The organism is Bradyrhizobium sp. DN3 (assembly GCF_041357655.1).
Lineage (GTDB): Bacteria > Pseudomonadota > Alphaproteobacteria > Rhizobiales > Xanthobacteraceae > Bradyrhizobium.
On the sequence record NZ_JAULLN010000026.1, the window covers coordinates 1 to 110,895 of the forward strand.

Genomic DNA, 110,895 nt, shown 5'->3' on the forward strand with positions numbered 1-110,895 from the left:
TGGTGCCCATGGCGGGGGTTGCGGTGGCGGTGGGGTGGGGCATGTGGGGGCCAAAATATACCCCGCCGGGTGCCCGGGTTTCGCGGGCACGACAGCGAGGGGGAGGTGCACACTCTAGCACCATCCCTCATCTCATCAGCCCATCTCGCCGGATGGCGTCGAATTAACGCGATTCCGCCCGTTTCCCGCAGCCCGGCGATGACATATTATATGCGCGCCAACCAGGGCCCTGCGGAGCAATCCCGAGACATCGCGTAACACCTCTTCATTATGCCGTTATCCCGAGCCAGGTTGGAGCGAGCCAACGAAACAGGGAGGCAGTGCCATGACGATGAGGCCGGATCCCACTTTTCACGCATCGCCCAAGCTTGCGATGGAAGCACCAGCGGAGAACTTTGCCTACACGTTGCTGCTCAGTCCAGATTTCTCAAAACCTGATGCTCTCGCGGTCATCGACGTCAAGCCGGGATCGCCGACCTACAGCCAAATCGTCCACACCGTGACGATGCCCAACAAGGGCGATGAGTTTCATCACTTCGGCTGGAATGCCTGCTCCTCCGCCTTGTCGCCGCTCGCCGGACATGCCTTCATCGAGCGGCGCTATCTCATCATCCCCGGACTGCGCTCGTCGCGGATCTACATCATCGACACCAAGCCGGATCCGACCAAAGCCAAGATCCACAAGATCATCGAGCCCGAGGAAGTCTTCAAGAAGACCGGTTACTCGCGGCCGCATACCATCCATTGCGGGCCGGACGGCATCTATGTGAGCACGCTGGGCGGTGGCGGCAAAGACGGCACCAACGGTCCTCCAGGTGTTTTCATCATGGATTGCGAGACGTTCGAGGTCCTGGGACGATGGGAGATCGACCGCGGTCCGCAGACGCTGCACTATGATTTCTGGTGGAACCTGCCGCGCGACTACATGGTGACGAGTGAATGGGCGTTGCCGCCGCAGTTCGAGAACGGGATCGTCCCGGAAGATCTGCTTGCGAATAAATATGGCCATCGTCTCCACTTCTGGGATCTTCGCGCCCGTCGCAACGTCCAGACCATCGACCTCGGCGCCAATCATCAGATGGCGCTGGAAGTACGACCGGCGCATGATCCGGTTCGCGAATACGGCTTCGTCGGCGTCGTGGTCGACACCACCAATCTCGAAGCATCGATCTGGACCTGGTGGCGCGACGGCGGGACATTCCACGTGGAGAAGACGGCGACGATCCCGCCCGAGCCGGCGCCAAAGGAGAAGCTCCCGCCGCTGCTGCAGGGCTTTGGTGCCGTGCCGCCTCTGGTAACCGATATCGACCTGTCGATGGATGATCGCTTTCTCTATGTCTCGTGCTGGGGCACGGGTGAAATGCGCCAGTACGACGTCAGTGATCCGCGCAAGCCAAAGCATGCAGGCTCGGTCCACATTGGCGGCATCGCGCGCCGCACCCCCCATCCCAACGGCAAGGCATTCGCGGCAGGTCCGCAGATGGTCGAGATCAGCCGCGACGGCAGGCGCGTGTACTGGACTAATTCGCTTTATTCCACCTGGGATGACCAGTTCTATCCCGACGGGGTTCCGGGCGTGGAGGTCATGGCCAATGTCGGTCGCGACGGCGGCCTCGAGCTCGACAAGGATTACTTCGTGAGCTTCCCCGACGGATATCGTGCGCACCAGATCAGGCTGGAGGGCGGCGATTGTTCGACGGACTCCTTTTGCTACCCGTCGGCCTAGATTGGGGACACGCGAGCCCGGCGCTTGGCTGGCTCTGGCTCGCGCTTGTTGCGAGCGGTCTCTATCACGGGATCAATCCAGGGATGGGATGGCCGCTCGCCGTTTCGGCCGGGCTCATGGACAAGAGCCCGCGCGCGCTCTTCCGTGCATTGTTGGCTCTGGCGGCCGGGCATCTCCTGGCAACGCTTCTCGTGCTGCTGCCATTCGCGCTGCTGCTCGTGCTAGTCGAGTGGCAGCGTTCGATCCAGATCGGTGCGAGCCTTCTCGTCATCGGCTTTGGCGTCTATCGGCTGATCGAGCGGCGTCATCCGCGCACGCTGGCCCGAATTCCGCCAACGCAATTGGCGCTCTGGTCATTTGCCGTTGCCATTGCTCACGGCGCCGCCTTGATGCTCGTACCGATCTATCTCGGTCTCTGCCAAGCCTTCGACCTCGATGCCGGCCATGAGGCCGCCGGCGTGCTGATGAAGGCAAGTCTTGTGAAGGCAAGTCTCGGGATGGCGGTGCTGGTGTCTCTGGTGCACGTTGCCGCCATGATCGGCGCGGGCGGATGTCTGGCGTGGCTGGTCTACCGCTATCTGGGATTGAGGTTTGTCTCGCGAAGCTGGTTCAATCTGGATCTGATCTGGGCGGCCAGCCTCATCGTGGTTGGCGTCGTGGCGCTCACCTTCAATCTCTCGAGCTGGCGGTGAAGCCTACCGCGTCAAAGCCCACTCGCCGATGACGCGAAAGCGAGCCTTGGGATCATCCTGCTTGAACAGCGCGATCCGATCGATCGTCAGCGTATCGAGCTTCAGCGACGCAAATCGCGTCCGCAGCATCTCCAGAATCGGCCCGCGGCGCTCGGCGTCCAGCCGTCCCGTCAGCGTCATGTGGAAGCGGAATTCTTCCATGACGTAAGGATAGCCCCAGAGATCGAGATAGTCGCGCTGCCGCTCGCTCAGCTTCTCGGGCCTGCGACGCGCGCGGTCTTCCGCCGTCATCGCGGCGCGGAACGAGTCGAACTCGCGAACGCAATCGGCGGCGAGCTGCTGGAGCGCATCGACCGGCTCGGCCGGAATGACGGCAATGAAGTCGCTGATGGAATCGACGACCGGTCGGATCGCCGGGATCGGCCGCGGCTTGCTGGCGAATGCCGCACAGGCCGCCGCGAGCTCGGCCTCGGTCCTGCCGGCCGCCAGGGTCATCGGCGCCTTCAGGGTGCCGTGAAAGCCGTATTTGCGGGGATCGGCGGTGACGTCGCGCCAGTCGGCCGCGACATGCAGTGCCTCGCGCGGAAACGGCACCTCGTCGCCGGTATAGGCATCATAGCCGAGCAGCTCGACGCCGAAGCGGGAGACGGCGCTGTCGGCGCCGGCGGCAAAATAGATCGCGTAGCGGGGAAAACCTGTCATTGCCTCAGCATAGCCAATTCATGCCGCAACGACAGTCTCGCGTGGCATCGCCACTGCGGCGAGCAGCCGCGTTGCATCGGTGAGATGCACGAGCTTGCCGCCTGATATCACCGCGATCAGCCGCGGCCGCAGCTTCACGCTGTCGTCGACCAAAAGCATGTCGGCGCGGCGTCCATGCGCGATGATGCCGCGATCGGTAAGGCCGGTTGCACGGGCAGGCCCGGCAGAGACCAAATCCCAGGCCTTCTCCAGCGCCAGCACGCCGTCGGCGGCGAGCCGGAATGCGGCCAGCAGCTGTGCGGGATAGTAATAGTCCGACGCCAGCACCGAGCAGAGGCCCTTGGCGATCATGTCGGATGCCCTGGTCCAGCCGGTGTGGCTGCCGCCGCGCACGACGTTCGGCGCGCCATAGACGATGGCATCGCCGTGGCTTGCTGCCGCCCGCGCCGTTTCCTCGTTGATCGGAAACTCGGCGATCAACGCACCGAGCTCGCGAAACTCCTGGCGCATCGCCGGTGTCGCGTCGTCATGCGAGAGCATCCGCACACCGGCGGCGCGGGCGGTAGCGGCGAGCCGCGACACGGAGGCTGGAACGTCGGCGGCGCGCGCCACCACGCGTTCGACCAGCCGGTCAAATTCCTCGCTCGAAAGGCCAGTGCGCTCGACCATGCGATTGCGCTTGCGTGGCCTGGCCATATCGGCAACGGTGCCGTCCATATGGTCATTGAAGGCGAACAGGTCGACGCGGCCTTCCGCGAGCCACTGGCCGATCTCGACCTCGGCATCGAGATTGTAGGTCTCGTGCCGCAGGTGGAAGCGGGTGTCGGCGGCGAATTGCGGACGCTGCCGCTCGATCGCCTCCATCAGGCCGCGCGCATTGTCGGCGCTGCGCAGGCCCGGCTCCCACGAGCAGGTCGTGGCGTGGAACACCGTGGTAATGCCGTTGCTGATCGCTTGGCGGTCGCTGTCGGCGAGCGCGACGTCGATCGGAAAATCGACGCCGGCGCGCGGCATCATCTGGCGCTCGAAGGCATCGCCATGCAGATCGACGATGCCGGGCAACACCAGCAGGTTGCGGGCGTCGATGGCGAGCCGCGCGCGGCCGCGAGAGGCATCGACCTGCGCGATATCAGATCCGGACACGAGCAGTGAGGTTTCGACGAGCTCGGCGCCGATCAGGGCCCGGCCGCCTTCAAGGAAAATGTCTGTCACGCGACCGCGCTTCGTTTGCTGGCAGGAGAACCGGTGAAAGAGCTCGCCCGTGCTTCGTATGTCGCGAGGAAATCTTCAATCCCGAGCTTGCGGAAATCGGGCAGCGCTTCACGCAATTTGTCGTGATCCCAGTCCCACCAGGCAAGCTTGGCGAGCCGTCCGGCGATCTCCTCCGAGAACCGCCGCCGCACGATGCGCGCCGGATTGCCGGCGACGATGGTGTAGGCCGGCACGTCCTTGGTGACGATCGCGCCGGCCGCGATCACCGCGCCGGTGCCGATGTTGCGGCCCGGCAGCACGATCGCGCCATGGCCGATCCAGACGTCGTGACCGATATGGACGTGATGCTGGCGCCGCCAGTCGAAGAACTCGACATCGTCGCTCTCGCCTTCGAAGTAGGCGCTCGAACGATAGGTGAAGTGTGCCTGGGTCGCGCGGTGCATCGGGTGATTGCCGGGATTGATCCGCGTCATCGCCGCGATCGAGCAGAATTTTCCGATGGTCGTGTAGGTGATCTGGGCATCATTCACGACATAGGAGTAATCGCCCATCGTCACTTCATGCAGGATCGTGCGCGCGCCGACCTCGGTGTAGGCGCCGAGCCTGGCCTCGTGCAGCTTGGCCGAGGGATCGATGGTCGGCTGAATCGAAAGAGCTTTGGCGGCCATGTCGTATCCGAAGCGCGAGGGCGGGGCGTTCCTCTTCGAGCGGCTTGATGACAATGTCATGACGCGGCGATGACAGGGGATGACGTGTGTTGGATCGCCGCACCGCAACGCGGATGTCACACAAGTGTTAAGCGCCGGCGTTAGCGGTGGGCTCCAGTTAATCTGGAGCGTTGCATGCTGGTGGTGGAAGGTCTGACGTGTCGCTTCGGCGCAAAAGCCGCGGTGGACGACGCTTCGTTTCAAGTCTCCCCCGGCGGCTTCGTCGGCGTGATCGGACGGTCCGGCGCCGGCAAGTCGACCCTGCTGCGGACCATCAACCGCCTGGTGACGCCGACCGAGGGGCGCATCCTGTTCGACGGCATCGACGTCACCGCGCTGCGCGGCAAGGAGTTGCGCCAGTGGCGGGCGCGCTCGGCGATGATCTTCCAGCAGTTCAACCTAGTCGGCCGGCTCGATGTCCTCACCAACGTCCTGATGGGCCGCCTCGCAACGATGCCGACCTGGCGCTCGCTGTCGCAGCTCTGGCCCGAGCAGGACAAGGCTCTGGCGATGTCCGCACTGGAGCAGTTCGACATCGCCGCGCTCGCCGCCCAGCGCGCCGACCAACTCTCCGGCGGCCAGCAGCAGCGCGTCGCGATCGCCCGCGCCCTGGTGCAGCAGCCCGATATCATCCTCGCCGACGAGCCGATCGCCTCGCTCGATCCGCGCAACACCAAGATCGTGATGGATGCGCTGCTGCGCATCAACAAGCATTTCGGCATCACGGTGCTTTGCAATCTGCATTCGCTCGATCTGGCGCGCAGCTATTGCGACCGCCTGATCGGCATGGCCGCGGGCCGCGTGGTGTTCGACGGCGCGCCGTCCGCGCTGACCGATCGTGTGGCGCGCGAGCTCTACGATCTCGAAGCCGCCGACGTCATGGGCGGCATGCCTGTCCCGGCGCCCGAGGGCGTTCCGGCGCTCGGGACGGCCGCGGCGGCCTGAGCCTCGCCTGTTTAGTTCAAGTCTTTGCGTCAACCGACCCCAACCGATGAAGAGGGTATCATGATCACTCGCAGATTGATCCTCGCCGGCGCCGCCGCGCTTGCGTTCACGACCTCCGCCTCCGCGGACGACTGGAAAGCCAAATATCCCGAATTGACCTTCGCCGTCGTGCCGGCGGAGAACGCCTCCGGCGTCACCGAGCGCTGGGCACCGTTCATGAGCTATCTCTCCAAGGAATTGGGCGTGAAGGTCACGCTGCGCATCGCCAACGACTACGCCGCGGTCATCGAAGGCCAGCGCGCCGGTAACATCCATATTGCCAGCTACGGCTCGGCCTCGTTCGCGCGCGCACGTCTGACCGGCGTCAAGACCGATGCCTTCGCCAACGACATCAACGCCGACGGTTCGACCGGCTACTATTCGGTGTTCTTCGTCAAGGCGAGCAGCGCCTCCAAGAAGGTCGATGACCTCAAGGGCAAGAATCTCGGCCTCGTCGATCCGAACTCGACCTCCGGCAACAATGTGCCGCGCTTCGAGCTCGACAAGATGGGCATCCACGATGCCGATAGCTATTTCAGCAAGGTCGTCTTCACCGGTAGCCACGAGAACGCGATGCTGGCGCTGGCGCAGGGCACGGTCGACGTTGCCGCCAACCAGTGGACCAGCGACGATGATTCCACGCTCGCGCAGATGCTGACCAAGGGCATGCTGAAGAATGCCGATGGCTCGGCAATGAAGAAGGACGACTTCCGTATCATCCACAAGTCGGCGCCGATCATCAACGGTCCCTACGCCTACAACTCGGATCTCCCGGAAGATGCCAAGGCCGCCATCGCCAAGGCGTTCTTCGACGCTCCGAGCAAGGACAAGGCAGCATTCGACCGTCTCTCCGATGGCCAGAAGAAAGGCTTTCATCCCGCCACCACCAAGGACTGGGATGGCACGATCGAGCTGATCAAGTTCGTCGATGCGCTGCGTAAGAAGAAGGCGTCCTGATCTTAGGACGAGCTACTCGAGCCGGGTCGACGGACCCGGCTCTTTCTCTTTTTACAGGCCACTCTCCCTGACAAGATGACCGTCGCGGTTTCGATCCTCCCCGAGCAGCAGCTTGCCGTGCTCAACGCCGCCTATCGCCAGGCGGTCGCGCGCAGGCGATGGCGCCTCCTGTTGGGAGCCGGTATCTTTGCCGCAGCGCTGGTTCTTGCCGCGATCGGCGCCGAAGTGAATTTGCGCACGCTGTTCACGTATTTCGGCAACTTCATCAGCTATTTCGACCGCATCCTCACGCTCGACAGCGGCCAACGGGTCTGGACCGATTTTGGCGAGTGGCTGTGGGGCTGGCGCAAATGGCTGAGGATGCTGGGCGAGACGCTGCTGATCTCCTATGTCGGCACGCTGATCGGCGCGACCTTCGCCTTTGCCCTGAACTTCTTCGCGGCGGAGAACACCTCGCCCGCGCCCTGGCTGCGCTTCGTCGTGCGCCGCCTGCTCGAATTCGCCCGCACCGTTCCCGGCATCGTGTTCGCACTGGTGTTCGTCATCGCCTTCGGCCTTGGTCCGATGGCGGGCGTGCTCGCGATCGCGATCCATTCCACCGGCGCGCTTGGAAAACTGTTCTCGGAGATCGTCGAGAACGCCGACATGAAGCCGGTCGAAGGCATCCGCTCGACCGGTGCGAGCTGGCTCTCCTGCATGCGCTTCGCCGTCGTGCCGCAGGTCACCGCGGGTTATGCCAGCTACGCGCTGCTGCGCTTCGAAATCAACGTCCGCGAAGCCTCGGTGATGGGTTTTGTCGGCGCCGGCGGCATCGGCCAGGAGCTCGTCGTCGCCATCCGCAAGTTTTATTACTCCGACGTCAGCGCGATCCTGCTCACCATCATCGTCACCGTCTTCATCATCGACATCACCACCGGCTGGCTGCGCGGCCGCCTGTTCGGCAAGGAGGCGCGGACGTGACGAAGCCGCAGCAGGTCGACACACGAGAGATCCGCGCGCGCTACCCCGATGTATTCGACCGGCCGGCCTCGGCGCGGCTTGCAACGCCCGCGATGATCGTCGCGGCGTTCGCGATCCTCACCTACGGCCTGGTCGATCTCGACTTCTCGCCGTCGCGGTTCCTCGCCGGCCTCAGCCAGCTCGGCTGGATCAGCCTGATGATGATTCCGCCCGATCCCGGCTCCTCGCTGCCGGTCTATCTGAAAGCGCTGGGCGAGACGCTCTCGATCGCGCTGCTCGGCACGACGCTGGCGGCGCTGTTCGCGCTGCCGGTGAGCCTGCTCGCCGCGCGCAACGTGGTACCGTCAATCATCCTGCGCTTCCCGGTTCGCCGCTTCCTCGATTCGATCCGCGGCGTCGACACGCTGATCTGGGCGCTGGTGTGGATCAATGTGGTCGGGCTGGGCCCGTTCGCAGGCGTGCTTGCCATCGCCGTGTCGGATTTCGGTGCCTTTGGAAAACTGTTCTCGGAGGCGATCGAGGGCGCCGACCAGAAGCAGGTCGAAGGCATCCGCGCCTCCGGCGGCAGCGCGCTGCACGAGATCCGCTTCGGCCTGCTGCCGCAGGTTTTGCCCGTGATCGCCGGCCAAGTGCTCTATTTTATCGAATCCAACACCCGCTCGGCCACCATCATCGGCATCGTCGGCGCCGGCGGCATCGGCCTGCAGCTCGCCGAGCAGATCCGCGTGCTGGAATGGCAGAAGGTGTCGTTCCTGATCCTGATGATCCTGGTTGCGGTGGCCGCGATCGATTTCGTCTCGGGCAAGCTGCGGTTTGCGATTATTGGGCGAAGGGCGGTGGCCTGAGCGTGGGTGCGTACTCCTCTTCCCTTCTCCCCCTGTGGGAGAAGGTGGCGCGAAGCGCCGGATGAGGGGTATGTCTCCACGAACTCAAATTGGCGTGTCCGGAAAGATACCCCTCACCCGTCTCGCCGCTACGCGGCGAGCCACCCTCTCCCACAAGGGGAGAGGGTGAAGAGGCGTCCCCTACGACTCCACCAGAAACTCCACCCGCTCTGCGGCGAAGCGCGAGTGCTTGGTCACCAGCGGCTTGCCGTCGAGAGCGTGGTCGGTCGCATCGACCACCAGGATCGGACGTCCCAGCGCAAGATCGAGCCGGGCGGCGTCGGTCGCGTCGACGATGCCGGCGGTGATCCGGGTCGCGCCGCGGCGGTAGTCGCGAATGCCGTAGTGCTCCAGCAATTTCGTCATCGAGCGTGTCGCGGCGAACACGGCGCCGGCGCCGGGAAACAATTCCGCCGACAGCCAGGTGGTGGAGACGCAGATCGGCGTGCGGTCAGCGAGGCGGATCGCCTCGATTCGCACCAGCGGCGCGCCGGTCTTCAGGCCGAGCTCGCGCGCCAGCTCGCGGGTTGCAACATCGTCGGATGCCTCGATCAACTGGCCGCGCGGCTCGCGGCCGCCGGCGCCGACGATCTCGGAGAAGCGCGTGCGCGAGCGCAGCGGATAGGCGAGCTTCTGCGCCTCGACATAGGTTCCGCTGCCGCGCTCGGCCCGCACCAGGCCGCGCTCGGCAAGCGCGGCCAGCGCGCGCCGCACGGTGTGGCGATTCACGCGGTAGGTTTCGGCGATCTCCATCTCGCCCGGTAATTTGTCGCCGGCGGCAAAGCGGCCGTCGGCAATGCCGCGCTCGATGCCGTCGGCAACGAGGCGCCACAGCGCGACGCCCGACGATGCAGTGTCTTGCATGCTCATATCGCCGGTCAGCCTAGCCCAGAAATCACGCCTTTGTCACGAAACAGTCATGGCGCTCCACTATGAAGTTGTCTAGTATCATAGACAACTTAGAATCGGCAAGGTCGGTGAACCGGTGACCCAACGCAACAACCAGCAAGCCCAGCGCAAGGCCGCGATGGCCGTGCTGGCGCACGCGGAGGCGGGCGAGATCGCCGCTCGCCTCCGCAACTTAGCCCTGCCGGCCCATCAGGATCTGCGCGAAGGCGAAAACGGTCTCGTCATGCTGCGCGGCCGGGTCGGCGGCGACGGTGCCCCGTTCAACCTCGGCGAAGCCACGGTGTCGCGCGCTGCGGTGCGGCTTGCGAGCGGCGAGGTCGGCTTCGGCTACACCCTTGGCCGCGATGGTGAGAAGGCGCGGCTGATCGCGCTGTGCGACGCGCTGGTGCAGTCCAGCGATTTCGGCGCAGCCGTCGAGCGCGACGTGATCGCGCCGTTGCGCGAGCAGCTTATGACGAAGCGCCAGCAGGCGGCGGCGCAGACTGCCGCGACTAAGGTTGAGTTCTACACCATGGTGCGCGGTGAGGGGTGAGATCATGACCACGATTGCGGAACTGCCGCCGGGTTTTGCCGACAAGGTGTTGTCGGCGCAATCGACCTTCCGCTCGGTGATGGACGCGATGGCGCGGCCGGGTTCGGTCCAGCGCATCGTGCCGACAGCTGGAACGCCCCTTACGATGATGCGCGGCACCGCTGCGATCGCGCTGACGCTGTTCGACCACGACACGCCGCTCTGGCTCGATTCGCGCATGGCGCAAAGTTCCGACGTGGTGAAATGGCTCAAGTTCCACACCGGCGCGCCCGTGGTGCAGGACACGTCGATTGCGAGCTTTGCGCTGATCGGCGACGGCGCCGCGCTTCCGCCGCTCGAGCGCTTCGCGCTCGGCACCAGCGAATATCCGGATCGTTCGACCACATTGATCCTCCAGGTCGAGAGTCTGGGCTCAGGACGCAGCTTCGAGCTGCGGGGGCCCGGCATCGACGGCACCGCGATGCTCCAGGCGTCGATCAAGCCGTTCGACCTGTTCGAGCGCCTGCGGTTCAACGAGCCGCTGTTTCCGCGCGGCCTCGATGTGGTGCTGGTCGCCGATGATGCCGTGGTCGCGATTCCGCGCACCGCGCGCGTCGCGAACAAGGGAAGTTGAAGCATGTATGTCGCAGTCAAAGGCGGCGAACGCGCCATCGAGAACGCCCATCGCCTGCTCGCCAATGCGCGGCGCGGTGACCAAAGCGTTCCGGAAGTCACGCTCGACCAGATCTCGGAGCAGCTCGGCCTCGCCGTCGACCGCGTCATGAGCGAAGGCTCGCTCTATGATCGCGAACTGGCGGCGCTCGCGATCAAGCAGGCGCGCGGCGACCTGATCGAGGCGATCTTCCTGGTCCGCGCCTTCCGCGCCACGCTGCCGCGCTTCGGCGCGAGCGAGCCGGTCGACACCGGCGCCATGCGCGTGCAGCGGCGGGTGTCCTCGACCTTCAAGGACATTCCGGGCGGCCAGATCCTCGGGCCGACCTTCGATTATACCCACCGCCTGCTTGATCCCTCGCTCGCCGAAGGCTTTGTGCCGGAGGCGCCGGCGACAGCCGAAGCCTCGACCGCGGCGACGCCGCGCGTGACGGATATTCTCGGCCGGGACGGACTGATCGAGTCTTCGCCGCATGCCGAAGACGGCGCCGGCGTCGGCGATCTCACCCGCGAGCCGCTGAATTTTCCGGCAGACCGCGACCTGCGCCTGCAAAATCTCGCGCGTGGTGACGAAGGCTTTCTGTTGGCGATGGGCTATTCCACCCAGCGCGGCTATGGCCGCAACCATCCCTTCGCCGGCGAGATCCGCTTCGGCGAGGTCGAGGTCGAATTCTTTGCCGAAGACGTCGGCTTCGCCGTGCCGCTCGGCTCGATCGAGCTGACCGAGTGCCAGATGGTCAACCAGTTCAAGGGATCGGCGACGGAAGCGCCGTGCTTCACCCGCGGCTATGGCCTCGCCTTCGGCCAGAGCGAGCGCAAGACCATGTCGATGGCGCTGGTCGACCGCGCATTGCGTGCCCGCGAGCTTGGCGAGGAGGCGCTCGCCCCGGCGCAAGATGAAGAATTCGTGCTGTCACATTCGGACAACGTCCAGGCGACCGGCTTCGTCGAGCATCTCAAGCTGCCGCACTATGTCGACTTCCAGTCCGAGCTCGGCCTGCTCCGCAAGCTGCGCCAGGAGTTCGTGGATGCAAATGCGCCCGATGCCATGAAGGAGGCCGCGGAATGAACGCGCCCGCCTACAATTTCGCCTATCTCGACGAGCAGACCAAGCGGATGATCCGCCGCGCGATCCTCAAGGCGATCGCGATCCCCGGCTATCAGGTGCCGTTCGCCAGCCGCGAAATGCCGATGCCCTATGGCTGGGGTACAGGCGGCGTGCAGGTGACGGCAGCGATCCTGGGACCTGAGGACGTGCTGAAAGTGATCGATCAGGGGTCCGACGATACCACCAACGCGATCTCGATCCGCAAGTTCTTCGCCAAGACCGCGGGCGTCGCCACGACGACGGCGACGATTGATGCGACCGTGATCCAGACCCGTCACCGCATCCCGGAGACGGCGCTGAATGAAAACCAGGTGCTGGTCTATCAGGTGCCGATCCCGGAGCCGCTGCGCTTCCTCGAGCCGCGCGAGACCGAGACGCGGCGCATGCATGCGCTCGCCGAATACGGCCTGATGCATGTGAAGCTCTATGAGGACATCGCCCGCTTCGGCCATATCGCGACCGCCTATGCCTATCCGGTGAAGGTGAACGCGCGCTATGTGATGGATCCCTCGCCGACGCCGAAATTCGACAATCCCAAGATGGACAATTGTCCGGCGCTGCAATTGTTCGGCGCCGGCCGCGAGAAGCGCATCTATGCGATCCCGCCTTATACGCAGGTGGTGTCGCTCGATTTCGAGGACCACCCGTTCGAGCCCTACCGCTTCAACGCGCCCTGCGCGCTGTGCGGCGCGGAGAATTCTTATCTCGACGAGATCGTCACCGACGACAGGGGCGGACGCATGTTCGTCTGCTCGGATACCGATTATTGTGAGGGCCGGCAGGCCGCCGGCCATCACGGCAGCCTGAGCGCCGCGCCGTACAAGGAGAAAGCGGGCTCACATGGTTGATCAAGACTTGGCTGACCTCGATACGCTCGAAAACGACCAGCCGCTGCTGGTCGCGGAGGCGCTGAGCAAGTCCTTCGGCCGCATCGCCGCCTGCCGCGACGTTTCCTTCGCGCTCTATCCCGGCGAAGTGCTGGCGATCGTCGGCGAGTCCGGCTCCGGCAAGTCGACGCTGCTGCAAATGCTGTCGGGCCAGCTCGCGCCGAGCGCCGGCCAGGTCTCCTACCGGATGCGCGACGGAATCACTCGCGATCTCACCACGCTCGGCGAGGCCGAGCGGCGCTTCCTGTTCCGCACCGACTGGGGCTATGTGCACCAGGATCCCGCGCAGGGCCTGCGCATGGCGGTCTCGGCCGGCGCCAATGTCGGCGAGCGGCTGATGGCGGTCGGCTGGAATCACTATGGCCGCATCCGCGATACCGCGTCGGACTGGCTCACGCGGGTCGAGATCGATATCGCGCGCATCGACGATGCGCCGCGCACCTATTCCGGCGGCATGCGCCAGCGCCTCCAGATCGCCCGCAACCTCGTCACCGAACCGCGGCTGGTGTTCATGGACGAGCCGACCGGCGGGCTCGATGTCTCCGTGCAGGCGCGCCTGCTCGACCTCCTGCGCAGTCTGGTCGCCGAGCTGCACCTCGCCGTCATCATCGTCACCCACGACCTCGCAGTGGCGCGCCTGTTGTCGCACCGCGTAATGGTGATGAAGGGCGGCCGCGTTATCGAGACCGGTCTCACCGACCAGGTGCTCGACGATCCCCGCGAGCCCTATACGCAACTCCTCGTCTCCTCGATTCTCCCGCCATGAGCCTCCCAATGACCGCAATGATCGACGTTGCCGATGCCCAGAAGACCTTTACGATGCACCTGCAAGGCGGCATCGAGCTGCCGGTCGTGCGCGGCGTGACCTTCCACGTCGCCCCGGGCGAATGTGTCGTGCTGTCGGGGCCATCAGGCGCCGGCAAATCGTCGATCCTGAAAATGATTTTTGGCAATTATCGCTGCGACTCCGGCCGCATCGGTATCCGCCATCGCGGCGCGCTGATCGATCTCGCTAGTGCCGAGCCGCGACAGGTGCTCAACGTTCGCCGCTCTACCATCGGCTATGTCAGCCAGTTCCTGCGGGCGGTGCCGCGGGTTGCCACCATTGACGTGGTCGCAGAGCCGCTGATCGTCAACGGCCTGGCGCGCGCTGAAGCACAGCAGCGCGCAGGCAGCCTGCTGCATCGTCTCAACATCTCCGAGCGGCTCTGGCAGCTTCCGCCTGCGACCTTCTCCGGCGGCGAGCAGCAGCGCGTCAACATCGCGCGCGGCTTCATCTCGGATTTGCCGATCCTGCTGCTGGACGAGCCGACCGCCTCGCTCGATGCCGCCAACCGCGCCGTCGTGGTCGAGCTGGTCACTGAAAAGAAGCGCCAGGGTGTCGCCATGGTCGCCATTGTCCATGACGACGAAATCCGTCATCTGATTGCCGACCGCATCGTCGATGTCACCAGCTTCGCCGCCGCGGCCTGAAGGGAATGGATATGAACGCCAAGGACACCGTCATCGCCAACGCCAGGATCGTGCTGGCCGACCGGGTGATCGAGCAGGGCTGGCTTGCTCTCGCGGGCGGACGCATCGCCGAGATCGGCGAGGGCAGGGCGCCCGCCGGAGCCGAGGATGCCGGCGGCGACCTCATCATGCCCGGCCTGATCGAGCTTCACACCGACCATCTCGAAGCGCATTACGTGCCGCGGCCAAAAGTGTTCTGGAATCCGGTCGCCGCCGTCATCTCCTATGACGGCCAGCTCGCCACATCAGGCATCACCACCGTGTTCGATTCGCTCCGGGTCTGGCGCGAGGACGGCGCGGAGGAAGTCGACGGCCGCGCCGGCGTGCTCGCCGCCGCAATCACGACTGCGCGCGATGCCAGCCTGTTGCGTGCCGACCATTTCCTGCATCTGCGCTGCGAAATCCCGATGCCGAGCGTGGTCGAGGAGGCCAAGGAGCTGATCGACCGTCCCGATGTCAAGCTGATGTCGCTGATGGATCACACGCCCGGCCAGCGCCAGTTCCGCGACGAGGTCAAGCTGCGCGACTATTATCGCGGCAAGGGCGGCGGCAAGACCGACGCCGAGCTCGACGAGCTGTTCGCAAAGCGCTTCGAGTACCAGAAGCAATATGCAGCGACCAACATGCGCGAGATCGTGGCGCTGGCGCATCAGTACAAGATTCCGCTGGCGAGCCATGACGACACCACCGAGGAGAACGTCGCGGACGCCGTGCGCGACGGCGTCGCCGTGGCGGAGTTCCCCACCACGCTGGAGGCCGCGCGCGGTCTGCACCAGGCTGGCATCGATATCCTGATGGGCGCGCCCAACGTCGTGCGCGGCGGCTCGCACTCCGGCAATATCGCCGCCGTCGATCTCGCGCGTGAAGGCCTGCTCGATATCCTGTCGTCGGATTACATCCCATCGAGCCTGCTGATGGGTGCGCTGCAGCTGCCCGAGCATGTGCCCACGATCAGCCTTCCGTCGGCGATTCGCACAGTGACCAAGGCGCCTGCCGATGCAGTCGGACTCACCGATCGCGGCGAGGTCGCGATCGGCAAGCGCGCCGACCTGATCCGCGTGCATGTTGCCGGCAGCGTTCCCGTCGTCCGCAGCGTCTGGCGCGAAGGGAGCCGCGTCGCATGAGCGAAACCGCGGCCATGGCGCAGGATGCAGCGGGCGCGATCGGACCCGGGCGGCTGGTGCTCGTGATTGGTCCGAGCGGCGCCGGCAAGGATACGCTGCTGCGCCTGGCGCAGGCGGCGTGTGGTGAGGATCACGATATCGTCTTTCCACGCCGCGTCGTGACGCGGGAATCCTCCGGTCACGAAGACAATGTCGCGCTCGGCCCCGACGAATTCCGCCGCGCGCAGCAGCGTGGCGATTTCGCCGTGCACTGGGAGGCGCACGGACATTGCTACGCGCTGCCGCTCGAGATCAACGACGATATCCGTGCCGGACGCACGGTCGTCGTCAACGTCTCGCGCACGGTGATCGGCGCGTTGCGCCAAACCTATGCCAATGTCGTGGTGGTCGCGATCACGGCGCCGCCGGACGTGCTGGCGCAACGGCTTGCCGCGCGGGCGCGACATAGCGACGGCAACATCGCGGAACGGCTGTCGCGCAGCGTCGATCATGCGCAGGCGCTGGCCGATGTCACCATCCTCAACGCCGGCAGCGCGGAGTATCATGGCCGCCAGCTCCTGCGGGTGATCAGGAACGACGGCTGGCAGGAATAACCAGCGCAACCAGGAGTGTGGAATGTCGGTGATCGAAACGGTCGAACAGCTGGAGGCCATCTATGGTGTCACCAACGATGCCTCGACCGTGAAAGTCGCCGACCATGTCACGCCGCTCTACCGCATCTACATCGAGAAGGCGCCGTTCGCGGCGCTCGCCACCATCGGGCCGGAGGGGATCGACTGCTCGCCGCGCGGCGATCTGCCCGGCTTCGTCCGCATCCATGACCCCAAGACGCTGATGCTGCCGGATCGCCGCGGCAACAACCGGGTCGACTCCCTGCGCAACATCGTGCGCGATCCCCGGGTGTCGCTGATGTTCTTGATTCCCGGCTCCGGCAATGCGGTTCGTGCCAACGGCCGCGCCCATCTCTCGATTGATCCCGAGCTGCTGGCCTCGTTCAAGGTCGAAGGCAAGGCGCCGCGCAGCGTCATGGTGATGAGCGTGGACGAGATCTATTTCCAGTGCGCCCGCGCCATCGTCCGCTCCGATCTCTGGAATCCAGACAAGCGCGTCGATCCGAAAACCCTGCCGACGCCCGGCCAGATCCTGGCCGAGATGAGCGAGAACAAGGTCGGCGGCGAAGAATATGATCGCGCCTGGCCCGCGCGCGCCGCCGCGACGATGTGGTGAGTCTCCGTTCTCTCTCGTCTCCCTCGCCCCGCTCTTGCGGGGAGAGGGCGGGGTGAGGGGCTCTCTCCGCGTATCAGATCGTCGATAGACCTGTACCCCCTCACCCGGATTGCATCTTCGACGCAATCCGACCTCTCCCCGCAAGCGGGGCGAGGTGAAGAGGGCGCCTGCCGCCAACGCCATGCCGCAGCACCGGAATCGTAGGGTGGGCAAAGGCGCACTTGCGCCGTGCCCACCACCTATCCAACACCGCGATAGAAATGGTGGGCACGCTCCGCTTTGCCCACCCTACGGCGTTCCTGCTTCTTCCCCCTCTCCCCGTTCTTACGGGGAGAGGGTTGGGGGTGAGGGGCTGCTTCCGCAACGATGGTGATAGTTGGACTCGCGGAGAGTCCCCCTCACCCGGAATCCGCGCTACGCGCGGATTCCGGCCTCTCCCCGCAAGCGGGGAGAGGCGAAGTGCCCTCAATTAAACGCCATGCCGCCGCTCAGCGCGATGGTCTGCCCGGTCATGTAGGCATTATCGACCAGCAGCATCACCGCCTTCGCCACCTCCTCCGCCGTGCCGAAGCGGCCGAGCGGAATGCGGCTGACGAGCTGTTGCTGGCCGCTCATCATGTCGGTCTCGATCAATGACGGCGCCACCGCATTGACGGTGATGCCTTCCTTCACGAGGCGCGCCGCATAACCTCGCGTGAGGCCTTCCAGACCGGCCTTGGATGCATTGTAGTGCGGCCCGATGGCGCCGGCACCGCGCGCGGCGCCCGAGGAGATGTTGACGATGCGCCCCCACTTCCTCGCGCGCATCGACGGCAGCACCGCCTGCGTGCACAGGAAGACGGATTTCAGATTGACCAGGATGGTCCGGTCGAAATCGTCTTCGGTGAGATCATCGACGCCGCGCGTGATGGCGATGCCGGCATTGTTGACGAGGATGTCGATCGGCCCAAGCCCGGCCGTGGCGCGCTCGACCATGCCGGCTACGGCCTCGCGCTGCGAGACGTCGGCGGCGATCACGATCGCGCGGCCGCCCTGCCTGCCGATCTCACCTGCGAGCTGCTCGGCCTGACCGATCTGCTCGCGGCAGTTGATCGCCACGGCGGCCCCGGCCTCGGCCAGCGCGCGACAGACGGCCGCGCCAATGCCGCGCGAGCCGCCGGTGACGAGCGCCGTGCGCCCCTTCAGATCATCCGCCATCTCTGGACCTCCCAAATTCTGCGTCGTAGCGGCGAGAAGCCTATCATGCTGGGCCGGGCGCACGTGTTGAACTCATCGCGAGATGAATCCGGCTGTCAGCGCTTCCTGCGAGAGAAGCGCCCCGGCGTGCCGCTGCCAAATATGGATAGCCATTTCATTGACCAATCGCGGCAATCGCTCGATATTCGCAGCATCGAAACTGCTCCTCGAGCTAAAGCCGCGATATGAGAACCGATCACCGGCGAAATCCAGGCGACATGCACGCTTGCATGACGCGTCGCTGTTTCTCGGCAGCCACCGGCGCCTGTTGTTGTTGCTGACCGCCTCCTAGCAGCTTCCAATATTGCAAATCGCAAGACAGGAACGCCGAAACCTCGGCGAATGAGCAGTCATGTCCCAAACTCAGTCGAACGCCTACATCATCGAGATCCAAGACCGCGCCGCCGGCATCATCACCAGAGACGCGCGTGGCTTCCGCTTCTTCTCCTCGGAGCGCCTGTTCGACAGTCTCGAAGGCCGTCAGTTCCGTTCGGCGCGCGAGGCCGAGCGCGCCGCCCACGCGGTGTTCTCCGAGCGCGGCCGGCGTCTGAGCTGATCAGCGCCGGCGCGTCCTGGTGCGTGCCGCCTTCTTGGCGGCAGCGGAGCGGGCCTTGGCGCCCTTGGTGTGGCTCGCTTTCCGCGCAGCGGCCGAACGCGACGCCGCGGTTCGCCGGCTCGCGGCACGCTTGGCCTGCTTCGACAGCGCGCTGCGCGACGCTGTGGAGCGCGGCTCCTTCTTCAGGACGTTCTCGACGGCGCGCGATACGCGCGGCCGGCGCTTCGGGGTGCGCTTGCCCTGACCGGCCTCATAGGCATATTTGGCGCTGCGGCGCGTCGACTTCTTGGTGCGCCCCTTGCGCGGCGGCGGCAGATCGACGCCGGCGCGGCGCGCTTCGGACAAGCCGATGGCGATGGCTTGCTTTGTCGACCGCGCGCCGTGCTTGCCTTTCCTGATCTTGTCGATTTCGTCCTTGACGAATTCGCCGGCCTGCGTGCTTGCCGATTTGCCGGCGCGCTTGTCCTGCTTGGCTTTGCGGATGATTTCCTGTCTTGGCATGGGTCGAGTTCCCTTTGAAATCACAGGGATGCAACGCGCAAGGCCGTCGATTGATCCTTTTCAGTTCCGCAGCGCCGCCAGCAATTCATCCGGGCGCTCGGCCATGATCATGTGCCCTGCGCCCGGCACGATGACGGTCTTCGCCTGCGGGATCGCCGCCGCCAGCGCCTTGCCGGCTTTTGCCGGAGTCATCATGTCCCGCTCGCCGAGAATGAGCGTGGTCGGCACCTTCACGCTCGCGGCGGCTTGAAGCGCATTCGCATAGGTATTGCAGGCCGACAGATCCCTGAACAGCACGCCCGGCTCGCAATGCTTCAACACGGCCTGTGCGCCGCCATGCATCCAAAGGCCCGGCGCGAGGCTGCCGCCGAGCTCGGCCTTGAAGCCGAGTCCCCAGATCGAGACCATGTCGACGGCGTCCTGGTCATCGGCTTCGGCGGCCTTCAGCAGATCCGGGCCGACGGTCATGGTTGCGGCGGTGCCGATCAGGCTCAGCGCGGAGACCTTGTCGGGGTGGCGTGCGGCGGTCTCCAGCGAGATCAGCGAGCCCATGGAATGGCCGATCAGGTGCGCCTTCGCGGCTCCAGCCGCATCCAGCAGCGCCGCCGTCCAGTCGGCCATCTCAGCGATGGTCGACAGCGACGGCCCGGCCGAGCGGCCGTGGCCGGGCAGATCAGGCGCCAGAACCGAAAAGCCGTGATGGGCGAACCAGCGCGTGTGCAGCGCCCACGTCGAATGGTCGAAGCCGGCGCCGTGGATGAAGACGACCGCGGGCAGCGACTTGTCGAAGTCGCGGCCGCCGGTTGCGACAAACACCTCAGTGCCGTTGACGGAGAGCTTCATGGCGTCAGACCTTTTGCGAGATGCGCAGCGCTTGATTGAGATCGTCGATGATGTCGCTTGCCGTCTCGATGCCGACCGACAGCCGCACCAGCTCCTCGCCGATGCCGGCGGCCTTGAGCTGCTCGGCGTCCATCTGCTGATGCGTGGTCGAGGCGGGGTGGATCACCAAGGTCTTGGCGTCGCCGACATTGGCGAGATGGCTGATCATGCGCAGCGACTCGATGAACTTGCGCCCGGCGGGCCGCCCGCCCTTGATGCCGAAGGAGACGATGGAGCCGGCGCCGCGCGGCAGGAGCCTCTTTGCAAGCTGATAGTCAGGGTGGTCCTCCAGCGAGGGATGCAGCACCCAGTCGACCGCCTTGCTGGCCTTCAGCGCATCCAGCACGAGGTGCGTGTTCTGCATATGCCGGTCCATGCGCACGCCGAGCGTTTCCACGCCCTGCAATAGCTGGAACGCGTTGGTCGGGGAGAGGCAGGCGCCGAAATCGCGCAGGCCCTCGGTGCGCGCGCGCATGATGAAGGCCGCGGTGCCGAACTGCTCGTCAAACACGATGCCATGATAGCCGCCATAGGGCTCGGTCAGCACGCCGAATTTGCCGGAGCCACGCCAGTCGAAGCGGCCGCCGTCGACGATGGCGCCGCCGATCGCGATGCCGTGGCCGCCGATCCACTTGGTCGCCGAATGCATGACGATGTCGGCCCCGAGTTCGACGGGGCGGCTGAGATAGGGCGTGGCGAAGGTGTTGTCGATCAAGAGCGGAATTTTCGCATCATGCGCGATCGCCGCGACCTCAGGGATGTCGAGCACTTCCAGCCCGGGATTGCCGATGGTCTCGCCGATCACCAGCCTCGTGTTCGGTCTGATCGCTGCGCGGAACGCGTCGAGATCGCGCGGCTTGACGAAGCTGGTGGTGATGCCGAAGCGCGGCAGCGTGTGTGCCAAGAGGTTGATGGTGCCGCCATAGAGCGAGCTCGACGCCACGATGTGGTCGCCGGCGTTCAGAAGCGTCGCGATGGCCAGATGCAGCGCGGCCATGCCGCTGGCGGTGCAGATCGCGCCGACGCCGCCTTCCAGCGCCGCCAGCCGTTCCTCCAGCACGCCGGTGGTCGGATTGGAGATGCGCGTGTAAATATGGCCGGCACGCTCCAGGTTGAACAGCGCGGCGGCGTGGTCGGAATCCTGGAACACGTAGGACGTGGTCTGGTAGATCGGCACGGCGCGGGCGCCGGTTACGGGATCCGGATGCTGGCCCGCATGCAGGCTCAGGGTCTCGAAGGCAGGCGGTTTTGGCGCGGGCATGCGTGGCCTCGTTGGTCGGGTCGGCGATGGCGGTCCTTGTGCCACAAAACGAAGCGCGGCGTCAGCCCATTGACAGTGATGGATGCCGGCATGCAGCGACGACGCGTGATGCGAGCCGCGGCCGCAACGGCAGTGCGCTCCCTCGCCCCGTTCTTACGGGGAGAGGGTTGGGGTGAGGGGCTGCTTCCGCATTCACGGTGGCAGTTGAATTCGCGGAGACTCCCCCTCACCCGCCGCGCTTCGCGCGTCGGCCTCTCCCCGCAGGCGGGGAGAGGCGAAGTCGCGCCGCCCGCGCCTTAGCCGCGAATGGCCTGCTCGATGATCCCAGTCTCGCGCAGCAGAATCTCCGCGACTTCCTGCTCGCGGCGGGGGCCGAGCCTCGTCCGCACGGCGGAGACCGTCATCGCAGCTGCCGGCTGTCCGTCCGGGCTCTTGATCCAGGTCGAGATCGATTTCGTGCCCTGCACGAGGCCAATCTCCCGCATGTAGTAGCCGCGCCGCCGCGCCGTGGTGATCTCGCCCATCACGGTTGCGACGTCGGTCTGGTAGGCCTCGAACCTCTTCTCGTTGGCCGCGACGATTTTGCGCGCGTCCTGCGCCGGCATCGCGGCGAGGATGGCGACGCCAGCGCTGGAGACGCCGAGCGGCCGGCGCGCGCCGACCTCGATCGACAGCACCTGAATCGGATAGACGCCGATCCTGCGGTCGACGCACAGCGTGTCGTTGCCGGTCCGCACCGTCAGGAACAGCGTGTCGCCGATTTCAGCGGAGGCGCGCCGCAGCGATGGATTGGCGGCGATCAGCAGCCGCGACGGCCGCGGCCGCGCGAGCGCCAGCTCCGGCACCTGGTTGCCGATCGCATAGCGGCCGGTCCGCTCGTGCCGCTCGACGATGCCTTCCTCGATCAGCACGTGGACGATGCGATGCACGGTCGGGCGGGTGAGGCCGGTCGCCCGTACCACCTCGGCCAATGGCACACCGTCTTCGCGGCCTGCGGCCAGAATGCGCAGCACCGCGAGCGCGCGCCGGATTGCCTGCGCGCCCTGTCGCGGTTCCCCGACGTTGCGGGCCAAACTCGTCCTGTCCATAATATGGACAAGAACGCCACAATTCACTCGACAGGACAAGCGCGCATCTGGAGATTTCGCTCCGATTGAGATGCTTTTCGAATTGCCATGCGCAACGTCGCGGCATCCGGAGTGAATTGAAGCGCCGCCGGGAGGTTAACATGAGATTAATCTGGATTGCCATCGCTGCTGCAGTTGCGATGCTGGCAGGGCCCGCATCAAGCCAGGAATGGCCGGCGCGCAACGTCAAGCTGATCGTGCCCTATCCGGCCGGCGGCAATGTCGACAGTGCGGCGCGCATCATCGCCGACAAGCTCCAGGAAAAGCTCGGCCAGCCCTTCATCATCGAGAACAAGGCCGGCGCCGGCGGCATGATCGCGGGCGAAGCCTTCGCGAAATCCGCGCCCGACGGCTACACGCTGTTCGTCGGCGCCAATGGCCCGGTGCTGTTCGCGACCGAGATCAACAAGCGCGAGGCCTATAATTGGAAAAAGGACTTCCTGCCGATCTCGACCATTTCGATGACGCCGCTGGTGCTCGAGGTGCATCCGTCCGTGCAGGCCAATACGTTCAAGGAATTCATCGATCTCGCCAAGCGCGAGCCCGGCAAGCTGACCATGGCCTCGCCGGGGCCTGGCACCACCAACCATCTGCTCAGCGAGCTGATGCAGTCCAACCTCGAGCTGCAATGGGTCACCGCGCACTATCGCGGCAACGCGCCGGCGATCAACGACCTGCTCGGCGGCCAGGTGCAGTTCGCGTTCGACCAGCTCACGGTCAGCCTGCAGCACATCAAGGCCGGCCTGTTCCGCGCGCTCGCCGTCACCAGCTCGCACCGGCTGAAGTCGCTGCCTGACGTGCCGACCTTTGCCGAGCTCGGCTACAAGGACTTTGACGGCCAGACCTTCACCGGCCTGTTCGCGCCTGCGGGCACGCCGGCACCGATCGTCGACAAGCTGCACCAGACGCTGGTCGCGATCCTCAAGGATCCGGCCGTGGTCGACAAGTTCGAGAAGCTCGGCGGGGAAGCTACAGTGATGGCGCCTGATGAGTTCAAGGCCTATCTCGCGCGCGAGGACGCCAAGTGGATTCCGGTGGTGCGCAAGGCCAACATCAGGGCGGATTGATCGATGCGGATCGATCCCACCGAGCTCGGCGCCGAGCGCATCTACCGCCTGATGACCGGCATCGTGGTGCCGCGCCCGATCGCCTGGGTGACGAGCCTGTCGCGCTCCGGCGTGCTCAACCTCGCGCCGTTCAGCGCCTTCACCTTCGTCTCGCAGAAGCCGCCGATGCTCGCCATCAGCGTCGGCCGCAAGGGCGCCGATTACAAGGACACCGCACACAACATCCTCGATACCGAGGAATATGTGATCCACATCGCCGATACCCCGCTGACGTCCGCGGTGCACGATAGCTCGGTCGAGCATCCGCCTGAAATCAGCGAGGTCGACCATCTCGGGCTCGAGACGCTGCCCTGCGAGCTCATCAAGGTGCGTCGGCTCGCCGCCGCGCCGGTTGCAATGGAGTGCCGCTTCCGCCAGTGTCTGGAATTCGGCGAGGCTCGCAGCCGGCTCATCGTCGGCGAGGTCGTCATGTTCCACATTCGCGACGGCCTCGTGAAGGACGGCAAGGTCGAGACAAAGGCGCTCGATCCGATCGCGCGCATCGGCGGGCCGCGCTATGCCCGGCTCGGCGAGATCGTGACGCTGAACACCGTCTTCCAGACTCCCAAATCGACCGACTAAGCGCGCTGGCCCCGGCCGCGCCCGCGACATCATTGGAGAACGACGATGCGACTCGTAAGCTATCTCGTGGACGGAGAGCCACGCTACGGCGCGGCCGTCGAAGGCGGTGTCGTCGATCTGACCAAGCGGATCGGCCGTGACTTCTCCGACGTGAAAGCGCTGATCGCTGCCAGCGCGCTTGCCGATGCGCAGGAGGCGGTCGCCGGGCAAAAGCCAGACTACGTGCTGGAAAAACTGGTCCTGCTGCCGCCGGTGCTGGCGCCGGAAAAGCTCTGGTGCATCGGCGTCAACTACGCCGAGCGCAACGCCGAGTACAAGGACAATTCGGACCTGCCCAAATATCCCAGCCTGTTCGTGCGCAGCATGTCCTCGATGACTGGCTCCGGCCAGCCGATCGAGAAGCCTGAGGTCTCCGACCAGCTCGACTATGAAGGCGAACTCGTCATCGTGATCGGGCAGGGCGGCCGTCACATCCCGCGCGACAAGGCCTGGGGCCACATCTTCGGCATGACGCTGTGCAACGAGGGCACGATCCGCGACTGGCTGCGCCACGGCAAGTTCAACGTCACGCAGGGCAAGAATTTCGACCGCTCCGGCAGCATCGGCCCGTGGATCGTCACCGCCGACGAGCTCGACCCGCGCGGGCCGCACGACATCATCACGCGCGTCAACGGCGAGGTGCGGCAGCAGGACACCACCGAGCGGCTGATGTTCCCGTTCGACTTCCTGATCTCCTATCTCTCCACCTTTGCGACGCTGAAGCCCGGCGACATGATCGTGACCGGCACGCCGACCGGGGCGGGCGCCCGCTTCGATCCGCCGCGCTGGTTGAAGGTGGGCGACGTCGTCGAGGTCGAGTCGAGCCGCATCGGCGTGCTGCGCAACACGGTCATCGCGGAGAGCTAAGTCATGCTGGATGCTGCGTCGATCGAACGCCTCGCCGCGCGCCTCGATGAAGCCGAGCGCACCAAGGCGCTGATCCCGATGTTCACGAAAGAATATCCGGACTTCAGCATCGAGGATGCCTACGCGGTCCAGCGCGCCTGGACGAAACTTCAGCTCGGCCGCGGCCGCGTCATCAAGGGCCACAAGATCGGCCTGACCTCGAAGGCGATGCAGAACGCGGTCGGCATCAATGAGCCCGATTACGGCGTGCTGTTCGCCGACATGTTCTATGCCGACGCCACGCCGATTCCGTTCGACCGCTTCCACGCACCGCGCATCGAGGTCGAGCTCGCTTTCGTGCTGAAGGCGCCGCTGCGCGGGCCCGATTGCACCATCTTCGACGTGCTCAACGCCACCGACTATGTGACGCCCGCGCTCGAGATCCTGGAGACGCGCATGCACCGCGTCGATCCCGAGACCGGCAAGACCCGCAAGGTGATGGACACGATCTCGGACAATGCGGCCAACGCCGCGCTGGTGCTCGGCGGCCGGCCGTTCCGCCCTCTCGATGCGGACCTGCGCTGGATTGGCGCGCTCCTGTTCCGCAACGGCGAGGTCGAGGAGACCGGGCTCGCCGCCGGCGTGCTCAATCATCCCGCCAACGGCATTGCCTGGCTCGCCAACCGCCTCGCGCCGCATGACGAACATCTTGCCGCCGGCGAAATCGTGCTGGCGGGCTCGTTCACGCGGCCGGTCGACATCCGCCGCGGCGACACCTTCCATGCCGATTACGGCACCTTCGGCTCGGTGTCGTGCCAGTTCGTCTGAACCAACAACAAGAAGGGAGCGCATCATGAGTGGTCACACGCGGCGCAAGAGCATCCATATCGGCGGCTTCAAGCACGCCAATCCGATTCCGAACGCCAGCCGCATCGGCAATCTCGTGATGTCTGGCGTCATCCTCGGCCGCGATGCGGCTGGCGTCATGCCCGAGAGCCTGGACGCGCAATGCGCCAACATGTTCGCGCACATGAAGGCGACGGTGGAAGCGGCCGGCGGCACCACGGACGACATCATCAAGATGACGGTGTGGCTGAAGGACCGCTCGCAACGCGGTCCCGTCAATGTCGAGTGGCTCAAGATGTTTCCGGACGAGCATTCGCGACCGGCGCGCCACGCGCTGCCGATGGACAACATGGACGGCGGCGCGCTGGTGCAGTGCGACTTCACCGCCGTGATCGACTGAAGGAGTCTTGCGCATGCCGACCTATCTGCCGTTCGATCCCAATCCGCGCCGCCCGGTGAAGGCGCCGCCGCCGAAGACCGTGGACAGTCAGTTTCACGTGCTCGGGCCGATCGACAAATATCCGGAACGTCCCGGCGCTGCCTATCGGATGCCGACCGCGACCTGGGAAGCGGCGCTGCGCATGCACAAGGCGCTCGGCATCGAGCGCGGCATCATCGTGCAGACCACCACTTACGGCGCTGACCATGCCGTCGTGCTCGACGGCCTCGCTGCGATGGGTCCGAACTATCGCGGCTGCGCCAACGCGCTGGTGTTCGCGGAGGCGAGCGACTCTTATCTGGCCAAGCTGCATGATGCCGGCGTGCGCGGCGCGCGCTTCAGCTTCCGCCAGGAGCTCGGCGCCGTGCTGTCGGATGCCGATTTCGCCCGCGCCATCGCCCGCATCCGCGAGCTCGGCTGGTACGTCAAGATCCAGCCCGAGAAGGACGGCATCATGTCCAGCGTCGCCAAGTACGAGAATCTCGACGTGCCTGTGCTGATCGACCACATGGCGCGCCCCGATCCCGCAGCCGGCAAGGACGATCCGAATTTGCGCAAGATGCTGGAGCTGCTCGGCAAGGGCAATTTCTGGGTCATGCTGTCGCTCGGCGAGAAGACCTCGAAAACTGGGGCTCCCTACGACGACGTGATCCCGATCGCGCGCGCCTATATCGAGGCCGCAAGCGACCGCTGCGTCTGGGCCAGCGACTGGCCGCACCCGGTCTCCGTGAAGCAGCCGCCGAATGACGCCGATCTGCTCGAGCTGATGTACCGCTATGCGCCGGACCAGGCGGAGCTGGAGAAGATCCTGGTGCACAATCCGGCGAAGCTGTTCGGCTTTCCGGATTAACCGGGGCGTTCACGATCGGGGGGCCGCATGTTGATTGTCTCGGCACTGCGAAGGCTGCATCACCGTTCCTGGCTGAGTGCGGCGCTTGCTTTCGTGGGCTGCGCCGTCTCTATCGCAACCGCGGCAGCCGGCAACGACAGCTTCTCGCCAGTGACCACATGCGATCGGCTTCAAGCCGGGGCCAGTCCGACGACACGTGTCAGCGAGGCGCAGCCGCGCCCGGCGGCTGACGGACTGGCCGCCCATTGTGAAGTGACCGCTTATCTGGACGAGCGAACCGGCACCGACGGTCAGAAGTTCGCCATCGGTCTGCATCTCAGATTGCCGGAGGCGTGGAACGGTCGCTTCGTGTTCCAGGGGCAGGGAGGCACTGACGGTGTTCTCGGCAGCGGAGATGCGCAGCCCGGCGGCGGACAGCCGAGCGCGCTCAATCAGGGATACGCGACGGTCACGACAGATGCCGGACACAGCAATGCACCGGGTCCCCTCGGCGGCGCCAGCTTCGGCCTCGACCCGCAGGCGCGCATCGATTTCGGCTATCGCGCCGACGACGTCGTGACGCGGCAGGCCAGGCAATTCATCCGGGCCTATTACGGCCGCCTGCCAAGCTACTCCTATTTCCTGGGCTGCTCCAACGGCGGGCGGCACGGAATGGCGATCACGCAGCGCTTCCCGGATCACTTCGATGGCATTGCCGCCGGCGCACCGGCCTTTCGAATGCCGGAGAAGGGTCTTGCGGGGGCCGCTTCGACGCAAGGCTTTGCGGCGATCTCGCCGAAAGCTTCGGACGGCCGGCCCATTCTGGCGCAGGCCCTGTCCCAGGCGGACATGGAATTGCTCTCCAGGGCGATCGTTCAGTCCTGTGATGAAGGCGATGGTCTTGCCGACGGTATCATCGACAATGTGCCTGCCTGTCGTTTTTCGCCGCGCACGCTGCAGTGTACCGCCGAGAAGACGGCAAGCTGTCTCTCCGCCGCCCAGGTGGCAGCTCTCGAAAACCATTTCCAGGGGCCGACCACGGCGCAGGGCCGTCGGATCTATGCGCCATATCCCTATGACTCGGGAATCGCCACGGCTGGATGGCGGCGCTGGATTCTCGGCACGGCACCCGACAGCCGCGTCAACGCCTTCAACGTGTCCTTTGGCGCGACCCTGGCCTATCTCTACATGACCCCGCCTCATTCGTCCCTGGCCAATGAAGCGGAGGCCGTCTACGACTTTTACCGCACCGTGGATGTCACAGCCGCCCATGCGAGAATTTTCGGCACGAGCGCGGCGATGCCTGAGACCTCCGTGCAGACGATCTCCGCAAATTCAGTCGATCTCTCCGGTTTCCGTCAAAGGCGCGGCAAGCTGCTGCTCTATCACGGCATCAGCGATCCGACGTTCTCTGCGCTGGATACTCTGGACTGGTACAAGCGGCTCACGAATGCTGCGGGCGGGGAGAAGGAGACGGTCGAATTCGCTCGCCTCTTCCTCGTGCCCGGCATGAACCATTGTTCGGGCGGCCCTGCCACCGACAGCTTTGACGTTCTGACCCCACTGGTGACCTGGGTCGAGCAGGGCCGCGCGCCTGACAGCATCGAGGCGCGCGCGGGGGCGACGACGCCCTGGCCGGAACGCAGTCGGCCCTTGTGCCCCTATCCTCGCCAGGCCCGCTATCTCGGCAGTGGCAGCATCGAGAAGGCTGAGAACTTCACCTGCGCCGCCCCCTAAAGTGGGATGGCTTTCGACTGCATCGATTACTGCGGCGGCTCGTTCACCTCTCCCGCTTGCGGGAGAGGTCGGCGCGAAGCGCCGGGTGAGGGTTTTCTCCTCTTGGGGATTGTCCCATTGCGGAAACACCCTCTCCCCGACCCTCTCCCGCAAGCGGGGGAGGGAGCGCACCTTCGTCGTTGCAGCAGCCAGGCCTGATCTGACAGGCCTCCAGCGCTCACGCCTCCTGCCGCCTCGCCAGCCCGTCCCGCACCTCCGCCGCGATCTCGAACGAGCGCAGCCGGGTGGCGTGGTCGTAGATCTGCCCGGTGGTCATCAGCTCGTCCGCACCGGTCTCGGCGATCAGCGCCTTCAGCTTCTCCTCGACCACCGCGGGCGAGCCGACCGCGGAGCACGACAGCGCTTGCGCAACGCCGGCCTTCTCCGCCGGCGACCACAGCGCGTCCATGTCATCGACCGGTGGCGGGAGCGGCCCCGGCGTACCACGGCGTAGATTGATGAATTGCTGCTGAAGCGATGAGAACATGCGCTGCGCCTCCTTATCGCTCTCGGCGGCGAACACATTGACGCCGATCATCGCATAGGGCTTGTCGAGCTGCGCCGATGGCTCGAAGCGCGCGCGATATTCGCGCAGCGCCGGCATCATCATTTGCGGCGCGAAATGCGACGCAAACGCGAACGGCAGGCCGAGCATCGCCGCCAGCTGCGCGCCAAACGTGCTCGATCCCAGGATCCACAGCGGCACCTTGGTCCCCATGCCGGGCACGGCGCGGATCGTCTGGTTCGGCTGCACATCGCCGAGCAGCGCCTGCAGTTCCAGCACGTCGTGCGGAAAGTTCTCGGAGCTCGTCGCGAGATCGCGCCGCAGCGCCTTTGCTGTGAACTGGTCGGTGCCCGGCGCGCGCCCGAGCCCGAGATCGATCCGCCCGGGATAAAGCGACTCCAGCGTGCCGAATTGCTCGGCGATGACCAGCGGCGAATGGTTCGGCAGCATGATCCCGCCGGAGCCGACCCGGATCGTCTTGGTCCCGCCCGCGACATGGGCGATCACCACCGACGTCGCCGCGCTGGCGATCCCCGTCATGTTGTGATGCTCGGCCAGCCAGAACCGCTTGTAGCCCCAGGCCTCCGCATGCTGCGCGAGATCGAGCGAATTGCGAAACGCCTGCGCGGCGTCGCCACCTTGGCGGATGGGCGCGAGGTCGAGGATGGAGAAGGGGATCATGTGCGGGGTACCGGTCAGGGGGCGCGATGCGCGCCGGGGCCTCACATATAGGGGCCAGTGGTGAGAATGTTAGCGCGTCGGATGGGGCGAGCCCTTGCGAAACCCATCATGTCTCGGCTTCGGAAGGCCTCGATGGGTTTCGCTTCCTGAGCTTCGGCAGTCGCTTGGCCCATCCTCCGAGCTCTGGCTATCCGAAGAAGCAGCAGTGGGTGTCTTCGCGAACGACCTCGAGGAATTCTTCGATCGATGCCGCTTCCGGGTACGGTTGGTAACCGTGCCATTTCATGTCGGCTCTTTGCCAAAACACCTTCCAGATCTTCTTGCTCTTGTTGTAGGTCGCTTTCGCAATCGGATGTTCGAGCACCCTGTCCTTGTCCTGAAAATGAGGGCGGAGCTCGAATAGCTCGACGCTCTGGCCGGCGATGCGGAATGCAAGGTCAACCTTGGCGCGGAGATGCGGCGGCGGCCGCCGCTTCTCGACGAATTCGGCGACCACCTTCTCGCACCGCTTCATCTCGAACTCTAAGAGTGTCATGCTCGATTGGCCGGATGCTGTCTTGGGAACTCGTGGCGATGCCGTTCGTATTTCGACCGGATGATGATGACGCCTAGCCGATTTGACAAGTTGATCGTGTCAGAAATTGGCTTGCGTAGGATGGGTAGGGCACTTGCGAAACCCATCATGTTTCGTCATCGAAGGGCCTGGATGGGTTTCGCTTTCCGCCTTCGCTTCCTGAGCTACGGCGGACAAGTCGCTCACCCCATCCTGCGAGCCCTGCTTGCCGCATTTGGCGACGGGGCGTATCCTTGCGTGATGGTTGTCAGCGCTCCCGATCTGAAAGCCTTCCTGCTCGCGACGCCGTTCTTCGGTGGTCTCCCGGACCCAAGTCTCGACCTCCTGACGTCGATGCTGGTGGAGCGCCGCTTCGATGCCGGCGCGACCGTCGTGGCGGAAGGCGAGCCGGGGCGCTCGATGTTCATCGTCAAATCCGGCCGGCTGGCGGTGCGCAAGCGGGCGAATGCGGGGAGCGTCATCCCGATTTCCGTTCTGGAGCGTGGTGATTTCTTCGGTGAGATGACGCTGATCGAAATGCAAAATCGCTCCGCCACGGTGGTCGCGGAGAGCCCGACCGTGCTGTACGAGCTGACCGCCCAAAATCTCTACGCCTGCTACAAGGCCGATATCCACGCCTATGTGATCGTCCTGCAGAACATCAATCGCGAGCTGTGCCGACGACTGCGCCGGGCGGACGATCGGTTCGCGGTGCAGCAGGTTGGTGACCACAATCGATAGTAAGCGCAGCGTAGGATGGGTAGAGCACTTGCGAAACCCATCATGTCTCGTCGCGAAGGGTTTGATGGGTTTCGCTTCGCTCTACCCATCCTACGGCTGCCCTCAGCGATTCGCTTTGCGGGGAGGTGCCTGTCCTCCCCGCACGAACAGTTTTCCAATAAAACAATTCATGCTAGGTATGTTGCCATTTGCGATTGTGGACACCGCATGAACTCGGAAGCCGAAGCGTCAGCAGAACGCGCGAGAGCAATTAAGTGGCGAGACGAATTACGCCGATATCATGAATTGTTCGCCGGCGCCTTCGATGAATTGCATGAAGCAGTTAAAGCAAGGGTCAAGCAGCCTGGCCAGTATGTCGGGGCACATCATGACTACCCACTCATGTCATCAATGGGCAGTGGCTTCCCAGCCTTTCGCGAGGCAGGTTTTTACGACGACAAAACTCCACGTCACTACGTTGCAACGATACGTCCTCACGGTCTTCTCGGTATTTTCGGCGCTCTTCCAGGAACGCCCGCGCCGAACCTGCCAAAGGGCACCGAGCTGGCGTCGTTCCTTCGAACGCATAAGATTGGAAAGCGCCTCAATTTAGGTGCGCTGTCGAATAGGCCAGTCGACGAATTGGTCGCTGACGCCGTCGAGCGCTACATACATCTGTATGGGCTTGATACTCCTGTCAATGATAGGCGCAGGGACGCATTAATTTGGCCGCTCATTTCGGGCACCGTGTTTAAATCTCTCAATCTTCGATTGGTTGTACCTATCGCTCTGACTCATTTTGACGTCGATCATTTTCGTTTGACAGATACAACCTACATCACACGGTTGCCCAAGAAGCTGCAGCTTGCAAGAGCTCGGATGAGCACTCTGGGCTCCGGGGCAGTCAGAATGGTCGTTGGCGCAGCAACGCACGCGTTCGTATCAACCGGTTGGAATCTAGAGGCCGATACCATTGATGACGTTTCGGCATCTCTTAAGCAATCGTCCTCTAACGTGATCGATGCTATCGACAGTTTCTTCGGGGCTCTTCGGATCGTTGCGGGTATCAAGACCGGCTATGCCCAATTTCTGTGGCTTCCAAAGGATTGGGCGCTCGAATATTTCTGTGATCTGACTCCTGTTTACGGGACGACGTTGCGTCGCTACCCAGCTGAATATGACAACTACGGTTGGACAGAAGCGAGTGTTTTTGTAACGAAAGACCAACTGGCTGGATTGCGAGCCGTCTATAAACATATCGCCGACAATCAGAGCGAAGCGGTTAGACTTGCGATTAGCCGGCTAAATGGATGCCTTACGCGATCCGATGAGGGTGATTCAATTCTGGACGGAACGATTGGGCTTGAGCTTCTTCTTGGCGACAAGGACAACCAGTCGCTGTCATACAAGTTGCGGCTTCGAGCGGCTGCTCTCGCTGCGCTGCAGGGTGACCCAGCCTTTCAAGCTCGCGATGTTTTTATGGAGGTGAAGCGTCTCTACGAGGCTCGGTCTGCCATCGTTCACGGACTGCGAAAGAAACAATCCAAGAAGGCAATCGAGCCTGAAGACGCGAGAAACTCGAAAGAGCGCATGTTGGCGTCAGAGCTTCTTGGATTTGTGCTCAAAGTATTGTTGGCCCACCCACAGTATCAAGAGCCGGCAAGGATCGATGAAGGACTACTGCTTGGTGGTGACAGCGCGGTTCAAGGACTGTCGCCCAACGACGATGTGCGCCCAATAAGCGAGGACGCAACGCGTGATCTCGCGAGCAGTTTGCATCGGCTCCCCGGGGCGCTCCCCCATCGGTCGCAGGAGTGAGCAGCCACTCAATAGGCGGGATAACCTGTTGTTTTCTTGAAGAGAATGGTGCTGCCAGCGCGTAGGATGGGTAGAGCCCTTGCGAAACCCATCACGCTTCGGCACCGAACCAGGCCTTGATGGATTTCGCTTCGCTCTACTCATCCGAGTACGCGTAGGACGGGGGGCAAAGCGGTACCCATCATCTTGGGCCGCTCGATGTGATGGGTTTCGCAAGAGCTCAACCCATCCTACGAGCTGTGCTCGTGCTGGATTGACGGTAGCAGAGAAAATCTCGCCCAATCGAGCTTTTCGGCCTCGTCGTTGCTCGTGTGTATTGGTCTCATTCTCATGTGAGCACTTGGCACGCCGCGGTTTGTCCACGTCAAGCACTCTTGCGGGTCAGTGATAGGTGCGGCTCGAAGGGTTTTGTGCCTCGCCCTTCGCTTGCTTGGCTGCGTTAACGAGCTGCTTCGCTAGCATCCCGTCCAGCATGTTTTCCAATGCAGTCACGTCTGTTGCGCCCTCAGTGAGGCGCTGATCGGCCGTTTCAAGCGCATCGTAGTAGGGCTTTTTGTTTCCAGCGATCTGTTCGGGAATTGTCGGTGCGCCGGGTAGCAAGCTGTCCAGTTTGATACTCATTACGACGTACGACACCGCGCGAGCCGTGCGGCCGTTGCCATCGGCAAAGGGATGGATCCAGTTGAGCCGCCACAAAACATAAGCCGCGAGATGTACGGCACTCATCGACCAGTTGTCATTCACGTAGTCGCAAAGGTGCTCGATTTCTTCAGACACGAACGGAGCTTCCGGCGGTTGATGCTTGCTGCCGTGGATTGTCACGTTCGTGTTTCGCCATGTCCCCGCCAAGGGATGGATGCCGTTCAACGCAGCCTGATGCAACTTAAGGATCAAGCTGGACCGTAGACGGAAGGGGCGCTCCGGTTCTTTGACAAATGACCTGATCATCTCCAGCGCGAGGTCGAACTGGCGGATGCCATTTTCTGCCTCGCGCCGCGCAATTTCATCTGGATCGCTGAGAAGTGGCGCTGTCTCGGCAACGCTATGCCGGTCATCTGCCACGCTTCGGCTACTCGCCCGAATGCAGCTTCTTGTCGAGCGCGGCAACCATCTCCCGAGTGATCCGCTCGTTTTCGATGTGGGTGTTGCCGTACGCGAAGCTGCGTCGCTGCTCGCCCAATTGATCCGGCGTCATCTCGATGTGGCGAGCCCGCTCAATCAGTTCCTTAAGATCATCAGTCATCGAGCCACTCCCCTTACCGAAACGATCATAGCGAACGGCTCACGTTCCTGTAAAGTTCCTAATCGCAGGTAAAAGTACGTACCATTTCCGGTGCGGCGTTTAAGTGACTCGCGCAGTCGCGTCGAGCCGCCAAGAACGATTTTTGGTCGTCTCCGGCCCGACCACAAGGAAGCCAGCCGTGTACGGACATGTGGCCTCTCTGCTATCGCCGGACAAGGGGAGGGACGTCGTCGCCGGCGCCCGTCGACCCGTCGGGCAACACACCCGCCTCCACGAAAAATCCCGTCAATCCCCCACCGCAAAAATATTCCACTTTACCGAAATTCGGAATTGCGGCATTCTCCCTGCCATCCCGGCCCAGGGAGAGGGACGATCGTACGTCGTAACGAAACGTGGGCCGGGGTGCGGTGGACGCGGCAGCGTCGGGCACGCGAAGGTGGGGCCAGGGCGAGATGAACCTCGTGAGGTCGTGCTGCGTGCGGACGGACGGTGCTCGTGTCCGGCGAAGCCTTTGGGCGAAGCCGGATCGCTGCGTACGGCTAAACCGTGTGGTCCTGACCGTCGTTGCTACGGTCAAGCCTTGCGGAGATGCTTCTGGGCTCAACCGGGTCTCGAGGCATCGTCAATTCGCGAGGTGACGGAGGCCAGAAGGAACTCGGCTCCGGGGAGAGCAGGCATAAGCCGTCAAACCATCGCGCAGGGAAGGCCGGGTGTTTTCCGGCCCACCTGTTCTCCGCCTGCGCATTTGCGTGTGCAAATTCTTCGCGCAGCGGACCATGGGTGCCAGCCGGCACCCGGCCTTCCCTGCGCCCTCTTCACCGAAGAGGGGCACGGAATAGAGCAAAACTCGGGCACTTCACGCCGCGAGAACGCCTTGTCATGTGTGGAACACTGGTGCTGCCGGACAGGATTGAACTGTCGACCTCTCCCTTACCAAGGGAGTGCTCTACCACTGAGCTACGGCAGCAAATGCTGGCACAGAATCGGGCCGCGACTGGGCCCGCCAAGCGGGGCGATGGATGCCACAAGGCCCCCTCATGTGCAAGCTTGCCGGCCCCGCCAAATCGAGAAAATCGGCCCCGTCCCCCGGCGGAGACGACCTTTTTGCCCCGAAATGACCGATTTTGGACGATTTTGGTCCCAGTGATGTCCCCCAGCCAATTGGCCAGTTGGCTGTGCGGTCGGATTCGCCCCATTTTGAAGTTCGCACGATCGGATCGCGCGGGCCTCTTGAGCTGTCGTATTCCTTGGGCATGCTGAAGCGCGACGCGGCCCCTTCTTGACGAGCCCGGATGATGATCGACGAGACCGATAAAGCCGCAGCACGCGGCCATGATGGGCGGCACGACCGGCTGAAATCCGCCCTGCGCGAAAACCTGAAGCGGCGGAAGGTGCAGGCGCGCGAACGCGCCGCAATGGCCGAGCCCTCGCACAACGACGATGAGTCCCTAAATGAGGGGCCCGCCGGCAAGGCCGACGACTAACATTTTGGAGTGCACGACAGTGGCAATGGGGCAGGACGGACAGCAACGAACCGATCGCGACGCGCTGATGTCGCGGTTCACCCGCCCCGAGCAGACCTTTCCGGCGCTGACGCCTGCCGAGATCGAACGTATCAGGCATTTCGGCGAGGTCCGCCGCTATGCCGACGGCGAGTTCCTGTTCGAGACTGGCAAGCCGGGACCCGGCATGTTCGTCGTGCTGAAGGGCCATGTCGCCATCACCCAGCGCGATGGCCTTGGCCATGTCACCCCGGTGATCGACCAGGGGCCGGGGCAATTTCTGGCCGAGCTCAGCCAGCTCTCGGGACAGCCGGCGCTGGTCGATGGCCGCGCCGAGGGCGATGTCGAGACGCTGCTGCTGGCGCCGGACCGGCTGCGCGCGCTGCTGGTTGCCGAGGCCGAGCTTGGCGAGCGCATCATGCGCGCGTTGATCCTGCGCCGGGTCAATCTGATCCAGGGCGGCATCGGCGGTCCCGTGCTGATCGGTCCGTCGCATTCGGCTGGCGTGGTGCGCCTGCAGGGCTTTCTCACCCGCAACGGCCAGCCGCATCATCTGCTCGATCCCGAAAATGATCGCGATGCGGCCGAATTGATCGCACGCTATTCGCCCAAGCCGGAGGACTGGCCGCTGGTCGTCGCCGCGAGCGGCGCTGTGCTGCGCAACCCCAATGAAACCGAGCTTGCGCGCGCCATCGGCATGATCGGCGGGGCGAAGGGTGATCGGATCTACGACGTTGCAGTCGTCGGCTGCGGACCGGCCGGGCTCGCCACTGCGGTGTATGCGGCGTCCGAAGGGCTGTCCGTCGCCGTGCTCGACACCCGCGCCTTCGGCGGCCAGGCCGGCGCCAGCGCGCGCATCGAAAACTATCTGGGCTTTCCGACCGGCATTTCCGGCCAAGCATTGACCGCGCGCGCCTTCACCCAGGCCCAGAAGTTCGGCGCCGACATCATGATTCCTGTGACGGTGAAGTCGCTCGACTGCACGCGCAAGGACGGCGCATTTTCGGTGGCACTCGACGGCGCCGATCCCTTGCGCTCACGCGCGGTGGTGGTCGCGAGCGGAGCGCGTTATCGCCGGCCGGAGATCGACAACCTCGACAAGTTCGAGGGACGCGGCGTCTGGTACTGGGCCTCGCCGGTCGAGGCGCGGCTCTGCGCCGGCGAGGAGGTGGCGCTGGTCGGTGCCGGCAATTCGGCCGGCCAGGCCGCCGTGTTCCTGTCGGGTCATGCGAAGAAAGTCTTGATGATCATCCGTGGCGGTGGCTTGGGCGCCAGCATGTCGCGCTATCTCATCGAGCGCATCGAAGCGACGCCGAACATCGAATTGATGTTCAACACCGAGATCACGGCGCTCGAAGGCGACGAGGCCGCGCTGCTGCGGCGCATCCGCTGGAAGAGCCGCTTGTCCAGCGACGAGGACTCTGCCGATATCCGCAATCTCTTTTTGTTCGTCGGCGCCGATCCCGCAACCTCCTGGCTCGACGGCTGCGGCGTCACGCTCGATCGCGGCGGCTTCGTCGTGACAGGCGCGCAATCCGAGCAGAACCAGGGCCGGCTGGTGGCGCCGCTCGAGACCTCGGTGCCCGGCGTCTATGCCGTCGGCGACGTCCGCTCCGGCTCGGTCAAGCGCGTCGGCGGCGCTATCGGCGAAGGCGCGCAGGTCGTGGCCTCCCTGCACGGCTATCTTGGCGACGCCGCAAAACCGGCGCTTTAGGCAAGCAGAAGACAAGCGGATGGCAAGCGGAATGTGGCTTGCCTTCGCGCCGCTTGGTGCAGACTATCCCCTCGTCGCGAGGCGTATTGCTCGTGGAACGAACAAAAGATTCATTGGGAGGACTAAATGGCTGAAATCGTCGTGCTCTACAAAACGCCCAAGGATGCTGCTGCCTTCGACAAGTACTATGCCGAGACGCACATTCCACTCGCCAAGAAACTTCCCGGCCTGAAGAAATACGCCGTCAGCAAGGGACCGGTCAGCTCCCCCACTGGGCCTTCCGGAATTCATCTCGTCGCCATTCTCACCTTTGACAGCGTGGCCGACATCCAGGCCGCATTCAGCAGCCCGGAAGGCAAGGCGACCGGCGCTGACGTGCCGAAATTCGCCAGCGGCGGCGCCGACCTGCTGATCTTCGACACCAAGGAAGTGTGAAACGCGTCGCATCGGCCCGCCGATCGCGGGCCGATGTTGCAACGATCGATTGAAAGCTCGTAGCCCGGATGGAGCGAAGCGTAATCCGGGACAGCAGCATCTACAAGCGAGATCCCCGGATTTCGCTGCGCTCCATCCAGGCTACAAACTGCCGTCGTTCGTGACAGCGCTGCAAAAAATCCGAGCATGCGTTTGTCAATTCGCACGATGACGCATGGCTGCGCGCGCATGTGGGACACCAACGCAGGTGACAATCCCATGAGGACCGTAATACTACTCTGATCGTCTCAGTGCGGAGAGTAGGAGAGATGCCATGGTGCTTGGGTTGAGCCTGCCCGCGCTTACGCTGATCCATGTCATCATCAGCCTGATCGCCATCGCCGCCGGCCTCGTCGTGATGTTCGGCCTGCTCGGCTCGAAGTCGATGCCGGGCCTCACCGCGATCTTCCTGCTGTTCACGATCCTCACCAGCGCAACCGGCTTCCTGTTTCCGTTCAAAGAGCTGCTGCCCTCGCACATCATCGGTATCATCTCGCTGGTGCTGCTCGCGATCGCCTGCATCGCGCTCTACGGCATGAAGCTCCAAGGCGTCTGGCGCCCGGTCTACATCGTGACCGCGATGGTCTCGCTCTATTTCAATGTGTTCGTGCTGGTGATCCAGTCGTTCCTGAAGGTGCCGGCGCTCGCCGCGCTTGCACCCGCCGTGCCGCCGGCGCCGCCGTCGGGTGCGGTCTTCGCCGTGGTGCAGGGCATCGTGCTGGTGTTCTTCGTGCTGCTCACCATCGGTGCCTGGCGCCGCTTCAGGCCGATGGCGTTTGCCTGATCACACGATTCTCAACGTTCCCAGTTGACGCGATGCATCGCATTCGGGGTCTCGCGCAACTATCTGCGGATCATCGGCGCGTGCTTGTTCGCGCGTCGAGCAGATGATTTTCACCGAAAGAGAGCAATCCATGCCCACCATCACCACCAAAGACGGCGTCGAGATTTTCTACAAGGATTGGGGCTCGGGCCAGCCGATCGTGTTCAGCCATGGCTGGCCGCTCTCGGCCGACGACTGGGACGCGCAGATGTTGTTCTTCGTCACGCACGGCTACCGGGTCATCGCCCATGACCGCCGCGGCCACGGTCGCTCGACGCAGGTCGCCGACGGCCACGACATGGATCACTACGCCGACGACCTTGCCGCGCTCACCGCGCATCTCGACCTCAAGAACGCCATTCATGTCGGCCACTCCACCGGCGGCGGCGAGGTCGTGCACTACATCGCGCGTCACGGCGAAAGCCGCGTCGCGAAGGCGGCGATCCTGTCCGCTGTGCCGCCGCTGATGGTGCAGACCCCTGCCAATCCCGGCGGCCTGCCGAAGAGCGTGTTCGACGGTCTCCAGGCGCAACTCGCCGCTAGCCGTACGCAATTCTATCGCGACCTCCCCGCGGGTCCTTTCTATGGCTACAACCGTCCCGGTGCCAAGCCGTCGGAGGCGGTGATCCAGAACTGGTGGCGCCAGGGCATGATGGGCGGCGCGAAAGCGCATTACGACGGCATCGTCGCGTTCTCGCAGACCGACTTCACCGAGGATTTGAAGAAGATCACGGTGCCGGTGCTGGTGATGCACGGCGATGACGATCAGATCGTGCCTTACGCCGATTCCGCGCCGCTGTCGGCCAAGCTGCTGAAGAAGGGCATCCTGAAAACGTACAAGGGCTTCCCGCACGGCATGCCGACCACGCACGCCGAGACCATCAACGCGGACCTCCTGGCGTTCTTCAAGGAGTGAGCTGCACGATTACTCTCTCCCCTTGCGGGCCCCTTGCGGGAGAGGGTGGCATAGGCGGCCTTCGGCCGCCGTCCTTAGAACGCCGATGCTTCGCATCGGCTATGGCGCGGCGGCGAGACGGGTGAGGGTGTGCGTCGCCCGGGAGGAGTATCTGCGGAACGTGCTGGAGATGGGAGGATATCAATAGCCTCAAGTGTACGGGAAAGTTAGCTTGCCGCGGAAATTTCGGCGCCCGCGCGCGTTGAGTCCTGCCCGCCCTGAGGAGAAGCGCCGGCGATGTGCCCCCAACTCAAACTGATCGCACTCGATGTCGACGATCTCGCGGTGATCTCGACCCATGTCCAGGACGCCCGTGTCCAGGCCTCCGACATCATCTGGCGGCAGAGCGAGAAACGGCTTGTCATCGGCATGAGCCGGCTGGACTGGGAGCAGACGCTGGAAGGCGCGGCCGAGCCGCGCCGGCTGGTCGCCGCGCTGCGCTTCGACCGCGTGCTTGCCTGCAAATCGCGCAACATCGACCTCGCCGCGCCGGACGAGATCCTGGACCTCATCGGCATCGAGTTTCACCCCCAGGATGGCCGCAACGAGGAGCCCGGTGGCAGCGCCCTGCTTTTGTTCGCCCAGGGCGGCGCCATCCGCCTCGACGTCGAATGCCTGGAATGCGAGCTGACCGACCTCGGGGCTGACGCGCTGGGAACGGGACCAGGGATCGCGGGGGAGGGGTGAGGTGGCATGCCAAGGCCACGCATTCCGCTGTCGTCCTGGCGAAAGCCAGGACCCATAACCCGAAGGCTTCGTTGTTGAAACGAGATGTGGCCCAATTGCGCCTCCACACATCCGGTGGTGGTAATGGGTCCTGGCCGTCGCCAGGACGACGCCGGAGGGGAACGGCCCGGCCCAAGGGTTGACGGCGCTTCCCGGCCGCGCCATTGAGCAGGGGTCGGGTGAGCCAATCCGCCCCAAAAGATCAGCCAGAAGCCGAGCCAAAATGCCCGTTCGTCTCGACCGCAGCAGCGCCGATTTTGACCAGCGATTCGTGGCCTTCCTCGCCGCCAAGCGCGAGGTCTCGGCCGACGTCGAGGCCGCCGCGCGCGCGATCGTCGACGATGTCGCCAGGCGGGGCGATGCGGCCCTGCTCGAGGCCACGGCAAAGTTCGACCGGCTGACGCTGAATGCATCGGGGCTGCGCGTCACCGCCGCCGAGATCGAAGCCGCGACAAAGGCCTGCGATGCCGCGACGCTGGACGCGCTGAAGCTCGCGCGCGACCGCATCGAGACCTATCACCGCCGCCAACTCCCGGCGGACGAACGCTTCACCGACCCGCTCGGCGTCGAACTCGGTTGGCGTTACACCGCGATCGAATCCGCCGGCCTCTACGTGCCCGGCGGCACCGCGGCCTATCCGTCCTCGGTGTTGATGAATGCCGTGCCGGCGAAGGTCGCCGGCGTTGCGCGTCTCGTCATGGTGGTGCCCTCGCCCGACGGCAAGCTCAATCCGCTGGTGCTGGCGGCGGCATCGCTCGGCGGGGTCACCGAGATCTACCGGGTTGGCGGCGCCCAGGCCGTGGCCGCGCTCGCGCACGGCACCGCGACGATCGCGCCGGTCGCCAAGATCGTCGGCCCGGGCAACGCCTATGTCGCTGCGGCCAAGCGGCTGGTGTTCGGCAAGGTCGGCATCGACATGATCGCCGGCCCCTCCGAGGTGCTGGTGATCGCCGACGACACCGGCAATGCCGACTGGATCGCCGCTGACTTGCTGGCGCAGGCCGAGCACGATGCCAGCGCGCAATCGATCCTGATCACCGATTCCGCTCGACTTGCGGCCGACGTCGAGAAGGCGGTCACGGCACAGCTGAAGACGCTGCCGCGCGCCGCGATCGCAGGCAGCTCGTGGGCCGATTTCGGTGCCATCATCATGGTCAAGGATCTTGCTGACGCCATCCCGCTCGCGGACGCGATCGCCGCCGAGCATCTCGAGATCATGACTGTTGATCCCGATGCGCTCGCCGCAAAGATCCGCAACGCCGGTGCGGTGTTCCTGGGGGCGCATACGCCGGAGGCGATCGGCGACTATGTCGGTGGCTCCAACCACGTGCTGCCGACTGCGCGTTCGGCGCGATTCTCCTCAGGGCTGTCGGTGCACGACTTCATGAAGCGCACCTCGATCCTGAAATGTGGCCCGGATCAGCTGCGTGCGCTGGGCCCGGCCGCGATGACGCTCGGACAGGCGGAGGGGCTGGACGCCCATTCGCGCTCGATTGGATTGCGCCTCAATCTGTCATGACAAAGCCGCCCGAACAGGACGACTCCAACAATCGCATCGTCGGCGTCACGCTCGACGAGGACTCGATCGGCCGTTCCGGACCGGACATCGAGCATGAGCGCGCGATCGCGATCTACGACCTGATCGAGCAGAATCTGTTCGCGCCCGACGGCGCCGACGGGCAGGGCCCGTTCACGCTGCATATCGGCATCACCGGCAACCGGTTGATGTTCGACATCCGCCGCGAGGACGGCACGCCTGTCGTCGCGCATCTGTTGTCGCTGACGCCGTTCCGGCGGATCGTGAAGGACTATTTCATGATCTGCGACAGCTACTATCAGGCGATCCGGACCGCGACGCCGGACAAGATCGAGGCCATCGACATGGGCCGCCGCGGCATCCATGACGAGGGATCGCGCACGCTCCAGGAGCGGCTGAAGGGCAAGGTGCGGGTCGACTTCGAGACCTCGCGGCGGCTGTTCACGCTCATTACCGTCCTGCACTGGAAGGGCTAGGGCATGGCCCGGAAAAGTGTGCAGCGGTTTTCCGAAAAGGCCATGCCCTCTATCGAAAGAGGCTAAGCGCGATGGCGGGTCCGCCACGCGCACGCGATCCGCAATCGGTGCTGTTCGCCTGCGCGATGAACAGCGTGCGCTCGCCGATGGCCGAGAGCCTGTTGCAGCACATGTTTCCGCAGGGCCTCTACGTGAGGTCGGCCGGCACCAGGAAGGGCGACCTCGATCCGTTTGCGGTGTCCGTGATGGCCGAGCTCGGCCAGGACATCTCCGCCCATAGGCCGCAGACCTTCGAGGAGCTGGAGGACTGGGAGGGATTGAACTTCGACCTCATCATCACGCTGTCGCCGGAGGCGCACCACAGGGCGCTGGAGCTGACCCGCACGCTCGCCGCCGACGTCGAATACTGGCCGACGCAGGATCCCACCACCATCGAAGGCAGCCGTGACCAGAAGCTTGCCGCCTATCGCGAGGTCTGCGATCAGCTCTTGATGCGCATCCGTCGGCGGTTCGCAAAGGCGGGGGCGGCGAGCGGGTAGCACGCGGCGACCGTAACACCCGCGTCACAGAGCGCAGGCACACGCGTGTTGGCAACTTCGAATCAGCAAACCTCCGGTTCCCGGGTTGTGAAACCGGCCCCCTTCCGATAGGTTCCGCGCGCAATTCACTCCTGCTTCATCCCCCAAATCACCTGATGCTCGGCCGCCCCAAATTCGTACTTGCCTCCGGTTCGCCGCGACGCCTGTCGCTGCTCAACCAGGCCGGCATCGAGCCGGATGCGCTCCGGCCGGCCGACGTCGACGAGACGCCGAAGCGGGGCGAGCTGCCGCGCGCCTGCGCCAACCGCCTCGCCCGGGCCAAGGCCGATGCGGCGTTGAAATCGGTGCAGCTGGATGACGAGCTGCGCGGCGCCTTCATCCTCTCTGCCGACACGGTGGTGGCGGTCGGCCGCCGCATCCTGCCCAAGGCCAACCTCGTCGACGAAGCCGCGCAGTGCCTGCGGCTGCTGTCGGGCCGCAACCACCGGGTCTACACCGCGATCTGCCTCGTGACGCCACGCGAGGCCTTCCGCCAGCGCCTGGTCGAGACCCGCGTCCGATTCAAGCGCCTCTCGGAAGACGACATCCAGGCCTATATCGGCTCCGGCGAATGGCGCGGCAAAGCCGGCGGCTATGCCGTGCAAGGCATCGCCGGCTCGTTCGTGGTCAAGATGGTCGGCTCCTACACCAATGTGGTCGGCCTGCCGCTGTACGAGACCACGGCCCTGCTCGGCGGCGAGGGCTTTCCGACCCGCTTCGGCTGGCTCAACGGCACCGCGGTGTGAGCACCACAGCGCCGCCGACAAAAGACGCGAAAACAACCCCATGCACAGTAGAATTGGCCCGCGGGCCCAGGGCGCCTGCGCCCTCGCCCGAGGAACTCGTTTGCCGGCAGGCGCTTGAACTGCCTCACCTCGTGTAAGCTGCCCCGACCATGAACGATCACGTCAAAACACCCGCCGCCCCCCTCAAGACCTGCCCGATCTGCGGCAAGCCGCAGTCAGAGGCCACCCGCCCGTTCTGCTCCTCGCGCTGCCGCGACGTCGATTTGAACCGCTGGCTGAAAGGCTCCTACGTCATCCCCGGCCGCGACGACGACACCGATGACGTAGAATAGCAAGCGATATCAATGATTTGTTCGGATCGGGAAGCGCCACGTGCCAGCCGCGGCGACTCCGCCCCACCTTGTACACAGCCGGGGCGCGCCCGGCGCAGCCTTCAGGCGAAGCCGGGTGGACAGGCCGCTTCTAGCCCACTATAAACCGCCCGCTCGATGGGCTTTGGCCCCTCTCTTGGAGCACGCCCAGGTAGCTCAGTTGGTAGAGCATGCGACTGAAAATCGCAGTGTCGGTGGTTCGATTCCGCCCCTGGGCACCAAACTACGATTTTCCACGCTAGAGCACGATCTTGTGGGGCACAGCGGTTGACAAGTTTAGCTTTGTCGCCTCTTCGGGTCGGCTCATTTGTTGCCGCGAGCAGGCTTATTAGGCCTTCCGTTTTGATGCTTTCGGACGCGGCTTAGATCTGTTGCTCGCGGGTAGGCAGCACGCCCTGCTCGCGTCCTCCACAACGAGGTTACAGAGCTCCGGGTGCCCGTCGCAGCACTCGCTGATCAGAAACCCTATCAAGTCCCGCATGCCTTCCACGTTCGAGCGGTAGATGATCGTCCGTCCCTCACGGGTGCTGCGAAGCAGGCCCGCCCGCACCAAGATGGCCAGGTGGGAGGAAAGCGTATTGTGCGGCGCGCCAATCGTATCGGCGATCACGCCAGCGGTTATGCCGACCGGCTCGTGTTTGATGAGCAACCTGAAGATCGCCAAGCGCGTGGGCTGAGCAAGCGCAGCGAGAGCGGAAATCGCATGGGGCTCGGTCAGCTCGCCCTGGACTGGCCGGGTGCTGGCGTGGCTGGCAACGGCCAGCATCGATTTCCGCATTCCGTAGTCTCCGCGCGGGTCGTCTAGGTGCGTCATGTTTACCCCACAGAGAAGGTGACAAGCCAGCACGTTTCGACTATTGAATATGTCGAGACGTCTCGACACATCGTAGCCCTTCGATGTGACGGGCCTGCGACAGAAGCGAGCGCTCCGGCCGGTAGGCGTATCGGTCCGATCTCGAGGAAACACCCGTCAGTAGGCGTACTGGCGAACCCGAGGAGCATCACCATGTCGCGCTGCGATCATATGGTCGACGTCGGCCGCCGTCGTTTCATGAGCGGGGCGGGGTTTGCCGCCGCTGGAGTTGCCGTCAGCTCAATAACGACTTCCTCCGCCCAGGCTGCGCCCGCAGCGGCGAGAGTGGACTATCCGGTCAATCGTCTGGCCAACGTCAAGGACCTCAAGCTCAACGAGCCCCTGAACGTTTCTTATCCGGACGCCAACGCTCCCGGCGTGCTCTTGAAGCTCGGCAAGCAAGTGCCGGGTGGGGTCGGTGCCGAAGGTGATATCGTCGGCTTCACGACGACCTGTCCGCACAAGGGCTTCACCCTCAACTACAGCGCGGCCGACCGGACCATGAACTGTCCCGGTCATTATTCCCGGTTCGACTGCGAGGCGGGCGGCCAGCAGATCTGGGGCCAGGCCACGCAGAATCTCCCGCAATACGTGCTGCGCGTCGACGACAAGGGCGACATCTACGCCGAAGGCGTGGACGAACTGCTCTACGGCCGCCTTTCCAACGTGCTCTAAGGGGGGGAGGAACGATCATGACCTACAAGCGTCAAATCGACCGGCTCCCGATCATCCCCGCGGACGCCAAGGAATCCAACGTGACGTGCCACTACTGCATCGTCGGATGCGGCTACAAGGCATACACCTGGTCCACCAGCAAACAGGGCGGCACGGCACCCGATCAGAACAAGTTCGGTGCCGATCTGAGTAAGCAGCAGAGCGCGGAGACCGTCGCCTGGTACTCACCTTCGATGTACAACATCGTGCGCCAGAACGGGCAGGATGTGCACATCGTCATCAAACCCGACAAAGACTGCGTCGTGAATTCGGGCTTGGGCTCGATCCGCGGCGCGCGCATGGCGGAGATGAGCTACTCCCAACAGCGCAATACGCAGTTGCAGCGCCTGACGGATCCGATGGTCTGGCGCTATGGACAGATGCAGCCCACAAGCTGGGAAGATGCGCTCGACCTCGTTGCGCGCGTGACGGTCGCAGTCATGAACGACATGGGTGAAGACGGCGTGTTCGTCTCGGCGTTCGACCATGGCGGCGCCGGAGGTGGATATGAGAACACCTGGGGCACCGGCAAGCTCTACTTCGGCGCCATGAAGGTGAAAAACATCCGGATTCACAACCGTCCGGCGTACAACTCGGAAGTCCACGCCACCCGCGACATGGGCGTGGGAGAGCTCAACAATTGCTACGAAGATGCCGAGCTCGCCGACACGATCGTCGCGGTCGGCACCAATGCGCTCGAGACCCAGACCAATTACTTCCTGAATCACTGGATCCCGAACCTGCGCGGCACTTCGCTCGACAAGAAGAAGGCCGAGTTTGGTTCCGAGCCCGTCGAGCGCGCCAAGGTGATCATTGTCGATCCGCGTCGCACGGTGACGGTCAACGCCTGCGAGGTCGAAGCCGGCAAAGACAACGTCATGCACCTGGCGATCAATTCCGGCACCGACCTCGCCTTGTTCAATGCCTGGATGACCCACATCGCGGACAAGGGATGGCTCGACAAGGCCTTCATCGACGCGTCGACGACCAACTTCGACCAGACGAAGGCCGCCAACAAGATCAGCCTGGAAGAGGCCGCGACGATCACGGGGCTTACCGCCGATGAAATCCGCAAATCCGCCGAGTGGATCGCCCAGCCCAAGGCAGCTAATGCGCGTCGGCGAACGATGTTTGCGTATGAGAAGGGCCTGATCTGGGGCAACGACAATTACCGCACCAACGGCGCCCTGGTGAATGTCGCGCTCGCAACCGGCAATATCGGTCGGCCAGGCGGTGGTTGCGTGCGCATGGGCGGGCACCAGGAAGGCTACTCGCGGCCGTCCGATGCGCATGTGGGACGGCCCGCCGCGTATGTCGATCAGCTTCTGATCGAAGGCAAGGGCGGCGTCCATCACATCTGGGGATGCGACCACTACAAGACCACGCTGAACGCATTCAAGTTCAAGCAGGCCTACAAGAAGCGCACCGACATGGTGAAGGATGCCATGATGACGGCGCCTTATGGCGACCGTCCCGCGATGATCAGCGCGATCGTCGACGCGATCAAGAAAGGCGGGCTCTTCGCGGTTGACGTCGATATCGTGCCGACCAAGATCGGCGAGGCGAGCCATGTCTGGCTGCCGGCAGCGACATCGGGGGAGGCCAATCTCACTTCGATGAACGGCGAACGCCGCATGCGGCTGACCGAGAAATACATGGACCCGCCGGGGCAGGCGATGCCCGATTGCCTGATCGCCGCGCGCATCGCCAATCACATGGAGCGGGTGTTGCGCGAACAGGGTAAGGCCGATCTGGCCGATCACTTCAAGGGCTTCGACTGGCAGACCGAAGAAGATGCCTTCATGGACGGCTATCATCAGCATGAGAAGGGCGGCGAGTTCGTCACCTATGCCCGGCTGCGGGCCATGGGTACGAACGGCTTCCAGGAGCCCGCGACCGGGCTCGAGACCACAGGGCCTGTCGCCGCTGGCACGTCGACCGGCACGACGACGGGGGAGGTCCTGAAGGGGCCGGCGATCGAAGGAACGCGCGGGAAGGAGCCCGTCCAGAAAAAGGGCGCCGCAACAACAGCGGCGGTGTCGCCGGCAACGACCGGCACCGAGCGGATCCTCGGCACCAAGCGGCTTTACGCCGACGGCAAGTTCAACAGCAAGGACGGCAAGGCCAGGTTCATGGAGACGCAGTGGCGCGGCTTGCAGGCGCCCGGCAAGGAAGCCGAGATGAAGAAATTCCCGTTCCTCATCAATAACGGCCGCGCCAACGTCACCTGGCAGAGCTCCTACCTCGACCAGGACAACGAGTTCGTCACGGATCGGATGCCTTATCCCTACCTCCAGATGAACCCACAGGACATGGACGAGCTGCGGCTCAAGCAAGGCGATCTGGTCGAGGTTTACAACGACAACGGATCGACCCAGGCCATGGTCTATCCGACGCCGACCGCCAAGCCGAAGCAGACGTTCATGCTCTTCGCGCAAGCGACCGGCGTGCAGGGGAACGTGGTTTCACCCGGGGTGAACGAATTCATCATCCCGAACTATAAGCAGACCTGGGCGAACATCCGGAAGCTCGCGGATGCGCCGGAGGGCGTGAAGCATCTCAGCTTCAAGTCGCTCGACTACAGGGTCTGAGGCTTGCGGCCCCGACCGCCGTGGTTGGGGCCACCTCATATTGCTGCTGAGTTCAGGAAACATTCCTTGTTGCCATTCTCCATGTGCCTAGTGTCCTATCTAGCGCTAGTGTCCTAAGTTGATTTTGGAATCTCCTTCTCCGAATAAACCTCCGTATATCCCAAGTTCCGCCCTAGGCTGTGTTAAAGGTGCGACCGTGATTCTACGGGTGGTGCATGAAAAAGACCGATGTGACGTGCTCTGAGTGCGGGGCCGGCTTCCGGCGCATTGAGCTTGAGACGCAGCGAGGCAGCAAAGGCGAATATCACTGCCCGGCCTGTGGGGAGCTGCTGGAGAAATTCGATGGCAACGCGCTTGTTGCCTACCGCCTTACGATTCAGCCATCAATCAAGGGTGTGCGCGATTGATAGGAATCGCTATTTTTTCTCCCGCCCGCTCGACTACAGAGCATGAGGACAGCGGCCCCGACCCAGCGTCGGGCCGCCCGCTTCACAAAGCTCTATTCAACGCGAGCCGTTCCTGCAGTTTAGCCGCTTCTTCCTTGCGTTCGCTGTACCGGTCTGTGAGGTAGGAGGAGCAATCGCGCGTCAGCAGCGTGAACTTCATCAGTTCTTCCATCACGTCGACGATGCGGTCGTAGTAGGCCGACGGTTTCATGCGTCCCGCATCGTCAAACTGTTCGTAGGCCTTCGCCACGGAAGACTGGTTCGGGATCGTGATCATGCGCATCCAGCGGCCGAGGACGCGAAGCTGGTTGACCGCATTGAAGGACTGCGAGCCGCCGCTCACCTGCATGAGGGCGAGTGTCTTGCCTTGGGTCGGGCGCACCGCCCCAATCGACAGGGGGATCCAGTCGATCTGAGTCTTCATGATGCCCGTGATGCTGCCATGGCGTTCCGGACTGCTCCAGACCTGTCCTTCGGACCAAGCCGACAGATCGCGCAATTCGGCCACTTTGGGGTGATCCGCCGGCGCATCGTCCGGCAGCGGCAAACCAGACGGGTTGAAGATCCGGCATTCCGCGCCGAACGCCTCCAGCAGGCGGGCAGCTTCTTCGGCGGCGAAGCGGCTGAACGAGCGCTGACGCAGAGATCCGTACAACAGCAAGATCCGCGGTTTATGCGCGGACTGTGCGGGCCTCAGACGATGCAGATCGGGAAGCGATACGGCGGACGAAGAGAGGTTCGGCAGGTCGGGCAGCTCAGGCATCTATCACTTCACCGTCTTCCTTCACGAACCGACCGATTTTGCCATTAGGCAGGATCTCCAGCACGGCTTCGGACGGCCGGCAAAGTTTTACTCCTTTCGGCGTGACGACGATCGGCCGGTTGATCAGGATCGGATGCTTCACCATGAAGTCGAGCAGATCGTCATCGGTCCACTTCGGATCGTCGAGCCCAAGTTCTGCGTAGGGAGTACCTTTCTTCCGCAGCAGGTCACGGACGGGGCTTCCCATGGCCGCGATCAATTCCACCAGCTTGTCGTGGCTCGGCGGAGTCTTCAGGTACTCGATGACAGTCGGCTCTTCGCCGCTTTGCCGGATCATGGCCAGCGTGTTGCGGGATGTGCCGCAGTCGGGGTTGTGATAGATCGTGACAGTCATCTTTGGGTCTCCGCGATCGGCACCGGGCCGCGCGCCTTCGGCCGCCCCAGCATCCAGTTCATCAAAAGCATGCCGGCGAAGGCGCCGGCCAGCTCAGCGAGAATGAAACCCGGCAGGTCCACCGGGCGAATACCCGAAAAGGTGTTCGTCAAGGAACGAGCGATCGCCACCGCCGGATTGGCGAACGAGGTCGAGGCCGTGAACCAGTACGCTGCGGTGATGTAGAGGCCGACGAGCCAGGGGACGGCCGTACGTTGGAAGCGGATGCCGGCGAGGATGGTGGCCACCAGGCCGAAGGCGGCGACGGCCTCCGCGAACCATTGCGCGCCGCCAGTACGCACCTTCATCGAGAAGTCGATCAGGGGAAGGGCGAACATCAGGTGAGCCGCCATCGTGCCGGCTATGCCGCCGGCGATCTGCGCAACAACGTAGAGCAGGGCTTCCTGGGCCGGCAGCTCGCGCTTGCCCGTGAACACCAGCGTGACCGCCGGATTAAAATGCGCTCCGGAGATCGGTCCCAGGACGGTGATCAGTACAACCAAGATCGCACCGGTCGGCAAGGTATTGCAGAGAAGCGCAAGAGCGACGTCCTTGGTCAGCGTCTCGGCCATGATGCCGGAGCCGACCACGGCAGCGACGAGAATGCCTGTGCCGAGCGCTTCGGCCGCCAGGCGCCGCGAAAGATCGAACGTGTCCATCAGCCGGCCTTCGGCGTTGGACGCGTCGCACCCTCGGAGCGGCCAATCTCGCGCAGCTTGGTCCCGAGCGAGAGCTTGTCGATGCTCCTCAGCGGGAGGCTTACGAAGGTATCAATCCGATTCCTCAGGTAGCGGAAAGCGGTGATGAACGCTGCCTGTTGTTCCAGCTCCGTGCCTTCGACCCCGGCGGGATCCTCAATGCCCCAGTGCGCCGTCATCGGCTGACCCGGCCAGACGGGGCAGGCCTCACCGGCGGCGTTGTCGCAGACCGTGAAGACGAAATCCATCACCGGCGCATCGGGAGCGGCGAATTCCAACCAGCTTTTGGAGCGCATCCCGTCGACGGGATAGTCCATGCTCTCGAGTGTGCGCAGCGCCAGCGGGTGTATCGCGCCTTTCGGCGTGCTGCCGGCGGAGAAGGCCTGGAAACGGCCGGCTCCGTCCTTCCGAAGAATCGACTCCGCGAGGATCGAGCGCGCCGAGTTGCCGGTGCACAGGAACAGAACATTGTAGACGTGGTCAGGCACGGCTTCGCTCCTTTCGTTTTGGGGAGCAGCAGGATTGCAGGGTTTGAACGACCGGCTCGCAAACGTCTGGCCGCCCGCCGCAGCAATCCCGAAGCAGGAAAACTGCGACATCTCGAAACTCAGTGAGATTGGCGCGGTAGATGATCGAGCGGCTGCGCCGTTCCGATGTCACAAGGCGCGCGCGAGTCAGAATCGACAGATGCGCCGAGAGCGTGTTCTGCGGGACTTCCAGCAGGCGGGCGAGGTCGCCTGCCGCAAGGCCGCCGGGTTCGTGCCTGACCAGCGTCTGGAAGGCCTCCAGTCGGGTCGACTGAGACAGCGCAGAGAGGGCCAGAACGGCTTCTTCGATTTCCATATATCCAGACTTATGGAATTATCAGCCCGGCGTCAATCCGGAACCCGGGGAATCTGCCGGATGGTCGGGGGCGATGGCAGTACTTCGAATATTCTAGAAGAAGGCGCCGCTACTACGACAAGGGTGTAGCGGACCTCCGCCACCAAAGCCAAGCGCTCACGCCACCATACTAAGGAAAAACAGCGGTTCGTCGTGTCGGTGGTTGCGTATGATTCCCTCCCTGGGCACCATTTCCGTTTGACCAGCGCCCGGTACTCCCCGCTGCGCCTCAACTCGCGTACAGATAGTTCGGCAGCCACAGCGTCATGCCCGGCCAGAGATACATGATCACCATGCACAGGATCACGATCAGCATGTAGGGCATCATGCCGGCGAAGATCTGGTTCAGCGTAACGTGCTTCGGGGCAACGCCCTTGAGATAGAACGCCGACATCGCGACCGGCGGTGACAGGAACGCGGCCTGCAAGTTCACGAACACCAGCGTGCCCCAAAGGATCGGATCGATGTTGAAGTGCTTCAGCATCGGCAGGAAGATCGGCACGAAGATGATGATAATCTCGGTCCATTCGAGCGGCCAGCCCAGCACGAAGATGATCGCCTGCGACAAGATCATGAACTGCACGGGCGTCATGTTGAGCGACAGCACCCAGCTTTCCAGCAGCGCCTGACCGCCGAGAATGGCGAATACCGCCGAGAACAGCGCCGAGCCGACGAACAGCCAGCACACCATCGCGGTCGTCTTTGCAGTCAGGAACACTGCTTCCTTGGTGCGCTTCCAGTCGAGCGTCCGGGCGTGGATAGCGAGGATGAAGGCGCCGGCGGCGCCGACGCCGGCGGACTCGGTCGCGGTCGTGATGCCGAACAGGATCACCCCCAGCACCACGACGGTGAGGATGCCGAGCGGCATCACCGACGACGTCAAGAGCTTCAACACTTCGAAGCGCTCGCCGTCCATGCGCAAGTAGGAGCGCGCCGTCCACGCCGCCAGCACGGCGGCTGATATCGCGAACCAGATGTAGAACTGGGTGTCCGGTCCCTTTTCGGCGGGCGACAGCTCCTTCGGCTCGACCGGGCTTCCGAGCTGCTGCAGGCCTTCGACGGCTTCGCTCGCGGCGCCGGGCTGCTGGTGGATCACGACGTACCACCAGACCGTGCCGAGCGCGGCTGCGGTCATCAGGAACGGCACCAGCGAAATGAGGAAGTGTTGCACGATCGTGCCATAGCCCATCGGCTTGCCGTCGATCTGGAGCATCTTCGCCTTTGCGGGCGAGAGCAGCGCCTTGAACAGGCCGACGAACAGGTTCGGCGAATACAGCGTCGCGAAATTCCTGATCCATTCCGGCACCTTGACGCGGGTCTGTTCCTCCGGCAGCGCCGGGGCGATCTTCGGGTTGATCATCGCCCAGGCCACGACATAGACGAGGTAGAGGAAGGCCAGGAAGAAGCCGGGAAGCATCGCCGCCGCATAGAGCTTGACCACGGACTGGCCGGCGACCGCGGCATAGACGATGATCATCACCGAAGGCGGGATCAGGATGCCGAGCGTGCCTCCCGCGGTGATGACGCCGGAGGCGAGCTTCACGTCATAACCGGCGCGCAGCATCGGGTTGAAGGCGATCACGCCCATCAGCACCACCACCGCGCCGACGAGCCCGGAGGCGATGCCCCAGAACGTGCACACGATCAGGGTCGTGACCGCGAGCGAGGCGGGCAGGCGGCGGAAGGCGAGCTGGATCGAATAGAACATCTTGTCGACCAGCGCGCCGCGCTCCATCACGTAGCCCATCAGCACGAACAACGGGATGGAGATCAATACGTCGTTGGTCATCGCGCCGTAGCTGCGCTGGACCATCAGCTCGAAGACCTTGTTGTGCGTCCAGTTCTGCGACGGGTCGTAGAAGGCGATGAAGCCGAAGAACATGCCAAGGCCCATAAGCGTAAACGCCGTGGCAAAGCCCATCATGATGACGACGACGATGAGCGTCAGCATCAACAGGCCGAGTGCCGGATCGCTCATGTGTTCAGGTCCCCGCCCATGCCGCGCTGCCGCGCCATTTCATCGATGCGCTGCGCGCCCTCGATGGCGAGCTTGCGTGATTCCTCGTCCACGAATTCAGAGTGCGCGAGCTGCTCCTCGATGACGTCGGTCTCGGCGACGTCGGCAAGTCGGCTCGGCCATTCGCCGGTCTTCAGGCACACGATGCAGCGGATGATCTCGGCGATTCCCTGCAGCATGATCAGCGCGCCCGCGATCGGGATGACGGTCTTGAAATGGTAGACCGGCGGCCCCTCGGCCGTGACGTTGGAATGCTCGTTGATGGCCCAGGAATCCGCGGCGTAGAAGTAGCCGGCATAGATCAGCGCGGCGATGCCCGGGATGAAGAAGACGAAGTAGAGAACGAGGTCGAGCGCGGCCTGCGTGCGCGGACGCATCGAGGAGTACAGGAAGTCGCCGCGGACATGGGCGTTCTGCGCCAGCGTATAGGCGCCGGCCAGCATGAACAGCGACCCGTACATCATGTTCTCGGCGTCGAAGATCCACGCCGTCGGCATGTTCACGGCGTAGCGCTTGAACACTTCGATGCAGACCACGCTCATCAGCAGGATCATCAGCCAGGCTGTCGCCTTGCCGACCCAGGTGGAGATGCCGTCGATCGTGTGCAGTAAGCGCCGTACACTCATGTGATAAGGTTCGGCATTAAATATGACCCCCAACATAGCACAAGGCACCGTCCGGCGGGTGGTCCGGACGGCGCCTTGCCAGCTTTATTTCGTCATCAGATCTTCTTGGCCGCAGCGTTCGGCCCGAAATAATGATCGTAGGCCATGCGGCGGTTCACTACGGTATCCTGCTCCCACTGCGTGGCACGTTTGGCGAACTCGATCTGCGACTGCACGATCTCCTTGAACAACGGGTTCTCCGCCGCCTTCTTCTTCGCCACATCGTCATAGATCTCGAGTTGCCGCTTCAGGATGGCGTCGGGGGTCTTGTAGAACTTGACGTTGTCCTTGGTCTGCAGCTCGACATAGTCCTTGGAGTAGCGGTCGATCGCCTTCCACGACATGTCGGCCGAAGCCGCGTCCACCGCATTGGCGATGATCGCCTTCATCTTGTCCGGCAGCGCGTTGTACTTGTCCTTGTTGAACATGATCTCGAGCTGCTCGGCGTTCTGGTGGAAGCTCTGCAGCATGCAGACCTTCGAGACGTCGGGGAAGCCGAGCACGCGGTCGGAGGTGGCGTTGTTGAACTCGGCCGCGTCCAGGAGGCCGCGGTCCATGGCAGCTACGATTTCGCCGCCGGGCAGCGCGTTGACGGCTGCACCCATTCCCGAATACACGTCGATCGAGATGCCGACGGTGCGGAATTTCAGGCCCTTGACGTCCTCTACCTTTGCGACCGGCTTCTTGAACCAGCCGAAGGGCTGGGTCGGCATCGGACCGTAGGGGAACGAGACAACGTTGGCGTTGATCGACGCGTAGAGCTTTTCCAGGAGCTCCTTGCCGCCGCCATAGCGGTGCCAGGCCAGCAGCATGTTAGCGTCCATCGCAAAGCCCGGTCCCGAGCCCCAGAGCGCCAGCGCCGTCTGCTTGCCGTAGTGATAGACCAGCACGCCATGGCCGCCGTCGAGCACGCCCTTGGACACGGCATCGAGCAGGCCGAAGGCGGGCACGACAGCGCCTGCCGGCAGCACTTCGATCTTGAGATCGCCGCCGGTCATGTCGTTGACCTTCTTGGCGTAGTCGAGGGCGTATTCGTGGAAAATGTCCTTTGACGGCCAGGTGCTCTGCCAGCGCATGCTGATCGGCCCCTGGGCGCTGACGACGCTCGGCGCGGCTACCGTCGCGGCGGCCCCCGCAGCAGCGACCTTGAGAAAGCCGCGGCGACTCGAAGTGCTGCCCTTCTTTGATTTGGTCATGGTTGCCTCCTCCCCTTTGGAATAGCGATCCCTTGCGGATCAGCTGCTTTTTTATTGGAACAAGTCAAAGTCTTGCGCAGGGGTTTGGCAAGAATGTTCCGAATGATGCGACGCTACGACGCGGACTGCGGCGATGACGCGCCGCAGCGCTCGCCGCCGAGTGCGGCGAAGCCGAACTGCGGTGAACAGTGCGCTCAATGCAGGCTCGAGAGAACTCGGCGCGCGCGGGATCTGCGAGCGATCCGACGAAGGTTCGGAATCGAGCCGGCGTTGCCCTCAATGATGATGGGCCGACACGCTCTTGACGCATTGCGTCAACAGATCAGGGGTGGCGGATTGGCCGATATCACCGAGACTGATCATGCCGACCATCCGCTTGCTCTTGTTGATCACGGGTAGCCTGCGGACCTTCAGCGTCTCCATGTGATGCACGGCTTTCGCCAGATCATCGTCTTCCCGGCAGCAATGGATACCTTCGGTCATCACGTCCCGCGCCGTCATGCGCGCGGCGTTGAAGTCCCTGCTCGCAAGACCTTTGCAGACGATGTCGCGATCGGTCACCATCCCGACCAAATGGTCGCCTTCGCCGATCGGAATGCAGCCGATGTCGTGCCCTTGCATCAACTTCGCGATCTCGATGATCGGGGTGTCGGGGCTGACCCAATCGACGCCCTTGTGCATCACGTCTCTGACTTTCATGGAGGACCTCCGTTGCGAACGCAGCCCCCGCTGAATTGACTATACATCGAACCGGACGCGGCCGCACGCACGCCGTGACGGTGCGTACCGGGATTATCTTGCCGCCACGCCGCGTCAGTCATGCATGCTGAAGCGTCCATGCGGTGCACTGGCCGTCAGGCGCTCGAACTGCGCATGGGTGAGCTGGAGCAGCGTCTCGTGATCACCGGCTTCGATATAGACCTCGGGCTGGGCCCGGATGCTGTCATCGACGATGAGATCGAGCCCGTAACACCGACCGACCGCCGGAATGGCTCCGTGCGCGCAGTCCATGAACAGCTGGTTGATCTCGGTTTCGTTGGCCATGGCGAGATCCTCGCCAAGCCTCTCCTTCAAGTCCGGCAGGTTGAGATGGTGCGATGCCGGCACGACCGCGAGCATATAGCCGCCGTCGTGCCGCAGCACGACGGCCTTGGCGAGACGATCGCCCGAGACGTGGCAAGCCTGCGCCGTGCGCGTGGATGACATGGTGAGATCGTGCGGGATCTCGGCATACTGGATGTTCTCGGCAGCCAGATACCGATGCAGTGTGGGGGCGATGGACATGGCTTCGCCTTTCGGATGGATGCAACCATCCACCGTGAGGCTGCCCCCGCCGCACGATGGGCGGCTGCGTGATTGCCGGCCTTCAGCATAGGCCTTGCCCTCGAATGCCGCAACTGAGTTGGACATTCTAAGCGCGCCGCGCTCACCTGATCCGTGTGATCTCAGGCGCGGCGGCCGCAACGCACGCGCTACGCTAGCGCTATCCATGCACGCCGCCGCTGCACGGACTTTTTTGCGAGGGACGGTTCGGTGTGATGGCAAGACGAGGCCAATCCCGCCTTCATGGAAAGCACTCGCCGTCGCTGCGGCCATGAGCGGGAAAGCGGCTGGTTGGAATTATATAGATATTTCAATCGTATAGGAGTCCGCAGCTTTATTTTCCATTCCTCTGATTTCGGACGTCCTGAAAGCCCGGCTGCTATGCCGCATCCGTTCGCTGTACGCGCCCGGCTGCCGCTGATATGCTCTTAGCCATAGGGACAGTGAATGGCAGCTGGCCAAAGACTTTTCCGCGATGCCGGCCTTCTGATCGGACTCGATCCCGCTCGCACTTTTTCGCATTGCCTCGACATAACGCTGAACAAAATCCTCTACGGCTGCCGCGTTCCCCGCTCACATTGGGAGATGTGCCATGGCTGCATCGGACTGGCGTCTCGAAGGCGAATGGATGAAGAATTGCAACTGCGCGTTTGGCTGCCCCTGCGATTTCAATGCTCCCCCCACCCACGGATACTGCAAGGGCATGGTCGGCATGCGGATCACCGCGGGACATTTTGAGGGTGTTAAGCTCGATGGCCTCTGTTTCGCTGTGGTCGTAGATTTCCCCGGCGCGCTGCATGAAGGCAACGGCAAGATGCAGCCCATCGTCGACGAACGCGCCACACCGGAGCAGCAGCAGGCGCTGTTCAACATTCTGTCGGGCAAGCATTCGGCCGAGGGCACGCTATTCCACATCTTCAGCCTGATCGTCACCAAGATCCACGATCCGATTTTTGCGCCCTTCGAATTTTCCTTCGACAAGGACGGACGCGTCGCAAAACTCGTCGTCACGGGCGTGCTCGAGACCGACGTCGAGCCGATCAAGAATCCGGTGACGGGTCAACCGCACCGCATCCAGGTGGTGATGCCCGAGGGGTTCGAGCACAGGGCTGCCGAGGTCGCGTCCGCCAACATCCGCTCGACCGGTGCGATCCCGTTCGAGACCAAGGGCACGCACAGCTCGCTCGCCAATGTCGTGCAGACGCCCGAGGGCGTTGCGGCATGATGCGGCGCTGACATCGAGACAATATCTCGGTGTCAGCTCCTCATCGCTGTCCTGGGCAAGTCCATGCAGGGGCGCTTGATGCTGGAACACCTGCTCCACCGCGACCGGCTGATCGTCGCGATCGGGACCGCCGCGGTGGTGGCGCTCGCCTGGGCCTATCTCGCCGGCGGCGCCGGCATGGACACCGAGATGATGGCCGACATGCCGGACATGGCGCCAATGCCGTGGACGCCGCTCTATGCCGCGCTGTTGTTCGTGATGTGGTGGGTGATGATGATCGCGATGATGGCGCCGAGCGCGGCGCCGACCGTTCTCTTGTATGCGACCGTCAAGCGCAAGCAGGAGACTGCGTCCCGGGCGGCAATCGATGCCTGGATCTTTCTCGCCGGTTATCTCGTGACATGGGCCGGGTTCAGTGTCGTTGCGGTCCTGGCGCAATGGGCGCTCGAACGCTTCGGGTTGTTGTCGATGGCGATGGCCAGCACCAGCGCGGTTTGGGGCGGCATCATCCTGCTTGCCGCCGGCCTCTATCAGTTCACGTCGTTCAAACATGCCTGCTTGCGCTACTGCGAGAGTCCGCTGCTGTTTCTCAGCCGGCATTGGCGGCCCGGCACGCGCGGAGCATTCCGCATGGGACTTCGCCATGGCAGCTACTGCGTCGGCTGCTGCTGGTTTCTGATGGTATTGCTGTTCGTCGGCGGCGTGATGAATATGGCTTGGATCATCGGCATCGCGCTCTATGTCGCCGCCGAGAAACTGCTGCCGTTCGGCCGACGATTGAGTTATGCGGCAGGCGCGGTCCTCATCCTGTCCGGCACGATCGTTCTTGCGCGCGCGGTGTGAGCGGCCGGTACAGACGACCAAAGGTATCGCCCTGCCAATACCGCGTGGTTGCTCAAAAACAGCCGACCTCCGTGGTCATACGGATGTTGTAAGCTAAAGAATTGAGCATTATCCAAACAGAAACTTAAGGCTGTCCCGCCTAGCTTCGGGCTATGAACAGCACCCGCGCCGCTTTCGGCCGCGGCGGTCTCAATCGAGGCGGAGACAGGCGATGCCATCACTGGCGGCGAGCGCAGTTCTGCCCTGGCGGCTGAGGCGAGGGCGCGTGTCGTGATTCCCGCAAGTTCCGTCCGCAAAGCCGGAAGAACGATCCTGCGGAATGCTCCGCTGCAGATCGCATTGTTCTTCCTGCCCCTGGTCTGGATCGGTTATTTCGCGATCACGTCATCGGAACGGACCGATGCGGTCCAGCAGGCGCGGTCGCACGGCAACAGCGTCGCCGAATTGTTCGAGGAGAACACCGAGCGCATCTTCGAACGCGTGGACCAGTCGTTGCTGGTGGTGCGAGCGCTCTACGCCCAGGATCCGTTGACCTTCAGCCTGAAGTTCTGGTCCGAGAAGACCCGCATCGCCACCGGCGACGTGGTCCAGTTCGCCCTGATCGGGTCGGATGGCTACATGACGGATACGACGGTAGGCTATTCCGGTCCGCCGCTCTATCTCGGCGATCGCGAGCACTTCATTCAAACCATGTCGCAGGCCGACGATCGCCTCTACGTGGCGAAACCGGTTCTGGGCCGCGCATCCAACAAATGGACCATACAGCTCGCAAGAAAGCTCTTCGATCTTGCCAGGAATCCCGTGGGCGTGGTCGTCGGCTCGATCAGCGTCGATGTCGTCGGTCGATTCTACGACACCGCAAAGCTCGGCGCTGGAGGAACGCTGGTCCTCAGAAATGCAAACCAGGTCGTGCTCGCCGCGCGGGGCATCAACCAGGACGCGGTGTTGGGGCAGCGTGCGCCGAATCGCGTCGAAGGCGAGCTGCGGGACGGCTTCTACGCCCAATATTGGAACGAGAACCATCCCAACCGCGATGATCGGCTGGTGACCGCGCGCAGATCGCGGCTCTTTCCACTCATCTTCACCGTAGGAATCTCGGAGCGCGAGATCTATTCGCGCGCGGATACCAGGCAGAAGGTCTATCTCGGTGGCGCACTGCTGCTCACGTTCATCATCTTGACTGCGACCATGTTCCACTGGCGGCGCCGACAGGCGCTGGATCGCGCCCAGCGCGAGCTGCGCGAATTCGCCAGCAAGTTCGAAGACGCGCTCAGAAACCTTCCCCAGGGCTTGAGCATGTTCGACGGCAGCGACCGCCTGATCGCATTCAATCAACAATGGCTCGAACTCTATGGTCTCGTGCCGGAGGAGATTCGGATCGGCATGGACTTCCGCGACGTGTTTGCAAAACAGACCGCCGTTCTCGACGTCGAGGCTTACCTGGTCGATCTGAAGAATCGGCTCGCCAAGTCGGAGCAGATCTCGAACACCGTGCAGTTTCCGGATGGGCGGGTTGTCTATATCTCTTACGGACGGCGCGAGCGCGGTGGCTGGGTCGCCACCCATGAAGACATCACCGAACGCAAGGCATCCGAGGACCGGATCGAAAGGCTCGCGCATTACGACAGTCTGACCGGATTGGCCAATCGCAATCTGTTCAAGGAGCGCATCGACGAAGCACTCGCGACGTCCGGCGCCTCGGAAGCTCCCTTCGCCGTACTCCTGCTGGATCTCGACAAGTTCAAGTCCGTCAACGACGTGCTCGGTCACCAATGTGGCGATGCCTTGCTGAAGCAGGTCGCGGGCCGGATCAAGGCGCAGATCCGTGACGCCGACACGGCGGCGCGGATCGGCGGCGACGAGTTTGCCGTGATCGTTGCGCCGGGCCGGGGCGCGATGCAGGACGGCGCCGCCAGCCTCGCTGCGCGGCTGGTTCAGGCCATTGCCGAGCCTTATCAGATCGACGATCATCCCATCGTGATCGGCTGCAGCATCGGCATCGCCGTGGCTCCCGAGCATGGCAGCCGCGTCGATGAGATCCTTCGTAACGCCGACCTTGCGCTCTACAAGTCGAAGAACGCCGGCCGGAACTGCTTCCATACCTACTCGGTGGAGCTCAAGGCCGAAGCGGATCAGCGCAACGTGCTCGAGATCGAGCTTCGTGAGGCGATCTGGCGCGAGGAAATCGAAGTGTTCTATCAGCCTGTGACCGAGCTCGGCACCGGCCGTGTGAAATCGGTCGAGGCTCTTGCGCGTTGGCATCACGGCACCAGGGGCTTCATTTCCCCCGCCGAGTTCATTGCGGTTGCAGAGGCGGGGGGACTAATCGTTGAACTCGGCAATCAGGTGCTGACCAAGGCGTGCCGGGATGCGATGACCATGCCGGACGACGTCAAGGTCGCGGTCAACCTGTCCGCCCTGCAGTTCGCCAGCACCAACCTCGTCGACACCGTGACGTTCGCATTGGCGCAGAGTGGACTTCCGCAAACCCGGCTCGAGCTCGAGATCACCGAGAGCGTTTTCCTCGCCGATACCCAGGAAAATCTCAAGACGCTCCAGCGCCTCAAGGCGCTCGGCGTCTCCATTGCGCTTGACGATTTCGGGGTCGGTTACTCGTCATTGTCCTATCTGACGGCCTTTCCGTTCGACAAGGTCAAGATCGACAAATCCTTCATCGACAGGATTGACCGCCGCGAGACCGTCGCCGTGCTGAAATCCATCGTGCAGCTTGCCGAGACCCTGAAGCTCTCGATCGTCGCCGAGGGTGTCGAGACCTCCGAACAGCTCAGACAGCTCCATTCGCTCGGAATTCCGCTCGGCCAAGGCTACTACTTCAGCAAGCCCGTGCCGCTCGCCGGCCTGTCGTGGCAAGCTCCCGCCACGCGGCGGAGGCGGCGGGCGGCGGCGTGAGGAGAAGGCAGGGCGCGGATCTTAAATTCGCGCGTGCTATCATCCCCCTCGGGGATGGAATTGACGGTCCCGGCTTCGCTCCCTTGGCGAGCTCCTTCCCACAGCCGTCTGCGCGTGGCGCCTATGTCCATTCGCAATTGTGAGACTTGAGCACGAGCCGCGGTCTCGCCTCCGTGCTATTGCTGCCCTCGCAATCTGCGCGAGGACATGCATGCTTCCCCTTCCTGCCGACATCTTCACCGAGCCCGAGGACGTCTCGCCCGACGGCCTTGCCAATCTCGGCCCGCTCCGCCGTCTCGCCGGCAGCTGGCAGGCGGACAAGGGCATCGACGTCAATCCGAAGGCGGAGGGGCCGGAGCGGCGCACCTTCATCGAGCGCATCCGCATGGACCCGATCGATCCGCAGGCCAACGGGCCGCAGCTGTTCTACGGGCTGCGCTATCACATCCACATCAACACGCCCGAGGAGGACATCACCTTCCACGACCAGGTCGGCTACTGGCTGTGGGAGCCCGCGACCGGGTTGATCATGCAGACGCTGGCGATCCCGCGCGGGCAGGTGCTGCTCGCCTCGGGCAAGGCCGGGCCGGACGACAGGAAGATCTCCGTCACGGCGAAGCGCGGCGATACCGCTTATGGGATCTGCTCGACCGATTTCCTGGAACAGGCCTTCCGTACCGATTCCTATCGCTGCGACATCAGCTTCAACGACGACGGCAGCTGGACCTATCTGATCCAGACCGAGTTGTTCGTGCGCAGCGCGCCGTTCAATCACCACGACACCAACACGCTCAAGCTGGTCGCGCCGCCAAAGCTCAATCCGCTCGCCGTGATCGTGAACGATCGCGCCAAGGGCGGCGGATCGGCGGCCTGAGACCGGAGAATCACATGAAGCCTTATGTCATCTGCCTGATGCACTCCAGCCTGGACGGCCGTACGCATCCCAGCCGCTGGCGTCCGAAGGGTGCGGGCACGGACTGGTTCGAGAAGATCCATGACGAGCTCGGCGGCGATGCCTGGGTGATCGGCCGCGTCACCGGCTCGGAATTCGCCAAGGGCAAGTCGTACCCGATCGGGACGAGCGAGAAATTTCCGCGCGAGAACTGGTTCGCGCGACGCGATGCGAAAACCTATGGCGTCGTGCTCGACGCGCAGGGCAAGATCGGCTGGGGCCGCTCCGATATCGGCGGCGATCCAATTGTCGTCGTGCTGACCGAGAGTGTGCCGGATTCGCATCTCGCAGGGCTGCGCGGCGAAGGCGTGTCCTATATTTTCGCCGGCGAGTCCGAGATCGATCTGGCGCTGACGCTGGACATTCTCAGCCGTGAGCTCGGCGTGAAGCGTCTGCTGGTGGAGGGCGGCGGCGTTGCCAATGGCGCGTTCCTGCGCGCCGGCCTCATCGACGAATTCAACCTGATCCTCAGCCCCGCGGTCGATGGCGCGAGCGGCGCACCCTTCGTGTTCGATTCGACGGCAGCAGACAGCGACAAGCGCGCGCCGATCACGGCGATGACGCTGGAGAGCACACGGGAGCTCGGCGGCGGCGTCCTGCTGCTGCGCTATCTGATCAAGAACGATCCGCAGGCCGTGGTAAAGTAGCGCGCCGGCATGTCGGGACCATCGGAGCACATCGTCATCGTCGGTGCCGGCGCCGCCGGACTGATGGCGGCGCGGGAGCTGGCGCGTGCGGGTAGACGCGTGACCATCCTGGAGGCGCGCAAGCGCTGCGGCGGGCGCATCCATCCGCTGCCGGCGGCGCAGTTCGGCTACCCCGCCGATGGCGGCGCCGAGTTCGTCCATGGCGAGGCGCCGGTCACGCGGGCTTTGCTGCGCGAGGCCGGGCTGTCGCTTCAGGCGATCGGAGGCACGCAATGGAGCTTTGACGGCGCAAGCCTCTCGCGTGAGGACCGCCACGATCCGCATGAGGCGGAGCTGCAAGCCGCACTGCGGGACTTGAAGGACGATCTCGCCGTCGCCGACTTCCTGCGCCGTCATTTTGCCGGAGAGGACTATGCGCGGCTGCGCCATTCCATCGGGCGAATGGTCGAGGGCTATGATGCGGCGGACCCCGCGCGCGCCTCGACGCTGGCGCTGCGCGAGGAGTGGATGGATGGCCGCCACTCTCCGCAGGCGCGCATCAATGGTGGCTATGGCGCGCTGATCGATTTTCTGGCGGCCGAGTGCCGCGCCTGCGGCGTTGCGATCCGACTCGGTTGCGCCGTGTCGGCGATAGTGGAAGAAGGCGGCGCTGTGGTGGTTCGCTGCGTCGGCGGCGATGGGCTTGCGGGCGACCGCGTCATCCTCACCGTGCCGCTGCCGCTGCTGCGCGAGATCGCGCTGCCAGCACACGTCAGCGCGAGGCTTGCGGCCGCCGACGATATCGGCTTCGGCAACGTCATCAAGATCCTGCTCCGCTTCGCGCGGCCCTGGTGGCGCGCCCGACAGGAAGACCTCGCCGACATGACCTTCCTGCTGTCGAACGAAGCGATTCCGGTGTGGTGGACGCGACATCCGGACCAGCATCCGCTGCTCACCGGCTGGTTCGGCGGCCCGCGAACGGCGGAGCTGTCGCATCTCGAGCCGCAAGGACTGATCGAGGCCGGGCTCGATTCGCTCGCCGCCATCTTCAAGCGGTCACGCAATGATATCGCGCGCGATCTCGTGGCGGCGGCTGCAACCAATTGGGCGCACGACCCCTTTGCCCGCGGCGCCTATTCCTGGGCGACGCCGCGGACGCGAGAGGCGCAGACGATTCTCGCGCGCGCCGACGGCTTGGTGCTGTTGTCCGGCGAAGCGCTTTATCGCGGCCGCGACATGGGCACGGTCGAAGCGGCGCTGGCGAGCGGCCTGGAGACGGCGAGGACGATCTTGCGGAGCTAAGAAAGAAGGCCCGCATCTCTGCGGGCCTTTTGTCTCACCAGCGTCCGCCGCCGAAGCTGAATGTCACGCCGGGACCGCCGCCGTAATATCCGTACGGGCCGCCGCCATAATAGCCGTGGTGCCGCGGGTAATAGCCGTAGCTGCGGTAATACGGGCGATAATGGCCGTAGTGGTGGCGCCAGTGATGATGGTGCCGATGGCCATAATAATGGTGCCTGTACTGCGCGCTGATGTCGGTCGATCGGCTGCCTTGCGCGTTCTGCTTCGCGCTCGAACTATTGGCCGCGTTCGCCGCCGATCCGCCGGCGAGCGCCGCGGCACCGATGGCTATCGCGACAAAGAGATACTTCATGTCGTCACTCCAGTTGAACGTCGTGTGACAACAGATGAACATCCGGCGCGTTCCGGCCAGCGCAGGCGTCGAAACGACGCAGCATGCGACGTCCGGTTCGCGCGAATGATCGCATGTCGTGAGATTTATTGTCGCATGGAGGGGTGATCGCACCGTCGCCATCACTCCGCCGCGAATGAGGCGACCAGCTCGGGACGTCCCTCACGGATGCGGATCGGGAAAGCCGTGGCGCTCGGAGAGCGCGGCAAGGATCGCGTCCTTATCGGCGATGAAGGCGCGACCATGGTGGCTGCCGGTCTGGTGCGGCGAAGTTGCCCCATCGGCCAGCACAAGCAGCGGAAGCGATTGATTCTCTGCGCCGACCAGCGCGATCACGGCCTGCCGCGGGCGCGGCCACGCGATCCGCTCGACGTCGAGCTGTTCGGCGAGCCGCGGGAAAGAGGCCAGCACGCCCTCGATCAGCGCGCAATGCCAGCAATAGAAGCGGCGGCCCGGAAAGGCCGGGTCCTGGAAATCGGGACGCAGCAGAAACAGACGATCGCGCATCATGGGTCGACTATACACGCTGACGCCAGCGGAGGTACCGCTACTTGAACGGATCCTGGATCGACGGCGCCGACTGCCGGATGCGGCGCACGTTGACCGGCGTGCCGTCGGAGACGAACAAGAGCTCGTATTTGCGGCCTTCGCTGTCGGTGGCGGAGCAGGTGACGTCGTTCACCTTCCTGGCGGCGAAATTGCCGGTCTGGCGGCAGACTCCGGTGGAGGTCTGCTCGGCCGGCACCGGCAGGCCATCGACCTTCGGACGGTCCTTGGAGTTGAGCAGCATGCGATCGATCGGCAACTCGTAGGAATTGTCGTCGGCGCGCTTGCCGTTCTCGCCGGAGAACGACACCACGTGATTTGCGTCGGCGGGATCGTCGACCGCGACCGCGAAATTGACTCGGCCCTTGTCGCCATGGGCGTAGGCCACCGTCTTGCAGCCATAGGTGCGCCCGGCGACCTTGAGCGTCTTGCACTTGCCCGACATCAGCGCCAGCAGGTCGATAAAGGAATTTTGCTGCGCCAGCGGATTGTTGACCGGGACGGGGGCGGAAGTCTCGGCAAAACAAGGGCTTGCCAGGGCAATGAGAGCGGCACCGAGGGCGGGTCGGCGGAGGCGCATCGGAAGGCTCACATGCCAGGGAACCACGGGAAAGTTCCATCCGACAACCATCGTACCGCAAATTGGTTGCGATCCCGTTTGTCTTGCCGAACCCGACTGGAATACCACCGCGCCCACCCCAACGGCGATTCGCGAGATCGCCCCAAATCCATCCGGTGGCACTTGCCGTCAGGCCGGTGTTTTTTTCGTGGCAGGGCTAGCCCATCGCCGCCTGCCAGCGCCTATCGCGCAGGGACGGGCGGCGGTGCAGGCGAGCCTCGAGCAGGGTACGGGCGCGGGGCAGCTCGCCGCTGCGCATGAGGGCGACGATGTAGGTATCCTCGATCAATTCGCGCTGGGCGTGACTGCCACCGATGCGCACGACGTCAGCGAGAACCGGCGCGAGCGTCTGCACGCAGGCCGCGTAATTCTCATTCGCAAAGGCCAGAAGCGCGCGGCAGATCGCGGGCACCACCGGGCCGGCCGGCAGCTTGCCGTCCGCGAGCCGCTGCTCGATCACCGCAAGGCGCGCGGCAAGCGCCTTGTGGTTCTGCGTTGCGGCGGCGAACAGCGCCATGTGGACGTCGGCGAACGGCAGGCCGGATTTCGGGAATAGTTTTTGCGCGGTCGCGTCGGCATCGCGCCAGAGCGCCTCGGGCACGGTGTGGCCGTAGGCCGACAGGCGCCACAGCAGCGAGGCGCCATCGGTGACGGCGTTGAGTGGAGGCGCCTGCGTGACTGACGGCTGAAGCACGTCGGCATAGATCGACAGCGCCCTCGCTGCATCGCCGTGCTCCAGCGAGCCGAGAGCCTGGTGCCAGCGGATGTGGCCGTGCAAAATTCCGGCGCGGTCGTAAGTGGGGATCCAGTCGTCGACGAGGCGATCGGCGTCGTCGATCGCGCCGTCCTCGAACATCGCATGCAGCACGGCATGCGCGGCATGGGCGTTGGCGCGACGCAGATTGAAGCCGCGTTCGGTGACGCTGCGGCCGCGGGCGACATCGCCGTTCTCCGTCATCGCCCAGCCATACATGGTGAGAAACCACCAATCCTCGCCATAGTGCTGCGCGACGCGCTCGCAGAGCTCATACCGGGCGCGATCGTGATCGGCCATGCCGGAGAAGGCGAACAGACCGAACGCGCCGAGCGGCAGCGACAGCACCAATGCATCGCGCGGCCATGTCTCGATGTGCTTGCGCATCGCTGCGATCGCCTCGGGCAGCCGACCCTCGATCGCCAGCGCCAGCGTCTCGACATGGGAGCGCTCGCGCTCCGTGCCGTGCTTCGCAACGCGTTCGCGCGCGACCGCCGCCTTGCTGCGCGCGAGATCGCCCTGCTGATAGAAGGCATGCACGCGGGCGCGGGCGATATGCGCCAGCGCAAAATCCGGGTCGGCCGCAATCGCGCCTTCCAGCGCCTCCACCGTGCCGGTCCAGCCCGCGAGCATAAGGTCGACGCCCTCGCGATAGGCGGATGCCGCCGCATCGGATGTGGTGGAGAGCGGCAGGCCGTAGCGGTCTTCAAGCGCCATGGTCGTCTCCGGAGTTCAAGCCGTCCGCGCGCGGCGTCCCTCGATCGGATAGGCCGGATCGTTGTACCCGGGCGTCGAGGGATGGCCCGGCACGACCAGCCGGTCGATCAGCGCCTCGTCCTCCGCGGTGAAGCGATAGTCGAGCGCGCGGATATAGTCGTCCCATTGCTGCTCGGTGCGGGGACCGGCGATGATGGAGGTTACGAAGGCGGAGTTCAGCACCCAGGCGACCGCGAACTGGCCGGCGGTGATGCCCCTCTTCTCGGCGTGGGCTTTGATCTCCTGCGCGAGCTGGAGCGATTCCGGCCGCCATTCGGTCTGCATCATGCGGGTGTCGTTGCGGCCCGCGCGCGTCTCCTTGTCTGGCTTAGCATCGGGCTGGTACTTGCCGGTGAGAACGCCGCGCGCGAGCGGGCTGTAGGGCACGATGCCGAGGCCGTAATAGGCGCAGGCCGGGAAGTGCTCGACCTCAGGCATGCGGTTCATCGCGTTGTAATAGGGCTGGCTCACCGCGGGCCGGTCGATGCCGAGCCGGTCGCAGATGTTGCAGATCTCGGCGACGCGCCAGGCGCGGTAGTTCGAGACGCCGAAATAGCGCACCTTGCCCGCGCGGATCAGGTCGCCCATCGCGCGTACCGTCTCCTCCAGCGGGGTCGCATGGTCTTCCTTGTGCAGATAGTAAATGTCGATGTGGTCGGTACCGAGCCGCTTCAGGCTCTCGTCGGCGGCCTGCAGCACCCAGCGCCGCGACAGGCCGCCGCGATTGGGATCGTCGCCCATTTCGTTGTTCATGGGGTTAGCGAGCTTCGTGGCGAGCACCCAGGCGTGACGATTGCCGGCAATGGCGCGGCCCACGACCTCTTCGGACGCGCCCTTCGAATAGGCGTCCGCCGTGTCGATGAAGTTGATCCCGGCATCGAACGCTTTCGCGATGATCTGCTTGGACGCGGCTTCATCCGTCGGCCCGCCGAACATCATGGTGCCGAGACAAATCGGCGACACTTTCAGGCCGCTGCGGCCGAGCTGGCGGTATTGCATGGTTGCTTCCTCAACGCTTGCGTTGGTGCCAGCATAGCCAGCTACGTCAGTCATTGCGAGCGCAGCGAAGCAATCCAGAGCTGCGTCCGCGGAAACATTCTGGATTGCTTCGCCGCACTCGCAATGACGGTGTGGGGTACGCTCATGCCTCACAATCGGTGTCATCGCCCGACTTGATCGGGCGATCCAGTACGCCGAGACGCCTGTAATTGATCGAGCCGCCGCGGCGTACTGGATTCCCCGCTTTCGCGGGGAATGACAGCGGTGGGTGTGGTGCGCAGCGGCGGTCCGACGAGACGCGCCCTACCCCGGCCCCTTCAAAATCTTGAACACGCCATTGGCCATCACGATGCAGCGATCATCCACCGTCACCTCGGTGCTCATGAAGATGAGGCTGCGGGTCGAACGCACCACGCGCGGGCGGGAGATCAGGATGTCGCCGATCTGGCCGGCCTCGACGAAATGGGTGTCGAGCTGCACCGTCGCCATGAACTCCTTGCCGGAGAGGTAGCGGGCGGTCATGCCGCAAGTACGGTCGGCGAAGGTCATCATCACGCCGCCCTGGACCATGCCGCGGCGGTTGTGGTGCTTGTCTTCGGTGGCGAGGGCGAACTCGTAATGGCCGTCGATCTTGCGCTCCCACAACGGGCCGATCAGGTGCATGAAGCCCGTGGTCTCGAGGACCGTCCATCCGTCTGATTTCAGCCTTGCGGCGGCCTTGTTGGTCATGTCGTCGTCCATTCAGGTGCGGACCTTCGATCTCATTTCATCGAGGCCGGACGTGGTGTAGTCAAGCATCATGAGACCGTTCGACGATGCCACACGGCGGAATATCGCCGCCGCCTGCGCGGCCTTTGCGCGGCTGCCTGAGGAAGAAGCGCGGCCGGCATTGAAGCGTGCCGCGGTGGCGGTTGCGCTGACCGCAGCAGGCGAGGGCGACGACACTGCGCTGCTGCTCACGCTGCGCGCATCGCACTTACGCGCCCATCGCGGCCAATGGGCCTTGCCGGGCGGGCGCTGCGATGCCGGCGAGACGCCGGTCGAGGCGGCGCTGCGCGAGCTCGACGAGGAGCTTGGGCTTCGCCTCACCGGCGCCGACGTGCTCGGCACACTCGACGACTATCCGACACGCTCCGGCTATCTGATCACGCCGGTCGTGGTCTGGGCCGCCGAGAGCGCCGCGATCAGGCCGAACCCGGACGAGGTCGCGTCCGTCCATCGCATCGCGCTCGCCACGATCGAGCGCGACGACGCTTTCGATTTCATCGCGATCCCCGAAAGCGCGCGCCGCGTGATCCGCTTCCATCATCAGATGAGCCTGATCCACGCGCCGACGGCGGCGCTGATCTACCAGTTCCGAGAGGTGCTGGCGGGGCGGCACACCCGCGTGACCGAGCTGGAACAGCCGGTGTTCGCCTGGAAGTGACGATGGTAAACGGCGCGTTAACGTGACGGTTACCGGATGCCTGCTAAGAGGGCAGCATGCATCACACACCGATTCGACGCGCCCTGACGCTGGTTCCATTCGCGCTCGTGCTGCTCGCGCCCGCCGCGCGCGGCGGTGGCGCCGACGCGCTGCCGCCCGCTGTCAGCAACGCCAATGCTCAGCTGTTGTCGCAGTTTTTTGCACAAGGCGGGGCCTCGCCGGCCGTGCTCGAATATCGCCGCAAGCTCGCGGAATACCAGGCGGCGCGCGCCGCCTTCGACGCCGAGGCGGGCGCCTATTGGAGTCAGATCTCCGAGAAGCGGAAAACCCGCAACGCCAAGCGGCGCAGCGGGCAGCAGGTGACCCTCGATGATTACGTGCTGGAGCATCCGCCGCTTTATACCGGGCCGAAGCGGCCGGTGAACCCGGAGCCGGAGGAAGCGCCGGAGCGTCCGCCCCGAAAGCCCATTCCGGTGGTTGCTGATTTCGTGCGCGCGGCGCAGGAGCTGTACCAGTTCACGCCGCAGCGCCCGACCAGCGAGGTCGAGTTCAAGCGCGCCTATGCGCGCTACGCGCTCGCCTCGGGGCTGACGCGCGAGCAGGCGGTGCGGGTCTATTCGTTCGAGACCGGCGGTACCGGCAGTTACGACGTGCAGGCGGGAATCGAGCACGGCGGCAAGCGCGCGATCTCGACTGCGATGGGCTACAATCAGCTCCTGACCACCAACAGCGTCGAGCTGCTGGCCGAGCAGGGCCATGAATTCGTCCGTGCGCTTTCGGACAGGGTGGCGCGCAGCTCAGGGCCGGCGCGCCAGTCGCTCGAGCACAAGCTCGCAGTGCTGAAGAAAATGGTCGCGCATGCGAAGTCGGTGCCCGACACCTGGTCGGAGCACGAGAAGATCGGCAACACCGCGCAGGGCTGGGCCATGCATGCGATGGTGCTCGACGTCGACGTCGGTCCGATGCTCCAGACCCACAAGCTGCTGACCTCGGTGCTGTTCGCGCGCGCCAAGGGCTACGCCCGTCCGCTCACCGCGGCCGAGCTCGAGATGATGAACCTCACCGGCGACGGCACCGGCCTCGACATGGTGACGATGCCGCAGGCGATGCGCGAGCAGGTGCCGACCTCGAACTTCTTCCAGCGCGGCGGCTACGAGCGCAACCCGGTCGCAATCCGCCACAACACGGTGGCGAAGCTGCTGGCCGTGACGGATGAGCGCATGGATTCGAACGGCAGCAAAGCCGGCGCAAGGGAGCTGGCGGGGGTGTTTCAGATATCAGGTGTCGTCCCGGCGAAGCTGCCGTAGGGTGGGCAAAGCGACTTGTCCGCCGTAGCTCGAAGAGCCGAAGGCGGAAGCGTGCCCACCATTCTCGATCGGAATGTGCTGATCGATGGTGGGCACGGCGCTGCCGCGCCTTTGCCCACCCTACAGTTTCTCGACTCTGTCATGCCCCGCGGAGGCGGGGCATCCAGTACGCCGCGGCGTCTCCGTATCCCATCGCTGTCTCTGGAATACTGGATCACCCGCCTTCGCGGGTGATGACACCGAGTATGGGCGCGCGGCCTTGTCCTACTGATCCGGCCCGAACTTGAACTTGCCGTCGCCTTCGAGATACGGACCGGTGCGCATGTAGAGCTGGCCGTTGTGGCCGATGAAGAACAGCGTGCCCTTCGGCACTTTCTTGGCGCCCTTGAGCAGCTCGCCGGCGTTGCTGGTGCCCATCTTGTAGGAATAGGTCTTGCCGTCTCTGTCATAGGCGTAGCCCATGTCGGGCTTGAGCTCCCACGGCGTTGCCGGGACTTGCGCCAATGCGGGCACGGCAAACGCGCCGAGCACGGTGACGAGTGCTGCTGAAGCAAGCGCAAATGTCTTGGTTGAAAATGCCATCATCCATCCTCCCCGTCGCTGGGGTGCCGGCTTGAACAAATCACGAACGGCATTTCCGGGTCAATTTGCGAAAGCGCCGCAGCGCATCACGTCCTACCCAGCAGTTTGTGATTTTCCCTTCGTCCCCTCGCGACTATGTTCCGCTTTCCGTCTAGAACGCAACTCGACAAAATGATGGGTAGGGGATGATTCGGATGCGCCATGTGATCAAACTTTGTTGGGCTGCTGCATTGTCGTTGACGGCGCTGGCGCCGGCCGCGCGGGCCGATGACTACCAGCTCAGCCACAACCAGCGCATTTCGTGCAGCCGCGGCCTTGCCCCCGGTAAGCTGAACACCGCCACCTGCAAGTCCTACACCTATCTCTTCAACACCAAGACCTCGGAATATTTCCGCTGCCAGGTCTCGCTGGCGCTGACCCGCGACAACAAGGAAGTCATCAACGTGCAGACCGACGGCGGCTGCACCAAGAAGCCGCGCATCTTCGAGACCGACGGCAAATACGATTTCGACGCCACCGAGACCGAGCCGCCGAACACCAACTCGTTCTTCGGCCCCGGCGGCTATTCGGTCTGGGCCACCGACGTCAGCGCGCAAAAGGTGCGCGGCTGCATCATCATCTCCTCCGGCCTCGGCTCCGACATCTCCAAATGCCTGGACATGACGTTCCAGTGAGTCCTTTCCGGCGACGGTGCGCTCCCTCCCCCGCCTGCGGGGGAGGGTTGGGGAGAGGGTGCTTCTGCAATGGGACAATCCCTAAGGGGAGAAAGCCCTCACCCGCGCCATCGGCGCGACCTCTCCCGCAAGCGAGAACTTTGCATAATCGGCGAATCTGCGATTCCCTAGACCGGTTGGAGGGGACGGGAATGGCATATCGGCAGGCGGGGCAACCGAGCTTTGCGGACGCGCTGGTGTCGCGGCGGGGGAAAGCCAATCCGGTGCTAAGGCGGATTGGCGAACTGGTCGATTGGGCAGCAGTGGAGCGCGTGCTGCGCGGCCTGCCGGAACCGGAGCGCGGGGCGCCGGCTTATCCGCGGCTGATGATGTTCAAGGCGCTGCTGCTGCAGCAATGGTATGGACTGTCCGATCCGGAGCTTGAAGAGGCGCTGGATGACCGTGCTTCGTTCCGCGACTTCTGTGGCTTTGTCCTGGGCGATGCGACGCCCGACCACGCCACGATCTGGCGCTTCCGAGAGACGTTGCAGCGGGCCGGTCTGGACGAGACATTATTCGATGAGATCCTGCGCCAGATCGAGGCGCGCGGGCTGGTGCTGCGCCGGGGTACCTTGATCGACGCGAGCCTGATCCCGGCGGCGGTGAAGCCGCCGAAGCCGCCGAAGGATCTGCAGCCGCCCGGTCCGGACGGTCGGGCGCCGAGCAAACTGGTCAACAGCGAGCGCGATGCGGATGCGCGATGGACTAAGAAGGGCGGCAAGCGATACTTCGGCTACAAGGCCCATGTCGGGATCGATCAGGGCTCGGCGATTATCCGCCGCAGCAAGCTGACCGATGCGGCGGTCAACGACACGGTGCCGGCCGACGAGTTGATCAGCGGTGACGAGAAGGCGGTCTATGCCGACCAGGCCTATGACAAGCACGAGCGCCGCGCTGGGCTCGCTGCGCGGGGTATCAAGCCGCGACTGATGTTCCGGCCCAATAAACATCATCCGCTGACCGACCGGCAGAAGCGCTTCAACGACGCTGTGGGGCGGCGCCGCGCGCCGGTCGAGCAGGTCTTCGCGCGCCTCAAGGTCGTCTATGGCTGGGCACGCGCTCGCTATCTGGGCTTGGCGCGCAACCAGACGCATCTGCGTCTGCTTTGCCTCGCCATGAACCTCAAACGATGGGCGGTGCTGCGTCCGACAAGGGGGATGGCGTGACCGCCATCGCCCACGGCCATCGATTCAGCCGCGAAAACGGCCCGATCCACCGTTCGCGCCCCGCCCGAGGCCGCAAAAAAAATCCTTGAAATCGCGCCTCACTCCTGCGCAACCGATTGCGCAAAGCTCTCGCAAGCGGGAGAGGTGACGGAGCCTGCGGCGCGAGTGATTGAACTCAATTAAATCCGCCCGGCTGCGCCACCTCGCCGCACCATCCGGTTCCCAAAAATCCAGCCGGAACGGCCATTTACCGCAGTCCTGTTTTGCCTTTTGGATGGGTTGACCCGCTGCCCTCATCCAGCCAATTTCGCCGCCGGTTTGGGGAGTACAACAACCATGAAACGGACGTTCTTCGGCGTGGCCGCGGCTCTTGCTCTGGCGGCGTCGGCACTTTGCGCACATGCGCAATCCTTCATCAACGTGCTGACCGGCGGCACCTCCGGCGTCTACTATCCGCTCGGGGTCGCGATCGGGAAGATCTACGGCGACAAGATTCCGAACGTGAAGACGCAGGTGCAGGCCACCAAGGCGTCGGTCGAGAATCTCATCCTGCTGCAGCAGGGCCGCGGCGAACTGGCGTTCACGCTGGGTGACTCGCTGAAAGCGGCCTGGAATGGCGAGGAGGAGGCGGGCTTCAAGACCAAGCTCGACAAGCTCCGCACGATTGGAGCGATCTATCCGAACTACATCCAGATCGTCGCGACCACTGAGTCCGGTATCAAGACGCTCGCCGACCTCAAGGGCAAGAGCCTGTCGGTCGGGGCGCCGAAGTCGGGCACGGAGCTGAATTCGCGCGCGATCCTCGCGGCCGCCGGCATGAGCTACAAGGATCTCGGCAAGGTCGAATATCTGCCCTTCGCCGAATCCGTCGATCTCATGAAGAACCGCCAGCTCGCCGCCACGCTGCAATCGGCGGGCCTCGGCGTCGCCTCGCTGAAGGACCTGTCGACCTCGAGCCCGATCACGGTGGTGTCGGTGCCGAAGGAGACCGTCGACAAGATCGGCCCGCCCTTTATCTCCGCGATCATTCCGGCCAACACCTATACCGGGCAGGACAAGGACGTGCCGACGGCTGCCGTGGTCAATTATCTCGTCACGAGTTCCGCGGTATCTGACGATCTCGCCTATCAGATGACAAAACTGGTCTACGAGTCGCTCCCCGAGCTCGCCAACGCGCATGCGGCCGGCAAGGAGATCAAGCTCGAGACTGCTGCGGCAGGGAGCCCGGTTCCGCTGCACCCCGGCGCGATCCGCTATTACAAGGAAAAGGGGTTGATCAAGTAAGACGCTTGTCATGGCCGGGCTTGACCCGGCCATCCATCCTAAAAGGATATCGTCTTTCGATGGATGCCCGGGTCAAGCCCGGGCATGACGTATTCAGGGCACAGCGCGAATGCTGTAAGAACGCCCCATCAGGGCGCGGGAAAACATCAATGTTGCAGACAGAGGGCACCGAAGCTGCGCCCATCAAGGTCGAGTTCGACAATTTCGAGCACGGCTTTCCGGAAGGCTTTGGTCCGGGCTGGTGGGGCCATCTCGCCTACTGGATTGGCATCGCGTTTGCGACCTTCCAGCTCTATGTCGCCGCCTTCAACTATTTGCCGAGCCAGGTGGTGCGCGGCGTCCATGTCGGCTTCCTGGTTCTGCTCACCTTCGGCCTGATCGCCAATTTCACGGCGAAAGGCAATTTCGGCCGTGCGCTCGGATGGGTGATCGGCGGCGCGGGTTTCTTCTGCGGCCTCTATCAGTGGATCTTCTATGCCGATCTGATCGCCCGCGACGGCGATCCCACGCGGCTTGATCTCGTGGTCGGCACGCTGCTCGCCGTGCTGATCTTCGAGGGCACGCGGCGGCTGATGGGCGCGGCACTGCCGCTGATGTGCGGCGCGTGTCTCGTCTACTGGTTCTTCGGCCAATACCTGCCGTCGCCGCTCAACCATCGCGGCTATGATTTCGATCAGATCGTCACGCATCTGTCGTTCGGCACCGAGGGCTTTTATGGCGTGCCGATCTACGTCTCGGCGACCTACATCTTCCTGTTCATCCTGTTCGGCTCGTTCCTGGAGCGCGCCGGCATGATCCAGCTGTTCACCGACGTCTCGCTCGGCCTGTTCGGCCGCACCCGTGGCGGTCCTGCCAAGGTCGCGGTGTTCGCCTCGGGCATGATGGGCACGATTTCCGGCTCGGGCGTTGCCAATGTCGTCACCGTCGGCCAGTTCACGATCCCGCTGATGATCAGGTTCGGTTACCGCCGCGCGTTTGCGGCCGGCGTCGAAGCGACGGCCTCGATGGGCGGGCAGATCATGCCCCCGGTGATGGGCGCGGTCGCCTTCATCATGGCCGAGACGCTCGGCGTTCAATACTCGGAGATCGTCAAGGCGGCGGCGATTCCTGCGATCCTCTATTTCGCCTCCGCCTTCTGGATGGTGCATCTGGAAGCAGGCAAGTACGGGCTCGTCGGCATGAAGCGCTCGGAGATCCCGAGCGCCTGGAAGGCGCTGGTGACGCGCTGGTACCTCGTGCTGCCGCTCGCCGCCCTCGTCTACATGCTGTTCGAAGGTTTTACGCCGCTTTATGCCGGCAGCATGGGCCTTGCGCTGACGGTGGCACTGATCCTTGGCACCAGCATCACGGCCGGCGTGTCCGCGACGGTCATCCGCTACATCTTCTGGATCGGCCTCGCGCTGGTCGTCGCCGCGCTGTCGCGTGATGGGCTTCAGATCGTGCCGGTTGCTTGTGTCGTGGTCGGGCTGATCGTGATCACCGCCTTCGTGCGCGGCGGCTTTGCGGCGTTGCGTGCCTGCCGCGATGCGCTTGCTGAGAGCGCCAAATCCGCCATCACCGTCGGCATGGCCTGCGCCATCGTCGGCGTCATCATCGGCATGATGTCGCAGACTGGTGTCGGCACCATCTTCGGCGGCTGGGTGATTGGCCTCGGCGAAAAGAGCCTGTTCCTGGCGCTGATCATGACCATGCTGCTGTCGATCCTGCTCGGCACCGGCATCCCGACCATCCCGACCTACATCATCACCGCCGCGCTCGCCGCGCCGGCGCTTGCGAAACTCGGCGTGCCCCTGATCGCGAGCCACATGTTCGCGTTCTACTACGGCATCATGGCCGACCTCTCGCCGCCGGTGGCGCTGGCTGCGCTTGCGGCGGCGCCGATCGCGAAGGAGAATCCGGACAAGATCGGCTGGGAGGCGATGCGCATCGCGCTCGCCGGCTACGTCATCCCCTTCATCTTCGTCTATTCGCCGGCGTTGATGCTGCAAGCCGGCGATCCCATGGCCGCCAAGCTCGGCTTCTACGGCGCGGTCGCGCTCGCGAGCTTGAAGGCGCTGGTGGCGATCGCGCTGTTCGGCATGGTCGCGATCGGCTTCCTGTTCACGCGGCTGACGCTGATCGAGCGGCTGGTCGCGCTCGGCGCCGCGTTCTGCCTGCTCGGCGATTTCCCGTTCAGCGATACCGCCGGCTTCGTGCTCTCCGCGGCGCTCGTGCTGTGGCAATGGCGGCAGCGTCCGCCTGTAACGGTCGAGGCGGTGTGAGCCTCTGCTTCGCAACGGCAGGCGGTGTGAAGGCGCTGGCGCTGTCCGCCTTCACGTTGGCCTGGACCCATTCGATCGCGAAGGTCGAATGGCAGGAAGATTGGCGCGTCACGCCCGCCGGTCTCGAATTGGTGCAGGCCCGCGTCAAGGGCACCGGCCCCGGCATGGAGCCGCCACCCGAAGCGCGGCTGATTGGCGGCTGGTTTCAATGGCGGCCGGACCGCGCGCCGATGCGGGAGGTCGTGCTGGGCAATTCCGGTGCGGCGGGGGAGTGGCGGCTCTGTCATGACGGCAAGTGCCGGACGTTGTCGGAGATTGTGGGGCATGCGATCGGTGCTAACGTCACCACGATGAAGATTTGCAACGATCCGTAGCCCGGATGGAGCGCAGCGCAATCCGGGGACGGTGATCCCGGATTACGCTGCGCTCCATCCGGGCTACAAGAACAACAAAGGAGAAACGCGATGGATCGGCTCAAGGGCAAGGTTGCGATGGTGGTGGGCGCCGGCTCGATTGGACCCGGCTGGGGCAACGGCAAGGCGACCGCGGTGACCTTTGCGCGCGAGGGCGCGCAGGTGTTTTGCGTCGATCGCAACGGCGCGGCCGCCGAAGAGACCGCGAAGATCATCAATGACGAAGGCGGCAAGGCGACGGCGTTCACGGCCGACGTCTCGCGGCCTGCCGAGATCGAGGCGATGGTGGCGGCGTGCCTGAAGGCCCATGGCCGCATCGACGTGCTCGACAACAATGTCGGCATCGCCGAGATGGGCAGCGTGGTCGAGGTGACCGAGGAGAGCTGGGATCGCGTCTTCAGCGTCAACCTCAAGAGCGCCTATTTCGCCATGAAGCACGTCATTCCCGTCATGGTGAAGCAGGGCGGCGGCTCGATCATCAACATCTCCTCGATCGCCTCGATCCGCCACATGGGCATCTCCTACGTCACCTACGGCACCTCGAAGGCGGCAATGAACCAGATGACGCGCACCACTGCGATCGAGTTCGCGCGCCATCATGTGCGGGTCAACGCGATCCTGCCCGGCCTGATGAAGACGCCGATGGTCGAGCACTCTGCCGGCCTGGCCGCGAGCTATGCCAAGGGCGACGTCGAGGCGATGTGGCGCGCGCGCGACGCGCAAGTGCCGATGGGCCACATGGGCGATGCCTTCGACGTCGCCAACGCCGCGCTGTTCCTGGCATCGGACGAGTCGAAATATGTGACGGGAATCGAGCTGGTGGTGGACGGCGGGATCACCTGCAAGGCGGGGGCGTAGCCTCAACCTCCGCCGTCGTCCCGGACAAGCGCGCCCAAAGCGCGCGCCGATCCGGGACCCATACTCCCAGGCCGGAGTTGTTTTGCTAAACGGTAACTCCGAGTCATCGTAACCACATCTGCCTGTGGTTATGGGTCCCGGATCGGCGCTCCGCTCCAGTCAACGCTGCGCGTTGTCTGGGGCTGCGCTTGTCCGGGACGACACGGAGTGTTGGGTTGCTTACTGCGCCAGCGCCAGAATCCCACCCGCGAACGCGTGCCAGGCCGCCGTCTCGCTGACCGGCCAGTTCAGCACCTTCACCGCCAGCAGCGCGAGCGTGCCGTAGATGTAGACCGGGTGGACGCGGCCCTCGGTGCGCCAGTCGCGCACCATGGCGACGACGAGCAGAAGCGAGGCGACGACAGCCGGCGCGATCGTGACGGGCACCGGCGGCGGGCCCGGCGGTCCGGGAGGGGCGAGGAAGGTGAGGAACCAGCGCGCGATCGCGGCATCCAGAATCGAGACCGCAGCGAGCAGCATCAGGCGCTTGTGGATCTCGGGCCTGCGCGTGTTCATGATCGCGAGCACGAACGCCATTGCGAAGAACGCGATCCCGCTCATGGGCACGATCGAGAATGCGATGCCGGCCTCCTTCTGCCCGAGCGCGGCGGAATGCTGCATCACATGGACGGAGGCGAGAAAGCCGAAGATCGTCATCGCGGTCGCCAGCGACACACCGGCGATGCCAAGCGAGCGGTGGTTGACCACGCGGCCGGACGCTGCGAGCCAGGTCTGAAGCACGAAATAGAGCGACCAGGTGAAGAACAACAGTCCGTGAAAATGAATCACGGGGCTTGCAGAGAACGTTCGGTTGGCGAGTGGCACCCAATAAGTCGGTGCAAAGCCCAGAAACGCGGTGGCGGCGCAAGCCAGCGCCATGTGGAGATAAAAATATCGTGCAGGCGACGCATCTCGCGCGCGGACACGACGGTCATCGATCAGGGTCGTCATCTGGAATGAGTCTGGGAAGGAGCGGTTTGGTTCAATCCCCGCCGTCGTCCCGGCGAAGGCCGGGACCCATAACCACTGGATTGTGTTTGGCGACGACTCGGAGTTACCAGTCTTGCGTCACAACTTCTCCCTGGGGTATGGGTCCCGGCCTTCGCCGGGACGACGACGAGATTTTTGACCTATCCCCCCGCGCTCAATTCGGCGCGATCGAGCTCTTCCTCGAGTTTGTGAAAGGCGTCGTCGCCGATCACCTCGGTGGCGCGCAGATCGAAGATCGATTTGCGCGCGGCCTCGATGGCGCGGCGGCGCAGGGGATCGGCGGGCAATTCGCCATTGGCGATGCCGCCGTTCGGATCGGTCTCGGCCTGCATCAGGATGGCGCGATATTCGAGCCTGAGGATCTCCGCTTCCTCCGATGGATCGCTCTCGATGGCATCGAGCGCGGCGCGATAGGCGATGGCGCGCCCGCGCGCGACTTCGGTGCCGACCGGATCATCGTCCTTGAGGCCGAAGGCCAGGATGAGCGGCCGCAGCGTCAAGCCCTGGATCACCAGCGAACCCAGCACCACCGCAAAAGCGATGAAGACGATGAAGTCGCGGTAAGGAAAGTTCTCCGGCAGGGCGAAGGCGGTGGCGAGCGTAACGAGGCCGCGCATGCCGCACCAGGAAATGATGAGGCCGCCCTTGGCCGAGGCGACCTGTTTTGGATCCTTCGGATGATAGATGCCGTGGGCGACCAGCACGCGCAGCGTCGTGCGGTAGAACGTCACCCATAACAGCCGGACCACGACCACGGTGAGCAGGATCCAGGCGGCGGCGACGCAATATTCCCAACGCACGTCGGCATCGAGCCGCGTCCAGATCGGCCGCATCTGCATGCCGATCAGCATGAAGGCGAGCACGTTGAGCACGAACACCGTCGTCTCCCAGACCGCATAGGACGGCACCCGCAGCCGCGCCGGGATGCGCGCCGGCGCCGTGCGCGCGACCGTGATGGCGTAGACCACGATGGTAAGGATGCCGGAGAGGCCGAGATGCTCGGCGGCGATCCAGACCAGGAAGGTAGTGGCGAACTGCACGATGATGGCACTCGGCGCCTCCGTCACCCGCTCCATGAACAGCGGAATGATGCGCCCTGCGAGCAGGCCGGCGATGACGCTGCCGACAAGCGCCAGTGCCATGGTCGGCGCGACCTGGCTCCACGTCAGGTGCTCGGTGGCGATCGCACCGACTGCGATGCGATAGATCAGCAGCGCGGTCGCGTCGTTGAGCAGGCTCTCGCCCTCCAAAACCTTCACCATGCGGTAGGGCAGCTTCACCTGGCTCAGGATCGCGACCGCGGCCGCGGCATCCGGCGGCGCCACGATGGCTCCAAGCGCGACCGCAGCGGCCCAGGGCATGTCGGGCATCAGCCGGTGCGCGACATAGGCCACACCAACCGTGGTGAGGCCGACCGCGGCGACGACCAGGGTCGAGACCGGAACCCAATTGTTGCGCAGATCGCGCAGCGAGGTGTCGAAGGCGGCATCGAGCAGCACCGGTGCGACAAAAAGCGCCAAAGCCAGGTCCGGCTCCAGCGTCCAGGACGGGCTCGACGGCACGAAGGCGATCAGCGCGCCGCCGATGGCGAGGAAGGTCGGGTAGGGGACCTTGATCCGCCGCGCCAGCGCCGATAAGCCAACAGCGCCCAGCAGAAGCACGATGATCCATTCGAATGTCGACACGATGATCCCCGAAACCGATTTGAGCGACACCACAAGCTAGCACCAATCCGGCCGTAATGATGGATAGTGGGGCGGCAAGGCAAGATTGAAGGTGAGGCCGACCACAAGGCTGACGATAAGGCTGAAGGCAAGACTTTCCGACTGCAGCGAGCATGCGTTCTTTTCTCATTCAACTGTCAGGCGCCGGGCTGCTCTGCGCGCTCTCGCTCGCCGCGGCCCATGCCGCGACGGGCGGCGAGCCGGTCGCGGTGCCGCAGGTCGACGTCGCGCCATGCCTCGCGGCGACCGCGGCCGACGAGATGGACAAGGCCGTCACGGCCTGCGCGGCCGTGATCGACAATGAGAAGACGGCGAAGGAAGATTTGATCAAGGCGCTGATCGCGCGCGGCGCGCTTTATGCGCGTCACGACCAGGTCGACCGCGCGATCGCCGACGACAGCCGTGCACTCCTGCTCGATCCCGCCCTCGCGGACATCTTCAACGCGCGCGGCGAGCTCTGGCTGAAGAAGGGCGACAAGCCCAAGGCGGTGCAGGATTTCGGCGCGGCGCTCAGAATCGATCCCAACCACGAGAAGGCCAAGGCCAATCACAAGGCGATGGCGCGCGAGCTCGAGCGGATCGGGGCGCAGATGGCGGTCGCCGGCAAGCCCAGCTTCAACTGCGCGCGGGCGCGTCGTGCCGTGGAAAGGGCGATCTGCGGCAATCGCGAGCTCGCCGATCTCGACCGGGAGATCTTTGCATCAAATGCCCGCGTGATCCGCGAGGCGCGCAATGCGGGCGAGGCCAAGGCGCTCCAGCGCGAGCACGATGACTTTATTGCCCGCCGAAATGCCGGGTACGGCCGGCCTGGGTACGACCTGAAGAAGGCGATGCAGGAGCGGTTGCAGCGGCTGAACGGGGTGGACGGATATTGAGCCCTTCGCCTCTCCCCGCAAGCGGGGCGAGGGAGAGAAGCGGCAGTGCTCCCCTGACGGCCCTCATTGAACCCATTCCTTGCCAGCCGCGACAACGGTGAGAACCCGACGTCACGGAGCCCTATGCCATGTGCGGCACGCCTTTTTCCGCGCAAATGCCCTCGTTTGCCAAAATTTCGCTGCGCGCGTTCTTCCTCGGCGCGGCAATGAGCCTAGCGCTCGTCGCTCCAGCCTCCGCCGGCACCGATTGCGTGCCGGGCAGCAAGGCTACTCCTGCGGACCTGATCTCCGCGTGCAGCGCCATCATCGACCAGACAACAAATCCGGCGTCTGAACGCTCCATGGCGCTCGTCGCTCGCGCCGAAGCCAATGCGCGAACCTCCGGAGGCCAATCGCAGGCGCTGCGCGATCTGGACCGCGCCATCGCGCTCGACGGCAAGAACGCAAAGGCCTGGCGCGTGCGCGGCAACCTCTTGCGCGAGGCCGGCGGCGACCTCAATCGCGCCGCGGCGGATCTCACCAAGGCGATCGAGCTCGATCCGCAGGATGCGGAGGCTTACGAGTCGCGCGGCGTCGTCTACACTAACCAGCATCGTTTCGACCGCGCCATTGCAGACTACGATCAGGCCATCAAGCTGAAGGCGGATTTCGCCCAGGCCTGGTCCGACCGCGGCGCGACCTTCTATCTGCGCGGCGACTACGACAAGGCCGTCGCTGACCTCAGCGAGGCGCTGCGCCTCGATCCGAGCCGGGCGCGCAGTTACACCAACCGCGGCGCCGCCTACAAGAAGCTCGGCGAGCTCGACAAGGCGATCGCAGACGACAGCGAGGCGATCCGGCTCGATCCAAAGGTGCCGGAGTATTTCGACAACCGCGGTCTCACCTATGCCGCGATGAAGGAGTACGACAAGGCGATCGCCGATTACGATCAGGCGATCCGTCTCGAGCAGCGGGTGAACTTCCTGACCAACCGCGGCGACTCCTACCAGTTCAAGGGCGAGCTCGGTGCTGCGCTGTCGGACTACAACGACGCGCTGAAACTCGATCCGAATTTTGCCAAGACCTACAACAACCGCGCCGTGCTCTACAAGAAGATGGGCGAGCGCAAGAAGGCGCTGGCCGACTACGAGGCGGGGTTGCGGCTCGATCCCGCCAATGAGAACGCGCTCAACGGCCGCCGCGCGATGATCGCCGAGATCGCAAAATTCGGCGGCGAGCCGCGCAGTGTGCTGAACGCCGTTCCCAGCGAACCGTCGTTCGACTGCGCCTCCGCCAAGCGCGAGGTCGAGAAGGTGATCTGCGCCGATCCGCAGCTCGGCGTACTCGACCGCCAGATCGCCGAGGCCTACGAGCGGGTGCTGAAATCCGCGAGCAAGCGCTCGGCGGATGGCCTGCGCAAGTCCCAGCGCGATTTCCTCGTCACGCGCGATGCGAGCTTCCGTCGCCCGGGCTATGATCTGAAAAAGGTCATGCAGGAGAGATTGCAGAAGCTGAATGCGATGGAGAGCTGAGAGCCTCTTCGCCTCTCCCCGCCTGCGGGGAGAGGCCGGAATGCGCGCTGAAAGCGCGGATTCCGGGTGAGGGGGACTCTCCGCGAACTCATTTCTCACCGTCTTTGCAGATGCAGCCCCTCACCCCAACCCTCTCCCCGTAAGGACGGGGAGAGGGGGCGCACCGCCCGCGCGGCCGGCAGCGTGCCTCCTCCAAAAGACCCATCCTTTTCGGCTTGAACCGCGGCCCGTTCCCGGGAAAATAGCCTCAAACAGGGCCGGCACTTGATCCTGGTCATGGCGGGACGCCCGTCCTGCCACAAGGGTCAGGGCCAGGCCAGAAAGGGAACGGGAGCGCGGGAATGAACATCCAGGGCAAGAGTCTCTATCACGAGGTCCATGCGCGCTCGCTGGCGGACCCTGAGGGCTTCTGGGCCGAGGCGGCCAAGGAGATCGACTGGATCGAGCCGCCGAAGGCCATCTTCGATTCCACGCAAGGAACCTACGGCCGCTGGTTCGCCGGCGGCGTGGTCAACACCTGCTACAATGCACTCGACCGCCATGTCGAACGCGGCCGCGCCGACCAGGCCGCGCTGATCCATGATTCGCCGCTGACGGGCAGCGTCACCAAAATCACCTACGCCGAGCTCTTGAGCGAGGTGCAGGCGCTTGCCGCGATCATGCGGGATTTTGGTGTCGCCAAGGGCGAACGCGTCATTCTCTATATGCCGATGGTGCCGGAGGCGGTGGTCGCGATGCTCGCCTGCGCGCGCATCGGCGCGGTGCATTCCGTGGTGTTCGGCGGCTTTGCCGCCAAGGAGCTCGCCACCCGCATCGACGACGCCCAGCCAAAACTCATTCTCTCCGCGAGCTGCGGCATCGAGCCCGGCCGCATCGTGCAATACAAGCCGCTGCTCGACGAGGCAATCAAGCTCGCGAGCACGAAGCCGAAGGCCTGTATCGTGCTGCAACGTCCGCAGCACACCTGCGACCTCACGCCCGGCCGTGACTATGATTGGGCGAGCCTGCGCCGCAAGGCGATGAACGACGGCAAGAAAGCCCCTTGTGTGCCGGTCGCGGCCACCGATCCGCTGTACATCCTTTATACGTCAGGCACCACGGGCATCCCCAAGGGCGTGGTGCGCGACAATGGCGGGCACCTCGTCGCGGTGAATTGGTCGATGTTCAATCTCTATGGGGTCAAGCCGGGCGAGGTCTGGTGGTGCGGCTCGGACATCGGCTGGGTGGTCGGCCACAGCTACATCGTCTACGGGCCGCTGATCCACGGCGCGACGACGATCATGTATGAGGGCAAGCCGGTCGGCACGCCCGATGCCGGCGCATTCTGGCGCGTGATCTCTGAGCACAAGGCGGTGGCTTTCTTCACGGCGCCGACCGCGTTCCGCGCGATCCGCAAGGAGGATCCCGAAGGAAAATTCATCCGGCAATATGACCTTTCGAAATTCCGCACGCTGTTCCTCGCCGGCGAGCGCGCCGATCCGCCGACGGTGGAATGGGCGGAGCAGCAGCTGAAGGTGCCGGTGATCGATCATTGGTGGCAGACCGAGACCGGCTGGTGCATCGCCGGCAATCCGGTCGGCCTCGGCATGCTGCCGGTGAAGCACGGCTCGCCGACGGTGCCGATGCCAGGCTACCAAGTCGATGTCGTCGATGAAGCGGCAAAGCCAGTTGGCCCCAACACCATGGGCTCGATCGTTATCAAGCTGCCGATGCCGCCGGGCTGCCTGCCGACGCTGTGGAATCAGGACGCGCGCTTCAAGGAATCTTACTTGAGCGAATTTCCCGGCTATTACAAAACCTCGGACGCCGGCTACAAGGACGAGGACGGCTATGTCTTCGTCATGGGCCGCACCGACGACATCATCAACGTCGCCGGTCATCGCCTCTCCACCGGCGGCATGGAGGAGATCCTGGCCTCGCATCCGGATGTGGCCGAATGCGCGGTGCTCGGCGTCAAGGACGCGATCAAGGGCGAGGTGCCCTGCGGCTTCCTGGTGCTGAAAGCGGGCGTGACGCGTGCGCCCGCCGAGATCGAGAAGGAGATCATCGCGCTGGTGCGCGACAAGCTCGGCCCGGTCGCCGCCTTCAAGCTCGCGATCACCGTCGGCCGCCTACCCAAGACGCGCTCCGGAAAGATCCTGCGCGGCACCATCAAGAAGATCGCGGACGGCGAGGCCTGGACCATGCCGGCGACGATCGAGGACCCCAAGGTGCTCGACGAAATCGGCGCGGCGCTGAAGGGGAGGGTGTGAGATTTGCGCCGGTCGTTCTGCCTGTGAGGCGCAATGCCGCCCTCTCCACCTTCCGCTGTCATCGCCCGCGCAGGCGGGCGATCCAGTACTCCGCGGCGGCAGTTGTGTGACCCAATGACCGCCGCGGCGTACTGGATTCCCCGCCTCCGCGGGGAATGACAGCGAGAGGGGACGGTATCCAAGGACTTACATTCTCCGCATTCCGCGCTAAACAGTGCCGGCCAATAGGGGACCTCGTATGCCACTCGCCGCCACGTCGCGTCTGCTTGCAGCCGTCACTCTCGCCATCGCTCTCTCCGCCTGCTCCGCGCGTTACCAGACGCCGGTGGCGGTGGGCGGCGACGACGACGACGCGGTCTGTCAGAGCCGCGGCTATGCGCAGGGCTCGCCGGAATATGTGGCCTGCCGCAAGGACCGCGACGTCCAGCGCAATGCGGCCACCGCGCGCGCCGACCGCCGTCAGCGCGATCTCGGCGAATACATGCTGAACCATCCGGAACGGCCGTGAACGCTGGCGCGGAATTATCATGCCGCGCCGCCTGCCTGCACTCACGTTTCCCGTGACACATCTGCCACGCCGCGACCAAATCGCAGGCGGTCTGTCCTGATTTGATCGGCGTCAAATCCTTCATCATCTCCTTTCTGCTCTGACGCTCGTATCGCGCAACGACGCGCGAGAGATGAAGGGGAATGAAGATGGACGGAACGATAAGAAACTTGGCACGGCTCGCTGCGATTGGCGCGATGCCCGCGGGGGCTTCTGCCTCAGTGCAGGCCGCCGATCAGCCGGTCTACAAGAAGGCGCCGCCACAGGTGGAAAGCTTCAATCCCTGGATGGTGCGCCTGCGCGTTGCCGGATGCCGGCGGCAGCACTGTCAACGTTGCGGGCGTGCCGTCGCTGTCGTCGCCGAATTCGGGCCTCTCGATCAGCGACCAGGTCGTGCCCGAGCTCGATATCAGCTACTTCTTCACCAGGAACATCGCGGCCGAGCTGATCCTCGGTGTGACCAGGCATTCGATCAGCGGCACCGGTTCGCTCGCGAACCTGCCGATGGGCAAGACCACGCTGCTGCCGCCGACGCTGACGCTGCAATATCACTTCGACAATTTCGGCGCGTTCAAGCCGTATATCGGCGCCGGTGTGAACTACACCGTGTTCTTCAACAATTCGGCCGCCAACACGCCGGCCGCGATTGTCGGGCCGCCCGCGATCGTCGCCACCACCACGAGCCTGCACGTCAGCAATGCCTGGGGTGGTGCCGTGCAGTTCGGCTTCGACTACATGCTCGACCGGCACTGGGGGCTCAACGTCGACGTGAAGAAGCTCTGGCTGCGGCCGGACTACTCGGCGACCGTCTCTGGCCTGCCCGTCACCGGCACTGCGCATATCGACCCGTGGCTGGTCGGCGCGGGCGTCACCTACAAGTTCTGACGGCGTTTCGCGGCGCCGGGTCGGGCCCCGGCGCCGCGATGTATTTTCCGTTTGATTGTAGTGGGATCGTCATCGCCGGGCCTGACATTGACGGTGCTCGGCATCGTCTCACCAGCGAATGCGATAAACGGTGGAAAGCGGCTATCCCGCGTGCGCCGTCCGCGGATGCCGATCATGCAGCAGCTTCGCCAAATCGTCGCGATCGCCAGGGCGGTCCGTCAGGGCAATCTCGAACAGGGCTTCCTGGATATCCCGGGGCATGTCGCCCCACGCTGCCAGGACAGCGCGCCCCAGCATCAACGCAAAATGGTTTTCGTCCCGCATCGCTGATCCTCCGCGCTGGAAACAATGCGACGTCAGCCGCATCGTTCCGGTAGCGGTGTCGCGAAAGTTCCCGCCCGCAAGCAAAAACGCGGCGGATCGCTCCGCCGCGTTCGAACCGGATGCGGTGCAGGGAAGGAAGCCTACTCCTCCTCGTCCTCCTGCTTCTTGCCGCCGAGCGTCTTCAGCTTGGCGAATACGGCGTCGACATTGAGGTCGTCGCTGGACTTCTCCGCTGGCTCGTACTCGTCCTTCTTGGTGGTCTCGGAGGCCGGCAGCAGGGTGGCGCCGCCATAGGCTGCGTCGATCGGCTTTTCCTTGGCGGCGCGCTGCACCTCGAAATCGAGTTCGATCTGCGAGCAGAGGCCGAGGGTGACGGGGTCGATCGGGGTCAGGGACGATGTGTTCCAGTGGGTGCGGTCGCGCACGCTCGCGATCGTGCTCTTGGTGGTGCCGACCAGGCGCATGATCTGGGCGTCTTTCAGCTCCGGATGGTTGCGCAGCAGCCAGAGGATGGCGCTCGGGCGCTCGTGGCGGCGTGAGACCGGGGTGTAGCGCGGGCCCTTGCGCTTGGGCTGGGGCGGCAGCACCACCTTGCTCTCCTGGAGGCGAAGCCGGTAGTCCGGGTTCTTCTCGCCTTTCTCGATCTCCTCGCGGGTCAACTGACCGTTGGAGAGGGGATCCATACCCTTAATGCCCTGGGCAGCGTCGCCGTCGGCGATCGCGCGCACTTCGAGGGGATGCATTTTGGTGAAATCGGCGACCTGGTCGAAGGTCAGCGCGGTGTTGTCGAGCAGCCAGACGGCGGTCGCCTTGGGCATCAGAGGTGCGTTGCTCATGGCAAATCTCCTTTGTGCTTCGCCCACCCCTCTGGAGGCGAAACCGGTGGTCATCAGCGATGACAGGGAATTCGCGCTATATAAGCCCGGAGGGGGTAGCCACGCAATGGTTCTGCTATAGATAGTGCCTTGACAGCGCCCGAAAGGGGGCCCAATTCCTTTTAAAGTCGCTGTAAGGTCCAAGCAGCTGTTTTAAGCCCAATTCCATCCATCGACCGCCCCCGCCAGAAGGCGAAACGGGTGATTCGGTCCCGAGATCGCTCAATGTCAGCCAAACCAGACCTCAAGATCGTGCTTTGTTCTCCCCGCGGCTTCTGCGCCGGGGTGGTCCGGGCGATCGACACCGTGGAACGGGCGCTCGATAAATACGGCGCCCCCGTCTATGTTCGCCATGAGATTGTGCACAACAAGTACGTCGTCGATGGGTTGAAGAAGAAGGGCGCCATCTTCGTCGAGGAGCTCGCCGAAATACCTGACAACACCACCGCGCCGGTGGTGTTCTCGGCCCATGGCGTGCCGAAGTCGGTTCCGGCCGATGCCCAGTCCCGCAATTTGTTCTCGCTGGATGCGACCTGCCCGCTGGTGACCAAGGTGCATCGCGAGGCCGCGATCCACTTCAAGCGCGGCCGCGAGATCTTCCTGATCGGCCATTCGCATCATCCCGAAGTGGTCGGCACCCTCGGCCAGCTTCCGGTCGGCGCCGTGACCTTGATCGAGACCGCCGAGGACGCCAAGACCATCACGCCGAAGGACCCTGACAATCTCGCCTTCGTGACCCAGACCACATTGTCGATCGACGACACCGCGGAGATCGTGGCGCTGCTCAAGGAGCGCTTCCCGAACATCAACGGGCCGCACAAGGAAGACATCTGCTACGCCACCACCAACCGCCAGCTCGCGGTGAAGAAGGTGGCGCCGGTGGTGGACGCCCTGATCGTGGTCGGCGCGCCGAATTCGTCGAACTCGCAGCGCCTGCGCGAGGTCGCCGAGCGCGAGGGCTGCAGGATCGCGGTGCTGGCGCAGCGCGCCACCGACCTCGATTGGGACAAGTTCGGCAACATCACGAGCCTCGGCATCACCGCGGGCGCGTCGGCGCCGGAGGTGATCGTCGAGGAGATCATGGACGCGTTCGCCGAGCGCTACACGCTGCATGTGGAGACGGTCTCGGCTGCGGAAGAGAACGAGTTCTTTCCGCTGCCGCGCTCGGTGCGCCCCGAAGCCGCCGCAGAGTAAATCTGCATGGCGGTCTACACCGACGTTGCCGCCGACGAGCTTGCGGATTTCCTGAAGCAATATGACCTCGGCGAATTGCTCTCCTACAAGGGCATCGCCGAGGGCGTCGAAAACTCCAACTTCCTGCTGCATACGACGACCGGATCGTTCATCCTCACGCTCTATGAGAAACGCGTGGCGAAGAACGACCTGCCCTACTTCCTCGCGCTGATGACGCATCTCGCCGAGCACGGCATCAACTGCCCGTTGCCGGTGAAGGCGAGGGACGGCGAGGCGCTGCGCGAGCTGTCGGGCCGGCCGGCCGCGATCATCACCTTTCTCGAAGGCGTGTGGCCGCGCAAGCCGAACGTGGTCCATTGCGCCGGCGTTGGCGAGGCGCTGGCGAAGATGCATCTGGCTGGCGTCAACTTCGCGATCAAGCGCGCCAATACGCTCTCGGTCGCTGGCTGGCGGCCGCTGTTCGATGCAGCTTCAAACCGTGCCGACGAGGTGCAGCCGGGCCTGCGCGCCTTTCTCGCCGCCGAGCTCGATCATCTCTCGAGCGGGGTCTGGCCGACCGACCTGCCGGAGGGCGTGATCCACGCCGACCTCTTCAACGACAACGTCTTCTTTCTCGGCGACAAGCTCTCTGGGATCATCGACTTCACCTTCGCCTGCAACGACATGCTGGCCTATGACATCGCGATCTGCCTCAACGCCTGGTGCTTCGAGCCGGATCATTCCTTCAACGTCACCAAGGCGCGCGCCTTCCTCAATGCCTATGGCCGGGTACGAAAGCTCTCCGAGGCGGAAGAGGCCGCGCTGCCGCTGCTGGCGCGTGGCGCTGCGATCCGTTTCCTGCTGACGCGGCTGGTCGACTGGCTCAACGTGCCGCCGGGCGCACTGGTGAAGCCGAAGGATCCGCTGGAATATGTCCGCAAGCTGCGCTTCCATCAGAGCGTGACGAGCGTTCGCGACTATGGGCTGATGCCCTCAGGACTGGTGGCGTGAGCGAGCTTCCCAATGTCACGATCTATACCGACGGCGCCTGCTCGGGAAATCCCGGGCCGGGCGGCTGGGGCGCGATCCTGAAGTTCGGCGACAAGGAGAAGGAGCTGAACGGCGGCGAGCGCCACACCACCAACAACCAGATGGAGTTGATGGCGGCGATCTCCGCGCTCGAAGCACTGAAGAAGCCGTGCACGGTCGATCTCTACACCGACAGCCAATATGTCCGTCAGGGCATCACGGGATGGATCTTCGGCTGGAAGCGCAACGGTTGGCGCACCGCCGACAAGAAGCCGGTGAAGAATGTCGAGCTATGGCAGCGTCTCGATGCCGCGCTGAAGCAGCACGAAGTCCGCTGGCACTGGGTCAAGGGCCATGCCGGCCATCCCGAGAACGAACGCGCCGATCAACTGGCGCGAGACGGGATCGCGATGGCAAGATTGCAGCAGAGGGTGAGGGAGTAGGCGGCGTCGTCTCGGACGTCGCCAAGCTCTCCGGCGTCATCGCCCGGCTTGACCGGGCGATCCAGTATTCCAGAGACGGCTGTGATTGAGCCGAGAGGCCTCGGCGTGCTGGATCGCCCGCCTTCGCGGGCGATGACAGTTGTGCAAGTGGCGCGAGGATGTCGTGCCCTACAGCTGCCCCAGCAGCGTATCGCCGCCGGAGACCTCGACCTTGCCGGGCATCGCCTCGAGGTTCAGCTTCTTGACCACGCCGTCCTCGACCAGCATCGAATAGCGCTTGGAGCGGATGCCGAGGCCGTTGGCGGAGGCGTCCAGCTCCATGCCGATCGCTTTGGTGAAATCGGCGTTGCCGTCGGCGAGGAAGATGGCCTCGTCGCGCTGGTCGGTGTCGCGCTTCCAGGCATTCATGACGAAGGCGTCGTTGACGGAGACGATGGCGATGGTGTCGACGCCCTTGTCCTTCATGGCGTAGGCGTTGAGGAAGATGCTCGGCAGATGCATCTTGTGGCAGGTGCCGGTATAGGCGCCGGGCACCGCGAACAGCGCCACCTTCTTGCCCTTGAAGATATCGTCGGTGGTCTTCACCTGCGGACCTTCCGCCGTCATCACGCGGAATTTCGCCTCGGGCAGCTTGTCGCCAGTCTGGATCGCCATCATCAGTCTCCCTGAATATCGGTCCCGCTTTTTAGACCGTGGCGCCGGCCTGCACAATATTGCCGGCGGCGGAAGCGGCGAAGGCAGCGGCTGTTCACCGTGATGTCATCAGCCCGTAAAACCGCCGCCGTCGAGGAAGGCCTGCTCTTCCTCAGTCGTGTCACGGCCGAGCAGGCGATTGCGGTGGGGAAAGCGGCCGAACCGTCGGATGATGTCGGCGTGCTCGCGAGCGTATTTCAGGTTCACGGCATTGTCGGTGTTTTGAAACAGCGCAACGCAATGCAGCTGGTCAGCCAGGTGCTCGGAATGCATGAAGGGCAGATAGAGGAATTCGAGCAGGATGGGATCGACCCTGCGATCTGTGCCCCTTTCGATGGCGCGGCGGGCAACATCGCGCGCCTGCGCGTCGCTGGCAAAAGCCTCCGGCGTGTCGCGGAACATGTTGCGGGGAAACTGATCGAGCACGATGACGAGCGCGAGCGCGCCGTCGTCGCTCGTCTCCCATGATGCAAGCTCACCGGCGGCCGCCTTCTGCCACAGGGCGAGAAAGCGGCGCCTGACCTCTGCGTCGAAAGCGTCGTTGCGCTTGTACCAGCGCTCGCGGCCGGCCTCACGCCAGAAGGCGACAATGTCTGATGGCGTGATGTCGCCGACTTCCAGCATGAATGGAAAGCGGCCTTACGCCGCCGCCGCCTTCTTCTCGTCGCGAAGCTGCCGGCGCAGGATCTTGCCGACATTGGTCTTCGGCAGGTCGTTGCGGAATTCGATGTGCTTGGGCACCTTGTAGCCGGTGAGCTGCTCCTGGCAGAACTTGATCACGGCTTCCGCCGTGAGGTTCGGGTCCTTCTTGACGATGAAGGCCTTCACCGCCTCGCCCGACTTGGAATCGGGGATGCCGATCACGGCGCATTCGAGCACGCCCGGATGGCTCGCGATCACTTCCTCGATCTCGTTGGGATAGACGTTGAAGCCGGAGACCAGGATCATGTCCTTCTTGCGGTCGACGATCTTGGTGTAGCCCTTCTCGTCCATCACGCCGATGTCGCCGGTGCGGAAATATCCGTCAGCGGTCATCACCTTGGCGGTCTCCTCCGGCCTGTTCCAGTAGCCGGACATGACCTGCGGGCCCTTGGCGCAGATCTCGCCCGCCTGGCCGAGCGGGAGTTCGTTGCCGTCGTCGTCGCGGATCGAGATCCAGGTCGAAGGCACGGGGATGCCGATCGTACCCGTGAACTCCGTTGCCGTCGCGGGATTGCAGGTCAGCGTCGGCGAGGTCTCCGACAGGCCGTAACCTTCGGCGATGAAGCAGCCGGTGATCGCTTTCCATTGATCGGCCACGGCGCGCTGAACCGCCATGCCGCCGCCGTTCGAGATCTTCAGCTTGGAGAAGTCGAGCTTCTTGAAGTCGGGATGATGCATCAGGCCGTTGTAGAGCGTGTTCACGGCCGGGAAGCTGTTGACCTGGTATTTCGCCAGCTCCTTGACGAAGCCGGCGATGTCGCGTGGATTGGGGATCAAGAGATTGCAGCCGCCGGCGCGCACCGCGAGCAGGTAGCAGGCCGTCAGCGCGAAGATGTGATAGAGCGGCAGCGCACAGACGATCATGAGCTGATCGACATGCGGCGGCGCGGCGAGCGCCGGCTGGAGCCAGGCGTCGTTCTGCAAGACGTTAGCGACGATGTTGCGGTGGAGCAGGGTGGCGCCCTTGGAGACGCCGGTGGTGCCGCCGGTATATTGCAGGAAGGCGACGTCGCCCGGCGAGAGCTTTGGTTTGTTGAAGGTCATGCCGCGGCCGGCGGAGAGCGCGTCGTTGAACGGCACCGCGCCCGGCAGCGACCATGCCGGTACCATCTTCTTGACGCGACGGACGACGAGATTGACGATCACGCCCTTGAAGCCGAGCAGGTCGCCCATGCTGGCGACGATGACGTGCTTCACCGGCGTCTTCGCGATCACCTGCTCGACCGTGTGGGCGAAATTCTCCAGCACGATGATGGCCTCGGCGCCGGAATCCTTGAGCTGGTGTTCGAGCTCGCGCGGGGTATAGAGCGGATTGACGTTGACCACCGCGAAACCGGCGCGCAGCACGGCAGCGGTCGCGACCGGATATTGCAGCACGTTCGGCATCATGATGGCGACACGGGCGCCGCGCTGCAGCCCACGGCCCTGCAAATAGGCGGCGAGCGCGACCGACATCTGGTCGAGGTCGCGATAGCTGATCGACTTGTCCATGCAAATGAACGCCTTGCGGTCGGCGAACTTGGTGAAGCTCTCCTCCAAAAGGTCGACCAGCGAGGCGTATTGCGTCGGCTCGATATCGGCGGGCACGCCGGGCGGATATTGCTTGAGCCAGATGCGCTCCATGGAAACTCCCCTCATCTAACTGAGCCCGTTGTGTCTCGGGCTTGCCTCATTGCCGCCAGTATCGAGCCTGCCGGAACGGGTGGCAAGCCGTCGAGGCTTAGGGCAAAGGTCCGGGAGTAGCTACTGGAATCATCAGACCGCGCTGCCGCAGGTGCGAAGTGCGGGCGCGGTCCAGCCTGAGGGGCCGTTAACTGTTGTTGGCCGGCTTGGGTGCGGCGGGCTTGGTCGCGGCCTTGGGCTTGGCAGGCTTGGGAGCCTGATCGCCAGTTGCCGCCGGTTTCTCGGCGGGTTTTGCCGCCGCATCGTGCTTGGCCGCGGCATGCTTGGTCCCGGCCGGCTTGGCTGCGGTCTTGGTATCGCTCTTGCTGTCGTTCTTGGCGTCAGGCTTGGCAGCCGGCTTCGCCGCCGCCGTCTTGGATTCCTTGCCCGCGTCCTTATTCCCGTCCTTCGGCTTGTCGGCGGCGTCAGGCTTCTTGGCGACGCGCGACTTCTTGCCACGCGGCTTTGCGACCGTCTGTTGGTCGGCATCGGCCGCGACCGCCGCGATCAGGGCCGTGCCGGTACGGGTCGGGCCGGTATAGACCAGCACGGGCTCGGCAGCGGCTGGAGCAGAGGCCATCAGCTCGGAAGCCTTCATCATGGGCGGCTGCAGGCCGGCCGTGAAGAAGGTGACCTGGGCTTCGCCGCCGGTGGCCGAGGCCGATCCGGTCGTGCTGCCATTGGCCGCGATCAGCGCATCGTCATCGTCGCTGGCCGGCCGCTTGCGGTTGGGCCCGCACATCTCGTCGCGCAAGTTCGGCGGCGAGGCGTCGACCGGCACGAGATTATCGACGCTGCCGAGCGAAGGTCGCAGCCATGTCAGATTGTCCTGGCTGAAGCCGCGCTCGAGCAGCTGCGCCGCCTTCACCGCGCGCGCGGTGCCGGAATTGGCGCCCAGCACCACGGCGATCAGCCGGCGACCGTTGCGCGTGGCCGATGCCACGAGATTGTAGCCGGAGGCGCAGATGAAGCCGGTCTTGAAGCCGTCGGCGCCGGGATAGCGGCCGATCAGCTTGTTGAAATTGCCGGTGATGCGCTTGCCGAAGCGGATCGCCGGGATGTGCACGAAGTACTCGTACTCCGGCAGGTCGCGCAGGAACGCGCGCGCCAGGATTCCGAGATCACGCGCGGACGTGATCTGGCCGTCGGCGGGCAGGCCGTTCGGATTGACGTAGCTCGTCTGCGTCATGCCGAGCTTCTTCGCGGTGTCGTTCATCATCACGGAGAAGCCATCGATCGAGCCGCCGACGCCTTCGGCAAGCACCACGGCCATGTCGTTCGCCGACTTGACCATCATCATCTTCAGTGCGTTGTCGACGGTGAGCTGCGTTCCCGGGCGGAAGCCCATCTTCGATGGCGACTGCGAGGCTGCCGTCGGCGACACCGTGAGCAGCGTGTCGAGCGTGAGCCTGCCGTCCTTGACCGCCTTCAGCGTCACATAGGCGGTCATGATCTTAGTGACGGAGGCGGGGTACCAGGGAATAGTCGCGTTATCGGCCTGCAACACCTTGCCGCTGTCGGCTTCGATCAGCAGCAGCGCTTCGGCGCGCGCTGCGCCCGGCGCGAGCAATGCGGCGCATGCGAGGCCCGCAGCGAACAGGTTGAACAGCGATTTGCGAAGCAGCGGGCGAAGGGCGTGCACTATCCGATTCCGGTCCTTGGAGACCCGCCGATTCCCTGCGGTTCTCGTGATCTGATGGTCGGTTTTGAAATCCAGCGCCGCCGCTTGCGGCGTCGCAAACCTATACCGGCTGATGCGTCGAGAATAGGGGGACCGGTGCGGTATTCCGCAATGAAATAGGCCGAATTTCGACGGGCCTATGGGGACTTGCTACTGGGATTTGACCGGAGTCGCGGCAGTCTCGGCCGCCGTCACGCTGGCCCGTGCGTTTTCCTGGACCATGAACTGGGCCCTCGCGAGCTCGGCGAAATGGCCGCCTTTGGCCACGAGTTCATCGAAAGTTCCGCTTTCGGTCACCCGGCCGTTCTCGAACACCAGGATCCGCGTGGCGTTGCGGATGGTGGAGAGGCGGTGGGCGATCACGAACGTGGTCCTGCCCTTCATCACTTCGTCGAGAGCGGCATTCACCTTGGCCTCGGTGACGGCGTCGAGCGCGCTGGTCGCTTCGTCCAGGATCAGGAGCGGCGGATCTTTCAGCAGCGCGCGGGCGATCGAAAGCCGCTGCCGCTCGCCGCCGGAGAGCATGCGGCCGCGTTCGCCGGCGTTGGTCTCGAAGCCGCCGCTGCGCTCGATGAATTCGAGCGCCTGCGCGCGCTCGGCCGCCTTGCGCATCTCGTCCTCGGTCGCATCCGGCTTGCCGACCTGCAGATTCTCCGCGATCGAGCGGTTGAACAGCAGCGCCTCCTGGAACACCACGCCGATGTTCCGCCGCAGCGACGTCAGCGTGATCCCGCGCACGTCCATGCCGTCAATCTTGATGAAGCCGGATTGCGGGTCGAAGGCGCGGTGCAAGAGCGCGATCGCGGTCGACTTGCCGGCGCCGGTCGGACCGACCAGCGCGATGGTCTGGCCGGGCAGCGCCGTGAACGAGAGGTCCTCGACCGCAGGGCGCTTGCCGTCATAGGAGAAGGTGACGTCGTGGAACTCGACGAGGCCGGACAATCTGCCGGCATCGATCGCGTCGGGCCTGTCATGCACCGCGGGCACGGCATCGAGCACGTTGAAGAACTCGCGCAGACGCGGCGCCTCCATGAACACGTTGTTGATGAAGCTCACGACCTGCTCGAGCTTCTGGATCAGCAGCGTCGCAAAGCTCACGAACATCACGATCTCGCCGACCGAGGTGAGCCCCTGGTCGTGCAGCGCGATGCCGAGGGTGAAGATCGCGAGCACGGTGATGGTGGTGGAGGCGCGCGTGATGACGGTGACGAGCGCCCACCACGACAGCACCGGCATCTGCGCGGCCAGCAATTCGTCGGCGACTGAGCGCAGCCCTTTGACCTCGGATTCGACGCGGACGAAGCTCTGCACCAGCGCGACGTTGCCGAGCGCATCGGAGGCGCGCGCAGAGAGCTCGCTGTAGTGCTCCTCGACCTCCATCTGCATACCGAAGGTCTTGCGCACCACGAAGGTCGTCAGCGCGGTGAAGACGATGCAGAGCACGAACAGCAGGATCGCGAGCCGCCAGTTCAGGTAGAGCGACAGCGGCAGCAGCACCACGACCGAGAGGATCGCGGCAAAATGCTCGCGGAAGAAGCCGAGCCATAGCCGCCACAGCGCGTCGGTGCCGTTGAGCATCACCTTCATCAGCCGGCCCGAATGGGTGCCGGAGTGGAAGGTCAGCGGCAGTTGCAGGATGTGCTCGAAATAGTCGGTCAGCACCGCCTGGCGCTGGCGGTGCGAGAGCCGATCGGCCTGCAAGGCCACGAGCGCGCTGCATGCGATGGTGAACAGTCCGAAGGCGACCCAGGCGGCCAGGAACGGCCAGGCCGAGTTCGAGCCGGCTACGGTCTTGCCCGAGAGCACGTCGACGATCCGGCCGAACAGCACGGGCTCGGCGAATTGCGAGCCCGCCAGCAGCAGATTGGCGACCGCGAGCAGCCAGCCCAGCCGCGCCTCCTTGCCGAGCAGCTCGAGAACGCGGGTGTAGAGACGGAGGATGGACATGCGGGCGAGGAACTCGGCGACGACGGAGCCCGTATTCTAAGCAGGGATCGTACGCGAGATACAGCGGAAGCTTTCGGTTTTGCTCAGTTGATCAGCCGCCCCGCCAGCGGCGGCAGGAATTGGTCGTCGAAGATCTCCGCCGCCGCCGGTCGTTTGCGGAATTTGAAGTCCTGCGCGACCTGGCCGATCGAGCGATCGAGCCGCGCCGGGTCGACGCCGCCGAGGCCGTTGCGCCTGACCTCGTCGGTCAGGATGTTGCCGGCGAGGGCGGTGCGCAGGCGCTCCAGCTCCAGGTTGCGGTCGCCGTCCTCGATGCGGCTCGCGGCCTCCTCCGCCGCGCGCCCCGGCTCCATGACGGTCGCGTTGATGCCCGCGATCAAGGCGCGGACGAAGCCCCTGACGGCGTCCGGCTTTGCTGCGGCGAAGGCGGGATTGACCACCACGGCAAAGCCGTAGGCTTCGCAGCCGTAATCCGCATAGCGCAGCACGACGAGATCGGCTTCGGGCACGCCGCGGTCACGCAGGTTCACCGCCGACAGATAGCTGAAGCCGGCGACCGCATCGACCTGGCCCGCGGAGAGGATCGGCTCGCGCACCGCCGCGCTGATCTTGTGAAATTTGACGTGCGCTGCATTGATGCCGTTCTGCTGCGCCAGTGCGGGCCACAGCCGCATCGACAGGTCGCTGTCGGCAACGCCGACGGTTTTGCCGTCGAGATCGGACAGAAGGTGGATGCCGCGGCTCCTGCGCGCGACGATCGCGTAGGGTGCGCGGTTGAACAGCACGAACACCGCCTTGACCGGCGCGGCCTGCTCCTTGTCGCGAAAGCGGATCAATTCGTTGATGTCGACCAGCGCGAGCTCGCTGTCGCCCTTGGCGACACGCGCGAGCGCTTCCGACGATCCGGCTGCGGTGTTGAAGGACACGCTGAGATGCTCGGCGCCGAACCTGCCGTCCTTTGCGGCCAGGAAGAACGGCGCCATGCTCGCATCCAATGGCCGGTCGAAGGTGAAGCGAATCGCAACGGATGGGGCGGCGGTCTCGGCCATGCTGACATCGCGTGCAATCAGTGTCGCAAGCGAGATCACGAGAGCCAGCAGACAACGAAGGGCGATCGTCTTGAATTCCGACATCGGGTGCGCCGGTCCCGCATTGTTATGGTTTCGTGACGCTCGCAGCGCCGGCTGGCAGTCAGTCTGTCCGCGCCAACATGAACGGCGGATGAGCGGAGGTTGCGTCACGATTACGCAACCCCGTTCAGCTTGTGTTGGGGTTGGGGAACCCAACATGGGATGCGGGTGTTTGACAGACACGAGCCTGTCTATAGGCACCATTCGAGGTCCCAAGGAGGGTCCACATGTTTGACAGTTTTTCGAAATTTGCCGGCCGCAAGGCCGTTCTTGCCACCGCCGCGGTGCTGGCACTGACCGCAATTGCCCCGACCGCGTCATACGCCGGCGGCCGCCACTGGCATGGCGGTGGAGGCGGTGCGGCCGCGGCTGCGGCTTTCGCAGCCATCGGCACGGGTCTCGCCATCGCCGCAAGCCGGGACGCCTACGCCTATGACTACGGTCCGGGCTACGGCTATTACGGCGGACCTGCCTATTACAGCGGTCCTGCTTACGGGCCCTATTATGGTCCGGGCCCCAACTACCAGTATCAGCGCTATGGCGGTACGGCTCCGTCCGAGTACTGCGGCCAGGGCTACTACACCAACTGCTACTAGCTCCGGCTACCAAAGGTTGACCACAACGGGCCGTCGCGCTTGCCGCGCCGGCCTGTTTTTCGCTTTTATTGTCGCGCGTTAACGCGCTCGCCATGGGTTTAGAGTAGTTTGAGTACCATGAGTGATTCGCTTGAGCGGCTATATCTGGCTGTGCTCGCGGCCAGAGATCTTGATCCGGCAACATCGCGCACGGCCCGGCTGTTTCAGCGCGGGCCTTCCAAAATGGCGAAGAAACTGGCCGAAGAGGCCATCGAAGTCGTGATCGACGCGGTCAACGGCGATAGCGAGGCCGTGATCCGGGAGAGCGCCGACCTGCTCTACAATCTCACCGTGCTGTGGGCCTCGGCCGGGGTCCGTCCCGAGGACGTCTGGCGGGAGATGACGCGGCGTGAAGACATGCTCGGCATCGCCGAGAAGCTGCCGAAATCGCGGATGAAGCTGCCCAAGGTCGCGTCACCGCGAATTGCCTCAAGGCGGCCAATTGTCGCGCTCGAGGGCCGTGCCGCGCGCAAGCGCCACTAGAAACGTCATAATTCGCCTCAATCTCGGCATGGACAAATCCGTCCCATGGTGCTTCATCGCGGCGCCATGCTGAAACGTATCTACGACTGGTGCATCGACGCCGCCCACAAGCCCTACGCGCTCTGGATCATGGGAGCCGTGGCCTTCGCAGAAAGCTCGTTCTTTCCGGTGCCGCCGGACGTGATGCTGATCCCGATGTCGCTGGCGCGGCCGCAGCGCGCCTGGGTCTATGCGGCGATCTGCACCGTGACCTCGGTGGTCGGCGGCATGGTTGGCTACGCCATCGGAGCGCTGCTGTTCGACTCGGTCGGCCAGTGGCTGATCCAGGTCTACGGCCTCGGCGACAAGGTCGATGCCTTCCGCGCCTCCTATGCGGAATGGGGTGCAATCATCATCCTGCTGAAGGGGCTGACGCCGATCCCCTACAAGCTCGTCACCATCACCTCGGGCTTTGCCGGCTACAATATCCTTCTGTTCATCCTGTGCTCGATCGTTGCGCGCGGCGGACGCTTCTTCGTCGTCGCGATCCTGCTCAACCGCTATGGCGACTGGATCCGGGTCAGGATTGAGAAGCATCTCGGCCTCTGGGTGGCGATCGGCGCCGCCGTGCTGGTGCTCGGCTTCGTGGTGGCGATCAAGCTGATCTAGCGTTTGCGCGAGATGCTCGCTCAATAACCTCGCGGCGCTTTGCCGCCGCGCCGGCATCGGCTACGCTTGCCGTCATGATGGTTCGATCCGGCAAACCGGCCATGCGGTTCGGGACGCTGATGTCAGCAATGCTGCTCCTGGTTTTCGCCGGCAGGACGGCATGGCCGCAAGCTGCGCCGCCCGTGCTCGGCCTCCAGGAGCAGGGGACGCAGGCCGCGCCGCCGCCGTCGACACCCGCTCCTTCGGCGCCGCCGGCGCGCGAGGAAAATCCCGGGCTGATCAACGAAATGGGCAAGCTGTTCGACAAGTTGCCCTCGATCCTGCCGCCGATCAAAAGCCCGAGCGAGACCATGAACGATTTATCGCGGCTGGCGAAGCCGTCCACCATGGTCTCGGGGCGTGCGGCCTGTCCGGCCTCCGCGAACGGCGCGCCCGACTGCAAGCAGGCTGCCGACCAACTCTGCCAGAGCAAGGGCTATCGCGAAGGCAAGAGCCTGAACGCCGACTCAGCCGAGAAATGCTCGGCCAAGGTCCTGATACCGGGCCGGCAACGCAAGCCGGACGATTGCCGCACCGACACTTTCGTGACCAGCGCGCTGTGCCAGAACTAACGTGATGGCCTGCGCGCATGCAACAAGGAGCGCCAATGAGCCGTACGGAGCAGGACTTCCTCGGACAGCGTGAGATCGCCGACGACATCTATTACGGCGTCCAGACCATCCGCGGGAAGGAGAACTTCCACATCACCGGCATTCCGATGAGCCAGGAGCCTTACTTCGTGAAGGCGCTTGGTTACGTGAAGAAAGCGGCTGCCATGGCCAACCGCGAGCTCGGCGCGATCGACGCCAAGGTCGCGGACGCGATCATTCTGGGCTGTGACCGCGTGATTGCCGGTGACATGATGGATCAGTTCGTCACCGACTTCATTCAGGGCGGTGCGGGCACATCGACCAACATGAACGCCAACGAGGTGATCGCCAACCTCGCGCTGGAATCGCTCGGCTTTGCGAAGGGCGATTACCAGCAGGTCAGCCCCAACGATCACGTCAATTACGGCCAGTCCACCAACGACACCTATCCTACCGCCTTTCGCCTGGCGCTGATCCTGCGGCTCGAGAGCTACATGACGGCGCTGCGCCAGCTCCAGGAAGCTTTCTTCGCCAAGGGCCGCGAGTTCGATCGTGTGCTGAAGATGGGCCGCACGCATCTTCAGGACGCGGTGCCGATGTCGCTCGGCGCGGAATTCCGGGGATGGGGCACCACGATCGGCGAGGAGGTGGATCGCATTTCGGAGGCCCGTGCGCTGCTGCGCGAGATCAATCTCGGCGCCACCGCGATCGGCACCTCCGTGACCGCGGCCGTCGGCTATCCCAAGCTCGCGGTCCGGCATCTGAGCGCGCTGACCGGCGTCGAGTTCGTTCTCGCCGGCGATCTTGTCGAGGCGACCTCCGACACCGGTGCCTATGTGCAGCTCTCGGGCATCCTCAAGCGCACCGCCAGCAAGCTGACCAAGATCTGTAACGACATCCGCCTGCTTGCCTCCGGCCCGCGTGCCGGCTTCAACGAGATCAACTTGCCGCAGCTTCAGCCGGGCTCCTCGATCATGCCCGGCAAGGTCAATCCCGTCATCCCCGAAGTGGTGAACCAGACCAGCTTTCTCGTCATCGGTCTCGACACCACGGTGACGCTGGCAGCTTCCGCCGGCCAGCTCCAGCTCAACGTGATGGAGCCGGTGATCTCGTTCGCGCTGTTCTTCTCGATCCGCACCATGGAGCGCGCGGTCAACAGCCTGCGCGAGCATTGCGTCGTCGGCATCACCGCCAACGAGGAGCACACCCGCAACATGGTGCTGAACTCGCTCGGTATCGTCACGGTGCTGAAGCCGCTGCTCGGCTACAAGCAATGCGCCGAGATCGCGCGCGAGGGCTACAAGAGCGGCAAGTCGCTGCACCAGATCGTGGTGGTCGAGCGCCAGCTGCTGACGCAGGAGAAGTGGGACGAGATGTTCTCGTTCGAGCGGCTGATCAACCCGGATTTGATCGGGTGAAGTCATCGCGTCGACTTCCGGTGCGCATGGGAGATCGATGCTTTTTCTGCACGTCATTGCGAGGAGCCCTTGCGACGAAGCAATCCAGAATCCTTCCGCGGAGAGAGACTGGATTGCTTCGCTGCGCTCGCAATGATGAAGAAGACGGTTAGATTGTACGGGTAAGAATTCCGCGCGTTGGAAATTGCGGTAGCCACATCCGCCATGGCGTCACAACGCAATACTTGACAGTGGAAAGATTGCCTTGTTGGTATGATCCCAACCTTCGTTTGACCGCCAAGAGAGGACCATTCCGCAATGTCCATGCCTGCCTTATTCAAGGGCCGCCTTTCGATCCCCGTGATCGGTTCGCCGCTCTTCATCATCTCGGTGCCCGATCTCGTGATCGCGCAGTGCAAGGCGGGTGTGGTCGGCTCGTTTCCGGCGCTGAACGCGCGGCCGCCGGAATTGCTCGACGAATGGCTGGCGCGGATCACCGAGGAGCTCGCGGCCTATGACCGCGCACATCCCGATAAGCCGTCGGCGCCGTTCGCGGTCAACCAGATCGTGCACAAGTCGAACAACCGGCTCGACCACGACATGCAGCTCTGCGCCAAGTACAAGGTGCCGATGATCATCTCCTCGCTCGGGGCACGCGAGGAGCTGAACCAGGCCGTGCACGGCTGGGGCGGCATCGTCTTCCACGACGTGATCAACCAGAAATTCGCGCACAAGGCGATCGAGAAGGGCGCCGATGGCCTGATCCTGGTCGCAGCCGGCGCCGGCGGCCATGCCGGCACCATCTCGCCGCTCGCCTTCGTCGCCGAGACGCGAAAGTGGTTCGACGGCCCGATCGCGCTGTCGGGGGCGATCGGCAACGGCAAGGCGATCCGCGCCGCGCGCATTCTCGGCGCCGACTTCGCCTATATCGGCTCGGCCTTCATCGCGACCAAGGAGGCTAACGCGGTCGACAAGTACAAGGAGATGATCGCCGGCTCGAGCGCCGACGACATCGTCTATTCCAACCTCTTCACCGGCGTGCACGGCAATTATCTGAAGCCCTCGATCCTCGCCGCCGGCATGGATCCGGAAAACCTGCCGACCTCCGATCCCTCCAAGATGAACTTCGGCACCGACGCCTCCGGCGAGCGCGCCAAGCCGAAGGCTTGGAAGGAGATCTGGGGCTCGGGTCAGGGCATCGGCAGCGTCGAGGGCATCCTGCCCGCCGCCGACCTGATCGCGCGCTTCAAGAAGGAATACGACGAAGCGATCGATCCGCCGTTGTGATGGGCGGCTGTTGTGGCACGCCTAGTTCTCATTCGTCGTCCCGGCGAAGGCCGGGACCCATACCCCCGATAGGTTGTTGTTGCGGCTGATATCAGCCCCGATCTCGCTTCACCAAGTTCGGTCTGTGAGTATGGGTCCCGGCCTCCGCCGGGACGACACCTGTTTTTGAACTGCGAATGTGTGCCACGGAGCGACCATGCCCCCCATCTACCGCGTCGACGGCAACAGCGTCGTCACCAGCCCGGACGCCGCGGGGCCTTGGGACCGCCGCATGCAGCATGGCTCGGCGCCGGCGTCGCTGGTGACGTGGGCGGCCGAACGCATTCCGACGCCTGTTCCGATGGAGATCGCGCGGGTCACAATCGATCTGATGCGCCCGGTGCCGGTGGCGCCACTTACGATCGCGACCGAGGTCTTGCGTGAGGGCCGCAAGATCCAGCTCTGCGAAATCAAGCTGCTCGCCGACGGCGTGCAGGTGGTCGGCGCCACCGTGCTCAAGATCAGGCGCCAGGCGCTGAGCCTGCCCGACGACGTCAAGGGGCTGCCGGTTACGCTGCCTTCGCCCGAGGACTCCCTGGTCGAGGATGGCCACGCTGCCACCAGCCCGTTCGTGCGCTCGGTCTCGATGCGTGCCGCGCGCGGCCGCTTCGGCCAGGCCGGTGCCGGCGCGATCTGGTTTCGCGTCGATCATCCCTTGATTGCAGGCGAGGCGATCTCGCAGGCGATGCGCGCCGTGGTCGCCGCCGACTTCTCCAACGGCACCGCCTCGACGCTCGACTTCCGCGCCTGGACCTACATCAACGCCGATCTCACCGTGAGCTTTGCGCGGCAGCCGGTGGGCGAGTGGATCCTGCTCGACGGCGACTCCTGGATCGGCCCCGACGGCGCGGGCCTTGCAATGTCGCGGCTGGCTGATCGGCAAGGCTATTTCGGCCGGGCGGTGCAGAGCCTGGTGATCGAGAAAAGGTCGTAGCTCGCGCGAAGTCCGCGCCTCAATCTCGGTGTCATGCTCCGCGACCCGGCTACGCCAAGGCTTCGCCGGGGCTAAGGTCCAGGGGCGCCGAAGCTTTAGCGAAGGCGGCAAGCGGGGCATCCAGTACGCCGCGGCCTCTCGGTCGATCAAAGTCGTCTCGGCGTACTGGATCGCCCGGTCAAGCCGGGCGATGACACCTGATGTGAAGAGGCAGCGTTGCGGCTCACGACGTGGACGCTCACCCCACCATCCGGTCCCGCCCACTCCAGAAGCCCGCGCGCAGCACCTTCTTGTCGACCTTGCCGACGCCGGTCATCGGCAGCTGCTTGACGAACTGGATCTGCTTGGGCGCGTGCGCCGAGCCCTTTCGCGTCTTCACCAGGTTGATCAGCTCGTCCGGATCGGGCCTTGCGCCCTCGCGCGGCACGACGATGGCGGTGACGGCCTCGCCCCACTTCTCGTCGGGAATGCCGACGACAGCCACCATGGCGACGTCGGCATGCTGCGACAGCACGTCCTCGACCTCGCGCGGAAAGATGTTGAAGCCGCCGGAGACGATCATGTCCTTCTTGCGGTCGAGGATGAACATGTAGCCGCGCTCGTCCTTGCGCGCGATGTCGCCGGTGTGGACCCAGCCGTTCTTCAGCGTCTCGGCGGTGATGTCCGGCCGCTTCCAGTATTCCGCCATCACATGCGGCGCACGCACGCAGATCTCGCCGGGCTCGCCCGTCTTCACCTCCTGGTCGTCGTCATCGAGGATCTTGACCTCGCAGGCTGCGATCGGGAAGCCGCAGGACAGGAACAGCTCCGGTGTCTTGGGATCGTGATCCGCCTTGCGCAGCACCGAGACGGGATAGCATTCGGTCTGTCCGTAAAGCTGGGAGAACACCGGCCCGATGCGCTCGATGCCCTCGACCAGCCGGCTCGGCGACATCGCGGATGCGCCATAGAGCACCAGCTCGAGCGAGGACAGGTCGGTCTTGCCGAGCGCGGGATGATCGAGCAGCACATAGATCATGGTCGGCACGAGCAGCGTGAAGTTGATGCGCTCGCGCGCGATCGTCGCCAGCATCGCCTCGGGATCGAAACTCTTGAGCATGTGCACGGTGCCGCCGCGCATCAAGGTCGGCAGCACCTTCGTGCCGGCGACGTGGCTGATCGGTGCGACCGTGAGATAGCGCGCGGCCTCGGGAATCTCGAAGTCGGCGAGAATCGCGGCGGCGGCTCCGGCATTCTCGCGGTGATAGCGCAGCGCGCCCTTGGATTTGCCGGTCGTGCCGCCGGTGTAGTTCAGCGTGGCGAGATCGTCGGGGCCGGCGAGGCACTGCGCGCTGGCGTGTCCCGCAGTCTCGATCGCCGTCAGCAGATCGACGCCATAGCTAGCTGGTCCCATGGTGAAGACCGCCTTGAGCCGGCCGGCCTTCGCGGCGAGTTCGCCGCCGCGATCGCGGAAGGCGGCCGCATCGACCACCAGCATCTCGGCGTCGGAATCCTCGAGTTGAAACAGCTGGTCCTCCAGGGAGCCCAGAGGATGCAGCCAGGTGATGCAGAGCCGCGACAACTGCGCCGCGACGCCGGCGCACCAGGTGTCGGCGCGATTGGCTGTGAGAAAGGCGACGCGCGCGCCGGGCTGCAATCGGAGCCGCATGAACACGCCCTGGATTCGTCCGATCAGGTCGATGGTGCCATGATAGCTCAGCGATCCCTCAGGCCAGGCGAAAGCGGTGCGGCCGGGATAGCGCGACAGCGCCCGTAGCGTCTGCGCACAAGCCGGGGACGATGCGTGGAGCGGATCGGACATATGTTTCCTCGTTGCTTTGTCATCGGCTTCTGGCGTGCCAATGTTGCTGATGACGCTAGCACAGCGAATGCGGGATGGAACGACAAAGCCCGCGCAGGGCGGCAAGAATGACAAGGAGATTGGCGTGCCATCAGACCGACTGCAGCGCTTTCGCGATCGTCTTGATCTGCCGCTGATCGCGGCGCCGATGTTTCTGGTGTCGGGCGTCGAGCTCGTGGTCGCGGCCTGCCGCAACGGCGTGATCGGCAGCTTCCCAACCGCGAATTGCCGTAGCGCGGAACAGCTCGACGAATGGCTCACCGCGATCGAAACCCGGTTGCGGCAGCACCAAGAGCAAACCGGACGCAAGGCGGCGCCGCTTTGTCCGAACCTGATCGTGCACCGTTCCAATGCGCGGCTGGAGCAGGATCTCGCCGTGCTGCTGTGGCACAGGCCGGAGATCGTCATCACCTCGGTCGGCTCGCCCGCGCCCGTGGTGAAGCCGCTGCATGACGCCGGCGCATTGGTGTTGGCGGATGTCGCCTCGATCCGCCATGCCGAACGCGCGGCGGAAGCCGGTGCCGACGGCCTGGTGCTGCTGACCGCGGGCGCCGGCGGCCAGACCGGCTGGCTCAATCCGTTCGCCTTTGTCCGCGCCGTACGTGCATTCTACGACGGCATCATCGTGCTCGCCGGCGGCATCAGCGACGGCCGCGCGCTGCACGCCGCCGAAGTGCTCGGCTGCGATCTCGCTTACATGGGCACGAAGTTCATCGCGACGCGCGAGAGCATGGCGGATGATCGTTACAAGCGGATGCTGGTCGAGAGCAGCGCCGACGATGTCCTGCTCACCACCGCCTTCACGGGACTGCAGACCAGCATGCTGAGGCCGTCGATCGTGGCCGCGGGTCTCGATCCCGACGACCTGCCGGCGCGCGGGGCGATCGACATTGCCAAGGACATCGACGTCGCCGCGCGCGAGAGCCGGCCGAAACGCTGGCGCGACATCTGGAGCGGCGGGCACTCGACATCGGGGGTGACGGATGTGCTCACTGTCGACGATCTCGTTGCGCGGACGGTTACCGAATATCGCGAGGCGGGTGGACAGTAGGCTTGTTCGCCTCTCCCCGCGTGCGGGGAGAGGCCGACGCGCGCCGAGCGATGCGAAGCATCGTCCGAAGCGCGGCGGGTGAGGGGGAGCCTCCGCGAGTCCAATTGTCACCTTGATTGCGGAGAGAGCCCCTCACCCCGACCCTCTCCCCGTAAGGACGGGGAGAGGGAGAAGAGACTCCGGCACCTCGATCACGGTTAATCCCGCGCTCTTCCGCCCCGCTCACTTAACGGCAGATTAACCATCGCCCGCCAAGAATCCCCTCAAGGCCGCCAATCAGGACCGAGAGGGACAGGCGATGGACTTCAACTATCTCAACGGCAAGACAGCCGCGACGTTGGACGAAATCCGCGTTCGCGTGGCCCACGCGCTGGCCCGACACCCGTTGTGCCGCAACGTGCGCTTCGACATCGTCAGCGTCGCCCGCACCCGCCGCGGCGGCAACTGGACGGTGACGCTGCAATCGGTCGAGCCGCGCGCGGTCTGGGAGGCCTCCGAGATCGTGGCCGACATCCAGGATGCCTACGAACTTGCGGCAGCTGCCTGATTTCGTTGAGCTTTTCGGGCGATGTCGCCGCAGTCCGCGCGATTGCCGCCGCAATTGCACGGTTAAGCCTTAATTATCGCCCAGTTTCCGGGCAGTGATCACGTGGACTTGAAAGTTGGGCGCGGAGAGACGTTTGTCCAAAGCCATCACCATCGTCGCGCTGACCTGTTTTCTCGTCCTCGGCGCCGCGACGACCGCCATTCTCGGCCGCGACAGCGTGCCCAGTGTCAGCGCGGAGATGATCACGCAGGCGCCTCCGGCCAAACCGCTCGCCACCAATCGCGCCGCCAAGGCCGACCGTCTGGTTCCGACGCTGGCGCTGGCCTCGGCCGCAATCGAGCCGGTGCAGGTCGCCGCCGACAAACTCGCTCAGACGCCGGTGCTGACCGAGCCGCTGCGCCAGGCCTTTGCCGCCGCCACGCCTTCCGATTTCCCGATGCCGAAGGCAAGTTCGCACGAGGCGCCCGCCGCAGCGGAGGTCCCCGCCGTCGAAGTCCCGGCCAAGCCGAAAGTCGTGGCCAAGCCGCAGCCGCAGAAATCCTATGCACTGCTGTCCGACGCACAGATCGCGGGCATCAGGGATCGCCTGAAATTGTCGTCGTCGCAGGAATATTATTGGCCCTCGGTCGAGACGGCGCTCCGCAACGTGGTCCGCAAGATCTCGGCAAACAAGCTCTCCAATCCGAACGCGCCGGGCGTGCCGATCGATCCGAATTGCGACGAGGTTCAGCAGTTGAAGTCGGCCGCGATGCCGCTACTGTTCCAGCTGCGTGACGACCAGAAAGAGGAAGTGCGCAAGCTCGCCCGCATCATCGGGCTGGAGAAGGTCGCGCAGCAGATCTGACAGTTCCTTTGGGAACTGCCGCCGCATCAGGAACATCCGGCAATCAACGTGCGTTGCTCGCCCCAAAGAGGGAGTGGATCAATGCGCGCCTCGACAGCCTATTTCGTCGGTGCCGGAACCATTGTCGCGGCCATCGCCATTGGTCTCGGCGGCGGCATCGTCGCCGGCAACATCATGAATCCGATCGCGCCCAAGCAGGGGCCGGACACCAGCAAGCGCGCCGACGCCGCTGGCACAGCGGCGGCGATGAACGCACCGTCCGAGCGCGTGAATTATCTCACCGGTTCGCAGGCTTTTGGCGCGATCATTGCCGCACCGGCGCAGGCCGAGGCAAAGTCTGAACCCGCCAAGCCCGATACGCAGACCACTCAAGCGACCGCTGAACCGCCAGCACCGCGGCCGTCGCAAGCAGCCGCGGTCGAGCAGTCCAAGGAACAGTCCAAGGAACAGTCCAAGCCGGCACCAGCCGCGCCCAGGCCTGCAGAGCAGCAGGCGTCGACAGAGCCGGCCGCTTCGCCGGACAACGCCTATGCCAAGGCACGGGATTCCGACGTGAAGCGCGCCGCGTCCGAACGCCGCCGGATGGAGCGCCGCGAACGCTGGGCCGAGCGCCGCCACTATTACGAGTCCCGCGAGATGCGCGGCCCGCGCGACCGCACCGATTGGGACGACGTCGCGCGCAACATCCGAGAAGACTCCGATGCCCGCGATATCGCAAGCCGCCCACGCAGCGGCTTCCCGCAGATCAGGCTGTTCGGGCCTGACGACGACTAAAGCATGATCGGCGAAACACAGTCCGGGCTCGCTCCGCTGAAGCGCTCCCGGACTTGAGGGCCGGCTCAGCCGCCGTGCGATTCCACGACCTTGCGGCAGGGGTCGGAGAGCTTGGTCTTGTTCTGGCGCAGGCAGGCATTCATCTCCGGCGGCTTGCCGATATGTTCGGCGCAGAATTTGCTGGCATCGCCGCGGCAGGCCATCTGCTCCTGCGGCGTCGGACCGGATTGCGCGGCGGCGGACATGGCGGTGGCGGCGAGCAGCAGCGCGGCAAGAACCGAAATCTTCATAAAGCACCTCTTTGGAATTGTCGTTGGTCCCGCCTGGGATCAAGCGGGCCGGACGATCTCGCGAAGGCCGGGCGCAGGTCCATGCCATGTTCATGGCACCGGGTGGGCCCTCTGAGGCATGGCACCCCCATCTTCATGGCATGTATCCGTGCTCGGTCTTTTGCCATTCAGGCTGCACCTCGGCTGCGAAACCCGGTGATTGCACCGGGACGCCGAACGGGAAGCAGGAGAGCAAGATGTCGAAAAGAGCGGGAGCGCTGAGCGCCGGGCTGACGATCA

The 110,895-nt window shown here is 64.3% G+C and carries 117 protein-coding genes, 2 tRNA genes and 1 pseudogene (1 of these 120 only partly in view); 75 read left to right on the forward strand and 45 right to left on the reverse strand.

The window, feature by feature from the left end; genetic code table 11:
• Positions 1-325 precede the first annotated feature (325 nt).
• Positions 326-1,726: a selenium-binding protein SBP56-related protein gene (locus AAE027_RS30640; RefSeq protein WP_128940811.1), complete on the forward strand. Its 1,401-nt coding sequence runs from the start codon at positions 326-328 to the stop codon at positions 1,724-1,726.
• An 83-nt stretch (positions 1,727-1,809) separates the two neighbouring features.
• Positions 1,810-2,418, forward strand: a complete 609-nt coding sequence (locus AAE027_RS30645; RefSeq protein ID WP_370989235.1) for a hypothetical protein — start codon at positions 1,810-1,812, stop codon at positions 2,416-2,418.
• A gap of 3 nt (positions 2,419-2,421) precedes the next feature.
• On the opposite strand, the gene AAE027_RS30650 is transcribed toward AAE027_RS30645, so the two are convergent.
• Genes AAE027_RS30650 through AAE027_RS30660 form a run of 3 tightly spaced genes read right to left on the reverse strand, consistent with a single transcriptional unit; the run spans position 2,422 to position 5,000 of the window.
• Positions 2,422-3,120: a DUF1045 domain-containing protein gene (locus AAE027_RS30650; protein WP_370989137.1), complete on the reverse strand. Its 699-nt coding sequence runs from the start codon at positions 3,118-3,120 to the stop codon at positions 2,422-2,424.
• Between the two features lie 18 nt (positions 3,121-3,138).
• Positions 3,139-4,332: an alpha-D-ribose 1-methylphosphonate 5-triphosphate diphosphatase gene (locus AAE027_RS30655; protein WP_370989138.1), complete on the reverse strand. Its 1,194-nt coding sequence runs from the start codon at positions 4,330-4,332 to the stop codon at positions 3,139-3,141.
• The gene (locus tag AAE027_RS30660; RefSeq protein WP_370989139.1) at positions 4,329-5,000 is read right to left on the reverse strand and encodes a transferase hexapeptide repeat family protein; all 672 of its coding nucleotides are present in this window, start codon (positions 4,998-5,000) and stop codon (positions 4,329-4,331) included. Before AAE027_RS30660 ends, AAE027_RS30655 begins: the two co-directional genes overlap by 4 nt.
• A gap of 174 nt (positions 5,001-5,174) precedes the next feature.
• Here AAE027_RS30660 and phnC point away from each other — a divergent pair, with 174 nt between their 5' ends.
• The 4 genes from phnC (at position 5,175) to phnE (AAE027_RS30680) (ending at position 8,785) form a co-directional block, all read left to right on the forward strand.
• A complete protein-coding gene (gene phnC / locus AAE027_RS30665; protein WP_370989140.1) occupies positions 5,175-5,984 on the forward strand; it encodes a phosphonate ABC transporter ATP-binding protein in 810 nt (269 codons plus the stop codon).
• Positions 5,985-6,044: 60 nt separating this feature from the next.
• On the forward strand, positions 6,045-6,980 hold the full coding sequence (phnD, locus tag AAE027_RS30670; RefSeq protein ID WP_370989141.1) for a phosphonate ABC transporter substrate-binding protein: 936 nt from the start codon (positions 6,045-6,047) through the stop codon (positions 6,978-6,980).
• A 75-nt stretch (positions 6,981-7,055) separates the two neighbouring features.
• Positions 7,056-7,940 (forward strand): phosphonate ABC transporter, permease protein PhnE, encoded by an 885-nt coding sequence (gene phnE / locus AAE027_RS30675; RefSeq protein ID WP_370989142.1) that lies wholly within the window; start codon positions 7,056-7,058, stop codon positions 7,938-7,940.
• Entirely contained in the window at positions 7,937-8,785 is an 849-nt protein-coding gene (gene phnE / locus AAE027_RS30680; protein WP_370989143.1) for a phosphonate ABC transporter, permease protein PhnE, read from the forward strand. Before phnE (AAE027_RS30675) ends, phnE (AAE027_RS30680) begins: the two co-directional genes overlap by 4 nt.
• 180 nt (positions 8,786-8,965) lie before the next feature.
• Here phnE (AAE027_RS30680) and phnF read toward each other — a convergent pair whose 3' ends face one another.
• Complete coding sequence (phnF, locus tag AAE027_RS30685; RefSeq protein ID WP_091898545.1) at positions 8,966-9,694, reverse strand: phosphonate metabolism transcriptional regulator PhnF; 729 nt, start codon at positions 9,692-9,694, stop codon at positions 8,966-8,968.
• A gap of 157 nt (positions 9,695-9,851) precedes the next feature.
• On the opposite strand from phnF, the gene phnG reads away from it, so the two are divergent.
• From phnG to AAE027_RS30730, 9 genes are read left to right on the forward strand one after another with little or no spacing between them, the layout of a single operon-like run.
• The gene (gene phnG / locus AAE027_RS30690; protein ID WP_370989236.1) at positions 9,852-10,265 is read left to right on the forward strand and encodes a phosphonate C-P lyase system protein PhnG; all 414 of its coding nucleotides are present in this window, start codon (positions 9,852-9,854) and stop codon (positions 10,263-10,265) included.
• Positions 10,266-10,269: 4 nt separating this feature from the next.
• Positions 10,270-10,878 (forward strand): phosphonate C-P lyase system protein PhnH, encoded by a 609-nt coding sequence (gene phnH, locus AAE027_RS30695; RefSeq protein WP_370989144.1) that lies wholly within the window; start codon positions 10,270-10,272, stop codon positions 10,876-10,878.
• Between the two features lie 3 nt (positions 10,879-10,881).
• On the forward strand, positions 10,882-11,985 hold the full coding sequence (locus AAE027_RS30700) for a carbon-phosphorus lyase complex subunit (protein WP_370989145.1): 1,104 nt from the start codon (positions 10,882-10,884) through the stop codon (positions 11,983-11,985).
• Complete coding sequence (locus AAE027_RS30705) at positions 11,982-12,872, forward strand: alpha-D-ribose 1-methylphosphonate 5-phosphate C-P-lyase PhnJ (RefSeq protein ID WP_370989146.1); 891 nt, start codon at positions 11,982-11,984, stop codon at positions 12,870-12,872. Before AAE027_RS30700 ends, AAE027_RS30705 begins: the two co-directional genes overlap by 4 nt.
• Positions 12,865-13,677, forward strand: coding sequence for a phosphonate C-P lyase system protein PhnK (phnK, locus tag AAE027_RS30710; protein ID WP_370989147.1), 813 nt, complete (start codon positions 12,865-12,867; stop codon positions 13,675-13,677). Before AAE027_RS30705 ends, phnK begins: the two co-directional genes overlap by 8 nt.
• Before the next feature lie 8 nt (positions 13,678-13,685).
• The gene (gene phnL / locus AAE027_RS30715) at positions 13,686-14,384 is read left to right on the forward strand and encodes a phosphonate C-P lyase system protein PhnL (protein ID WP_370989148.1); all 699 of its coding nucleotides are present in this window, start codon (positions 13,686-13,688) and stop codon (positions 14,382-14,384) included.
• Positions 14,385-14,389: 5 nt separating this feature from the next.
• Positions 14,390-15,547: an alpha-D-ribose 1-methylphosphonate 5-triphosphate diphosphatase gene (locus tag AAE027_RS30720; RefSeq protein WP_370989149.1), complete on the forward strand. Its 1,158-nt coding sequence runs from the start codon at positions 14,390-14,392 to the stop codon at positions 15,545-15,547.
• On the forward strand, positions 15,544-16,140 hold the full coding sequence (gene phnN, locus AAE027_RS30725; protein WP_370989150.1) for a phosphonate metabolism protein/1,5-bisphosphokinase (PRPP-forming) PhnN: 597 nt from the start codon (positions 15,544-15,546) through the stop codon (positions 16,138-16,140). Before AAE027_RS30720 ends, phnN begins: the two co-directional genes overlap by 4 nt.
• Before the next feature lie 22 nt (positions 16,141-16,162).
• Positions 16,163-16,774 (forward strand): pyridoxamine 5'-phosphate oxidase family protein, encoded by a 612-nt coding sequence (locus AAE027_RS30730; protein WP_370989152.1) that lies wholly within the window; start codon positions 16,163-16,165, stop codon positions 16,772-16,774.
• A 465-nt stretch (positions 16,775-17,239) separates the two neighbouring features.
• Here AAE027_RS30730 and AAE027_RS30735 read toward each other — a convergent pair whose 3' ends face one another.
• Positions 17,240-17,971, reverse strand: coding sequence for an SDR family NAD(P)-dependent oxidoreductase (locus AAE027_RS30735; protein WP_370989153.1), 732 nt, complete (start codon positions 17,969-17,971; stop codon positions 17,240-17,242).
• A gap of 45 nt (positions 17,972-18,016) precedes the next feature.
• Between AAE027_RS30735 and AAE027_RS30740 the strand changes: the two genes are divergently transcribed.
• Both AAE027_RS30740 and AAE027_RS30745 read left to right on the forward strand, forming a co-directional pair.
• Positions 18,017-18,199 carry a hypothetical protein gene (locus AAE027_RS30740; protein ID WP_479714253.1) on the forward strand — a complete coding sequence of 61 codons (183 nt, stop codon included), beginning with the start codon at positions 18,017-18,019 and terminating at the stop codon, positions 18,197-18,199.
• Positions 18,200-18,362: 163 nt separating this feature from the next.
• A complete protein-coding gene (locus tag AAE027_RS30745; RefSeq protein ID WP_091898584.1) occupies positions 18,363-18,566 on the forward strand; it encodes a hypothetical protein in 204 nt (67 codons plus the stop codon).
• Here AAE027_RS30745 and AAE027_RS30750 read toward each other — a convergent pair whose 3' ends face one another.
• From AAE027_RS30750 to AAE027_RS30765, 4 genes are all read right to left on the reverse strand, one after another.
• Positions 18,567-19,067 carry a DUF6496 domain-containing protein gene (locus AAE027_RS30750; protein ID WP_370989154.1) on the reverse strand — a complete coding sequence of 167 codons (501 nt, stop codon included), beginning with the start codon at positions 19,065-19,067 and terminating at the stop codon, positions 18,567-18,569. It lies immediately after the preceding gene.
• Positions 19,068-19,127: 60 nt separating this feature from the next.
• A complete protein-coding gene (locus AAE027_RS30755) occupies positions 19,128-19,910 on the reverse strand; it encodes an alpha/beta fold hydrolase (RefSeq protein ID WP_370989155.1) in 783 nt (260 codons plus the stop codon).
• A 4-nt stretch (positions 19,911-19,914) separates the two neighbouring features.
• The gene (locus tag AAE027_RS30760; protein ID WP_370989156.1) at positions 19,915-21,210 is read right to left on the reverse strand and encodes an O-acetylhomoserine aminocarboxypropyltransferase; all 1,296 of its coding nucleotides are present in this window, start codon (positions 21,208-21,210) and stop codon (positions 19,915-19,917) included.
• 296 nt (positions 21,211-21,506) lie between these two features.
• Positions 21,507-22,298, reverse strand: coding sequence for an IclR family transcriptional regulator (locus AAE027_RS30765; RefSeq protein ID WP_370989157.1), 792 nt, complete (start codon positions 22,296-22,298; stop codon positions 21,507-21,509).
• A gap of 140 nt (positions 22,299-22,438) precedes the next feature.
• Here AAE027_RS30765 and AAE027_RS30770 point away from each other — a divergent pair, with 140 nt between their 5' ends.
• From AAE027_RS30770 to AAE027_RS30800, 7 genes are all read left to right on the forward strand, one after another.
• On the forward strand, positions 22,439-23,404 hold the full coding sequence (locus tag AAE027_RS30770) for a Bug family tripartite tricarboxylate transporter substrate binding protein (RefSeq protein ID WP_370989158.1): 966 nt from the start codon (positions 22,439-22,441) through the stop codon (positions 23,402-23,404).
• Positions 23,405-23,407: 3 nt separating this feature from the next.
• Entirely contained in the window at positions 23,408-24,025 is a 618-nt protein-coding gene (locus AAE027_RS30775; RefSeq protein WP_370989159.1) for a flavin reductase family protein, read from the forward strand.
• 45 nt (positions 24,026-24,070) lie between these two features.
• Positions 24,071-24,931, forward strand: coding sequence for a fumarylacetoacetate hydrolase family protein (locus AAE027_RS30780; protein ID WP_370989160.1), 861 nt, complete (start codon positions 24,071-24,073; stop codon positions 24,929-24,931).
• 3 nt (positions 24,932-24,934) lie between these two features.
• A complete protein-coding gene (gene hpaH, locus AAE027_RS30785; protein WP_370989161.1) occupies positions 24,935-25,738 on the forward strand; it encodes a 2-oxo-hept-4-ene-1,7-dioate hydratase in 804 nt (267 codons plus the stop codon).
• A gap of 25 nt (positions 25,739-25,763) precedes the next feature.
• Complete coding sequence (locus tag AAE027_RS30790) at positions 25,764-26,156, forward strand: RidA family protein (RefSeq protein WP_370989162.1); 393 nt, start codon at positions 25,764-25,766, stop codon at positions 26,154-26,156.
• Positions 26,157-26,169: 13 nt separating this feature from the next.
• Complete coding sequence (locus tag AAE027_RS30795) at positions 26,170-27,045, forward strand: amidohydrolase family protein (protein ID WP_370989163.1); 876 nt, start codon at positions 26,170-26,172, stop codon at positions 27,043-27,045.
• Positions 27,046-27,297: 252 nt separating this feature from the next.
• Positions 27,298-28,761, forward strand: a complete 1,464-nt coding sequence (locus tag AAE027_RS30800) for a tannase/feruloyl esterase family alpha/beta hydrolase (protein WP_479714254.1) — start codon at positions 27,298-27,300, stop codon at positions 28,759-28,761.
• 217 nt (positions 28,762-28,978) lie between these two features.
• Here AAE027_RS30800 and AAE027_RS30805 read toward each other — a convergent pair whose 3' ends face one another.
• Both AAE027_RS30805 and AAE027_RS30810 read right to left on the reverse strand, forming a co-directional pair.
• A complete protein-coding gene (locus AAE027_RS30805) occupies positions 28,979-29,986 on the reverse strand; it encodes an LLM class flavin-dependent oxidoreductase (RefSeq protein ID WP_370989165.1) in 1,008 nt (335 codons plus the stop codon).
• Between the two features lie 187 nt (positions 29,987-30,173).
• Complete coding sequence (locus AAE027_RS30810) at positions 30,174-30,500, reverse strand: DUF3024 domain-containing protein (RefSeq protein WP_370989166.1); 327 nt, start codon at positions 30,498-30,500, stop codon at positions 30,174-30,176.
• A 300-nt stretch (positions 30,501-30,800) separates the two neighbouring features.
• Here AAE027_RS30810 and AAE027_RS30815 point away from each other — a divergent pair, with 300 nt between their 5' ends.
• Positions 30,801-31,280, forward strand: a complete 480-nt coding sequence (locus tag AAE027_RS30815; protein ID WP_370989237.1) for a cyclic nucleotide-binding domain-containing protein — start codon at positions 30,801-30,803, stop codon at positions 31,278-31,280.
• A 207-nt stretch (positions 31,281-31,487) separates the two neighbouring features.
• Positions 31,488-33,077 (forward strand): hypothetical protein, encoded by a 1,590-nt coding sequence (locus AAE027_RS30820; RefSeq protein ID WP_370989167.1) that lies wholly within the window; start codon positions 31,488-31,490, stop codon positions 33,075-33,077.
• Between the two features lie 381 nt (positions 33,078-33,458).
• Here the strand turns inward: AAE027_RS30820 and AAE027_RS30825 are convergent, their stop codons facing one another.
• From AAE027_RS30825 to AAE027_RS30835, 3 genes are all read right to left on the reverse strand, one after another.
• Entirely contained in the window at positions 33,459-34,139 is a 681-nt protein-coding gene (locus tag AAE027_RS30825; protein WP_370989168.1) for a Fic family protein, read from the reverse strand.
• A gap of 7 nt (positions 34,140-34,146) precedes the next feature.
• Complete coding sequence (locus AAE027_RS30830) at positions 34,147-34,320, reverse strand: hypothetical protein (RefSeq protein WP_279663250.1); 174 nt, start codon at positions 34,318-34,320, stop codon at positions 34,147-34,149.
• An 892-nt stretch (positions 34,321-35,212) separates the two neighbouring features.
• Positions 35,213-35,287, reverse strand: a tRNA-Thr gene (locus tag AAE027_RS30835).
• A 328-nt stretch (positions 35,288-35,615) separates the two neighbouring features.
• Here AAE027_RS30835 and AAE027_RS30840 point away from each other — a divergent pair.
• The 12 genes from AAE027_RS30840 to AAE027_RS30895 all read left to right on the forward strand — a co-directional run bounded on the left by AAE027_RS30840 (position 35,616) and on the right by AAE027_RS30895 (position 44,443).
• A complete protein-coding gene (locus AAE027_RS30840) occupies positions 35,616-35,804 on the forward strand; it encodes a hypothetical protein (RefSeq protein WP_370989238.1) in 189 nt (62 codons plus the stop codon).
• A gap of 25 nt (positions 35,805-35,829) precedes the next feature.
• Positions 35,830-37,536 (forward strand): FAD-dependent oxidoreductase, encoded by a 1,707-nt coding sequence (locus tag AAE027_RS30845; protein WP_370989169.1) that lies wholly within the window; start codon positions 35,830-35,832, stop codon positions 37,534-37,536.
• A 126-nt stretch (positions 37,537-37,662) separates the two neighbouring features.
• Complete coding sequence (locus AAE027_RS30850) at positions 37,663-37,971, forward strand: EthD family reductase (protein ID WP_128942883.1); 309 nt, start codon at positions 37,663-37,665, stop codon at positions 37,969-37,971.
• A 313-nt stretch (positions 37,972-38,284) separates the two neighbouring features.
• Positions 38,285-38,794: a hypothetical protein gene (locus AAE027_RS30855; RefSeq protein ID WP_370989170.1), complete on the forward strand. Its 510-nt coding sequence runs from the start codon at positions 38,285-38,287 to the stop codon at positions 38,792-38,794.
• A gap of 130 nt (positions 38,795-38,924) precedes the next feature.
• Positions 38,925-39,749: an alpha/beta fold hydrolase gene (locus AAE027_RS30860; protein WP_128947211.1), complete on the forward strand. Its 825-nt coding sequence runs from the start codon at positions 38,925-38,927 to the stop codon at positions 39,747-39,749.
• Between the two features lie 276 nt (positions 39,750-40,025).
• Positions 40,026-40,475: a DUF2948 family protein gene (locus AAE027_RS30865; RefSeq protein WP_370989172.1), complete on the forward strand. Its 450-nt coding sequence runs from the start codon at positions 40,026-40,028 to the stop codon at positions 40,473-40,475.
• A gap of 262 nt (positions 40,476-40,737) precedes the next feature.
• Positions 40,738-42,033 (forward strand): histidinol dehydrogenase, encoded by a 1,296-nt coding sequence (gene hisD, locus AAE027_RS30870; RefSeq protein ID WP_370989173.1) that lies wholly within the window; start codon positions 40,738-40,740, stop codon positions 42,031-42,033.
• On the forward strand, positions 42,030-42,527 hold the full coding sequence (locus tag AAE027_RS30875) for a UPF0262 family protein (RefSeq protein WP_091895172.1): 498 nt from the start codon (positions 42,030-42,032) through the stop codon (positions 42,525-42,527). Before hisD ends, AAE027_RS30875 begins: the two co-directional genes overlap by 4 nt.
• A gap of 71 nt (positions 42,528-42,598) precedes the next feature.
• Positions 42,599-43,066 carry an arsenate-mycothiol transferase ArsC gene (locus AAE027_RS30880; protein WP_091895171.1) on the forward strand — a complete coding sequence of 156 codons (468 nt, stop codon included), beginning with the start codon at positions 42,599-42,601 and terminating at the stop codon, positions 43,064-43,066.
• Positions 43,067-43,221: 155 nt separating this feature from the next.
• A complete protein-coding gene (locus AAE027_RS30885; RefSeq protein ID WP_370989174.1) occupies positions 43,222-43,851 on the forward strand; it encodes a Maf-like protein in 630 nt (209 codons plus the stop codon).
• Positions 43,852-44,000: 149 nt separating this feature from the next.
• Positions 44,001-44,183, forward strand: a complete 183-nt coding sequence (gene yacG / locus AAE027_RS30890) for a DNA gyrase inhibitor YacG (protein ID WP_091895169.1) — start codon at positions 44,001-44,003, stop codon at positions 44,181-44,183.
• A 184-nt stretch (positions 44,184-44,367) separates the two neighbouring features.
• Positions 44,368-44,443, forward strand: a tRNA-Phe gene (locus tag AAE027_RS30895).
• Between the two features lie 107 nt (positions 44,444-44,550).
• On the opposite strand, the gene AAE027_RS30900 is transcribed toward AAE027_RS30895, so the two are convergent.
• Positions 44,551-45,000: an ArsR/SmtB family transcription factor gene (locus AAE027_RS30900; protein ID WP_370989175.1), complete on the reverse strand. Its 450-nt coding sequence runs from the start codon at positions 44,998-45,000 to the stop codon at positions 44,551-44,553.
• Positions 45,001-45,228: 228 nt separating this feature from the next.
• Between AAE027_RS30900 and AAE027_RS30905 the strand changes: the two genes are divergently transcribed.
• The 3 genes from AAE027_RS30905 (at position 45,229) to AAE027_RS30915 (ending at position 48,787) form a co-directional block, all read left to right on the forward strand.
• Entirely contained in the window at positions 45,229-45,750 is a 522-nt protein-coding gene (locus AAE027_RS30905) for an arsenate reductase (azurin) small subunit (protein ID WP_370989176.1), read from the forward strand.
• A 17-nt stretch (positions 45,751-45,767) separates the two neighbouring features.
• Positions 45,768-48,380, forward strand: coding sequence for an arsenate reductase (azurin) large subunit (locus tag AAE027_RS30910; protein ID WP_370989177.1), 2,613 nt, complete (start codon positions 45,768-45,770; stop codon positions 48,378-48,380).
• 215 nt (positions 48,381-48,595) lie between these two features.
• Entirely contained in the window at positions 48,596-48,787 is a 192-nt protein-coding gene (locus AAE027_RS30915; protein ID WP_370989178.1) for a hypothetical protein, read from the forward strand.
• A gap of 82 nt (positions 48,788-48,869) precedes the next feature.
• Here the strand turns inward: AAE027_RS30915 and arsH are convergent, their stop codons facing one another.
• From arsH to AAE027_RS30965, 10 genes are all read right to left on the reverse strand, one after another.
• Positions 48,870-49,589, reverse strand: a complete 720-nt coding sequence (gene arsH, locus AAE027_RS30920; RefSeq protein WP_370989179.1) for an arsenical resistance protein ArsH — start codon at positions 49,587-49,589, stop codon at positions 48,870-48,872.
• On the reverse strand, positions 49,582-49,983 hold the full coding sequence (gene arsC, locus AAE027_RS30925; protein ID WP_370989180.1) for an arsenate reductase (glutaredoxin): 402 nt from the start codon (positions 49,981-49,983) through the stop codon (positions 49,582-49,584). Before arsC ends, arsH begins: the two co-directional genes overlap by 8 nt.
• Complete coding sequence (locus AAE027_RS30930) at positions 49,980-50,681, reverse strand: aquaporin (RefSeq protein ID WP_370989181.1); 702 nt, start codon at positions 50,679-50,681, stop codon at positions 49,980-49,982. Before AAE027_RS30930 ends, arsC begins: the two co-directional genes overlap by 4 nt.
• Positions 50,681-51,208 carry an arsenate reductase ArsC gene (locus AAE027_RS30935; RefSeq protein WP_370989239.1) on the reverse strand — a complete coding sequence of 176 codons (528 nt, stop codon included), beginning with the start codon at positions 51,206-51,208 and terminating at the stop codon, positions 50,681-50,683. The genes AAE027_RS30930 and AAE027_RS30935 overlap by 1 nt, the downstream gene beginning before the upstream one ends.
• Positions 51,201-51,563, reverse strand: coding sequence for an ArsR/SmtB family transcription factor (locus AAE027_RS30940; protein WP_370989182.1), 363 nt, complete (start codon positions 51,561-51,563; stop codon positions 51,201-51,203). Before AAE027_RS30940 ends, AAE027_RS30935 begins: the two co-directional genes overlap by 8 nt.
• A 268-nt stretch (positions 51,564-51,831) precedes the next feature.
• On the reverse strand, positions 51,832-53,580 hold the full coding sequence (locus tag AAE027_RS30945) for a TRAP transporter large permease (protein ID WP_370989183.1): 1,749 nt from the start codon (positions 53,578-53,580) through the stop codon (positions 51,832-51,834).
• Positions 53,577-54,245, reverse strand: coding sequence for a TRAP transporter small permease subunit (locus AAE027_RS30950; protein ID WP_128931129.1), 669 nt, complete (start codon positions 54,243-54,245; stop codon positions 53,577-53,579). The genes AAE027_RS30945 and AAE027_RS30950 overlap by 4 nt, the downstream gene beginning before the upstream one ends.
• A gap of 95 nt (positions 54,246-54,340) precedes the next feature.
• A complete protein-coding gene (locus AAE027_RS30955) occupies positions 54,341-55,480 on the reverse strand; it encodes a TRAP transporter substrate-binding protein (RefSeq protein WP_370989184.1) in 1,140 nt (379 codons plus the stop codon).
• 276 nt (positions 55,481-55,756) lie between these two features.
• Positions 55,757-56,179, reverse strand: coding sequence for a CBS domain-containing protein (locus tag AAE027_RS30960; protein ID WP_370989185.1), 423 nt, complete (start codon positions 56,177-56,179; stop codon positions 55,757-55,759).
• Positions 56,180-56,293: 114 nt separating this feature from the next.
• The gene (locus AAE027_RS30965) at positions 56,294-56,764 is read right to left on the reverse strand and encodes an aminoacyl-tRNA deacylase (protein WP_128947201.1); all 471 of its coding nucleotides are present in this window, start codon (positions 56,762-56,764) and stop codon (positions 56,294-56,296) included.
• Between the two features lie 631 nt (positions 56,765-57,395).
• On the opposite strand from AAE027_RS30965, the gene AAE027_RS30970 reads away from it, so the two are divergent.
• From AAE027_RS30970 to AAE027_RS30995, 6 genes are all read left to right on the forward strand, one after another.
• Complete coding sequence (locus AAE027_RS30970) at positions 57,396-58,028, forward strand: DUF1326 domain-containing protein (RefSeq protein ID WP_370989186.1); 633 nt, start codon at positions 57,396-57,398, stop codon at positions 58,026-58,028.
• A 78-nt stretch (positions 58,029-58,106) separates the two neighbouring features.
• Positions 58,107-58,871: a DUF2182 domain-containing protein gene (locus AAE027_RS30975; protein WP_370989187.1), complete on the forward strand. Its 765-nt coding sequence runs from the start codon at positions 58,107-58,109 to the stop codon at positions 58,869-58,871.
• Between the two features lie 339 nt (positions 58,872-59,210).
• A complete protein-coding gene (locus AAE027_RS30980; protein ID WP_370989188.1) occupies positions 59,211-61,781 on the forward strand; it encodes a bifunctional diguanylate cyclase/phosphodiesterase in 2,571 nt (856 codons plus the stop codon).
• Positions 61,782-61,992: 211 nt separating this feature from the next.
• On the forward strand, positions 61,993-62,655 hold the full coding sequence (locus AAE027_RS30985) for an FABP family protein (protein ID WP_370989189.1): 663 nt from the start codon (positions 61,993-61,995) through the stop codon (positions 62,653-62,655).
• A 14-nt stretch (positions 62,656-62,669) separates the two neighbouring features.
• The gene (locus AAE027_RS30990; protein WP_370989190.1) at positions 62,670-63,380 is read left to right on the forward strand and encodes a RibD family protein; all 711 of its coding nucleotides are present in this window, start codon (positions 62,670-62,672) and stop codon (positions 63,378-63,380) included.
• A 9-nt stretch (positions 63,381-63,389) separates the two neighbouring features.
• Complete coding sequence (locus tag AAE027_RS30995) at positions 63,390-64,661, forward strand: flavin monoamine oxidase family protein (RefSeq protein ID WP_370989191.1); 1,272 nt, start codon at positions 63,390-63,392, stop codon at positions 64,659-64,661.
• Between the two features lie 34 nt (positions 64,662-64,695).
• Here AAE027_RS30995 and AAE027_RS31000 read toward each other — a convergent pair whose 3' ends face one another.
• From AAE027_RS31000 to AAE027_RS31025, 6 genes are all read right to left on the reverse strand, one after another.
• On the reverse strand, positions 64,696-65,013 hold the full coding sequence (locus AAE027_RS31000) for a hypothetical protein (protein ID WP_176945968.1): 318 nt from the start codon (positions 65,011-65,013) through the stop codon (positions 64,696-64,698).
• A 201-nt stretch (positions 65,014-65,214) separates the two neighbouring features.
• On the reverse strand, positions 65,215-65,562 hold the full coding sequence (locus AAE027_RS31005; protein WP_370989192.1) for a DUF3088 domain-containing protein: 348 nt from the start codon (positions 65,560-65,562) through the stop codon (positions 65,215-65,217).
• A 37-nt stretch (positions 65,563-65,599) separates the two neighbouring features.
• A complete protein-coding gene (locus AAE027_RS31010) occupies positions 65,600-66,178 on the reverse strand; it encodes a hypothetical protein (protein WP_370989193.1) in 579 nt (192 codons plus the stop codon).
• A gap of 196 nt (positions 66,179-66,374) precedes the next feature.
• Positions 66,375-67,688: a tetratricopeptide repeat protein gene (locus AAE027_RS31015; protein WP_370989194.1), complete on the reverse strand. Its 1,314-nt coding sequence runs from the start codon at positions 67,686-67,688 to the stop codon at positions 66,375-66,377.
• A gap of 15 nt (positions 67,689-67,703) precedes the next feature.
• Positions 67,704-68,726 carry an aldo/keto reductase gene (locus AAE027_RS31020; protein ID WP_370989196.1) on the reverse strand — a complete coding sequence of 341 codons (1,023 nt, stop codon included), beginning with the start codon at positions 68,724-68,726 and terminating at the stop codon, positions 67,704-67,706.
• Positions 68,727-69,029: 303 nt separating this feature from the next.
• A complete protein-coding gene (locus AAE027_RS31025) occupies positions 69,030-69,455 on the reverse strand; it encodes a PaaI family thioesterase (RefSeq protein ID WP_370989198.1) in 426 nt (141 codons plus the stop codon).
• A gap of 67 nt (positions 69,456-69,522) precedes the next feature.
• On the opposite strand from AAE027_RS31025, the gene AAE027_RS31030 reads away from it, so the two are divergent.
• Both AAE027_RS31030 and AAE027_RS31035 read left to right on the forward strand, forming a co-directional pair.
• Positions 69,523-70,152: an NUDIX hydrolase gene (locus AAE027_RS31030; protein WP_370989240.1), complete on the forward strand. Its 630-nt coding sequence runs from the start codon at positions 69,523-69,525 to the stop codon at positions 70,150-70,152.
• A gap of 56 nt (positions 70,153-70,208) precedes the next feature.
• On the forward strand, positions 70,209-71,459 hold the full coding sequence (locus AAE027_RS31035) for a hypothetical protein (RefSeq protein ID WP_370989199.1): 1,251 nt from the start codon (positions 70,209-70,211) through the stop codon (positions 71,457-71,459).
• Positions 71,460-71,723: 264 nt separating this feature from the next.
• Here the strand turns inward: AAE027_RS31035 and AAE027_RS31040 are convergent, their stop codons facing one another.
• Complete coding sequence (locus AAE027_RS31040) at positions 71,724-72,041, reverse strand: hypothetical protein (protein ID WP_128942347.1); 318 nt, start codon at positions 72,039-72,041, stop codon at positions 71,724-71,726.
• A 194-nt stretch (positions 72,042-72,235) separates the two neighbouring features.
• Between AAE027_RS31040 and AAE027_RS31045 the strand changes: the two genes are divergently transcribed.
• The 6 genes from AAE027_RS31045 to AAE027_RS31070 all read left to right on the forward strand — a co-directional run bounded on the left by AAE027_RS31045 (position 72,236) and on the right by AAE027_RS31070 (position 78,736).
• A complete protein-coding gene (locus AAE027_RS31045) occupies positions 72,236-72,715 on the forward strand; it encodes a hypothetical protein (RefSeq protein WP_091895130.1) in 480 nt (159 codons plus the stop codon).
• 191 nt (positions 72,716-72,906) lie between these two features.
• Positions 72,907-73,920 carry an IS5 family transposase gene (locus AAE027_RS31050; RefSeq protein ID WP_479714255.1) on the forward strand — a complete coding sequence of 338 codons (1,014 nt, stop codon included), beginning with the start codon at positions 72,907-72,909 and terminating at the stop codon, positions 73,918-73,920.
• A gap of 336 nt (positions 73,921-74,256) precedes the next feature.
• The gene (locus AAE027_RS31055) at positions 74,257-75,204 is read left to right on the forward strand and encodes a TAXI family TRAP transporter solute-binding subunit (protein ID WP_370989201.1); all 948 of its coding nucleotides are present in this window, start codon (positions 74,257-74,259) and stop codon (positions 75,202-75,204) included.
• Positions 75,205-75,353: 149 nt separating this feature from the next.
• Positions 75,354-77,465 (forward strand): TRAP transporter permease, encoded by a 2,112-nt coding sequence (locus tag AAE027_RS31060; RefSeq protein WP_370989202.1) that lies wholly within the window; start codon positions 75,354-75,356, stop codon positions 77,463-77,465.
• The gene (locus tag AAE027_RS31065) at positions 77,426-77,839 is read left to right on the forward strand and encodes a DUF1850 domain-containing protein (RefSeq protein WP_370989203.1); all 414 of its coding nucleotides are present in this window, start codon (positions 77,426-77,428) and stop codon (positions 77,837-77,839) included. The genes AAE027_RS31060 and AAE027_RS31065 overlap by 40 nt, the downstream gene beginning before the upstream one ends.
• Before the next feature lie 90 nt (positions 77,840-77,929).
• Complete coding sequence (locus AAE027_RS31070; RefSeq protein ID WP_370989205.1) at positions 77,930-78,736, forward strand: SDR family NAD(P)-dependent oxidoreductase; 807 nt, start codon at positions 77,930-77,932, stop codon at positions 78,734-78,736.
• 219 nt (positions 78,737-78,955) lie between these two features.
• Here the strand turns inward: AAE027_RS31070 and AAE027_RS31075 are convergent, their stop codons facing one another.
• Together AAE027_RS31075 and AAE027_RS31080 are read right to left on the reverse strand one after the other, a co-directional pair.
• Entirely contained in the window at positions 78,956-79,726 is a 771-nt protein-coding gene (locus AAE027_RS31075) for a hypothetical protein (protein WP_370989206.1), read from the reverse strand.
• A 179-nt stretch (positions 79,727-79,905) separates the two neighbouring features.
• Positions 79,906-81,483, reverse strand: a complete 1,578-nt coding sequence (locus tag AAE027_RS31080; protein ID WP_370989207.1) for a cation:proton antiporter — start codon at positions 81,481-81,483, stop codon at positions 79,906-79,908.
• Positions 81,484-81,602: 119 nt separating this feature from the next.
• Between AAE027_RS31080 and AAE027_RS31085 the strand changes: the two genes are divergently transcribed.
• A complete protein-coding gene (locus tag AAE027_RS31085) occupies positions 81,603-82,364 on the forward strand; it encodes a tetratricopeptide repeat protein (protein ID WP_370989208.1) in 762 nt (253 codons plus the stop codon).
• A gap of 121 nt (positions 82,365-82,485) precedes the next feature.
• Here AAE027_RS31085 and AAE027_RS31090 read toward each other — a convergent pair whose 3' ends face one another.
• Positions 82,486-82,707 carry a hypothetical protein gene (locus AAE027_RS31090; protein WP_370989209.1) on the reverse strand — a complete coding sequence of 74 codons (222 nt, stop codon included), beginning with the start codon at positions 82,705-82,707 and terminating at the stop codon, positions 82,486-82,488.
• Here AAE027_RS31090 and AAE027_RS31095 point away from each other — a divergent pair.
• From AAE027_RS31095 to AAE027_RS31110, 4 genes and pseudogenes are all read left to right on the forward strand, one after another.
• Positions 82,706-83,875 (forward strand): tetratricopeptide repeat protein, encoded by a 1,170-nt coding sequence (locus AAE027_RS31095; protein WP_370989211.1) that lies wholly within the window; start codon positions 82,706-82,708, stop codon positions 83,873-83,875. The genes AAE027_RS31090 and AAE027_RS31095 overlap by 2 nt on opposite strands.
• Positions 83,876-84,216: 341 nt before the next feature.
• Positions 84,217-86,127 (forward strand): propionyl-CoA synthetase, encoded by a 1,911-nt coding sequence (locus AAE027_RS31100; protein ID WP_370989212.1) that lies wholly within the window; start codon positions 84,217-84,219, stop codon positions 86,125-86,127.
• A 238-nt stretch (positions 86,128-86,365) separates the two neighbouring features.
• A complete protein-coding gene (locus tag AAE027_RS31105; RefSeq protein ID WP_130213412.1) occupies positions 86,366-86,635 on the forward strand; it encodes a hypothetical protein in 270 nt (89 codons plus the stop codon).
• A 188-nt stretch (positions 86,636-86,823) separates the two neighbouring features.
• Positions 86,824-87,559 (forward strand): annotated as a pseudogene (locus AAE027_RS31110) (OmpW/AlkL family protein).
• A gap of 141 nt (positions 87,560-87,700) precedes the next feature.
• Here the strand turns inward: AAE027_RS31110 and AAE027_RS31115 are convergent.
• Both AAE027_RS31115 and AAE027_RS31120 read right to left on the reverse strand, forming a co-directional pair.
• On the reverse strand, positions 87,701-87,883 hold the full coding sequence (locus tag AAE027_RS31115; RefSeq protein WP_370989213.1) for a hypothetical protein: 183 nt from the start codon (positions 87,881-87,883) through the stop codon (positions 87,701-87,703).
• Positions 87,884-88,023: 140 nt separating this feature from the next.
• Positions 88,024-88,719 carry a DUF1013 domain-containing protein gene (locus AAE027_RS31120; protein WP_164935139.1) on the reverse strand — a complete coding sequence of 232 codons (696 nt, stop codon included), beginning with the start codon at positions 88,717-88,719 and terminating at the stop codon, positions 88,024-88,026.
• 264 nt (positions 88,720-88,983) lie between these two features.
• On the opposite strand from AAE027_RS31120, the gene ispH reads away from it, so the two are divergent.
• From ispH to rnhA, 3 genes are read left to right on the forward strand one after another with little or no spacing between them, the layout of a single operon-like run.
• A complete protein-coding gene (gene ispH, locus AAE027_RS31125) occupies positions 88,984-89,952 on the forward strand; it encodes a 4-hydroxy-3-methylbut-2-enyl diphosphate reductase (RefSeq protein WP_091895109.1) in 969 nt (322 codons plus the stop codon).
• A gap of 6 nt (positions 89,953-89,958) precedes the next feature.
• Positions 89,959-90,942: a homoserine kinase gene (locus AAE027_RS31130; protein WP_370989214.1), complete on the forward strand. Its 984-nt coding sequence runs from the start codon at positions 89,959-89,961 to the stop codon at positions 90,940-90,942.
• Complete coding sequence (gene rnhA / locus AAE027_RS31135) at positions 90,939-91,403, forward strand: ribonuclease HI (protein ID WP_091895107.1); 465 nt, start codon at positions 90,939-90,941, stop codon at positions 91,401-91,403. Before AAE027_RS31130 ends, rnhA begins: the two co-directional genes overlap by 4 nt.
• Before the next feature lie 168 nt (positions 91,404-91,571).
• Here the strand turns inward: rnhA and AAE027_RS31140 are convergent, their stop codons facing one another.
• The 6 genes from AAE027_RS31140 to AAE027_RS31165 all read right to left on the reverse strand — a co-directional run bounded on the left by AAE027_RS31140 (position 91,572) and on the right by AAE027_RS31165 (position 99,221).
• Positions 91,572-92,057: a peroxiredoxin gene (locus tag AAE027_RS31140; protein WP_091895200.1), complete on the reverse strand. Its 486-nt coding sequence runs from the start codon at positions 92,055-92,057 to the stop codon at positions 91,572-91,574.
• Positions 92,058-92,165: 108 nt separating this feature from the next.
• The gene (locus AAE027_RS31145) at positions 92,166-92,720 is read right to left on the reverse strand and encodes a DUF924 family protein (protein ID WP_370989215.1); all 555 of its coding nucleotides are present in this window, start codon (positions 92,718-92,720) and stop codon (positions 92,166-92,168) included.
• Between the two features lie 15 nt (positions 92,721-92,735).
• Entirely contained in the window at positions 92,736-94,421 is a 1,686-nt protein-coding gene (locus AAE027_RS31150) for a long-chain fatty acid--CoA ligase (protein WP_370989216.1), read from the reverse strand.
• Between the two features lie 187 nt (positions 94,422-94,608).
• On the reverse strand, positions 94,609-96,102 hold the full coding sequence (locus AAE027_RS31155; RefSeq protein WP_370989217.1) for a D-alanyl-D-alanine carboxypeptidase family protein: 1,494 nt from the start codon (positions 96,100-96,102) through the stop codon (positions 94,609-94,611).
• A gap of 189 nt (positions 96,103-96,291) precedes the next feature.
• Positions 96,292-98,088 carry a glucan ABC transporter ATP-binding protein/ permease gene (locus AAE027_RS31160; protein WP_370989218.1) on the reverse strand — a complete coding sequence of 599 codons (1,797 nt, stop codon included), beginning with the start codon at positions 98,086-98,088 and terminating at the stop codon, positions 96,292-96,294.
• Between the two features lie 83 nt (positions 98,089-98,171).
• Positions 98,172-99,221, reverse strand: a complete 1,050-nt coding sequence (locus tag AAE027_RS31165) for an ABC transporter substrate-binding protein (protein WP_370989219.1) — start codon at positions 99,219-99,221, stop codon at positions 98,172-98,174.
• Between the two features lie 224 nt (positions 99,222-99,445).
• Between AAE027_RS31165 and AAE027_RS31170 the strand changes: the two genes are divergently transcribed.
• From AAE027_RS31170 to AAE027_RS31200, 7 genes are all read left to right on the forward strand, one after another.
• Entirely contained in the window at positions 99,446-99,814 is a 369-nt protein-coding gene (locus AAE027_RS31170) for a hypothetical protein (RefSeq protein WP_128931160.1), read from the forward strand.
• Positions 99,815-99,931: 117 nt separating this feature from the next.
• Positions 99,932-100,336: a phosphoribosyl-ATP diphosphatase gene (gene hisE / locus AAE027_RS31175; RefSeq protein WP_091895100.1), complete on the forward strand. Its 405-nt coding sequence runs from the start codon at positions 99,932-99,934 to the stop codon at positions 100,334-100,336.
• Between the two features lie 45 nt (positions 100,337-100,381).
• A complete protein-coding gene (locus AAE027_RS31180) occupies positions 100,382-100,984 on the forward strand; it encodes a YqaA family protein (protein ID WP_176945964.1) in 603 nt (200 codons plus the stop codon).
• Positions 100,985-101,058: 74 nt separating this feature from the next.
• Positions 101,059-101,595 carry a hypothetical protein gene (locus AAE027_RS31185; RefSeq protein WP_370989220.1) on the forward strand — a complete coding sequence of 179 codons (537 nt, stop codon included), beginning with the start codon at positions 101,059-101,061 and terminating at the stop codon, positions 101,593-101,595.
• 35 nt (positions 101,596-101,630) lie between these two features.
• Complete coding sequence (locus tag AAE027_RS31190; RefSeq protein WP_370989221.1) at positions 101,631-103,031, forward strand: aspartate ammonia-lyase; 1,401 nt, start codon at positions 101,631-101,633, stop codon at positions 103,029-103,031.
• Between the two features lie 297 nt (positions 103,032-103,328).
• Entirely contained in the window at positions 103,329-104,297 is a 969-nt protein-coding gene (locus AAE027_RS31195; protein ID WP_370989222.1) for an NAD(P)H-dependent flavin oxidoreductase, read from the forward strand.
• Positions 104,298-104,493: 196 nt separating this feature from the next.
• Positions 104,494-105,270 carry a thioesterase family protein gene (locus AAE027_RS31200; RefSeq protein WP_370989223.1) on the forward strand — a complete coding sequence of 259 codons (777 nt, stop codon included), beginning with the start codon at positions 104,494-104,496 and terminating at the stop codon, positions 105,268-105,270.
• A 238-nt stretch (positions 105,271-105,508) separates the two neighbouring features.
• On the opposite strand, the gene AAE027_RS31205 is transcribed toward AAE027_RS31200, so the two are convergent.
• Positions 105,509-107,071, reverse strand: a complete 1,563-nt coding sequence (locus tag AAE027_RS31205; protein ID WP_370989224.1) for an AMP-binding protein — start codon at positions 107,069-107,071, stop codon at positions 105,509-105,511.
• 124 nt (positions 107,072-107,195) lie between these two features.
• Here AAE027_RS31205 and AAE027_RS31210 point away from each other — a divergent pair, with 124 nt between their 5' ends.
• From AAE027_RS31210 to AAE027_RS31225, 4 genes are all read left to right on the forward strand, one after another.
• Entirely contained in the window at positions 107,196-108,161 is a 966-nt protein-coding gene (locus tag AAE027_RS31210; protein ID WP_370989225.1) for an NAD(P)H-dependent flavin oxidoreductase, read from the forward strand.
• A gap of 298 nt (positions 108,162-108,459) precedes the next feature.
• Positions 108,460-108,708, forward strand: coding sequence for a hypothetical protein (locus AAE027_RS31215; protein WP_128931167.1), 249 nt, complete (start codon positions 108,460-108,462; stop codon positions 108,706-108,708).
• Positions 108,709-108,841: 133 nt separating this feature from the next.
• Positions 108,842-109,552 (forward strand): hypothetical protein, encoded by a 711-nt coding sequence (locus AAE027_RS31220; RefSeq protein ID WP_164935137.1) that lies wholly within the window; start codon positions 108,842-108,844, stop codon positions 109,550-109,552.
• An 81-nt stretch (positions 109,553-109,633) separates the two neighbouring features.
• Positions 109,634-110,326: a hypothetical protein gene (locus tag AAE027_RS31225; protein ID WP_370989226.1), complete on the forward strand. Its 693-nt coding sequence runs from the start codon at positions 109,634-109,636 to the stop codon at positions 110,324-110,326.
• A 65-nt stretch (positions 110,327-110,391) separates the two neighbouring features.
• Here AAE027_RS31225 and AAE027_RS31230 read toward each other — a convergent pair whose 3' ends face one another.
• The gene (locus AAE027_RS31230) at positions 110,392-110,616 is read right to left on the reverse strand and encodes a hypothetical protein (protein ID WP_370989227.1); all 225 of its coding nucleotides are present in this window, start codon (positions 110,614-110,616) and stop codon (positions 110,392-110,394) included.
• A 236-nt stretch (positions 110,617-110,852) separates the two neighbouring features.
• Between AAE027_RS31230 and AAE027_RS31235 the strand changes: the two genes are divergently transcribed.
• Positions 110,853-110,895 carry the beginning of a hypothetical protein gene (locus AAE027_RS31235; RefSeq protein ID WP_060737488.1) on the forward strand. Its footprint extends 248 nt past the window's final position, so the window shows 43 of its 291 coding nt (coding positions 1-43); the start codon lies at positions 110,853-110,855; its stop codon lies off the right edge, out of view.

Bases quoted from the DNA above. Each gene is read 5' to 3' on its own strand.
- AAE027_RS30640 (WP_128940811.1), top strand. From the start codon at position 326: ATGACGATGAGGCCGGATCCCACTTTTCACGCATCGCCCAAGCTTGCG.
- AAE027_RS30645 (WP_370989235.1), top strand. From the start codon at position 1,810: ATGGGATGGCCGCTCGCCGTTTCGGCCGGGCTCATGGACAAGAGCCCG.
- AAE027_RS30650 (WP_370989137.1), bottom strand. From the start codon at position 3,120: ATGACAGGTTTTCCCCGCTACGCGATCTATTTTGCCGCCGGCGCCGAC.
- AAE027_RS30660 (WP_370989139.1), bottom strand. From the start codon at position 5,000: ATGGCCGCCAAAGCTCTTTCGATTCAGCCGACCATCGATCCCTCGGCC.
- phnC (WP_370989140.1), top strand. From the start codon at position 5,175: ATGCTGGTGGTGGAAGGTCTGACGTGTCGCTTCGGCGCAAAAGCCGCG.
- phnD (WP_370989141.1), top strand. From the start codon at position 6,045: ATGATCACTCGCAGATTGATCCTCGCCGGCGCCGCCGCGCTTGCGTTC.
- phnE (WP_370989142.1), top strand. From the start codon at position 7,056: ATGACCGTCGCGGTTTCGATCCTCCCCGAGCAGCAGCTTGCCGTGCTC.
- phnF (WP_091898545.1), bottom strand. From the start codon at position 9,694: ATGAGCATGCAAGACACTGCATCGTCGGGCGTCGCGCTGTGGCGCCTC.
- phnG (WP_370989236.1), top strand. From the start codon at position 9,852: ATGGCCGTGCTGGCGCACGCGGAGGCGGGCGAGATCGCCGCTCGCCTC.
- phnH (WP_370989144.1), top strand. From the start codon at position 10,270: ATGACCACGATTGCGGAACTGCCGCCGGGTTTTGCCGACAAGGTGTTG.
- AAE027_RS30700 (WP_370989145.1), top strand. From the start codon at position 10,882: ATGTATGTCGCAGTCAAAGGCGGCGAACGCGCCATCGAGAACGCCCAT.
- AAE027_RS30705 (WP_370989146.1), top strand. From the start codon at position 11,982: ATGAACGCGCCCGCCTACAATTTCGCCTATCTCGACGAGCAGACCAAG.
- phnK (WP_370989147.1), top strand. From the start codon at position 12,865: ATGGTTGATCAAGACTTGGCTGACCTCGATACGCTCGAAAACGACCAG.
- phnL (WP_370989148.1), top strand. From the start codon at position 13,686: ATGACCGCAATGATCGACGTTGCCGATGCCCAGAAGACCTTTACGATG.
- AAE027_RS30720 (WP_370989149.1), top strand. From the start codon at position 14,390: ATGGATATGAACGCCAAGGACACCGTCATCGCCAACGCCAGGATCGTG.
- phnN (WP_370989150.1), top strand. From the start codon at position 15,544: ATGAGCGAAACCGCGGCCATGGCGCAGGATGCAGCGGGCGCGATCGGA.
- AAE027_RS30730 (WP_370989152.1), top strand. From the start codon at position 16,163: ATGTCGGTGATCGAAACGGTCGAACAGCTGGAGGCCATCTATGGTGTC.
- AAE027_RS30735 (WP_370989153.1), bottom strand. From the start codon at position 17,971: ATGGCGGATGATCTGAAGGGGCGCACGGCGCTCGTCACCGGCGGCTCG.
- AAE027_RS30740 (WP_479714253.1), top strand. From the start codon at position 18,017: ATGCTGGGCCGGGCGCACGTGTTGAACTCATCGCGAGATGAATCCGGC.
- AAE027_RS30745 (WP_091898584.1), top strand. From the start codon at position 18,363: ATGTCCCAAACTCAGTCGAACGCCTACATCATCGAGATCCAAGACCGC.
- AAE027_RS30750 (WP_370989154.1), bottom strand. From the start codon at position 19,067: ATGCCAAGACAGGAAATCATCCGCAAAGCCAAGCAGGACAAGCGCGCC.
- AAE027_RS30755 (WP_370989155.1), bottom strand. From the start codon at position 19,910: ATGAAGCTCTCCGTCAACGGCACTGAGGTGTTTGTCGCAACCGGCGGC.
- AAE027_RS30760 (WP_370989156.1), bottom strand. From the start codon at position 21,210: ATGCCCGCGCCAAAACCGCCTGCCTTCGAGACCCTGAGCCTGCATGCG.
- AAE027_RS30765 (WP_370989157.1), bottom strand. From the start codon at position 22,298: ATGGACAGGACGAGTTTGGCCCGCAACGTCGGGGAACCGCGACAGGGC.
- AAE027_RS30770 (WP_370989158.1), top strand. From the start codon at position 22,439: ATGAGATTAATCTGGATTGCCATCGCTGCTGCAGTTGCGATGCTGGCA.
- AAE027_RS30775 (WP_370989159.1), top strand. From the start codon at position 23,408: ATGCGGATCGATCCCACCGAGCTCGGCGCCGAGCGCATCTACCGCCTG.
- AAE027_RS30780 (WP_370989160.1), top strand. From the start codon at position 24,071: ATGCGACTCGTAAGCTATCTCGTGGACGGAGAGCCACGCTACGGCGCG.
- hpaH (WP_370989161.1), top strand. From the start codon at position 24,935: ATGCTGGATGCTGCGTCGATCGAACGCCTCGCCGCGCGCCTCGATGAA.
- AAE027_RS30790 (WP_370989162.1), top strand. From the start codon at position 25,764: ATGAGTGGTCACACGCGGCGCAAGAGCATCCATATCGGCGGCTTCAAG.
- AAE027_RS30795 (WP_370989163.1), top strand. From the start codon at position 26,170: ATGCCGACCTATCTGCCGTTCGATCCCAATCCGCGCCGCCCGGTGAAG.
- AAE027_RS30805 (WP_370989165.1), bottom strand. From the start codon at position 29,986: ATGATCCCCTTCTCCATCCTCGACCTCGCGCCCATCCGCCAAGGTGGC.
- AAE027_RS30810 (WP_370989166.1), bottom strand. From the start codon at position 30,500: ATGAAGCGGTGCGAGAAGGTGGTCGCCGAATTCGTCGAGAAGCGGCGG.
- AAE027_RS30815 (WP_370989237.1), top strand. From the start codon at position 30,801: ATGGTTGTCAGCGCTCCCGATCTGAAAGCCTTCCTGCTCGCGACGCCG.
- AAE027_RS30820 (WP_370989167.1), top strand. From the start codon at position 31,488: ATGAACTCGGAAGCCGAAGCGTCAGCAGAACGCGCGAGAGCAATTAAG.
- AAE027_RS30830 (WP_279663250.1), bottom strand. From the start codon at position 34,320: ATGACTGATGATCTTAAGGAACTGATTGAGCGGGCTCGCCACATCGAG.
- AAE027_RS30840 (WP_370989238.1), top strand. From the start codon at position 35,616: ATGATCGACGAGACCGATAAAGCCGCAGCACGCGGCCATGATGGGCGG.
- AAE027_RS30845 (WP_370989169.1), top strand. From the start codon at position 35,830: ATGGGGCAGGACGGACAGCAACGAACCGATCGCGACGCGCTGATGTCG.
- AAE027_RS30850 (WP_128942883.1), top strand. From the start codon at position 37,663: ATGGCTGAAATCGTCGTGCTCTACAAAACGCCCAAGGATGCTGCTGCC.
- AAE027_RS30855 (WP_370989170.1), top strand. From the start codon at position 38,285: ATGGTGCTTGGGTTGAGCCTGCCCGCGCTTACGCTGATCCATGTCATC.
- AAE027_RS30860 (WP_128947211.1), top strand. From the start codon at position 38,925: ATGCCCACCATCACCACCAAAGACGGCGTCGAGATTTTCTACAAGGAT.
- AAE027_RS30865 (WP_370989172.1), top strand. From the start codon at position 40,026: ATGTGCCCCCAACTCAAACTGATCGCACTCGATGTCGACGATCTCGCG.
- hisD (WP_370989173.1), top strand. From the start codon at position 40,738: ATGCCCGTTCGTCTCGACCGCAGCAGCGCCGATTTTGACCAGCGATTC.
- AAE027_RS30875 (WP_091895172.1), top strand. From the start codon at position 42,030: ATGACAAAGCCGCCCGAACAGGACGACTCCAACAATCGCATCGTCGGC.
- AAE027_RS30880 (WP_091895171.1), top strand. From the start codon at position 42,599: ATGGCGGGTCCGCCACGCGCACGCGATCCGCAATCGGTGCTGTTCGCC.
- AAE027_RS30885 (WP_370989174.1), top strand. From the start codon at position 43,222: ATGCTCGGCCGCCCCAAATTCGTACTTGCCTCCGGTTCGCCGCGACGC.
- yacG (WP_091895169.1), top strand. From the start codon at position 44,001: ATGAACGATCACGTCAAAACACCCGCCGCCCCCCTCAAGACCTGCCCG.
- AAE027_RS30900 (WP_370989175.1), bottom strand. From the start codon at position 45,000: ATGCGGAAATCGATGCTGGCCGTTGCCAGCCACGCCAGCACCCGGCCA.
- AAE027_RS30905 (WP_370989176.1), top strand. From the start codon at position 45,229: ATGTCGCGCTGCGATCATATGGTCGACGTCGGCCGCCGTCGTTTCATG.
- AAE027_RS30910 (WP_370989177.1), top strand. From the start codon at position 45,768: ATGACCTACAAGCGTCAAATCGACCGGCTCCCGATCATCCCCGCGGAC.
- AAE027_RS30915 (WP_370989178.1), top strand. From the start codon at position 48,596: ATGAAAAAGACCGATGTGACGTGCTCTGAGTGCGGGGCCGGCTTCCGG.
- arsH (WP_370989179.1), bottom strand. From the start codon at position 49,589: ATGCCTGAGCTGCCCGACCTGCCGAACCTCTCTTCGTCCGCCGTATCG.
- arsC (WP_370989180.1), bottom strand. From the start codon at position 49,983: ATGACTGTCACGATCTATCACAACCCCGACTGCGGCACATCCCGCAAC.
- AAE027_RS30930 (WP_370989181.1), bottom strand. From the start codon at position 50,681: ATGGACACGTTCGATCTTTCGCGGCGCCTGGCGGCCGAAGCGCTCGGC.
- AAE027_RS30940 (WP_370989182.1), bottom strand. From the start codon at position 51,563: ATGGAAATCGAAGAAGCCGTTCTGGCCCTCTCTGCGCTGTCTCAGTCG.
- AAE027_RS30945 (WP_370989183.1), bottom strand. From the start codon at position 53,580: ATGAGCGATCCGGCACTCGGCCTGTTGATGCTGACGCTCATCGTCGTC.
- AAE027_RS30950 (WP_128931129.1), bottom strand. From the start codon at position 54,245: ATGAGTGTACGGCGCTTACTGCACACGATCGACGGCATCTCCACCTGG.
- AAE027_RS30955 (WP_370989184.1), bottom strand. From the start codon at position 55,480: ATGACCAAATCAAAGAAGGGCAGCACTTCGAGTCGCCGCGGCTTTCTC.
- AAE027_RS30960 (WP_370989185.1), bottom strand. From the start codon at position 56,179: ATGAAAGTCAGAGACGTGATGCACAAGGGCGTCGATTGGGTCAGCCCC.
- AAE027_RS30965 (WP_128947201.1), bottom strand. From the start codon at position 56,764: ATGTCCATCGCCCCCACACTGCATCGGTATCTGGCTGCCGAGAACATC.
- AAE027_RS30970 (WP_370989186.1), top strand. From the start codon at position 57,396: ATGGCTGCATCGGACTGGCGTCTCGAAGGCGAATGGATGAAGAATTGC.
- AAE027_RS30975 (WP_370989187.1), top strand. From the start codon at position 58,107: ATGCTGGAACACCTGCTCCACCGCGACCGGCTGATCGTCGCGATCGGG.
- AAE027_RS30985 (WP_370989189.1), top strand. From the start codon at position 61,993: ATGCTTCCCCTTCCTGCCGACATCTTCACCGAGCCCGAGGACGTCTCG.
- AAE027_RS30990 (WP_370989190.1), top strand. From the start codon at position 62,670: ATGAAGCCTTATGTCATCTGCCTGATGCACTCCAGCCTGGACGGCCGT.
- AAE027_RS30995 (WP_370989191.1), top strand. From the start codon at position 63,390: ATGTCGGGACCATCGGAGCACATCGTCATCGTCGGTGCCGGCGCCGCC.
- AAE027_RS31000 (WP_176945968.1), bottom strand. From the start codon at position 65,013: ATGAAGTATCTCTTTGTCGCGATAGCCATCGGTGCCGCGGCGCTCGCC.
- AAE027_RS31005 (WP_370989192.1), bottom strand. From the start codon at position 65,562: ATGATGCGCGATCGTCTGTTTCTGCTGCGTCCCGATTTCCAGGACCCG.
- AAE027_RS31010 (WP_370989193.1), bottom strand. From the start codon at position 66,178: ATGCGCCTCCGCCGACCCGCCCTCGGTGCCGCTCTCATTGCCCTGGCA.
- AAE027_RS31015 (WP_370989194.1), bottom strand. From the start codon at position 67,688: ATGGCGCTTGAAGACCGCTACGGCCTGCCGCTCTCCACCACATCCGAT.
- AAE027_RS31020 (WP_370989196.1), bottom strand. From the start codon at position 68,726: ATGCAATACCGCCAGCTCGGCCGCAGCGGCCTGAAAGTGTCGCCGATT.
- AAE027_RS31025 (WP_370989198.1), bottom strand. From the start codon at position 69,455: ATGACCAACAAGGCCGCCGCAAGGCTGAAATCAGACGGATGGACGGTC.
- AAE027_RS31035 (WP_370989199.1), top strand. From the start codon at position 70,209: ATGCATCACACACCGATTCGACGCGCCCTGACGCTGGTTCCATTCGCG.
- AAE027_RS31040 (WP_128942347.1), bottom strand. From the start codon at position 72,041: ATGGCATTTTCAACCAAGACATTTGCGCTTGCTTCAGCAGCACTCGTC.
- AAE027_RS31045 (WP_091895130.1), top strand. From the start codon at position 72,236: ATGCGCCATGTGATCAAACTTTGTTGGGCTGCTGCATTGTCGTTGACG.
- AAE027_RS31050 (WP_479714255.1), top strand. From the start codon at position 72,907: ATGGCATATCGGCAGGCGGGGCAACCGAGCTTTGCGGACGCGCTGGTG.
- AAE027_RS31055 (WP_370989201.1), top strand. From the start codon at position 74,257: ATGAAACGGACGTTCTTCGGCGTGGCCGCGGCTCTTGCTCTGGCGGCG.
- AAE027_RS31060 (WP_370989202.1), top strand. From the start codon at position 75,354: ATGTTGCAGACAGAGGGCACCGAAGCTGCGCCCATCAAGGTCGAGTTC.
- AAE027_RS31065 (WP_370989203.1), top strand. From the start codon at position 77,426: ATGGCGGCAGCGTCCGCCTGTAACGGTCGAGGCGGTGTGAGCCTCTGC.
- AAE027_RS31070 (WP_370989205.1), top strand. From the start codon at position 77,930: ATGGATCGGCTCAAGGGCAAGGTTGCGATGGTGGTGGGCGCCGGCTCG.
- AAE027_RS31075 (WP_370989206.1), bottom strand. From the start codon at position 79,726: ATGACGACCCTGATCGATGACCGTCGTGTCCGCGCGCGAGATGCGTCG.
- AAE027_RS31085 (WP_370989208.1), top strand. From the start codon at position 81,603: ATGCGTTCTTTTCTCATTCAACTGTCAGGCGCCGGGCTGCTCTGCGCG.
- AAE027_RS31095 (WP_370989211.1), top strand. From the start codon at position 82,706: ATGGCGCTCGTCGCTCGCGCCGAAGCCAATGCGCGAACCTCCGGAGGC.
- AAE027_RS31090 (WP_370989209.1), bottom strand. From the start codon at position 82,707: ATGGAGCGTTCAGACGCCGGATTTGTTGTCTGGTCGATGATGGCGCTG.
- AAE027_RS31100 (WP_370989212.1), top strand. From the start codon at position 84,217: ATGAACATCCAGGGCAAGAGTCTCTATCACGAGGTCCATGCGCGCTCG.
- AAE027_RS31105 (WP_130213412.1), top strand. From the start codon at position 86,366: ATGCCACTCGCCGCCACGTCGCGTCTGCTTGCAGCCGTCACTCTCGCC.
- AAE027_RS31115 (WP_370989213.1), bottom strand. From the start codon at position 87,883: ATGCGGGACGAAAACCATTTTGCGTTGATGCTGGGGCGCGCTGTCCTG.
- AAE027_RS31120 (WP_164935139.1), bottom strand. From the start codon at position 88,719: ATGAGCAACGCACCTCTGATGCCCAAGGCGACCGCCGTCTGGCTGCTC.
- ispH (WP_091895109.1), top strand. From the start codon at position 88,984: ATGTCAGCCAAACCAGACCTCAAGATCGTGCTTTGTTCTCCCCGCGGC.
- AAE027_RS31130 (WP_370989214.1), top strand. From the start codon at position 89,959: ATGGCGGTCTACACCGACGTTGCCGCCGACGAGCTTGCGGATTTCCTG.
- AAE027_RS31140 (WP_091895200.1), bottom strand. From the start codon at position 92,057: ATGGCGATCCAGACTGGCGACAAGCTGCCCGAGGCGAAATTCCGCGTG.
- AAE027_RS31145 (WP_370989215.1), bottom strand. From the start codon at position 92,720: ATGCTGGAAGTCGGCGACATCACGCCATCAGACATTGTCGCCTTCTGG.
- AAE027_RS31150 (WP_370989216.1), bottom strand. From the start codon at position 94,421: ATGGAGCGCATCTGGCTCAAGCAATATCCGCCCGGCGTGCCCGCCGAT.
- AAE027_RS31160 (WP_370989218.1), bottom strand. From the start codon at position 98,088: ATGTCCATCCTCCGTCTCTACACCCGCGTTCTCGAGCTGCTCGGCAAG.
- AAE027_RS31165 (WP_370989219.1), bottom strand. From the start codon at position 99,221: ATGTCGGAATTCAAGACGATCGCCCTTCGTTGTCTGCTGGCTCTCGTG.
- AAE027_RS31170 (WP_128931160.1), top strand. From the start codon at position 99,446: ATGTTTGACAGTTTTTCGAAATTTGCCGGCCGCAAGGCCGTTCTTGCC.
- hisE (WP_091895100.1), top strand. From the start codon at position 99,932: ATGAGTGATTCGCTTGAGCGGCTATATCTGGCTGTGCTCGCGGCCAGA.
- AAE027_RS31180 (WP_176945964.1), top strand. From the start codon at position 100,382: ATGGTGCTTCATCGCGGCGCCATGCTGAAACGTATCTACGACTGGTGC.
- AAE027_RS31185 (WP_370989220.1), top strand. From the start codon at position 101,059: ATGATGGTTCGATCCGGCAAACCGGCCATGCGGTTCGGGACGCTGATG.
- AAE027_RS31190 (WP_370989221.1), top strand. From the start codon at position 101,631: ATGAGCCGTACGGAGCAGGACTTCCTCGGACAGCGTGAGATCGCCGAC.
- AAE027_RS31195 (WP_370989222.1), top strand. From the start codon at position 103,329: ATGTCCATGCCTGCCTTATTCAAGGGCCGCCTTTCGATCCCCGTGATC.
- AAE027_RS31200 (WP_370989223.1), top strand. From the start codon at position 104,494: ATGCCCCCCATCTACCGCGTCGACGGCAACAGCGTCGTCACCAGCCCG.
- AAE027_RS31205 (WP_370989224.1), bottom strand. From the start codon at position 107,071: ATGTCCGATCCGCTCCACGCATCGTCCCCGGCTTGTGCGCAGACGCTA.
- AAE027_RS31215 (WP_128931167.1), top strand. From the start codon at position 108,460: ATGGACTTCAACTATCTCAACGGCAAGACAGCCGCGACGTTGGACGAA.
- AAE027_RS31225 (WP_370989226.1), top strand. From the start codon at position 109,634: ATGCGCGCCTCGACAGCCTATTTCGTCGGTGCCGGAACCATTGTCGCG.
- AAE027_RS31230 (WP_370989227.1), bottom strand. From the start codon at position 110,616: ATGAAGATTTCGGTTCTTGCCGCGCTGCTGCTCGCCGCCACCGCCATG.